99 protein-coding genes and 1 pseudogene (2 of these 100 cut by a window edge) are annotated in these 115,343 nt (G+C 59.2%); 43 read left to right on the top strand and 57 right to left on the bottom strand.

Annotated features, from left to right (window positions below; genetic code table 11):
* The 3 genes from aspA to ACM6I5_RS23330 form a co-directional block, all read left to right on the top strand.
* Nucleotides 1-1,173, top strand: the 3' portion of a protein-coding gene (gene aspA / locus ACM6I5_RS23320; protein ID WP_017341569.1) for an aspartate ammonia-lyase. It extends 252 nt beyond the left edge of the window; 1,173 of the gene's 1,425 nt are visible here — the last part of the coding sequence; its start codon lies beyond the left edge, outside the window; its stop codon occupies nt 1,171-1,173.
* A 530-nt stretch (nt 1,174-1,703) separates the two neighbouring features.
* A complete protein-coding gene (locus ACM6I5_RS23325; protein ID WP_017341570.1) occupies nt 1,704-3,155 on the top strand; it encodes an alanine/glycine:cation symporter family protein in 1,452 nt (483 codons plus the stop codon).
* 165 nt (nt 3,156-3,320) lie between these two features.
* On the top strand, nt 3,321-4,325 hold the full coding sequence (locus ACM6I5_RS23330; RefSeq protein WP_017341571.1) for an asparaginase: 1,005 nt from the start codon (nt 3,321-3,323) through the stop codon (nt 4,323-4,325).
* 77 nt (nt 4,326-4,402) lie between these two features.
* On the opposite strand, the gene ACM6I5_RS23335 is transcribed toward ACM6I5_RS23330, so the two are convergent.
* Nucleotides 4,403-7,813 (bottom strand): dermonecrotic toxin domain-containing protein, encoded by a 3,411-nt coding sequence (locus tag ACM6I5_RS23335; protein WP_414884800.1) that lies wholly within the window; start codon nt 7,811-7,813, stop codon nt 4,403-4,405.
* A gap of 211 nt (nt 7,814-8,024) precedes the next feature.
* On the opposite strand from ACM6I5_RS23335, the gene ACM6I5_RS23340 reads away from it, so the two are divergent.
* From ACM6I5_RS23340 to ACM6I5_RS23355, 4 genes are all read left to right on the top strand, one after another.
* The gene (locus ACM6I5_RS23340; RefSeq protein ID WP_017341573.1) at nt 8,025-9,032 is read left to right on the top strand and encodes an AraC family transcriptional regulator; all 1,008 of its coding nucleotides are present in this window, start codon (nt 8,025-8,027) and stop codon (nt 9,030-9,032) included.
* A gap of 245 nt (nt 9,033-9,277) precedes the next feature.
* Complete coding sequence (locus tag ACM6I5_RS23345; protein ID WP_414884801.1) at nt 9,278-10,309, top strand: histone deacetylase family protein; 1,032 nt, start codon at nt 9,278-9,280, stop codon at nt 10,307-10,309.
* A gap of 13 nt (nt 10,310-10,322) precedes the next feature.
* Nucleotides 10,323-11,423, top strand: a complete 1,101-nt coding sequence (locus tag ACM6I5_RS23350) for a polyamine ABC transporter substrate-binding protein (RefSeq protein ID WP_017341575.1) — start codon at nt 10,323-10,325, stop codon at nt 11,421-11,423.
* Between the two features lie 150 nt (nt 11,424-11,573).
* A complete protein-coding gene (locus tag ACM6I5_RS23355; RefSeq protein WP_414884802.1) occupies nt 11,574-16,157 on the top strand; it encodes a hypothetical protein in 4,584 nt (1,527 codons plus the stop codon).
* Between the two features lie 26 nt (nt 16,158-16,183).
* Here the strand turns inward: ACM6I5_RS23355 and ACM6I5_RS23360 are convergent, their stop codons facing one another.
* Nucleotides 16,184-17,734 (bottom strand): PLP-dependent aminotransferase family protein, encoded by a 1,551-nt coding sequence (locus tag ACM6I5_RS23360; RefSeq protein ID WP_414884803.1) that lies wholly within the window; start codon nt 17,732-17,734, stop codon nt 16,184-16,186.
* A gap of 90 nt (nt 17,735-17,824) precedes the next feature.
* On the opposite strand from ACM6I5_RS23360, the gene ACM6I5_RS23365 reads away from it, so the two are divergent.
* Genes ACM6I5_RS23365 through ACM6I5_RS23375 form a run of 3 tightly spaced genes read left to right on the top strand, consistent with a single transcriptional unit; the run spans nt 17,825 to nt 19,593 of the window.
* A complete protein-coding gene (locus tag ACM6I5_RS23365; protein WP_414880355.1) occupies nt 17,825-18,448 on the top strand; it encodes an FMN-binding negative transcriptional regulator in 624 nt (207 codons plus the stop codon).
* 9 nt (nt 18,449-18,457) lie between these two features.
* On the top strand, nt 18,458-18,904 hold the full coding sequence (locus ACM6I5_RS23370; protein ID WP_414880354.1) for a GNAT family N-acetyltransferase: 447 nt from the start codon (nt 18,458-18,460) through the stop codon (nt 18,902-18,904).
* Between the two features lie 17 nt (nt 18,905-18,921).
* Nucleotides 18,922-19,593 (top strand): GNAT family N-acetyltransferase, encoded by a 672-nt coding sequence (locus ACM6I5_RS23375; protein WP_414880353.1) that lies wholly within the window; start codon nt 18,922-18,924, stop codon nt 19,591-19,593.
* 130 nt (nt 19,594-19,723) lie between these two features.
* Here ACM6I5_RS23375 and ACM6I5_RS23380 read toward each other — a convergent pair.
* A pseudogene (locus tag ACM6I5_RS23380) lies at nt 19,724-19,816 on the bottom strand (homocysteine S-methyltransferase); the annotation flags it as partial.
* 361 nt (nt 19,817-20,177) lie between these two features.
* On the opposite strand from ACM6I5_RS23380, the gene ACM6I5_RS23385 reads away from it, so the two are divergent.
* Nucleotides 20,178-22,499 (top strand): autotransporter domain-containing protein, encoded by a 2,322-nt coding sequence (locus ACM6I5_RS23385; protein WP_414884804.1) that lies wholly within the window; start codon nt 20,178-20,180, stop codon nt 22,497-22,499.
* A gap of 77 nt (nt 22,500-22,576) precedes the next feature.
* Here the strand turns inward: ACM6I5_RS23385 and oadA are convergent, their stop codons facing one another.
* Both oadA and ACM6I5_RS23395 read right to left on the bottom strand, forming a co-directional pair.
* Nucleotides 22,577-24,385 carry a sodium-extruding oxaloacetate decarboxylase subunit alpha gene (gene oadA / locus ACM6I5_RS23390; protein ID WP_017341585.1) on the bottom strand — a complete coding sequence of 603 codons (1,809 nt, stop codon included), beginning with the start codon at nt 24,383-24,385 and terminating at the stop codon, nt 22,577-22,579.
* 11 nt (nt 24,386-24,396) lie between these two features.
* Complete coding sequence (locus ACM6I5_RS23395) at nt 24,397-25,812, bottom strand: acetyl-CoA carboxylase biotin carboxylase subunit (protein ID WP_017341586.1); 1,416 nt, start codon at nt 25,810-25,812, stop codon at nt 24,397-24,399.
* Between the two features lie 190 nt (nt 25,813-26,002).
* On the opposite strand from ACM6I5_RS23395, the gene ACM6I5_RS23400 reads away from it, so the two are divergent.
* The gene (locus ACM6I5_RS23400; protein ID WP_017341587.1) at nt 26,003-26,965 is read left to right on the top strand and encodes a LysR family transcriptional regulator; all 963 of its coding nucleotides are present in this window, start codon (nt 26,003-26,005) and stop codon (nt 26,963-26,965) included.
* On the opposite strand, the gene ACM6I5_RS23405 is transcribed toward ACM6I5_RS23400, so the two are convergent.
* Nucleotides 26,907-27,116: a PA3496 family putative envelope integrity protein gene (locus ACM6I5_RS23405; protein WP_017341588.1), complete on the bottom strand. Its 210-nt coding sequence runs from the start codon at nt 27,114-27,116 to the stop codon at nt 26,907-26,909. The two genes, ACM6I5_RS23400 and ACM6I5_RS23405, sit on opposite strands and share 59 nt — an antisense overlap.
* A gap of 258 nt (nt 27,117-27,374) precedes the next feature.
* Entirely contained in the window at nt 27,375-28,241 is an 867-nt protein-coding gene (hexR, locus tag ACM6I5_RS23410) for a transcriptional regulator HexR (protein ID WP_008027445.1), read from the bottom strand.
* A 355-nt stretch (nt 28,242-28,596) separates the two neighbouring features.
* Here hexR and ACM6I5_RS23415 point away from each other — a divergent pair, with 355 nt between their 5' ends.
* A complete protein-coding gene (locus tag ACM6I5_RS23415; RefSeq protein WP_414884805.1) occupies nt 28,597-28,911 on the top strand; it encodes a hypothetical protein in 315 nt (104 codons plus the stop codon).
* A 60-nt stretch (nt 28,912-28,971) separates the two neighbouring features.
* On the opposite strand, the gene ACM6I5_RS23420 is transcribed toward ACM6I5_RS23415, so the two are convergent.
* Nucleotides 28,972-31,839 carry an EAL domain-containing protein gene (locus ACM6I5_RS23420; RefSeq protein WP_031319185.1) on the bottom strand — a complete coding sequence of 956 codons (2,868 nt, stop codon included), beginning with the start codon at nt 31,837-31,839 and terminating at the stop codon, nt 28,972-28,974.
* A gap of 258 nt (nt 31,840-32,097) precedes the next feature.
* Between ACM6I5_RS23420 and uvrD the strand changes: the two genes are divergently transcribed.
* The 3 genes from uvrD (at nt 32,098) to ACM6I5_RS23435 (ending at nt 35,919) form a co-directional block, all read left to right on the top strand.
* The gene (gene uvrD, locus ACM6I5_RS23425; protein ID WP_017341590.1) at nt 32,098-34,281 is read left to right on the top strand and encodes a DNA helicase II; all 2,184 of its coding nucleotides are present in this window, start codon (nt 32,098-32,100) and stop codon (nt 34,279-34,281) included.
* 222 nt (nt 34,282-34,503) lie between these two features.
* Nucleotides 34,504-35,376, top strand: a complete 873-nt coding sequence (locus ACM6I5_RS23430; protein WP_017341591.1) for a Tim44 domain-containing protein — start codon at nt 34,504-34,506, stop codon at nt 35,374-35,376.
* A 135-nt stretch (nt 35,377-35,511) separates the two neighbouring features.
* Nucleotides 35,512-35,919, top strand: coding sequence for an SMI1/KNR4 family protein (locus ACM6I5_RS23435; RefSeq protein WP_017341592.1), 408 nt, complete (start codon nt 35,512-35,514; stop codon nt 35,917-35,919).
* A gap of 21 nt (nt 35,920-35,940) precedes the next feature.
* Here ACM6I5_RS23435 and ACM6I5_RS23440 read toward each other — a convergent pair whose 3' ends face one another.
* A complete protein-coding gene (locus tag ACM6I5_RS23440) occupies nt 35,941-37,704 on the bottom strand; it encodes a cation:proton antiporter (RefSeq protein WP_414880350.1) in 1,764 nt (587 codons plus the stop codon).
* A 285-nt stretch (nt 37,705-37,989) separates the two neighbouring features.
* Between ACM6I5_RS23440 and ACM6I5_RS23445 the strand changes: the two genes are divergently transcribed.
* Nucleotides 37,990-38,472: an acyl-CoA thioesterase gene (locus ACM6I5_RS23445; protein ID WP_010465381.1), complete on the top strand. Its 483-nt coding sequence runs from the start codon at nt 37,990-37,992 to the stop codon at nt 38,470-38,472.
* 148 nt (nt 38,473-38,620) lie between these two features.
* On the opposite strand, the gene pdxY is transcribed toward ACM6I5_RS23445, so the two are convergent.
* Nucleotides 38,621-39,493, bottom strand: coding sequence for a pyridoxal kinase PdxY (gene pdxY, locus ACM6I5_RS23450; RefSeq protein WP_414880349.1), 873 nt, complete (start codon nt 39,491-39,493; stop codon nt 38,621-38,623).
* Between the two features lie 118 nt (nt 39,494-39,611).
* Here pdxY and ACM6I5_RS23455 point away from each other — a divergent pair, with 118 nt between their 5' ends.
* The gene (locus ACM6I5_RS23455; RefSeq protein WP_017341595.1) at nt 39,612-40,025 is read left to right on the top strand and encodes a DUF3301 domain-containing protein; all 414 of its coding nucleotides are present in this window, start codon (nt 39,612-39,614) and stop codon (nt 40,023-40,025) included.
* Between the two features lie 33 nt (nt 40,026-40,058).
* Here the strand turns inward: ACM6I5_RS23455 and ACM6I5_RS23460 are convergent, their stop codons facing one another.
* Nucleotides 40,059-41,024, bottom strand: a complete 966-nt coding sequence (locus tag ACM6I5_RS23460; RefSeq protein ID WP_414884806.1) for a CobW family GTP-binding protein — start codon at nt 41,022-41,024, stop codon at nt 40,059-40,061.
* A gap of 27 nt (nt 41,025-41,051) precedes the next feature.
* Here ACM6I5_RS23460 and ACM6I5_RS23465 point away from each other — a divergent pair, with 27 nt between their 5' ends.
* Nucleotides 41,052-41,408, top strand: a complete 357-nt coding sequence (locus ACM6I5_RS23465) for an NADH:ubiquinone oxidoreductase (protein WP_414880347.1) — start codon at nt 41,052-41,054, stop codon at nt 41,406-41,408.
* 4 nt (nt 41,409-41,412) lie between these two features.
* Here the strand turns inward: ACM6I5_RS23465 and ACM6I5_RS23470 are convergent, their stop codons facing one another.
* Nucleotides 41,413-42,063 carry a DUF1826 domain-containing protein gene (locus ACM6I5_RS23470; protein WP_017341598.1) on the bottom strand — a complete coding sequence of 217 codons (651 nt, stop codon included), beginning with the start codon at nt 42,061-42,063 and terminating at the stop codon, nt 41,413-41,415.
* Complete coding sequence (gene zigA / locus ACM6I5_RS23475; protein ID WP_414884807.1) at nt 42,063-43,271, bottom strand: zinc metallochaperone GTPase ZigA; 1,209 nt, start codon at nt 43,269-43,271, stop codon at nt 42,063-42,065. The genes ACM6I5_RS23470 and zigA overlap by 1 nt, the downstream gene beginning before the upstream one ends.
* A 144-nt stretch (nt 43,272-43,415) precedes the next feature.
* Here zigA and ACM6I5_RS23480 point away from each other — a divergent pair, with 144 nt between their 5' ends.
* Complete coding sequence (locus ACM6I5_RS23480; RefSeq protein ID WP_414880346.1) at nt 43,416-43,793, top strand: glutamine synthetase; 378 nt, start codon at nt 43,416-43,418, stop codon at nt 43,791-43,793.
* Here ACM6I5_RS23480 and ACM6I5_RS23485 read toward each other — a convergent pair.
* Entirely contained in the window at nt 43,790-44,983 is a 1,194-nt protein-coding gene (locus ACM6I5_RS23485) for an N-acetylmuramoyl-L-alanine amidase (RefSeq protein WP_414880345.1), read from the bottom strand. The genes ACM6I5_RS23480 and ACM6I5_RS23485 overlap by 4 nt on opposite strands.
* An 86-nt stretch (nt 44,984-45,069) precedes the next feature.
* Between ACM6I5_RS23485 and folE2 the strand changes: the two genes are divergently transcribed.
* From folE2 to ACM6I5_RS23520, 7 genes are read left to right on the top strand one after another with little or no spacing between them, the layout of a single operon-like run.
* Nucleotides 45,070-45,966, top strand: a complete 897-nt coding sequence (folE2, locus tag ACM6I5_RS23490) for a GTP cyclohydrolase FolE2 (protein WP_414884808.1) — start codon at nt 45,070-45,072, stop codon at nt 45,964-45,966.
* Nucleotides 45,963-46,631: a metal ABC transporter ATP-binding protein gene (locus tag ACM6I5_RS23495; protein ID WP_414880344.1), complete on the top strand. Its 669-nt coding sequence runs from the start codon at nt 45,963-45,965 to the stop codon at nt 46,629-46,631. The genes folE2 and ACM6I5_RS23495 overlap by 4 nt, the downstream gene beginning before the upstream one ends.
* Nucleotides 46,631-47,497: a metal ABC transporter permease gene (locus ACM6I5_RS23500; protein WP_017341604.1), complete on the top strand. Its 867-nt coding sequence runs from the start codon at nt 46,631-46,633 to the stop codon at nt 47,495-47,497. Before ACM6I5_RS23495 ends, ACM6I5_RS23500 begins: the two co-directional genes overlap by 1 nt.
* Nucleotides 47,498-47,508: 11 nt before the next feature.
* Nucleotides 47,509-48,384 carry a metal ABC transporter substrate-binding protein gene (locus tag ACM6I5_RS23505; RefSeq protein WP_414880343.1) on the top strand — a complete coding sequence of 292 codons (876 nt, stop codon included), beginning with the start codon at nt 47,509-47,511 and terminating at the stop codon, nt 48,382-48,384.
* Nucleotides 48,381-48,941, top strand: coding sequence for a DapH/DapD/GlmU-related protein (locus tag ACM6I5_RS23510; RefSeq protein ID WP_414884809.1), 561 nt, complete (start codon nt 48,381-48,383; stop codon nt 48,939-48,941). The genes ACM6I5_RS23505 and ACM6I5_RS23510 overlap by 4 nt, the downstream gene beginning before the upstream one ends.
* Before the next feature lie 3 nt (nt 48,942-48,944).
* The gene (locus tag ACM6I5_RS23515; protein WP_017341607.1) at nt 48,945-50,282 is read left to right on the top strand and encodes a dihydroorotase; all 1,338 of its coding nucleotides are present in this window, start codon (nt 48,945-48,947) and stop codon (nt 50,280-50,282) included.
* Between the two features lie 17 nt (nt 50,283-50,299).
* Nucleotides 50,300-51,190 carry a His/Gly/Thr/Pro-type tRNA ligase C-terminal domain-containing protein gene (locus tag ACM6I5_RS23520; RefSeq protein WP_414884810.1) on the top strand — a complete coding sequence of 297 codons (891 nt, stop codon included), beginning with the start codon at nt 50,300-50,302 and terminating at the stop codon, nt 51,188-51,190.
* Between the two features lie 64 nt (nt 51,191-51,254).
* Here ACM6I5_RS23520 and ACM6I5_RS23525 read toward each other — a convergent pair whose 3' ends face one another.
* On the bottom strand, nt 51,255-51,776 hold the full coding sequence (locus ACM6I5_RS23525; protein ID WP_017341609.1) for a DUF3617 domain-containing protein: 522 nt from the start codon (nt 51,774-51,776) through the stop codon (nt 51,255-51,257).
* A gap of 131 nt (nt 51,777-51,907) precedes the next feature.
* Here ACM6I5_RS23525 and cls point away from each other — a divergent pair, with 131 nt between their 5' ends.
* The gene (cls, locus tag ACM6I5_RS23530) at nt 51,908-53,347 is read left to right on the top strand and encodes a cardiolipin synthase (protein WP_017341610.1); all 1,440 of its coding nucleotides are present in this window, start codon (nt 51,908-51,910) and stop codon (nt 53,345-53,347) included.
* Here cls and cfaB read toward each other — a convergent pair.
* The 5 genes from cfaB to hflK (ACM6I5_RS23555) form a co-directional block, all read right to left on the bottom strand.
* The gene (gene cfaB, locus ACM6I5_RS23535; protein ID WP_414880341.1) at nt 53,344-54,531 is read right to left on the bottom strand and encodes a C17 cyclopropane fatty acid synthase CfaB; all 1,188 of its coding nucleotides are present in this window, start codon (nt 54,529-54,531) and stop codon (nt 53,344-53,346) included. The genes cls and cfaB overlap by 4 nt on opposite strands.
* A 193-nt stretch (nt 54,532-54,724) precedes the next feature.
* Nucleotides 54,725-56,635 carry a cation-translocating P-type ATPase gene (locus tag ACM6I5_RS23540; RefSeq protein WP_414884811.1) on the bottom strand — a complete coding sequence of 637 codons (1,911 nt, stop codon included), beginning with the start codon at nt 56,633-56,635 and terminating at the stop codon, nt 54,725-54,727.
* Nucleotides 56,632-57,690, bottom strand: coding sequence for a protease modulator HflK (gene hflK / locus ACM6I5_RS23545; RefSeq protein ID WP_414880339.1), 1,059 nt, complete (start codon nt 57,688-57,690; stop codon nt 56,632-56,634). Before hflK (ACM6I5_RS23545) ends, ACM6I5_RS23540 begins: the two co-directional genes overlap by 4 nt.
* Nucleotides 57,687-58,727, bottom strand: a complete 1,041-nt coding sequence (gene hflC / locus ACM6I5_RS23550) for a protease modulator HflC (protein WP_017341614.1) — start codon at nt 58,725-58,727, stop codon at nt 57,687-57,689. Before hflC ends, hflK (ACM6I5_RS23545) begins: the two co-directional genes overlap by 4 nt.
* Nucleotides 58,724-60,682, bottom strand: a complete 1,959-nt coding sequence (gene hflK, locus ACM6I5_RS23555) for a protease modulator HflK (RefSeq protein WP_414884812.1) — start codon at nt 60,680-60,682, stop codon at nt 58,724-58,726. The genes hflC and hflK (ACM6I5_RS23555) overlap by 4 nt, the downstream gene beginning before the upstream one ends.
* Before the next feature lie 215 nt (nt 60,683-60,897).
* On the opposite strand from hflK (ACM6I5_RS23555), the gene lpdA reads away from it, so the two are divergent.
* Entirely contained in the window at nt 60,898-62,298 is a 1,401-nt protein-coding gene (gene lpdA, locus ACM6I5_RS23560) for a dihydrolipoyl dehydrogenase (RefSeq protein ID WP_017341616.1), read from the top strand.
* An 88-nt stretch (nt 62,299-62,386) separates the two neighbouring features.
* On the opposite strand, the gene ACM6I5_RS23565 is transcribed toward lpdA, so the two are convergent.
* Nucleotides 62,387-62,860 carry an Lrp/AsnC family transcriptional regulator gene (locus tag ACM6I5_RS23565; protein ID WP_017341617.1) on the bottom strand — a complete coding sequence of 158 codons (474 nt, stop codon included), beginning with the start codon at nt 62,858-62,860 and terminating at the stop codon, nt 62,387-62,389.
* Between the two features lie 143 nt (nt 62,861-63,003).
* Between ACM6I5_RS23565 and ACM6I5_RS23570 the strand changes: the two genes are divergently transcribed.
* Nucleotides 63,004-63,633, top strand: coding sequence for a LysE family translocator (locus ACM6I5_RS23570; RefSeq protein WP_031319186.1), 630 nt, complete (start codon nt 63,004-63,006; stop codon nt 63,631-63,633).
* On the opposite strand, the gene ACM6I5_RS23575 is transcribed toward ACM6I5_RS23570, so the two are convergent.
* The 5 genes from ACM6I5_RS23575 to ACM6I5_RS23595 all read right to left on the bottom strand — a co-directional run bounded on the left by ACM6I5_RS23575 (nt 63,634) and on the right by ACM6I5_RS23595 (nt 70,734).
* Nucleotides 63,634-65,757: a hypothetical protein gene (locus ACM6I5_RS23575; protein ID WP_414884813.1), complete on the bottom strand. Its 2,124-nt coding sequence runs from the start codon at nt 65,755-65,757 to the stop codon at nt 63,634-63,636.
* Entirely contained in the window at nt 65,744-66,940 is a 1,197-nt protein-coding gene (locus tag ACM6I5_RS23580) for a DUF3142 domain-containing protein (protein WP_414884814.1), read from the bottom strand. The genes ACM6I5_RS23575 and ACM6I5_RS23580 overlap by 14 nt, the downstream gene beginning before the upstream one ends.
* A 42-nt stretch (nt 66,941-66,982) precedes the next feature.
* Nucleotides 66,983-69,013, bottom strand: coding sequence for a pyridoxamine 5'-phosphate oxidase family protein (locus ACM6I5_RS23585; protein ID WP_414884815.1), 2,031 nt, complete (start codon nt 69,011-69,013; stop codon nt 66,983-66,985).
* Between the two features lie 60 nt (nt 69,014-69,073).
* On the bottom strand, nt 69,074-69,700 hold the full coding sequence (locus tag ACM6I5_RS23590) for a glutathione S-transferase family protein (RefSeq protein WP_414884816.1): 627 nt from the start codon (nt 69,698-69,700) through the stop codon (nt 69,074-69,076).
* A 131-nt stretch (nt 69,701-69,831) separates the two neighbouring features.
* On the bottom strand, nt 69,832-70,734 hold the full coding sequence (locus ACM6I5_RS23595; protein WP_017341623.1) for a LysR family transcriptional regulator: 903 nt from the start codon (nt 70,732-70,734) through the stop codon (nt 69,832-69,834).
* Nucleotides 70,735-70,845: 111 nt separating this feature from the next.
* On the opposite strand from ACM6I5_RS23595, the gene ppk2 reads away from it, so the two are divergent.
* Nucleotides 70,846-71,667 (top strand): polyphosphate kinase 2, encoded by an 822-nt coding sequence (gene ppk2, locus ACM6I5_RS23600; protein WP_017341624.1) that lies wholly within the window; start codon nt 70,846-70,848, stop codon nt 71,665-71,667.
* Nucleotides 71,668-71,736: 69 nt separating this feature from the next.
* Here the strand turns inward: ppk2 and glmS are convergent, their stop codons facing one another.
* The 21 genes from glmS to rpmH all read right to left on the bottom strand — a co-directional run bounded on the left by glmS (nt 71,737) and on the right by rpmH (nt 91,915).
* Complete coding sequence (glmS, locus tag ACM6I5_RS23605; RefSeq protein WP_414884817.1) at nt 71,737-73,569, bottom strand: glutamine--fructose-6-phosphate transaminase (isomerizing); 1,833 nt, start codon at nt 73,567-73,569, stop codon at nt 71,737-71,739.
* A 1-nt stretch (nt 73,570) separates the two neighbouring features.
* Nucleotides 73,571-74,347: a DeoR/GlpR family DNA-binding transcription regulator gene (locus ACM6I5_RS23610; protein WP_017341696.1), complete on the bottom strand. Its 777-nt coding sequence runs from the start codon at nt 74,345-74,347 to the stop codon at nt 73,571-73,573.
* 97 nt (nt 74,348-74,444) lie between these two features.
* On the bottom strand, nt 74,445-75,812 hold the full coding sequence (glmU, locus tag ACM6I5_RS23615) for a bifunctional UDP-N-acetylglucosamine diphosphorylase/glucosamine-1-phosphate N-acetyltransferase GlmU (protein ID WP_017341697.1): 1,368 nt from the start codon (nt 75,810-75,812) through the stop codon (nt 74,445-74,447).
* 118 nt (nt 75,813-75,930) lie between these two features.
* On the bottom strand, nt 75,931-76,356 hold the full coding sequence (locus ACM6I5_RS23620) for a F0F1 ATP synthase subunit epsilon (RefSeq protein ID WP_007969909.1): 426 nt from the start codon (nt 76,354-76,356) through the stop codon (nt 75,931-75,933).
* 45 nt (nt 76,357-76,401) lie between these two features.
* Nucleotides 76,402-77,781 carry a F0F1 ATP synthase subunit beta gene (gene atpD / locus ACM6I5_RS23625; protein ID WP_008155715.1) on the bottom strand — a complete coding sequence of 460 codons (1,380 nt, stop codon included), beginning with the start codon at nt 77,779-77,781 and terminating at the stop codon, nt 76,402-76,404.
* Between the two features lie 27 nt (nt 77,782-77,808).
* A complete protein-coding gene (atpG, locus tag ACM6I5_RS23630; RefSeq protein ID WP_017341698.1) occupies nt 77,809-78,669 on the bottom strand; it encodes a F0F1 ATP synthase subunit gamma in 861 nt (286 codons plus the stop codon).
* A 50-nt stretch (nt 78,670-78,719) separates the two neighbouring features.
* Nucleotides 78,720-80,264: a F0F1 ATP synthase subunit alpha gene (atpA, locus tag ACM6I5_RS23635; protein ID WP_017341699.1), complete on the bottom strand. Its 1,545-nt coding sequence runs from the start codon at nt 80,262-80,264 to the stop codon at nt 78,720-78,722.
* A gap of 21 nt (nt 80,265-80,285) precedes the next feature.
* Nucleotides 80,286-80,822 (bottom strand): F0F1 ATP synthase subunit delta, encoded by a 537-nt coding sequence (locus tag ACM6I5_RS23640; RefSeq protein ID WP_017341700.1) that lies wholly within the window; start codon nt 80,820-80,822, stop codon nt 80,286-80,288.
* A gap of 12 nt (nt 80,823-80,834) precedes the next feature.
* The gene (locus ACM6I5_RS23645) at nt 80,835-81,305 is read right to left on the bottom strand and encodes a F0F1 ATP synthase subunit B (RefSeq protein ID WP_008027535.1); all 471 of its coding nucleotides are present in this window, start codon (nt 81,303-81,305) and stop codon (nt 80,835-80,837) included.
* 56 nt (nt 81,306-81,361) lie between these two features.
* Nucleotides 81,362-81,619, bottom strand: a complete 258-nt coding sequence (atpE, locus tag ACM6I5_RS23650) for a F0F1 ATP synthase subunit C (protein WP_002555987.1) — start codon at nt 81,617-81,619, stop codon at nt 81,362-81,364.
* Between the two features lie 133 nt (nt 81,620-81,752).
* Nucleotides 81,753-82,622 (bottom strand): F0F1 ATP synthase subunit A, encoded by an 870-nt coding sequence (gene atpB / locus ACM6I5_RS23655; protein WP_017341701.1) that lies wholly within the window; start codon nt 82,620-82,622, stop codon nt 81,753-81,755.
* 16 nt (nt 82,623-82,638) lie between these two features.
* Nucleotides 82,639-83,046 carry a F0F1 ATP synthase subunit I gene (locus ACM6I5_RS23660; protein ID WP_010465473.1) on the bottom strand — a complete coding sequence of 136 codons (408 nt, stop codon included), beginning with the start codon at nt 83,044-83,046 and terminating at the stop codon, nt 82,639-82,641.
* Between the two features lie 148 nt (nt 83,047-83,194).
* Nucleotides 83,195-84,067 (bottom strand): ParB/RepB/Spo0J family partition protein, encoded by an 873-nt coding sequence (locus tag ACM6I5_RS23665; protein WP_008027541.1) that lies wholly within the window; start codon nt 84,065-84,067, stop codon nt 83,195-83,197.
* 9 nt (nt 84,068-84,076) lie between these two features.
* Nucleotides 84,077-84,874: a ParA family protein gene (locus tag ACM6I5_RS23670; protein WP_017341702.1), complete on the bottom strand. Its 798-nt coding sequence runs from the start codon at nt 84,872-84,874 to the stop codon at nt 84,077-84,079.
* A gap of 18 nt (nt 84,875-84,892) precedes the next feature.
* Complete coding sequence (gene rsmG / locus ACM6I5_RS23675; protein WP_414880303.1) at nt 84,893-85,537, bottom strand: 16S rRNA (guanine(527)-N(7))-methyltransferase RsmG; 645 nt, start codon at nt 85,535-85,537, stop codon at nt 84,893-84,895.
* Entirely contained in the window at nt 85,534-87,432 is a 1,899-nt protein-coding gene (gene mnmG, locus ACM6I5_RS23680; RefSeq protein ID WP_226298302.1) for a tRNA uridine-5-carboxymethylaminomethyl(34) synthesis enzyme MnmG, read from the bottom strand. The genes rsmG and mnmG overlap by 4 nt, the downstream gene beginning before the upstream one ends.
* Nucleotides 87,433-87,983: 551 nt before the next feature.
* Nucleotides 87,984-89,354 (bottom strand): tRNA uridine-5-carboxymethylaminomethyl(34) synthesis GTPase MnmE, encoded by a 1,371-nt coding sequence (gene mnmE, locus ACM6I5_RS23685; RefSeq protein ID WP_414884818.1) that lies wholly within the window; start codon nt 89,352-89,354, stop codon nt 87,984-87,986.
* 79 nt (nt 89,355-89,433) lie between these two features.
* Complete coding sequence (gene yidC, locus ACM6I5_RS23690) at nt 89,434-91,122, bottom strand: membrane protein insertase YidC (protein ID WP_017341706.1); 1,689 nt, start codon at nt 91,120-91,122, stop codon at nt 89,434-89,436.
* A 2-nt stretch (nt 91,123-91,124) separates the two neighbouring features.
* Nucleotides 91,125-91,370: a membrane protein insertion efficiency factor YidD gene (gene yidD / locus ACM6I5_RS23695; protein WP_010207715.1), complete on the bottom strand. Its 246-nt coding sequence runs from the start codon at nt 91,368-91,370 to the stop codon at nt 91,125-91,127.
* On the bottom strand, nt 91,363-91,764 hold the full coding sequence (rnpA, locus tag ACM6I5_RS23700) for a ribonuclease P protein component (RefSeq protein WP_031319201.1): 402 nt from the start codon (nt 91,762-91,764) through the stop codon (nt 91,363-91,365). The genes yidD and rnpA overlap by 8 nt, the downstream gene beginning before the upstream one ends.
* A gap of 16 nt (nt 91,765-91,780) precedes the next feature.
* Entirely contained in the window at nt 91,781-91,915 is a 135-nt protein-coding gene (gene rpmH / locus ACM6I5_RS23705) for a 50S ribosomal protein L34 (protein ID WP_003213577.1), read from the bottom strand.
* A gap of 566 nt (nt 91,916-92,481) precedes the next feature.
* Between rpmH and dnaA the strand changes: the two genes are divergently transcribed.
* The 5 genes from dnaA to ACM6I5_RS23730 all read left to right on the top strand — a co-directional run bounded on the left by dnaA (nt 92,482) and on the right by ACM6I5_RS23730 (nt 99,452).
* Nucleotides 92,482-94,002 carry a chromosomal replication initiator protein DnaA gene (dnaA, locus tag ACM6I5_RS23710; protein ID WP_414884819.1) on the top strand — a complete coding sequence of 507 codons (1,521 nt, stop codon included), beginning with the start codon at nt 92,482-92,484 and terminating at the stop codon, nt 94,000-94,002.
* 39 nt (nt 94,003-94,041) lie between these two features.
* Nucleotides 94,042-95,145 (top strand): DNA polymerase III subunit beta, encoded by a 1,104-nt coding sequence (dnaN, locus tag ACM6I5_RS23715; protein ID WP_017341709.1) that lies wholly within the window; start codon nt 94,042-94,044, stop codon nt 95,143-95,145.
* 20 nt (nt 95,146-95,165) lie between these two features.
* Nucleotides 95,166-96,269, top strand: a complete 1,104-nt coding sequence (gene recF, locus ACM6I5_RS23720) for a DNA replication/repair protein RecF (RefSeq protein ID WP_414884820.1) — start codon at nt 95,166-95,168, stop codon at nt 96,267-96,269.
* A gap of 5 nt (nt 96,270-96,274) precedes the next feature.
* Nucleotides 96,275-98,692 carry a DNA topoisomerase (ATP-hydrolyzing) subunit B gene (gyrB, locus tag ACM6I5_RS23725; RefSeq protein WP_031319202.1) on the top strand — a complete coding sequence of 806 codons (2,418 nt, stop codon included), beginning with the start codon at nt 96,275-96,277 and terminating at the stop codon, nt 98,690-98,692.
* A 241-nt stretch (nt 98,693-98,933) separates the two neighbouring features.
* Entirely contained in the window at nt 98,934-99,452 is a 519-nt protein-coding gene (locus ACM6I5_RS23730; RefSeq protein ID WP_017341712.1) for an Hcp family type VI secretion system effector, read from the top strand.
* A 185-nt stretch (nt 99,453-99,637) separates the two neighbouring features.
* Here ACM6I5_RS23730 and ACM6I5_RS23735 read toward each other — a convergent pair whose 3' ends face one another.
* The 4 genes from ACM6I5_RS23735 to glyQ form a co-directional block, all read right to left on the bottom strand.
* On the bottom strand, nt 99,638-100,417 hold the full coding sequence (locus tag ACM6I5_RS23735; RefSeq protein ID WP_017341713.1) for a lysophospholipid acyltransferase family protein: 780 nt from the start codon (nt 100,415-100,417) through the stop codon (nt 99,638-99,640).
* A gap of 82 nt (nt 100,418-100,499) precedes the next feature.
* Nucleotides 100,500-101,033, bottom strand: coding sequence for a D-glycero-beta-D-manno-heptose 1,7-bisphosphate 7-phosphatase (gene gmhB / locus ACM6I5_RS23740; RefSeq protein ID WP_414880299.1), 534 nt, complete (start codon nt 101,031-101,033; stop codon nt 100,500-100,502).
* Nucleotides 101,034-101,039: 6 nt separating this feature from the next.
* On the bottom strand, nt 101,040-103,094 hold the full coding sequence (gene glyS / locus ACM6I5_RS23745) for a glycine--tRNA ligase subunit beta (RefSeq protein ID WP_414884821.1): 2,055 nt from the start codon (nt 103,092-103,094) through the stop codon (nt 101,040-101,042).
* Nucleotides 103,091-104,044 carry a glycine--tRNA ligase subunit alpha gene (gene glyQ / locus ACM6I5_RS23750; RefSeq protein ID WP_003213601.1) on the bottom strand — a complete coding sequence of 318 codons (954 nt, stop codon included), beginning with the start codon at nt 104,042-104,044 and terminating at the stop codon, nt 103,091-103,093. The genes glyS and glyQ overlap by 4 nt, the downstream gene beginning before the upstream one ends.
* Before the next feature lie 81 nt (nt 104,045-104,125).
* Here glyQ and tag point away from each other — a divergent pair, with 81 nt between their 5' ends.
* The 3 genes from tag to ACM6I5_RS23765 all read left to right on the top strand — a co-directional run bounded on the left by tag (nt 104,126) and on the right by ACM6I5_RS23765 (nt 105,923).
* Nucleotides 104,126-104,683 carry a DNA-3-methyladenine glycosylase I gene (tag, locus tag ACM6I5_RS23755; RefSeq protein WP_017341717.1) on the top strand — a complete coding sequence of 186 codons (558 nt, stop codon included), beginning with the start codon at nt 104,126-104,128 and terminating at the stop codon, nt 104,681-104,683.
* 40 nt (nt 104,684-104,723) lie between these two features.
* The gene (locus ACM6I5_RS23760; protein WP_017341718.1) at nt 104,724-105,611 is read left to right on the top strand and encodes a lysophospholipid acyltransferase; all 888 of its coding nucleotides are present in this window, start codon (nt 104,724-104,726) and stop codon (nt 105,609-105,611) included.
* A gap of 72 nt (nt 105,612-105,683) precedes the next feature.
* Nucleotides 105,684-105,923, top strand: a complete 240-nt coding sequence (locus ACM6I5_RS23765; protein WP_008027574.1) for a PilZ domain-containing protein — start codon at nt 105,684-105,686, stop codon at nt 105,921-105,923.
* On the opposite strand, the gene ACM6I5_RS23770 is transcribed toward ACM6I5_RS23765, so the two are convergent.
* From ACM6I5_RS23770 to def, 5 genes are read right to left on the bottom strand one after another with little or no spacing between them, the layout of a single operon-like run.
* The gene (locus ACM6I5_RS23770) at nt 105,924-106,238 is read right to left on the bottom strand and encodes a tetratricopeptide repeat protein (protein WP_414880296.1); all 315 of its coding nucleotides are present in this window, start codon (nt 106,236-106,238) and stop codon (nt 105,924-105,926) included.
* Nucleotides 106,239-106,284: 46 nt separating this feature from the next.
* Nucleotides 106,285-107,658 (bottom strand): Trk system potassium transporter TrkA, encoded by a 1,374-nt coding sequence (gene trkA, locus ACM6I5_RS23775; protein ID WP_414884822.1) that lies wholly within the window; start codon nt 107,656-107,658, stop codon nt 106,285-106,287.
* A gap of 23 nt (nt 107,659-107,681) precedes the next feature.
* A complete protein-coding gene (gene rsmB / locus ACM6I5_RS23780; protein ID WP_414884823.1) occupies nt 107,682-108,992 on the bottom strand; it encodes a 16S rRNA (cytosine(967)-C(5))-methyltransferase RsmB in 1,311 nt (436 codons plus the stop codon).
* Nucleotides 108,989-109,948, bottom strand: coding sequence for a methionyl-tRNA formyltransferase (gene fmt, locus ACM6I5_RS23785; protein ID WP_414884824.1), 960 nt, complete (start codon nt 109,946-109,948; stop codon nt 108,989-108,991). The genes rsmB and fmt overlap by 4 nt, the downstream gene beginning before the upstream one ends.
* Before the next feature lie 57 nt (nt 109,949-110,005).
* A complete protein-coding gene (gene def / locus ACM6I5_RS23790; protein WP_017341723.1) occupies nt 110,006-110,512 on the bottom strand; it encodes a peptide deformylase in 507 nt (168 codons plus the stop codon).
* A 172-nt stretch (nt 110,513-110,684) separates the two neighbouring features.
* On the opposite strand from def, the gene ACM6I5_RS23795 reads away from it, so the two are divergent.
* The 3 genes from ACM6I5_RS23795 to ACM6I5_RS23805 all read left to right on the top strand — a co-directional run bounded on the left by ACM6I5_RS23795 (nt 110,685) and on the right by ACM6I5_RS23805 (nt 113,503).
* Nucleotides 110,685-111,710 carry a LysM peptidoglycan-binding domain-containing protein gene (locus tag ACM6I5_RS23795; protein WP_017341724.1) on the top strand — a complete coding sequence of 342 codons (1,026 nt, stop codon included), beginning with the start codon at nt 110,685-110,687 and terminating at the stop codon, nt 111,708-111,710.
* An 80-nt stretch (nt 111,711-111,790) separates the two neighbouring features.
* Nucleotides 111,791-112,891: a DNA-processing protein DprA gene (gene dprA / locus ACM6I5_RS23800; protein ID WP_017341725.1), complete on the top strand. Its 1,101-nt coding sequence runs from the start codon at nt 111,791-111,793 to the stop codon at nt 112,889-112,891.
* A gap of 54 nt (nt 112,892-112,945) precedes the next feature.
* Complete coding sequence (locus ACM6I5_RS23805; RefSeq protein ID WP_017341726.1) at nt 112,946-113,503, top strand: L-threonylcarbamoyladenylate synthase; 558 nt, start codon at nt 112,946-112,948, stop codon at nt 113,501-113,503.
* A gap of 112 nt (nt 113,504-113,615) precedes the next feature.
* Here ACM6I5_RS23805 and ACM6I5_RS23810 read toward each other — a convergent pair whose 3' ends face one another.
* Nucleotides 113,616-114,593, bottom strand: a complete 978-nt coding sequence (locus tag ACM6I5_RS23810) for an NADPH:quinone reductase (RefSeq protein ID WP_414884825.1) — start codon at nt 114,591-114,593, stop codon at nt 113,616-113,618.
* A gap of 178 nt (nt 114,594-114,771) precedes the next feature.
* Between ACM6I5_RS23810 and hemF the strand changes: the two genes are divergently transcribed.
* A protein-coding gene (gene hemF / locus ACM6I5_RS23815; RefSeq protein ID WP_008155665.1) for an oxygen-dependent coproporphyrinogen oxidase crosses the window boundary here: on the top strand, nt 114,772-115,343 show its 5' portion. Its footprint extends 343 nt past the window's final position; 572 of the gene's 915 nt are visible here — the first part of the coding sequence; its start codon is at nt 114,772-114,774; the stop codon falls past the right edge of the window.

Raw genomic sequence — 115,343 nt, forward strand, 5'->3', positions numbered from 1 at the left:
TTGATCCGCGGCGATTTCCACGAAGAGTTCGTGGTGGACATGATTCAAGGCGGCGCTGGCACTTCAACCAACATGAATGCCAACGAAGTCATCGCCAACATCGCGCTGGAGGCCATGGGTCACCAGAAGGGCGAATACCAATACCTGCACCCGAACAACGACGTGAACATGGCGCAGTCGACCAACGACGCCTACCCGACCGCGATCCGCCTGGGTCTGCTGCTGGGCCACGACGCGCTGCTGGCCAGCCTCGACAGCCTGATCCAGTCGTTCGCCGCCAAGGGTGAAGAATTCAGCCACGTTCTGAAGATGGGTCGTACCCAGCTGCAAGACGCCGTGCCGATGACCCTCGGCCAGGAATTCCGCGCTTTCGCCACCACCCTGGGCGAAGACCTGGCACGCCTGAAGACACTGGCACCAGAACTGCTGACCGAAGTGAACCTGGGCGGTACCGCGATTGGCACCGGCATCAACGCCGACCCGCGTTACCAGCACCTGGCCGTTCAACGTCTGGCGACCATCAGCGGTCATCCGCTGGTACCGGCGGCCGACCTGATCGAAGCCACCTCCGATATGGGCGCGTTCGTACTGTTCTCCGGCATGCTCAAGCGCACCGCGGTCAAGCTGTCGAAGATCTGCAACGACCTGCGCCTGCTGTCCAGCGGCCCACGCACCGGCATCAATGAAATCAACCTGCCAGCGCGTCAGCCAGGCAGCTCGATCATGCCTGGCAAGGTCAACCCGGTCATCCCGGAAGCGGTAAACCAGGTAGCGTTCCAGATTATCGGCAACGACCTGGCGCTGACCATTGCGGCCGAAGGCGGCCAACTGCAACTGAACGTGATGGAGCCGCTGATCGCCTTCAAGATCTTCGACTCGATCCGTCTGCTGCAACGCGCCATGGACATGCTGCGCGAGCACTGCATCACCGGCATCACCGCCAACGAAGCCCGCTGCCGCGAACTGGTCGAGCACTCGATCGGCCTGGTCACCGCGCTGAACCCGTACATCGGCTATGAAAACGCCACCCGCATCGCCCGTATCGCCCTCGAAAGCGGCCGCGGCGTGCTGGAACTGGTGCGCGAAGAAGGCTTGCTCGACGAAGAAATGCTCGCCGACATCCTGCGCCCGGAAAACATGATTGCTCCGCGTCTGGTGCCGCTTAAGGCCTGAACCGACGCATCAGTAGCACCGCTCACCAGGTCGAGGGACTAGACACCTCTCACCTTTTGAGGGCTTGGGGTTTATTCCCCAGGCCCTTTTTTTTAACTCTTTGGCAGTAAATCAGAATGTCTGGGGGCTGAGAAATGTGGGCGCGGGCTTGCTCGCGAAAGCGATGTGTCAGTCACCATAAATAGTGGATGTCAGACCGCATTCGCGAGCAAGCCCGCTCCCACAGAAAAGCAGCTTCCGCATAAACCCGGCGCCGGTAACGTCGGGCGTTTCAAAGGCTTCGTTTCGATGCTTGCACCACAACCGTGCAGACGGACGGCACTCTCCTAGGTATAGTGCCGCCCCTCTTCGCGTGAGCGGTCGTCGGTAACGAGGCCCAAACCCATGCGAAACCCGAACTAATAACAAACCCGCAATATGAAATCGGGACGAAACGTCGCCTCGCCTGTTTTGCCGTGCGCAAACCGGTGTAACGCGATGTTTCCGACCGCCCAGCATTTGCCTACACAAAAAACAGCGAGGAATAATCCATGCTCGAAGTCATTAACGACTTCCTCTCAGGGAAAGTACTGATCGTGCTCATTGTCGGGCTCGGTAGCTACTTCACGATCCGCTCGCGTTTCGTTCAATTGCGTCACTTCTTCCACATGTTCGCGGTGTTCCGCGACAGTCTCAAAAGCAGCGCCGGCCAACTCAGCTCGTTCCAGGCCCTGATGCTCAGCCTCGCTGGCCGCGTCGGTGCAGGCAACATCGCCGGTGTCGGCATTGCCGTGACCCTCGGTGGGCCAGGTGCGGTGTTCTGGATGTGGGTGACCGCACTGGTCGGCATGTCCAGCAGCTTCTTCGAATGCTCCCTCGGACAGCTCTACAAACGCGCCGACGCTGACGGCACTTACCGTGGCGGCCCGTCCTATTACATCCAGCACGGTCTGCAGAAACGCTGGTTGGGCATGATCATGGCGTTCCTGTTGCTGGTGACTTTCGGGTTCGCGTTCAACGGCCTGCAATCCCACGCTGTGACGCACTCGCTGAACAACGCGTTCGGCTTCGATACCACCTGGACCGGCCTGACCCTGGCAGTGTTGCTGGGTCTGGTGTTCATCGGCGGGATCAAGCGCATCGCCAAGGTCGCTGACCTGTTGGTGCCGGTGAAAACCCTGGTGTACATCGGCGTGACCATCTATGTGATCGTGCTGCAATTCGACCACGTACCGGCGATGCTGATGACCATCGTCAAAAGCGCCTTCGGTCTCGACCAGGCCTTCGGCGGACTGATTGGCAGTGCCATCGTCATGGGCGTGAAGCGTGGCGTGTTCGCCAACGAAGCGGGCCTGGGCAGTGCGCCAAACGTGGCAGCCGTGGCGTCGGTTGAACACCCGGTGGCACAAGGCGTGGTTCAGGCGTTCAGCGTGTTCCTCGACACCTTCGTGATCTGCACCTGCACCGCCTTGCTGATCCTGCTCTCGGGCTTCTACACCCCGGGCTTCGAAGGCGATGGCATTGCCCTGACCCAGAACTCGCTCGCCGCTGTCGTGGGCGACTGGGGCCGGATGTTTATCTCCGTGGCATTGGCGTTGTTCGTGTTCACTTCGATTCTCTACAACTACTACCTGGGCGAGAGCAACCTGCGCTTCCTGATCGGTGAAAACCGCAAGGCGCTGATAGGCTACCGCGCACTGGTACTGGTGTTGATCTTCTGGGGTGCGATCGAGAACCTCGGCACGGTGTTCGCGTTTGCCGACATCACCATGACCCTGCTCGCGTTCGTGAACCTGATTGCGCTGTTCCTGCTGTTCAAGGTCGGTATGCGCATCCTGCGCGACTACGATGACCAGCGCGCTGCCGGGATCAAGACTCCAGTGTTCGATTCGAGCAAGTTCCCGGATCTGGACCTGGACCTGAACGCCTGGCCAGCCAACCCGCCAGCCGCCGCCACCAAGGCAGAAGCTGAAGCGCAAGGCGTACCCGCAGCGCAACGCTGATCGGTGAATGACGGGCGCATCCCCTGCGCCCGTCAGTTAAAGTGCACAACCTGTGGGAACGAGCCGGCTCGCGATGGCGGTATGTTAGACACTAATGTGTCAACTGACAGTCCGTCATCGCCAGCCGGCTGGCTCCCACATGCCATCTCTTGCGGAGACTTCCCCATGGTTCCCAATTCCTTTCCTGCCGCCCAGCACGTCATGGTGCTCTACACCGGTGGCACCATCGGCATGCAAGCCAGCGAACACGGCCTGGCACCGGCATCCGGTTTCGAAGCGCGGATGCGCGAATACCTGCACAGCCAGCCGGAACTGGTGGTACCGCAGTGGCGCTTTCGCGAGATGTCGCCGCTGATCGACAGCGCCAACATGTCTCCGGCGTATTGGCAGCAACTGCGCGAGGCCGTGGTCGATGCCGTCGACGTACAGGGCTGCGACAGTGTGCTGATCCTGCACGGCACCGACACGCTGGCTTATAGCGCTGCGGCCATGAGCTTTCAATTGCTGGGCCTGAACGCCCGCGTGTGCTTTACCGGTTCGATGCTGCCGGCCGGCGTGACCGACAGCGATGCCTGGGAAAACCTCGGCGGCGCGTTGGTGGCGTTGGGTCATGGCTTGGCACCGGGCGTTCATCTGTACTTCCATGGCGAATTGCTGGATCCGACCCGTTGCGCGAAAGTCCGCAGTTTCGGTCGGCATCCGTTCAAGCGCCTGGAGCGCCAAGGCGGCGGAGCGAAGGCTTCTTCACTGCCCGCCGCGTTGAACTACAACCAGAGCAAGCAGCTGGCGAAAGTTGCTGTGTTGCCGCTGTTCCCCGGCATTGGCGCCGAGCAACTCGATGGCGTGCTGAACAGCGGCATCCAGGGCCTGGTGCTGGAGTGCTACGGCAGCGGCACCGGGCCGAGCGACAACCCCGAGTTTCTTGCCAGCCTCGGTCGCGCGCGGGACAACGGCGTGGTGGTGGTTGCGGTGACGCAATGCCATGAAGGTGGTGTCGAGCTGGATGTCTACGAGGCGGGCAGTCGTTTGCGTGGCGTCGGCGTGTTGTCTGGCGGCGGCATGACCCGTGAAGCGGCGTTCGGCAAGTTGCATGGGCTGCTGGGTACGGGGCTTGGCACCGATGAGGTCCGCACCCTGGTGGAGCTGGATCTGTGTGGCGAATTGATCTGAGGCACGGGGCTGGCTTGCAACCTTGTGCGAGCCTTCCTACCCGTCGCCGTCAGGAAGGCTTGCCCTGTCGCTTGAGTCTATAGATGGAAAAACACCTGTTTGGCCATCGTAGGGCTAATCTCACCGCGCCATATGCTGGTCACAGCGTGGCCAGCGGCCTGTTGATCCTTCTGAAAATTCAGACCCAGGCGGCGCTGCGCGGCCGTTTTCAGATGGGCCTTGATAAAGGAATCTGGCGCAGCCACCTTTGTCCGGTAGTGAAAATGTGCATACCACAGCACATTGTTGCCGGGGTCGCGGATCTCGTATTCCTGCAAAAAATCAGTGCCTTTACCCGCAGAGCTATCGGTTCGCCCGCCGATCTTGCGGATGCTTATCTCTTCCTTCCCCAACAGATATTCCACCGCACCCGCGGTCGGGTTCCTCAATTTGTACATTTCAATACGTGTTTGCTGTGCCAGTTCCCGAAGACGCGTGGCAGCCTCCCTCAACTGATCGACGGCTGGCTGTAGCGACTCTTCACCCACCGGCCGGGTCAATTGCTCAATATTGGCGGCTGCGGCATCAAACGGGTCAGCCTGGTCCATGATGAGGCTCTCTACATCGGCCGGCGAATGAGTGGTTTTGGACATCCGCCTGGCGTCGGCCACCTTCCTGTCGTATCCGGCCAAGAGCTCTCGCGCATTTTTCTCCAGTTTCTTGAGCTTCCTTTTGGCCCGAACACTCAGCTCCGCGCCTCCCAGCAGCCGTAGGCGGAAATCGAAGCTCCAGCGACCCTGCTCGTCGCTTTTGAGCCAGGGCCCCCTCAACAGCGAACCCTTCGGATCAGTGATCACCGCACCCTCCAATGTGGGTGAAACCCGAAACCAGTCATCCTCGACGCAGGCATACCAGTAGCCATCTTGCCGATAAAGCCCACGAAACTCGCCGGAATTGACCAACCCACTTTCGCGCGGCGGCGCCGGGAACTTGAAGGTGTCCAGTTTGGCCAGTTGCCGCGCTGACAACTGGCCTCGCGCACCGGTCCAGCCATAAAAGAGCCTCGTTTTCCCTTTGACAGGAACGGCTGAGGCAGGCCGCGTGAGGTTATTGGCGAGCTGGATACGCTGTTCCAGCGCGGTTTCGCGGACAACGCCAGACACTTCGGCACGCGCAATGGAACGCACGGGGGACCCCGAATGCACCAATATCAAGGCCAGGTTCATCAACACATCGGCCGCCGCTGACCATCGACTGTCGGGATGCTCGCTTTGGACAAACACTTCAACGCTTTTCGTGAGTTGCACCAACAGACCCATGGCTGCAAACGGGCCGTCCAATAGTGGCTGTAGCAGGTTGAACAATGCCCACCCGAAGTCCTTGAGTTGATCCCAACGGGCCTCCGAGTTCGACACGGAATCATCCTTGGCCCGCTTGATCAGTGCCTGGGCGCAAGCCCGGTACAACGCGCTGAACACGTCCTCAGACAACGCCTCGCTGGCGAGCGAGACACGTTGTGGCAGGAGCGCGTCGAAGTCACCGAAAACGACCCGTCCCACATGGGGCTCCACAAAGCCGCCGTTGGCATAGACGTGGTGAACGGAGGGTGCGAGCCCGGCCAGCACGCTGCCCTGCAACGGCGGGTCCTCCTGAATCGCACTTAACAGAGCTGCCCACGAGACAAACTCGAGCATTGGCTCGACCGAAGCAGGCCGGTAGAGAATGTATGGCCCGCGTCCAAGCGCCTGCGGGCCGATCACAAACATGTTCAAGACGTAGTCCTTTCTGGAGTCGGCTCCAGTCTGGAATCCCAGCGGTCTGACCACCATGGCCTGTCCCTCGACCTGACGATCGAACGCGTCGGGTTGCAGGGCGGCGACAACCTGCCGATAGGCCAGATCCGTCAGACGATTGCGGATTCTCAGCTCCAGCGCCAACAGCGGCAGCTGAATGCACATGCTCGCGTGAAACTGTTCTCGTCGCTGCTCGAACTCCTGAGGGACGTCCAGCAATTTGCGCTGCAACATGTCGGGATAACGCTGGCCAAGATCGGCGCGATTGGTCAGTTCCCTCAAATAGTCATAGGTCAGCCACAGCGGTGGTTCGCCGCTGCGATAAAGAATCTGCGCTGGAACCCGGGGCAAGGCGCCGACATTTTTCACCGCCAATTGGGCAAATGCCGAGCGGATTGATTGGTAGCGAGGCTCGGGGAATGGCGGGTCGATGATTTCGAATGCCGAGTTCTCCAATCGCTGCTGCACCACCTCGATATCGCGCACTCTAACAGGCCTGCGGGCCGGATCGTCCTCGACCATCAGCGCCTTCAATGCCTGCTCGGCGTACTCATGAATCGGCACGATGCCCGACAGGAATGAAGTACCGGTACGATTGCGGGCCGCCAGCGTGGCCAACAGCCTGCTGTAAGCAGCGCGCTGCACCGGACTGGCTTGCTTGAGCCATGACGGCAACAAGCCCTTGAGGGTGGACAACCGGGCTTCATGACCTGACCGAAAGGCACCGAGCAACGTCGTCGGGCTACTGATCTGCTCCAACCGTCGCTCGAGCGTCGGCAAATCGACGAAGACCGCGGGCTTGATCGTCGCGATAACCTGCAACTGACGCTCGAGAAGGCTCAGGGTCAGTGCGTCGAAAATGTCATGTTCAGCCCAGTAGTTGCTAAGTGACAGGCGCTGGCGTGCACCAAACCATGATTGCGTCATGGCTTCCTCGGAGCTGAACACTTCGATTCCGCCGGTCAATGTGAACAGCAACGCAATGGTTCGCCCTTCCACTTTGCGGCGCATCGACAGGACCAGTACATCATCCGGCATCAAGGTGCTGGAGTCCTCGCACACGAGTGTCACGGCAGCCTCGGTCGCCGCATCGCCCTGGGCTGTTTCGCGCTGGGCATTATCGGGGTAATCAAGCACGCCCTGGACCGTCAGCAGTGCATCACCGGCAAGTGCCTGAGAAGCCATGCGCAGTTGCTCTTGAAACAGGTTGCGAAGTTGTTGCCAGGGACTGGCGTCGCCCTCGTTCGATTGGCTCCAGAAGGCTGCCAGCTCTTGTTGATAGCACTCCAGCAAATGCGGCCCCCACTCATCGAGCACCTCCAGGATTTCGCTCAACTCGACGTCAATGGCTGAAGGCGTTTCTACGTTGGCGTACCGTGAAAGAAAGCTCTCGTCACTGAATACTCTGCAACTGCCCTTCCAGTAACTTTCGAGCAAAAGATCCGTCAGTCCATGGCTTTGATAACTGGCAAAGCTTGACCCTGTCGGGGTTTCACTCCGCCGAGGTTCGAGAACGACAGCGGTGGCCACCGGGATATCGAAGCCGGGAAACCGGTCATCAAGGACTTGTTGCAAGGTCCTTCGTGCCGTTTCTCGCAAGGTCGGTCGATCGGCAAACAGGTGCAAAATGCTCAAGGCCTGTGAAACCACCTCGGCGTCCGGACGCAGCGGACGCAGCGGACGGGAAACGGCTGGTGTAACGTCTGAAGATGTCAAGGTTCAGGTCCATCCTTGGGTACATGAAAATGTCGTAAAGACAGCCAACGCATGGGCGTGACAGTCATGACCAAGGTAGGGGCCTTGCAGGCATTGGAGGCGTTAACGGGATACTACTTCTGTTACCAATGGTTTCGCCGGACCTGTCGAAACCCTATCGATCAGGCACACAACTTGCTCCCATTCCAGCAACTCAAGAATGGAACATCCCATGCTCCACTCCCATCTCACCACCCTCAACGCCGTCTCGCTGATCCTCAACACCTTCAAGGCCGAAGGCTTGTCCAGTGAGGCGCTATTGGCCGGCAGCGGCATCAGTGCGGCGGATCTGAACCGCGCCGACACACGCATCACCACCAATCAAGAGATGCAAGTCTGCGCCAACGCTGTCGCACTCAAGCGTGACATCGGCCTGGAACTGGGTCGGCGGATGCACGTGTCCTGCTACGGCATACTCGGCTATGCACTGCTGACCAGTGCCACCTTCGGTGACGCTTTGCGCCTTGCGATGCGATATCCGGCGTTGCTGGGAACACTTTTCGAACTGAGCCTGGAGGAGGATGGCAAGCGTGTCTGGTTCGTCGCGGCCGATTATCGTGAGAGCCCGGCGATGGCCGTGTTCAACGCCGAGTTCTGCCTGGTTTCGCTCAAGGTCATCTGCGACGACCTACTCGGTCATCCGCTGCCACTGCTCGCTGCTCGCTTCGAACACGCCGCGCCCGACTACGAAGCGACCTACGCCGAACACTTCAACTGCCCGCTGCATTTTGAAGCACGGGACAACGCCTTCGCCTTCGACAAGCACTGGCTCGACCAGCCCTTGCCGTTGTCCGATGTGATTACCCATCAAGCCATGGCCGAACGCTGCCGCAAGCAGAACGTCGAGTTCACCGGGCGCCAGGCGTGGCTGGGGCGAATTCGGCAACTGCTCAGCGCGCAACTGAATGCCGCGCCTGGGTTGGAGGGCCTGGCCGAGCAGATGAATTGTTCGGCGCGAACCCTGCGTCGGCACCTCAAGGACCTAGGCTGCAGCTACCAGGAACTGCTCGATGAATTGCGCTTCGAACAGGCCAAGCTGTTGCTGTGCGAGGATCAGTTGCCGATCTATCAGATCGCCGAGGCCCTGGGCTTCAGCGAGACCGCGAGTTTTCGCCATGCCTTTGTGCGCTGGAGCGGAGTAGCGCCGAGCCAGTTCCGCCCGCAGCACCGCCCCTTGTAGGCGCTGGCTTGCCAGCGAAGAGACCAGTGCATCTGACTCGGCTGTAATGCCGCCTTCGCGGGCAAGCCCGCTCCCACAGAGTCTGCATTCCATGCGCCACGCCAGGGCCTGGCGCATTAAAAAGGGGCGAATTTCGGTCAGATTTTTTGGCCATATAAATCCCCTTTTGGCCTTTCCTGCCGTTCTCCGAATCGCCTTCCGCCGCAAGACTGTAGCCAACCGATTCAGCCTGCGGAGAACAAGAAATGCTGACGATCTACTCGGACGATCACCACCTGCACCACGGCCGTTGTGAATTGATAGACGGGCAACTCAAGCCCTGCTTCGAAATGCCTTCGCGTGCCGACCACGTACTGGCACGGGTGAAAAACCAGAACCTGGGCCCCGTCGAAGCGCCGAAGGATTTCGGCCTCGACCCGATCGCGCGCATCCACAGCCGCGACTACCTCGACTTCTTCAAAGGCGCCTGGTCCCGTTGGACCGAGTTCAACACCGACGGCGACTTGCTGCCCTACACGTGGCCGGCCCGTACCTTGCGCGCCATCAAGCCCACCAGCCTGCATGGCCAGCTTGGCTATTACAGCTTCGACGGCGGCGCCCCGATCACTGCCGGCACCTGGCAAGCGGCGTACAGCGCAGCGCAAGTGGCGCTCACCGCCCAGGCAGAAATCCAGCGCGGCGCACGCAGTGCTTTCGCGTTGTGCCGTCCACCGGGACACCACGCCGCCAGCGACTTGATGGGGGGTTATTGCTACCTCAATAACGCCGCTATCGCCGCTCAGGCTTTCCTCGATCAGGGCCACAAGAAAGTCGCGATCCTCGACGTCGACTACCACCACGGCAACGGCACGCAATCGATTTTCTACGAACGCAGCGACGTGCTCTTCACCTCGATCCACGGCCATCCGGAAGCCGAATTCCCGTTCTTCCTCGGTTATGAAGACGAGCTGGGCGAAGGCGCGGGTGAAGGCTTCAACTTCAACTACCCTTTGCCCGCCGGCAGCGGTTGGGACATTTGGAGCGCGGCACTGGAACACGCCTGCAAAGAGATCGAACAATACGGCGCCGACATCGTTGTCGTGTCCCTGGGCGTCGATACGTTCAAGGACGATCCGATTTCCCAGTTCAAGCTCGACAGCCCGGATTACCTGGCGATGGGCGAGCGTATTGCGAAGCTCGGCGTGCCGACGCTGTTCGTGATGGAAGGCGGTTACGCGGTCGAAGAAATCGGCATCAACGCCGTGAACGTTCTTGAAGGTTTTGAAAGCGCTCAATGAGGAAACAACAATAATGAACAGACTCAAGCGTCTTATCGTCCCCGCCCTGTGCGCCACGGTGCTCAGCGGGGCCGCTCACGCCGAAGAGCGAACGTTGCGCGTCTACAACTGGTTCGACTACATCACCCCCAAAGCGCTGGAAGACTTCAAGGCGCAGAACACCCAGACCAAACTAGTCTACGACATCTTCGACACTAACGAAGCGCTGGAAGCCAAACTGCTGACCGGCAACTCCGGTTACGACGTGGTGGTGCCGTCCAACGTGTTCCTCGCCAAGCAGATCGAGGCCGGCGTTTTCCAGCCGCTGGACCGCAGCAAGCTGCCGAACTGGAACCACCTCGATCCCAAGCTGATGAAGCTGATCGAAGCCAACGACCCAGGCAACAAATTCGCCGTGCCGTACATGTACGGCACCATCCTGATCGGCTTCAACCCGGACAAAGTCAAAGCCGCGCTGGGCGCCGACGCGCCGGTGGACAGTTGGGACCTGATCTTCAAGGAAGAAAACATCAGCAAGCTCAAGCAGTGCGGCGTCGCCCTGCTCGACTCGCCGTCGGAGATCCTGCCGCTGGCCCTGCAACACCTAGGCCTGGACCCCAACAGCAAGAAGCCGGCGGACTACGCAAAGGCTGAAGCGCTGCTGATGAAAATCCGCCCGTATGTCACTTACTTCCACTCCTCCAAGTACATGGCCGACATCGCCAACGGTGACATCTGCGTCGCGGTCGGTTATTCCGGCAGCTTCTCCCAGGCCGCCAACCGCGCCAAAGAGGCCAAGAACGGGGTCATCGTCGACATGCGCTTGCCAAAAGAAGGCGCGCCGATCTGGTTCGACATGCTCGCGATTCCGAAGGGCGCGAAGAATACCGAGGACGCCTACACCTTCATCAACTACCTGCTGCAACCGCAGGTGATTGCGCCGGTCAGCGACTTCGTCGGTTACCCGAACCCGAACAAGGACGCCACGGAAATGGTCGACCCGGCGATCCGCAACAACCCGAACCTGTACCCGACCGAAGCGGCGATGGGCACGCTTTACACCCTGCAACCGCTACCGCGTGATGCCGAACGTGCGCGCACGCGAGCCTGGACCAAAATCAAGTCAGGGACCTGAACCCCCCTTGAAAACCAAAGACCCGCCGTGATGCGGGTCTTTTTTTGCCTGCGATATTTATGTACCGCCAGGCCTGTGAGGTCGCCCGATACCGTCACCTGATCAGCGCTGCGCAATCAACAGCGGCGCATCCTCAATCAGGAGACGACCATGCCCGACACCGCTTCCCCGAGTGCAGATAACATACTGACCCAACTGGTCACCGGTCCCTCGATCAGAGAGGTTGCAGCGACTGCATTGGGGCCTGCACTCAACGCGCTTTATCCGCCGTTGACGATTGACCCGACGCTCGCCACGGTCGTCACTCCGACCTGGGTCGAGACCGGCGGCGATGTCGTGTCCGGCAGTAATCTGTATGAATCGCTTACCGATGTGTTGGTGCGGATCGCATTGTCGGGTTCGACGGTGACACTCATCGACGGTGAACATTTCCTGACCCTGCAACCGGGCGTTGACCCGCCGGCTCAACTGCCGGTAAACATTACGGCCATCGGATCGCTGATCAATACGCTCGCTTCGCAGCTGTTCATTGCCTACCAGCAACAGCAACTTGATTACTGGAATCAGGAGACAAGCGCTTCGACCCCGCGCTGGCATCAGCTCTCGCAAGCGCTGCAGGACATCTGGAACCTCGATGAGGCCACGGACTGGGATGCCGACCAAAAAGCCATGGCCCGTGCCGTGTTCACTCATCCCGATCGGGCCACACGGCGCCAACACGACAAGTACCTGACCAAGGCCTGCCTGATCGACACAGAATGCACAGCAAACGCGGTGACCGAACATCTGCGGGTTCTGGATATCGCTGTTTTCGTGGGCACGCTGGATACCCGAACCCTGGTCCTGACGCACTCGATTGCCGAAGGCTTCAAGCACTACGACTCTGTTGCGGCGCTGGGTGCCGCATTGTTTGCCCATCCTGGGTCGTCAAGTACCGGGCAGACGCTGCAATGGCGTCTGTACGAACCCGAAGGCAATTTCTTTCATCACCAGGCATGTGCGCTGATCGCACTCGAAGCCGAAGCCATCGGTGCCTTCAACTCCTTTCAGAACGCTGCACCCGCGAGTCTTTCACCGCAGATCAGCGCGGCAGCAAAAAGCTTCACGGAATTTGAAGCCCTGCCCTCGTCGCGCTTCAACAAGGTTCAGGGGTTACTGACAGGCTGGTTGAACAACGCATTGTCAGCGGACCTGACCCGTTACAGCCGACACCTGATGGACCTGGCGCAGTTGCGGGAGCAGGACGCTGGAAAAACCTTCGACGAAGGCATCGCCGCACTGCCCGAATTTGCCCTGCAAACCTTGCGAGAACAGATGATCAAAGATCATCCAGCGGCGGCGAGCCTGAACCTTGAGGACGTGCAAATCAGCATCACCAGCGTCGTTGTCCTGGGCGCTGTCGTGATACCCGGCAAAACGCAGACCGTCACGCTGTCGCTGATCGAACTGGCGTTGCAAAACCTGATTGCCGTTCCGCTGGGTAACAAGACGGTGCAGTACAAAAACGGCGACCCGGTGCCCGTCTGGATGACGCCCGCCTACCTGGAGAACCTCGTCACCCAGGTGGATATCGGCGCGGTTTACCCGGCACTGATCAAGCGCAAGCTGCTTGATGACTCGCAAGAAACAGTGCGCCGACAAGCGCTCTATACGCGTCATTTACGCACCCAGTTGCCCTTGCAGGCGCTGCAACACAAGATGCGCGGCGAAGCCGGTATCGATGAACGAGGCTACCAGTACGTCAACGCGGCCCTGCAGCAAAACGCGGCCGAGCGCCGAGTGAACGGACAGGAGATTGTCATTCGCCCGTTGGCCTTCATCGCCGGCAATCGCGCCGACAGCAAGGTCGACGAAGTCGCCAACATGTTCGTCATCGGTCCGAAGTCCGCTGATCAGGGACCCTGTCTGCTCTACCGGCCATTGCTCGTCCCCTCGCTGACGCAGTACCCGAACGAGGCCAATCTGCTGTATGCGATCAAGCACGAAAAGTCCCTTCGCCAATCGGTTCTGGCGTGGCTGGCCGACGACGTGCGCTTCAACTATTCCCAGTATGTGTTTTGCGGTGAATTGCCTTCGGTCTGGACCCTGACCCAGTTGCTGGTCGATCCCACGTCAGCGCTGGGCAAGATGGGCGCGGTGTCGCTCAGTGCGGCAGCCCTTGATGACGTTTCACTGGCGCCCCTGTTCAAAGCCAACGCCAACGCCATGATGACCCTGGCTGACCGGCAATCGGTGTCCAACGCGCAAGCCCGCTGGGCGACGCTCAAGCATGGCGCATGGATGCTGTTCAACGTCGCCCTGCCCTTTCTTGGTCGCACTGCCGGAGTTGCCGGGTGGATCTGGCAGATCATGGACGACTTGCAGGCAATCACCGAGGCCAAAGAGAACGAAGACAGCGAATCCGCCTGGTCCGCCCTGACCGATTTGCTGTTGACGCTCGGCATGGTGCTGGCCCATCGGGCGGCCTCTCGCCATAAACCCGTCACGCGCTTGATCGAGAAAGTCGAGCCGCCGGTCACGCCGCCAATCAAGCCAGCGCACAAAATCACGGTCACTCGTCTGCCCGACCTCGATCAACTGCCTCACACCCATGAAACGTCTTTGCACGCCGTCGCTACGCTGCCGCCTGTCGCGTTGGGCACCTTGCTGGATGAACTGGAGATCGCCGAACCCAAGGGAATGGCCGTCGCCTCCAGCGCGCCCGGCCCTCACCAACATCTCAGCTCACTTAACGGAAAATGGTATGCGAAGGTCGGCCAACGATGGTTCGAAGTCACGCTCAACGACAATCACGACGTGCAGATCACTGACTCACGCCAGTCCACCACGCGCAGCGGGCCGTTGTTGGTCAAGAACACCAAAGGCGAATGGTTTATCGATACGCGGCTGAGACTGAGGGGCGGGGGCAAGGAGAGGCAACGGCTGGAACAGCAAAACAAGGAGCGCCTGGCTGAACTGAAACAGCAAATGATCGCGTTCGAGGGCCAGACCAAAAGTCGGGAAACAGAACTCAAGGAAGCCGAAAAAAAAGCGCAGGCGCCTACGGCAACCGACAACCATCGTCGCCTGTACCTTGAAATGCTCGACGCGCAGATGTCATTCATCAGCGCCAACATTGAACAGATGAAAGCGTTCAATGCTCGCGAAGCCATTCCCAATTACCGAAAAGCGATGATCAGCCGCCTGGATTTCCAGTTATCGCTGCTGGAAAAATGGTTCAACCACCAGCGCCCTGTTTTCGACAATCAGATGCGTCTCTCCCTCGATCTGCTCGACACACAGCGAACGGAAGACACGCAGACCGCCCGACAGACCTATCAACTCACGAGTGATCTGACCGCCGCTTACATCGAGAAAATCGAATTCGCGCAATCACGCTTCGAGCAACTGAACCTGCTCGGCAAAGAAGCCGTGGAAGTGATCCGTGACGTCAAGTCCAACATGCCGCCGTTCGATTTACAGGACCTCAAACTGTTCCAGATCACACTGGGCCAGGAGTTGTGCCTCGATACTTCTGTTGCAGCCACACACGAAGCACGCCCGGCGCTGGAGACCGTAGTCGAAAACGCAGCGCTCGCCATTCAGGCTTCACTGGATCTGGCCGGCGACGACGATGTGTTGCGTTTGCCGGAGCGAATCGAAGGGCTCAGTGATCTGGTGGAGCAACTCGCGATCACCGATCAGCGCATCATCGATCTGCCTGGCGAGTTTCCCGGTCAGTTCCTGCAATCACCGCTCGACCTGATGCGCCAACGTATCGACGCGTTTCAAAAAAACACGGTGAAGCACCTGGCAAGCCTGTTGCGCGAGCGACAGGCGCTGGAGCCGCAACCGGGCCCTTCCCGCCTGCCGGTCGTTCCCGCCAAGCGCATCATCAAGACTCGTTACAACGGCACGGTGGTCGGCCAACTCCGCGCCGACTCTGCGGCGGACGGATCAGAACTGATCGACGTTACGTCGACGCTGACGGGCAAAGTCATTTCGACGTTTCATGAGAAAACCCCAGGGGTATGGGTTGAAAGAGTCGCCGCGAAAGCGGTTCCTTCCGTCGTTATCCCACCGGATCTGGATGCAAGCATTGTTCAGGGTCAGGCATTGCTGGACGGGCTGGAGACGTTCATTCGCCGAACGGACGCCCATTCAAAAGGACCGCGGCGAATTCCCGTGGAAATCGAGGAAATGTTCCATCAGCAGGCCCATCGATTGCAGGAGGTCGCCAAGGCCATCGACGAAGCGCTGATTTCCAGCAACGCCATCGATGGCGGTCCGGGATCGGCCGTCACACTGGCCAAACAACTCAATGACGCAGCAATCCGGCTCTACAGCCAGGGACGCACAACGCGAATCAGCATGACCAAGCTGCAGCCGCCTACGGCAGAGCGTGTTCAGTGGCTGCAAAGCGAAGGTCAGGTCGACATCGTCAAGAATCCCGGCCGGCGGTTGCTCAAAAACCGTAAAAAAGACTACCTCGAGGAATACGAAGTCCGTGACCACACCAGCAAAAATGTTCTGTGGTATGCCCACTTTCACTATTCAGAGCCCGCATCGCCTGCACAAACTTTCACCGCGGCGCATCTGAAAACGGTGCAGCAACGGCTGCTGGGCGGCGCGTTCGAAGCTCGCAGTGCGAATGACGATCTCCATGCGATCTCGATCTATCGCAGCGAAATCAGTCCACAACTGGCAACAACACTGTTCTTCGCAAAGGTGCCGCCATCGGCGTCAAAATCGTAAGTCTTGCGTCGTTGAACCGTCACCGCTTAACGGCGCCAGACCTTTTCCAGTCGCCCGAGTGCGGTACTGATGGCCGCCTCGGGCACGGCCGCGAAACCCAGGACCAGCCCGGCACGCTGGTCCACCGGTTGCTGCGAATCCGACAGCCAATAGCTGCTCAGCGGGTTGATCTCGACATCGACGCTGGCGGCTTTTTCCACCAGTTCGTACTCGCGAGCCTGTGAGTCGACAGGCACCGTCATATGCAACCCTGCCGCAACACTCGGCAGACTGCCGATGCCGGGGATGTTCTGCGGCCAGCCGGCCAACAACGTATTGCGTCGACTCAGGGCCGCACGACGCATGCGGCGGATGTGCCGCTGGAAATGCCCGGCGGCCATGAACTCGGCCATCACCGCTTGGGTGCTGACTTCGGAATGCCGAACGTCCACCGCTCGCCGTTGAGAAAACGCCTGCACCAGTGCGGGCGGCAACACCAGGTAACCCAGGCGCAACGCCGGGAACGCGACTTTGCCAAAGGTCCCGACGTACAAGACCCGGCCCTGTCGATCGAGTGCCGCCAACGGCGCCAGGGGGGCACCGCTGTAACGGTATTCGCCATCGTAGTCGTCCTCGACGATCCAGCCCTGGTTGCGCTCTGCCCAAGCGAGCAATTCAAGGCGTCGCGCCAGGCTCATCACCACCCCGGTCGGGTATTGATGCGAAGGCGTGACGTAGGCCAGCCGACAATCGCTAAGCCGGGCCAATTCAGTACAGTCGATGCCCTCACTGTCCACCGCCACCCCATGCAATTTCGCACCGGCCACCGCGAACGCATGACCCGCCGCCCGATACCCCGGATTTTCAATTGCCACCCCGTCGCCCGGCTCCACCAGCAGCTGTGCACAAAGGCTAATCCCCTGCTGTGCACCGCTGGTGATCACTATTTGCTCAGCCGAACACTGCATTCCTCGCGAACTGCGCAAGTACGCCGCGATCATGCCGCGCAATCGTGCATCGCCTGCTGGATCGCCATAACACAACTGCTGCAAATCCGGTTTACGCCAGAAAGCCGCATTCAGCTTGGCCCAGACCTCGAAAGGAAACAGATCGAATGCCGGAACACCCACCCGAAATGCGCGAGGTGGACCACTCGGCGGCAGGGCCAAATGGTTCTTGTCAACGCGCCCCAGCGCCCCACTGTGGATAACTTTACTGGATGAAACCACAGGTAAGTCCAGCCAATTTGTGGATAAGGCTGTTGATAACCCTGTGGAAAACCCTGTGGATACTTTTGTGGATAGTTTTTTTGCCGGGAGTACGGATTGCGGTAATTGCGCGACATAGGTTCCGTCACCGACGCGCCCTTCGATAAACCCTTCGGCATAGAGCTGATCGTAAGCCCGCACCACGCTGTTGCGGGAAATCGCCAGTGCTGCCGCCAGATCGCGGCTGGCCGGCAATCGCGTGCCGCTGGCCAATCGCCCGTCAAGCACACGCAAGCGCAACGCTTGGTAGAGCTGACGACTCAGGCCCTGACGGCGATCAAGTTCGATACCCGCAGGGTTGAACGACAAGGAAAGCGGCGCATCCGTCATGACAATGGACCTATGAAATTCGTCATTAATGGCTCTTACAACAGACCAATAGCCTGCCTAGGATGAAGGCATTCGCCAAGGAGTTTTTCCATGTACAACCCCAGCGGCTTTGCCATCAAAGATCTGGACGATCTGCAGCAGCAGATACTCGGCACCCGCCTCGCCCTGGTCGTTACCCACGGCGAGCAAGGCCTGCAAGCCAGTCATCTGCCCCTGCTGTTCCGCCCGGACCAAGGTCCGAACGGCACCCTCTACGGCCACTTCGCCCGGGCCAATCCACAGTGGAAAGAACTCCACAATGGCGCCGAGGCCCTGGTGATCTTTGCCGGCGCCGACGCGTATGTCAGCCCCGGTTTTTATCCGAGCAAAGCCGAGCACGGCAAAGTCGTGCCGACCTGGAACTACGTCGCCGTACACGCGTACGGCACCGCAGAGGTTTTCACCGACGCCGACCGTCTGCTCAACCTGGTCAGTGCGTTGACCGATCGCCATGAAACCGGTCGCGCCCAACCATGGGCAGTCACCGATGCACCCGCCGATTACATCGACGGCATGCTCAAGGCCATCGTCGGGTTTGCCCTGCCGATCCAGCGCCTGGAAGGCAAACGCAAACTCAGCCAGAACCGCAGCACCACAGACATCGCCGGTGTGCGCGAAGGGCTCGCCGCCAGCCCCGATGTGCATGACCAGGCCCTCGCCCACTTGATGCGATAAGGATTGGACATGAGTCAGATTGAAATCCGCCAGGTCACCGCTGACGATCACGCTGCGTGGCTGCCTCTGTGGCAAGCCTACCTGCGCTTCTACAACACCGAACTGCCCGAGGCCGTCACCCAAAGCACCTGGCAACGCATGCTCGACTCGAATGAACCGACTCATTCAGCGTTGGCGTGGGTCGACGGCAAAGCGGTCGGCATGGTGAACTTCATCTACCATCGCTCGAACTGGAGCATCGAAAACTCCTGCTACCTGCAAGACTTGCTGGTGACGCCCGAAACCCGCGGCACTGGCGTTGGCCGCAAGCTGATCGAATTCGTCTACGCCACCGCCAAAGCCGACGGTTGCTGCAAAGTGCACTGGCTGACCCACGAAACCAACGCCACCGCGATCCAGCTCTACGAGCGTATCGCCGAACGCCCCGGTTACATCCAGTTTCGCAAAGCCATTTAAGGTTCAAGGAGAACAGCATGTCGACTTCACTCGCGGACTGGAAAGGTGTCCCGGCACCGTCCGTTAAAACCATCGAAGGTCGTTTCATCCGTCTGGAAAAACTCGACCCGGCGCGTCACGCCGACGGCTTGTGGAAAGCCCTGCAAGGCCCCGGCTCCGACCCAAAACTGTGGGATTACCTGCCTTACGGTCCATTCCCGGAGCGCAGCGCTTTCAACGACTGGCTGAACAACCACGCAGCCAACAGCGACCCGTATTTCTTCACTGTGATCGACCGGGCCAGCGGCGACGTGCAAGGCATTCTCAGTCTGATGTCGATCGTTCCGTCTCAGGGCCGCATCGAGATCGGCCACGTGACCTTCGGCGCGCCGATGCAGCGCTCGCCGAAAAGTACCGAAGCGGTTTATCTGCTGGCCAAGGAATCCTTTGCCCTGGGTTACCGGCGCCTGGAGTGGAAATGCAACAACGGCAACGCCCGCTCCAAGTACGCGGCGGAGCGGTTGGGGTTCAGTTTTGAAGGGGTGTTCCGTCAGCACATGGTGGTCAAGGGTCAGAACCGGGATACGGCCTGGTATTCGATTCTGGATTCGGAATGGCCGGCGATTGGCGCGGGGTTTGAGCGCTGGTTGAGCGATGAGAATCAGTCGGAGTCGGGACAGGTGAAAACGCTGGCTGAGTGTCGCGGGTAATTTAGCGGCGCCCTTTCGGACGCCATCGCGGGCAAGCCCGCTCCCACGCGGGTTCGGGTTGATCATAAATATTGTGGCCAACCCAAAACCCTGTGCAGGCTTGCTCCGGGCGGCGTTCCGACGATGGGCTTCACGCTAATTTCTGGGCCAGCACCGCACTATTCTCCGGCCCGATCCAGCAGCCACCCAAATGGCTGGCGCTGCGTGTTTTCCAGTCAATCGCGGTTCAACCAAGATCACGTAGAAATTTTACAAATCCTGGCAAATTGGCTTTGGTGCAGGCCAGTGACTTCCACTCAGTCGTCCGTGGTGACGCTTGATTGAGCGGTGACGAACAAGTGTCGTTGTTGACCTCCAACGTAACTGGGTAGACGAGTTTCACGCCGTATCAAACAGATCCGTCCTGAAATGCTGTAGGCAAAAAACGCTGGCTCATGAAGGCCGCTGCGCGAGTAGGTCTCAACGACCAATTTGAGCTACAACCGAATTTCCAAGAGCCTGCAAAAATGCCGGAAACGCCCGGCATTCAGGCACAGGGCCTGCCTCCTAAAGTTCGACCTCCTGAAAAAACGAGGTCGCACTGAATGCCCAAGCCTTACACTCATCGTCCGCACCAACTCGCGTTGGCGATCGCCCTCACACTCGGCAGCATCGAGCTGTCCATGGCTCAGCAAGCGGAGCTTGATACCGTCGTCGAAGCACCCGTCAAGAAGGCTCGTGCCGTTGCGTGGCCTAAAAAAGATGACCTTTTTGCGGTAAAAAATTTCATTGGCCCGTTGTCACACACCGTCCACGCCGCAATGCCTGAGCTGAAAGAACCAGTCACTCAAGTTGTAAACGCCCCGGCAGCTCCAGAGCCTGTGGATCTCGCCGCATACCTTTACGAGTTTCCCGAAACTCCGAATGATTCGCTCTCACCGAACTTGCCCGACAGCGTCGCAGAGCGCATGCCCACTCCATCCTTGGCAAAGGCACCGAAAGCGGTGTCTCCGATGGAACAACATCATCAGGCTCACGAGACGCCTGACGCGCCGTCCGAAACCGTAGAGGAACACCCCGGCCTCACGTTCGAGGATTTTTCAAAAGCCGACACCACCAAGCGCACTACTGCTTCAGGGCAGTACGCAGGCAGCGACGGCATCTCGCTGGCGCTGGGGGACGGAAATGACTTGTTGATCATAAACAAGGGTGCCAGCTTTTCAGGGGAAATACAGGGCGGCGACGGGGCGAACGTCATACTCCTGGACTCTTCCGACGGCGGCATACTCGGTAAGACCCGTAACTTTCTCGGCTTGCGAGTGGCCCAAGGTGCCTGGACGTTGACCGGCACAGGTGACTTTGCCCTGGGAGCAGAAGTGTTGAGCGGTGCGAAGCTGTTCAATAGGGGCAGTATCGCGGGTTATGTCGATGTTTTCGAGGGCGGCACCTACGGTGGGCACGGTGAAGTTCACGACCTGTTCGTAGAGGGTACGTTGCTGGTCAATACGTCGCTGGGGGCACCACATGTCAAAAAAGACCTGTTTCTTACGGAAAATGCCAAGCTCTCCTACGCTGTAACGGCTGCCGGTAATACACCGACCATAGTGGTCGAGGGTACTGCAGTGCTTTGGAAAGCCTCTCTGAATGTCGTCGCTCTGCCGGGCAGCTATTCCGCCAGCACCGAAGACACAGTACTCAGAAGCAGCAAAGTGGAAGGTAAGTTCGGTCGTGTTACCAGCAACCTCGCGTATCTGTCTCCAAAACTATCCTACTCAGATACCGAAGTGACGCTGAAGTACGCTCGTAACCAATTGCCATTGGATTACTTCGCCCTCAACGACAATAGCGAGAACTTTGGCCAGAGTGTTGTGGAACCTGCGGCCTCAGCAAATACCGCCATTGCTGCCCTGCTCGGCTCGACCGTGGAAACGGCGGCAATTGCCCTTGATCAACTTGCCGGTCACAGCACCGCCAATCTCGCCAAGGCGACTCTGAACAGCGACAGGCCGGTCAGCACCAGCATGCTTTCGGCGATGCATCAGCTGGACAGTGCCAGTGCCTACCCCGGCAGGAAATACAATTCACCTCGCCTGGCAGCCGGTAGCGAAGACGCCGGCCGAGTCTGGCTGCAGGCGCTGGGGCATGGAGGAAAACTGGATCGCGACGATGACGCGCTACAACACTCCACCAAAGGTCTGGTGATGGGAGCTGATTGGCGAATTGATGAGCAATGGCGCCTGGGCGTGATGGGCGGCAAGTCTCAGACCCGACTGGATGGCCGCTTGCTCGATGGTGATCTCGACAGTTGGCACCTGGGCGCCTATGCCCTGCGCCAAAGCGGGCACATGTCGCTCCGCCTGGGGGTAATTCACAGCAACCATGACGGCAGCACGAAACGTCAGGTGGCTTTCAATGGATTCAGCGACCGCCCCAAAGGTCGTTACGATGCCACAACGCAGCAAGCCTTCGCGGAAGTGGGTTACAACCTGGGCCGCGACGTCTACCGCATCGAACCGTTCGCCAGCCTCGGCTATCAGCGCTACCAACGCGAAGGCTATTTGGAAAAAGGTGGGGATGCAGTTCTGCAAGTTCAGGGACAAACGCGCAACAACGCCAACAGTACATTCGGTCTGCGTGTAGCGAAGCTCAACACGTTGAACAACGGAATGAAGTTGACCCCACGCTTGAGCGCTGGATGGAAACATACCTACGGAAATGTTTTAAGCCAGACCCGCCAAAAAATGGCGACCGGTGGCACGCGTTTCATCGTGGAAGGTGCAGCGCTGGATCGTGACAGCGTACGGCTTGATGCAGGACTCGACTTGTCTCTTTCGGCGCGGCATACGCTGGGCGTTGGCGTCACTGGAGAGATGGGCACCGACAGCCGAAACCATGGCGTCACCGGCCAATGGCAAATGACTTTCTAACCCTCACAAACACCGGGCGAAAAAAAGGGGAGCACATGCCCCCCCGAGGTTTAAAGCGGTATATCGAGGCTGTTAACTCAGCCTTCGATCTCGATCAGGATTTCGCCCGGGTTCACCCGGTCGCCCTTGGCTACGTGGATGGCGGTGATCTTGCCGGCGATGGCCGCCTGGACTTCGGTTTCCATCTTCATGGCTTCGGTGATCAACACAGCCTGTCCGGCTTTGACGGTGTCACCTTCCTTGACCAGCACGTCGACGATGTTGCCTGGCATGGTGGTGCTGACGTGGCCCGGTGCAGTGGCTTGCTTGCGCTTGCTGCTGCCGCCGCTAACGAATTCGTTGAGCGGCTCGAAGACCACTTCTTCCGGCATGCCGTCGATGGACAGGTAGAAGTGACGCTTGCCTTCAGCCTTGACGCCGACACCGGTGATGTCGACGCGGTAGGTTTCGCCGTGGACGTCGATGACGAACTCGGTCGGTACGCCTTCGCCGCCGGCCGAGGCCACGCCGCCCGCTTCGGGAATCGGCAACAGCACTTCCGGGGTGAGCGTGCCTGCAGCGCGTTCTTCGAGGAATTTTCGACCGATGTCCGGGAACATGGCGTAGGTCAGCACGTCTTCTTCAGACTTGGCCACGGCGCCGATTTCGGCACGCAGCTTGGCCATTTCCGGCTTGAGCAGGTCGGCAGGACGAACGTCGATCACTTCTTCGCTACCGATGGCCTGGCGACGCAGTTTTTCATTCACGATGCCCGGCGCCTTCCCATAGCCGCCTTGCAGGTAGAGCTTCACTTCGTTGGTGATGGTCTTGTAGCGCTCACCGGCCAGCACGTTGAAGAACGCCTGGGTGCCGACGATCTGCGAGGTCGGGGTCACCAGCGGCGGGAAGCCGAGGTCTTCACGAACGCGCGGGATTTCAGCGAGCACTTCGCCCATGCGGTTCAGCGCGCCCTGCTCTTTCAGCTGGTTGGCCAGGTTGGAAATCATCCCGCCCGGCACCTGGTTGACTTGCACGCGGGTGTCGACGGCGGTGAATTCACTTTCGAACTGGTGGTACTTCTTGCGCACGGCGTAGAAGTACAGACCGATCTCTTGCAGCAGTTCCAGATTCAGGCCGGTGTCGAACTCGGTGCCTTTCAAGGCGGCAACCATCGACTCAGTGCCAGGGTGGCTGGTGCCAGAAGCGAAGCTGGAGATCGCGGTGTCGATGTGATCGGCGCCGTTTTCGATCGCCTTGAGTTGGCACATCGTGGCCAGGCCCGCAGTGTCGTGGGAATGGATGAAGACCGGCAGCGACTGCTCGGACTTCAATGCCTTGACCAGTTCGCCCGTGGCATACGGAGTCAGCAAGCCAGCCATGTCCTTGATCGCGACCGAGTCGCAACCCATCGCTTCCATTTGCTTGGCCTGGGCCACGAACGCGTCGATGGTGTGCACCGGGCTGGTGGTGTAGGCGATGGTGCCCTGGGCGTGTTTACCGGCGGCCTTCACCGCTTCGATGGCCACGCGCAGGTTACGCACGTCGTTCATCGCATCGAAAATACGGAACACGTCGATACCATTGACCGCAGCCTTGGCCACGAACGCCTTGACCACATCGTCACTGTAGTGGCGATAGCCCAGCAGGTTCTGGCCACGCAGGAGCATTTGCAGACGCGTATTAGGCAACGCCGCGCGCAGTTGGCGCAGACGCTCCCACGGGTCTTCTTTCAGAAAGCGTACGCAGGCGTCGAAGGTTGCGCCGCCCCAGCATTCCAGCGACCAGTAGCCGACTTTGTCGAGCTTGTCGCAGATCGGCAGCATGTCTTCGGTGCGCATGCGGGTGGCGAGCAGCGATTGGTGGGCGTCGCGCAGGATTGTGTCGGTAACGTGGATTTTCTTGGTCATTGGAATATTCCTCACAGGCCTGCGTGGGCGGCGATGGCGGCGGCGATGGCCAGGGCCAGCTCTTCGGGTTTGCGCTTGATCGAGTAGTTGGTCAGTTCAGGGTGGCTTTCAACGAAGCTGGTATTGAACTGGCCGCTGCGGAATTCCGGGTTGCGCAGGATTTCCTGGTAGTACGCGGCAGTGGTCTTGACCCCTTGCAGACGCATGTCGTCGAGGGCGCGCAAGCCACGGTCCATCGCTTCTTCCCAGGTCAACGCCCACACCACCAGCTTCAGGCACATGGAGTCGTAGAACGGCGGGATGGTGTAGCCGGTGTAGATCGCCGTGTCAGTGCGCACACCGGGGCCGCCGGGCGCGTAGTAACGGGTGATCTTGCCGAAGCTCGGCAGGAAGTTGTTTTTCGGGTCTTCGGCGTTGATCCGGAATTGCAGCGCGAAACCGCGGTGCTGAATGTCTTCCTGTTTCACCGAAAGCGGCAGGTTGGACGCGATGCGGATCTGCTCACGCACGATGTCGATGCCGGTGATTTCTTCGGTGATGGTGTGTTCCACCTGCACCCGGGTGTTCATCTCCATGAAGTACACCTCGCCCTCGGCGAGCAGGAACTCCACGGTGCCGGCGTTCTCGTAACCCACTGCCTTGGCCGCACGCACCGACAAGTCGCCGATGTAGGCGCGCTGTTCCGGGGTCAGTTGCGGGCTCGGGGCGATTTCGATCAGCTTCTGGTTACGGCGCTGGATCGAGCAGTCACGCTCGAACAGGTGCACCACGTTGCCAAAGCTGTCGCCGAGGATCTGCGCTTCGATGTGTTTCGGATTGACGATGCATTTTTCCAGGAACACTTCCGCCGAACCGAACGCCTTGGTGGCTTCGGAGATCACGCGGGGGAAAGCCTGTTCGAGTTCTTCGCGGCTGTTGCAGCGACGGATGCCGCGGCCGCCACCACCGGAAGTGGCCTTTAGCATCACGGGGTAACCGATGCGGTCGCCTTCAGTCAGGGCTTCGGCGATGTCCGCGACGTTGCCTTCGGTGCCCGGAGTGACTGGCACGCCGGCCTTGATCATGCTGCGGCGCGCTTCGGTCTTGTCGCCCATGCGGCGAATCACTTCAGCCGATGGACCAATGAATTTGATACCGCGCTCTGCACAAATGTCCGCCAGCTCGGCGTTCTCCGAGAGAAAACCGTAGCCAGGGTGCAACGCATCGCAACCGGTTTCCACGGCCAGGTTCACCAGCTTGCGCGGGTTCAGGTAACCGGCCAGCGGGTCGGCACCGATGCTGTGGGCTTCATCGGCACGCTTCACGTGCAAGGCATGGCGGTCGGCGTCGGAATAGACCGCGACCGAGCGAATGCCCATCTCGGCGCAGGCGCGCACGATTCGTACGGCAATCTCACCACGGTTGGCGATCAGGATCTTTGTTATCACTTGGAGTTTCCCTTGAGCCGGTGATACCCACGACCTGCTAGACCAGGTCGACGCGTGACTAAATGTTTCGATTTAGTCGCAGCCCCACACTAGCCCTCGCAAGGGATTAACAAAAATGATTAATTATTGGGTTAGGCATAAGCAAAGACTTATAGTTGACCCATCAGCCTGGGGCGAGAGCGTGTAGAAAATGCGTAAGTCATTGATGCGTATGACATTGCGTCAATTGCAGATTTTCAATGAAGTCTGTGATTTGCGATCCTACAGCCGCGCAGCGGACGAAATGTCGCTCACGCAACCTGCCGTGAGCCTGCAGATTCGTCAACTTGAGGAGCTGATTGGTCAGCCACTGTTCGATTACGTCGGCAAAAAACTCTACATGACGGAGGCCGCCGAAGCCCTTCAACGTGCCAGCCGGGACATTTTCGGGCGCCTGGAAAACCTCGACATGCAGCTCTCGGACATGCAGGGATCATTGCAGGGCCAGTTGAAACTGGCGGTGGAATCCAGCGCCAAGTATTTCGTGCCGCACCTGTTTGCCGCGTTCAAACGCCAGCATCCCGAGGTAAACCTGCAACTGACCGTGGTTAACCGTGGGCAGGTGATTCGGCGCCTTTCCGACAACCGTGACGACCTGGTCATCATGTCCATGGTCCCGCAGGACATGGGGCTGGAGTTTCTGCCATTCCTCAACAACCCGATCGTGGCCGTGGCGCCACCGGATCATCCGCTGTGCCACATGGGGCCGCTGCGCTTGCAGGATCTCGAACCCTACACGCTGTTGCTGCGCGAACCCGGTTCGGGAACACGACTGGCGTGCGAAGAGTATTTCAAGGAAAAACGTGTGCACTTCAACCAGACCCAGGAGGTCGCATCGGCCGAAGCGCAGCGTGAATGTGTGTTGGCGGGTCTGGGCGTTGCGCTGTTGACGCGCCACGCCCTGAACCTTGAATTGGCGACCGGTGGGTTGATCGAGCTACCGGTCGAAGAACTGCCGCTGTTTCGCAGCTGGTGCCTGGTGCAGGCCAAGGCCAAGCGGCTGTCGCCGGTGGCCCACGCATTCCTTGCGTTTATTCGCAGCGAACGGGTGCAGATCAGCGCCCTGGTTGAGCGTTTCGACGGGAAGTTGCGGGCGCTGCCTGCCAGTAATTGAGTTCCAGGTCGGGAAAATCTCCGATCTCGGCCAGCAGCTGGCGGCGTTCGCAGCGATCTTCGATGGCGCGGCGAAATTCCATGCGGCGCTGGTCTTCTTGCTGACGACGGGTTTTGACGGCGCTGTTGCGTTCTTCGTAGGGCTGGGCCATTTCGAGTCTCCCAAGGCGAGTACGGGAGTTACAGGATGGGCGCGAGGGATGACGGTTTGGCGGCGAGCGGGTTACAAAATGATGAAGCTCACAGACTGGCGGCGAACGCTGTGGCGAGGGAGCTTGCTCCCGCTGGGCTGCGAAGCGGCCCCAAAATCATTCACAGCAACGTTCGACCCGTCGCACTGGCTCATTTACGACTGCTGCGCAGCCGAGCGGGAGCAAGCACCCTCGCCACAGGGTCCGTGTCATCTTCAATCAATCGTCGAGCGCTTTCACCGACTTGGGTGACAGCCGCAAGCTGCGCAGGCTGCGCTTGACGCTCTTGAGGTGGTTGACCAGGCTCGGCCCGCGGGCCATGGCCACGCCCATCGCCAACACGTCGATCACCACCAGGTGGGCGATGCGCGAGGTCAGGGGCGTATAGATTTCAGTGTCTTCGTGCACATCGATCGCGAGGTTGACAGTCGACAGCTCAGCCAACGGCGTCTGGCTCGGGCACAAGGTGATCAGCGACGCACCGCTTTCGCGCACCAGGTTGGCCGTGATCAACAAGTCCTTGGAACGCCCGGACTGCGAAATGCAGATCGCCACGTCGGTTGGCTTCAGCGTTACCGCCGACATCGCCTGCATGTGGGGATCGGAATACGCCGCGGCCGTCAGCAGCAAGCGGAAGAATTTGTGCTGGGCATCCGCCGCCACGGCACCCGAGGCGCCAAAGCCATAAAACTCGACACGCTGAGCCTGGGACATCAGCGACACCGCCCGCTGCAATTCCACCGGATCGAGCTTCTCGCGAACCTCCATCAGGGTGTGCAGGGTGGTGTCGAAGATTTTCAGGCTGTAGTCGGCGACCGAATCGTCTTCATGGATCGCAAACTGGCCAAAGCTCGCACCCGCCGCGAGGCTCTGTGCCAGTTTCAATTTCAGATCCTGAAACCCGGAACAACCGATGGCGCGGCAGAACCGCACGATGGTCGGTTCGCTGATGCCCACGCTATGGGCCAGGTCGGCCATGGAGCTGTGCATCACCGCCGCTGGATCAAGCAGCACGTGGTCGGCGACCTTCAGCTCCGACTTGCGTAACAGGTGGCGTGACTGGGCGATGTGTTGCAGCAGATTCAAGGGGCTGGACTCTTTGTTATTGGCAGGCGCCGGGGATGTAGCAAGCTTGTAGTTATACTACATGAATTGGCTTTTTGCCTGCTCAATGCGTAACCGAATCCCTCGTTTTCAGGCGTGCGCGCTTCATGTAGCACCCATTTTCAGCGCTCCAGCGCAAACCGCAGTACACCCTTGAGACTGACAAGCCCCCCTGATCGGCCTCCTCGAAACCTTCGGAACTTAGTTACCCAAACAACAAATTTATTAAACACTCAAACTTACAAATACAACTAAGAACCTTCTTCCAAAAACAACTCCACCTAGTTACTTTGATCGTGCAGGACGCAATCAAACTTAATTACAGGAGTTACACACTATGACCATTAAAACCAAAAACTGGACCGCACAGATCGACCGCATGCCTGGCGCAGCTTCTTTCCGCGCCTCCGGTACCGTAACCGTTGCACACACGGGCATTACCCCTAAACTGGTGATGACTGCGATGCAGGATAAGTCCTTTGACTTGCGATTGGAGTTGCTTCTTGAAAACTCCAGCGAAGTGTCGCTGCAAGTTGAAACAGACAAAGTTGTCGAATATAAATCGCTGGGCAATTCCAATGTTTCAGGTGTGAGCATCTTCTATAAAGGTGAAAAAATTCACCACATCGACGACGTTCTGATTACAAACTAAGTCTATAAATACCTTCCCGTCACTTTGCGTGGCGGGAAGGTTGGATTGAGCGGCGTATTTTCAGTCGACGGATTGCGCGCGCAGCAGGTCCGCCAACCCACCCGCTTCTATCGGGCGACTGATCAGATACCCCTGCACTTCATCACAACGCTCAGCCTTCAAGAATTCAAGCTGCTCCGGCCGCTCCACACCTTCGGCGACTACCTTCAACGACAACCCGTGAGCCATCGCAATGATCGCCCGGGTGATCGCGGCATCCACACTGCCCTCCCCCAGACCGCGGATAAACGCCTGATCGATCTTCACGTAATCCACCGGAATACGCTTGAGGTAGCTCAGGGATGAATACCCGGTGCCAAAATCGTCGATGGCCAGTTTCACCCCAAGATCACGCAACTGCTGGAAGGTAGCGATGATATGTTCGACGCTGTCCAGCAACTGGCTTTCCGTGAGTTCCAGTTCGAGGTAGTGCGGCGCCAGGCCGGTTTCCTCCAAGACCTGACGCACCAGGCTGACCAGCTTGCCCTGCCGCAACTGATGCACCGACAAATTGACCGACACTCGAATCGGCTCCAGCCCCTGACGCTGCCATTCGCAGGCCTGCCAGCATGCCTGGCGCAACACAAACTCGCCGATCGGGCCGATCAGCCCGGTCTCCTCGGCCAGGCCGATAAAATCTCCTGGCGGCACGCTGCCCATGGTCGGATGATCCCAGCGCACCAAGGCCTCGGCCGCATTCAGCCGGCCCGTGGCGAGGCAAAGCTTGGGTTGATAAAACACCTTCAGCTGTTTCTCTTCGATGGCTTTACGCAACTGGTTTTCCAGCTGCAAGCGCTCGAGCGTGCTGGCTTGCAGGCTATCGGTGTAGAACTGGAAATTGTTGCCGCCCAGGTGTTTGGCATGTTGCATGGCCATGTTCGACTGGCTCACCAGCGCAGAGATTTCCCGGGCGTTGTCCGGCAACATGCTGATGCCCATGGAGGCACTGACGACCAACTCATGCCCTTCAACGGTCACCGGCACACGCAATTTGGACGACAGTCGCGTCGCCACTCGCGCCAGACTTGAGAGGCTGCCGTAAGCATCGAACAGGACCGCGAACTCATCGCCGGACAATCGCGCAATGGTGTCTGCTTCCGGCAAAGCATTGACCAGCCGTCGAGCCATCTTCTGCAACAACTGGTCGGCAATTTCATGACCCAGGCTGTCGTTGAGTAACTTGAAACGGTCCAGGTTGATGTGCAACAACGCCAGACTCCGCCCGCCCTGGCGCACGCGCTGATGGGCTTCACGCAACCGTTCGCGGAACAACGAACGATTGGCCAGGCCGGTCAGTTCGTCGTAGTGGGTCAGGTAGCGCATGCGCTCCTCGGATTCGCGCCGCGCCGATAGATCGGCGAAGAAGCCGACGATATGGCTGACATTTCCCCGCATATCGCGCACGGCGTTCAATTGCAGCCATTGCGGATAGAGCTCGCCGTTCTTGCGGGTTTCCACCAGTTCGCCCTGCCAACTGCCGTGCTGCTCCAGGGCCTGATGAATCGCCCCGTAGTGGCGGCGGGCGTCGCGACTGCACGGTAACTCCACCACATTGCGCCCGAGCATGTCGTCGATGTCATAACCCGTTAAGCGGCTGAACGCTTGATTGACCGCGATGAGTGCGTAATTCGGATCGAAAATCATGATGCCTTCACTGGCCGCCTCGAACACCGTCGCCGCCAATTGCTGTTGCGCTTCCTGGCTCTTGCTGGCACTGATGTCGCGCCGGGTGCCGACCATGCGGAGCACCCGGCCGCTTTCGCTGCGCTCAACCGCTCGACCGCGGTCCTCGATCCAGACCCAATGACCATCGCCATGGCGCACGCGGTACTCAATCTGATAGTCCTCGCTACGCCCCTTCAGATGCTCGACCAGCGCGCGCTTCAGCGACGGTAAATCCTCGGGATGCAGGCGCGGCTTGAGGTGCCGCAGCATGGCCGTCACGAATTCCGGCTCCAGGCCGAACAATTCCTGAATATGGGTGTGATGGACTTCGTCGGTCTGCAGGTTCCAGTCCCATAGCCCCAGCTCACTGGCCTTCAACGCCAGTGCCAGGCGCGCCTCGCTTTTGCTCAAGGCCTGATTGGCCGCATCCAGCTCCAGGCTGCGCTGGGCGACGCGGCTTTCCAGCCCGATCTGAATTTCTCGCAACTCGTCTTCGGCACGACGGCGCTGATCGATTTCTTTAGCCAGATCGTGGTTCAGCTGGTCGCTACGGCTCTGAGCCTGCTGCAAGTGTTCGATCAGTGCCTGATTCTGGAAGCGGCGCAACAACCCGCGGTCAATCAGCCGATTGACCTGCCAGGCGACCACGCTCAACGCCCCCAGCAAAATCAGCCCGAACCAGCCCCAGCCCTGCTCTTGCGTGTCGCCGCCCCAGAACAGATAGGCGATGGCGGGCAACAGACAGGGCAAGGTAAAGGATAGAAACGCCGGCAGACTGACCGCGTAGGCCACGCTGGCCGAGAGGGCTGCCGCGCCGATCAGGCCGAACACCCAGGCTTGCTGGATGAAGTTGTCGGCCGGCACCAGCGCAATGCCGGCGCCGGCCAGGGTCAGGCCGGTCATGGCCGAACCCAGCAAAAACATGCGACGCCAGACCGGATGCGCCTGGCGATTGGGGATGGCGGAATCGAAGGCCGCGACCTGGATCACCCGCAATGCTACCAGCGACAACAGCCATATCAGCCAGATGCTGACCAGAAAGTAGCGCCGCGGACTCCAGAGTAATCCCGCGCACACCAGGCCATTGATCAGCATGAACAGCGTCGGCAGCAGCGAGCCCTGGTAAAGCAGGCGCGTGCGCTCGACCGCCATTTCCATGGCGTACTGTTTGCGGATAACCCGGGGCTCCACGGAAGGGCCCGACAGGTCGGAGCTGAGGGTCATAGGCAATGTTCTTGTTCTTATAATGATGAGCATGAGCCCGAAACGTGAACGGAGCATACACAAGCCAATGCCCTTACCAAACTGCTCCAGATCATAATTTTTACGAAAGCCCGGACCCCTTTTGCCCCCTGAAAACGCTGGAAGCGAGCCCCGCCAGCGCTTGCAGCCAGTGACCGACCGGTCGTCTTGCGCGTATCTTTCATCGGCTAAAGCAAAGCGGGGTTTGCCCGGTGTGACCTGGCCCCCTAGAATGCCCCGATGCGCGATGATCTCTCCCTTCTGCTGAACTCCCTCAACGATGCCCAACGCCAGGCCGTAGCTGCCTCCGTGGGTCGTCAGTTGGTCCTGGCCGGTGCTGGTTCCGGTAAAACCCGAGTGCTGGTGCACCGTATCGCCTGGTTGATCCAGGTCGAGAACGCCTCGCCCCACTCAATCCTGTCGGTGACCTTTACCAACAAGGCCGCTGCCGAGATGCGTCATCGCATCGAGCAACTGATGGGTATCAACCCGGCCGGCATGTGGGTTGGCACCTTCCACGGCCTGGCGCACCGCTTGCTGCGGGCGCACTGGCAGGAGGCCGGCCTGAGCCAGACCTTCCAGATTCTCGACAGCGACGACCAGCAACGACTGGTCAAGCGGGTGATCCGCGAGCTGGGCCTGGACGAGCAACGCTGGCCGGCCCGTCAGGCCCAGTGGTTCATCAACGGGCAGAAAGACGAAGGCCTGCGCCCGCAACACATTCAAGCCAGCGGCGATCTGTTCCTGGCGACCATGCGCAGCATTTATGAAGCCTATGAAGCCGCCTGCCTGCGCGCCGGTGTCATCGACTTCTCCGAACTGCTGCTGCGTGCCCTTGATCTGTGGCGCGATCACCCTGGCCTGCTGGCGCACTATCAGAAGCGCTTCCGGCACATTCTGGTGGACGAGTTCCAGGACACCAACGCCGTGCAGTACGCCTGGTTGCGTCTACTGGCCAAGGGCGGCGACAGCCTGATGGTGGTCGGCGACGACGATCAGTCGATCTACGGCTGGCGCGGCGCGAAAATCGAGAACATCTACCAGTACTCCGACGACTTCCCGGACGCCGAGACCATCCGCCTGGAGCAGAACTACCGCTCCACTGCCGGCATCCTCAAAGCCGCCAACGCCCTGATCGCCAACAACACCGGGCGCATGGGCAAAGAGCTGTGGACCGATGGCGGCGAAGGCGAAGCCATTAACCTGTACGCCGCGTTCAACGAACACGACGAGGCACGCTACGTGGTGGAAACCATCGAAAGCGCGCTGAAAACCGGCCTGGCTCGCAGCGATATCGCGATTTTGTACCGCTCCAACGCCCAATCGCGCGTTTTGGAAGAAGCCTTGCTGCGCGAGCGCATTCCGTACCGCATCTATGGCGGTCAGCGCTTCTTCGAGCGGGCAGAAATCAAAAACGCCATGGCTTACCTGCGTTTGCTGGAAGGCCGTGGCAACGATGCAGCGCTGGAGCGGGTGATCAACGTTCCGGCCCGTGGCATCGGTGAGAAAACCGTTGAAGCGATTCGGGACCATGCGCGCCACAGCGATGTGTCGATGTGGGAAGCGATGCGCCTGCTGGTCGCGAATAAAGGACTGACCGGCCGTGCCGCCGGTGCACTTGGCGCGTTTATCGAGCTGATCGAGAACCTCGCCGCCAAGTGCACGGAAATGCCACTGCACCTGATGACCCAGACCGTCATCGAGCAGTCCGGACTGATTGCCTATCACGAAGCGGAAAAAGGCGAGAAAGGACAAGCCCGGGTAGAAAACCTTGAGGAATTGGTCAGCGCTGCGCGCAACTTCGAAAACTCGGAAGAAGATGAAGACCTGACGCCACTGGCGGCATTCCTCGGTCACGCGTCGCTGGAAGCTGGCGATACTCAGGCCGACGAGCACGAAGACAGCATTCAGTTGATGACCCTGCACAGCGCCAAAGGCCTTGAGTTTCCCTACGTGTTCCTGGTGGGCATGGAAGAGGGTCTGTTCCCGCACAAGATGAGCCTGGAAGAGCCTGGCCGTCTTGAAGAGGAACGGCGCCTGGCTTATGTCGGTATCACCCGCGCCATGCAGAACCTGGTGATGACCTACGCGGAAACCCGACGCCTGTATGGTAGTGAGACCTACAACAAGGTGTCGCGTTTCGTACGTGAAGTGCCGAAAGGCCTGATCCAGGAAGTACGGCTTTCCAACAGTGTCAGCCGTCCGTTTGGCGGTGGTCAGCAGCAGAGTTCCAGCAGCCTGTTTGGCGGCAGCGAGATTCCCGACACCGGGTTCAGTCTCGGCCAGGCTGTCCGGCATTCGGTGTTTGGCGATGGCGTGATCCTGAACTTCGAAGGCGCCGGGGCTCAGGCGCGGGTGCAGGTGAACTTCAGCGAAGGCAGCAAGTGGCTGATGCTCGGTTACGCCAAGCTGGAAGCGATCTGACGCTCCTGTACGGCTTTCTGTAGGCGCGAGCTCGCGCCTACAGAGGCCATTGCTACCGAACTAAATCCCGAATCCTACAGACCAAAGTTAACTGGCCTTATTGCGCTGACTGAAGCTGAACGCAACCTGTCAGGCAAAAGCCCGAAACACTCTGCCGCTAGCCAGTAACACTTCAGCTGTGCAACATGGCGCGCGTGCCTTCCACAAATGGGAATTCCCTTTATGAAACGTTTTCTTAGCATCGCCATGGCGTTGTGCATCGGCCTGACGATGAGCCTCGACGCCAACGCCAAGCGCTTTGGTGGCGGCAAGAGCTCCGGCGCTGCGCCGACTCACCAGACCAGCCAAATGGCTCCTTCTTCAGCTGCAGGTGGCGCTGCAGCCACTGCGGGCGCGGCGGGTGCCGCTGGCGCTGCCGCCAAGGCCGGCGGTGCTTCGCGCTGGCTCGGCCCTCTGGCCGGCATCGCTGCCGGTGGCCTGCTGGCCTCCATGTTCATGGGCGGCGGCTTCCAGGGCATGCAGATCTTCGACATCCTGATCATGGCGGTCATCGCCTTCCTGGTCTTCCGTTTCATCGCCGCTCGTCGTCGCAAGCAGCAGGAGCACCTGGCGCCAGCCGGCGCGCCGATGCAACGTGAAGTGTTCGAGCAGAAGCCTGCTGGCATGGGATCGATCTTCGGTGGTTCGGCCGCTCCGGTTGCCGCTCGTCCGGTCATCAATGCGCCAGCCTGGTTCAATGAAAAGAACTTCATTGAAGCGGCCCGCAACCACTTCCAGTCCCTGCAGCAACACTGGGACGCCAATGAAATGGACAAGATCGCCGAGTTCGTGACCCCGCAACTGCTCGAGTTCCTCAAGCGCGAACGTGCCGACCTGGGTGAAGGTTTCCAGTCCACCTACATTGATAACCTCAATGTACAACTGGACGGCGTCGATGATCGTGCCGACAAGACCATCGCCACCCTGACCTTCAGCGGTGTGTCGAAGACCTCGCGTTTCGACCAGGGCGAAGTGTTCAGCGAAAGCTGGAACATGGAACGTCCGCAGGGCGAAAACCAGCCTTGGCTGGTCGCCGGTATCCGCCAGAACGGTTGAACCGACCCGCGTTAAATGTGTCGCAACAAAACCCCGGCCTCGGCCGGGGTTTTCTATTTCGCGGTTGCATCTATAGCGAGCTACTGTATAAACCGCCCCAACTGAACCGCGCCATCAAGCAAGAGGATCCCGGACGTGGAAGAAATCATCGAACAACTGCGTGAAGCCAACGAACCGGTACCGGTCCCCTTGGAGTTGCCCGACGAAGATCTGCTGGTCGAAATCGAAGAACAACTGTTCATCGACATCCCGTTTGTCTTCAGAGAATTTCTGCTGACCGTCAGCGACGTGGTCTACGGCAGCCTGGAGCCGGTGACCGTCACCGACCCGCAATCCCACACCTACCTGCCGGACGTTGCCGCCAACGCCTGGGATGCCGGCGTTGATCGCAGCATGATTCCGATCTGCCAGGACGGCGACAACTACTACCTGGTCGAAGAAGACGGCACCGTAGTGTTGTGGCTGGCCGAGGAAGAACTGATCGCCGAAGAGACCTGGGAATCGGTGTGGCACTGGGCGCGGGACGTCTGGCTGGAAAGCTGAGCCGCCTGACGCACCGCGTGGTCAATGCCCGGACGATTCCTTGTGGTTGTCCAGGGTTTCCAGCAAGGCCACCTGCATCCGCGTGTGCACGCGGATGAACCAGCGCCAGAGCAGCGCTGCCACGGCGGCCGCGACCACGACAATCAGTACCAGCAACTTGTTGGTCGGCAGAATACTGGCCGACAAGGCTGCCAACAGCAGGAAGATCACCAGCAGCGAGAGGATCGGGATCACTTCGGCGATCACCCGACGCACTCGCTGCGTGTGGCGGCCGGCCATCTCCGGTTTCACGCCCATCTCCGCCAACAGCATCGACAGCGCCTTGAGCTTGCGATAGGCGGCGATCAGGAACGGCAGCGACAACAGCAACGCCCCGCCCCAGATCAATGCTTTCTGCCAACTGGGGTCGCTGATCCAGTCTTGCAGGTAAGCCGACATTCGCTCGGCGAAATAAGCACCCGAGAAGAAGATCGCAATCACCAGCGCCAGATTGACGCCCACCTGTAACAGAATCCGCCTAATCATCGACGCCAGTAGCGCGCCCTCGCCCTGTGGCTGGATGCTGCGCAGCCATTCGCCGTACATCCCCAGCACGCGACCCAGCCGCTGCGGCATCACGCCAGCCAGTTTGATCGACAGCGGATCAGCGGCACGGATCAGATAAGGCGTCAGCAGCGTCGTAATCACCGACACCGCCACGGCGACCGGATAGAGGAAGTTGCTGGTGACCTGCAGGGTCATGCCCAACGCCGCAATGATGAAAGAAAATTCGCCAATCTGTGAAAGCCCCATTCCCACGCGCAGTGAGGTGCGTCCGTCATTGCCGGCGATAAAGGCGCCGAGACCGCAGGACAACATCTTGCCGAGTACGACGGCCACGGTTATTACCGCAATCGGCCACGCGTACTGCAGCAATATCATCGGATCGAGCATCAGCCCGATGGCCACAAAGAAGATCGCACTGAACAGATCACGAACCGGCTCGATCAAGCGTTCAATCTTCAGCAACTGCCGGGATTCAGCCATGATCGCGCCGATCAGGAACGCGCCGAGCACCATGCTGTATTCGAGCTTGACCACCAGCAGACAGAAGCCGAAACACAGGCCCAGCACGGTGATCAACAGCATCTCGTTGCTTTCGAATTTGGCCACGTAGGCCAGCAGCCGCGGCACCAGCAAAATCCCGATGACCAGCGCGACGATCATGAACAACGACAGCTTGCCGACCGTGGAAAACACTTCGCCGGAACTGACCGTGCCGCTGACCGCGATGCTCGACAGCAAGGCAATGATGCCGATGCCAAGAATGTCCTCGACGATCAACACACCGAAGATCAACTGCGCGAAGCGCTCGTTCTTCATCTTCAGGTCATTGAGTGCCTTGACGATGATGGTGGTCGAGGAGATCGCCAGGATCGCGCCGAGGAACAGCGAGTCCATGGTGTTCCAGTCGAACCAGCGACCGATTTCGTAGCCGATCCAGATCATCAGCACGATTTCCAGGAACGCCGCGATAAACGCCGTGGCACCGACCTTGAACAGTTTGCGCAGGCTGAACTCCAGGCCCAGGCAGAACATCAGGAAGATCACCCCGAGTTCGGCGAGGGTCTTGATCGTTTCTTCGTCGTGGATCAAACCGAACGGTGGCGTGTGCGGGCCGATGATGAAGCCGGCGACGATATAGCCAAGCACCACCGGTTGCTTGAAGCGATGGAACAGCACGGTCACCACACCCGCGACCAACATGATCACTGCCAGATCCTGAATAAAACTGATGGCATGCATGGTGTGGGGCTCCTTGAGTGACATTGCTCACGCGCCAGACGCGGGAAAGGTCTGATCGAGCAGAGTAAAAATCCGCTTTCCGCGTAGGAATTGCCCTTGGGGTGGGCTTTTTGAAGGGTAACACCGCGACTTCCGGCAGAAAGGCGGTGCAATATATGGAAACAGATCGATCCGGCGTGACGACGACCACCCGCCCGGCGTCCCGATAACTGTGGTTTGAAAAAACCGACCAGGCACCCACAGAGGTGCATTCCTCCGAAACCTGCCTTGAACCGTGAGAACGCTATGGAACCCGGAAACGCCCAGCTGTCGATGACGGTATTGATGACCCCCGACATGGCCAACTTCTCTGGCAATGTCCACGGCGGCACGTTGCTCAAGTACCTCGACGAAGTCGCCTACGCCTGCGCCAGCCGTTATGCCGGCCGCTACGTGGTGACCCTGTCGGTGGATCAGGTGATTTTTCGCGAGCCGATTCATGTCGGCGAACTGGTGACCTTTCTGGCTTCGGTCAATTACACCGGCAACACCTCCATGGAGGTGGGCATCAAGGTGGTGACCGAAAACATCCGCGAACGCTCGGTGCGTCACACCAACAGCTGTTTCTTCACCATGGTGGCGGTGGACGACGATCGCAAACCGGCTGCCGTCCCGCCGTTGCAACCGCAGAACAGCGAGGACAAACGCCGTTTCATGCAGGCCCAGCAGCGTCGTCAGATTCGTCAGGAACTGGAAAAGCGCTATCAGGAGATCAAGGGCGACGCCTGAGCTGGCCAGACAGTTTCAGGGTGTTCTTCAGACAGCTTTCGCGAGCAAGCCCGCTCCACGCACTCATTCTTCATTGAACACAAAGTTTGTGTCCGACAAAGATCCGATGTGGGGGCGGGCTTGCTCGCGAATGGGTTCAACGTCAAACTCAGAGACTGATCGCCGTCGCTTCAAACCGCACCCGCGGATGCGCAATCCGGTCCTGAGCCCGCACCAACTCCAGTTCATAGCTGGCGCACGCCTGGGTTTCCAGCAGCACCTCATGCACCGCCGATGCTGCAAACTCGAACGCCGCCACCAGGCTATCGCCCAGCAGCACACGCGCCAGAAACAGCCCGGAAGTCAGGTCGCCAACGCCTACCGGCTGACGCGGAAACGCCAGCATCGGACGTCGCAGGTGCCAGCTTCCTTCGCTCGTCACCAGCAACATTTCAAACGCATCCTCCGGTTTGCCGGGATAGGCCAGATGCTTGACCAGCACCGCTTTCGGGCCGCGCGCCAGCAACGCGTGCGCCATGGCCAGGCAATCGAACAGCGACTGCGGCTTGCGCCCTGAGAAGCTGTCCAGCTCCAGCTGGTTCGGGCACATGAAGTCCGCCACGGCAGCGGCTTCTTCCAGCAGGAAATCGCTGACTTCTGCCGGCACGCTGCAGCCTTTCTCCGGATGGCCCATTACCGGGTCACACAGATACAGCGCCTTTGGATTCATCGATTTGATCCGCGCCACGCCCGTCAGAATCGCCCGGCCCTGGGCCGCACTGCCGAGGTAACCGGACAATACGGCATCGCAATTGCCCAACTCTCCGATCGCCGCAATGCCTTCGACCAATTCGGGAATCTGGTGTGGCGACAGCACCTCGCCCGCCCACTGCCCGTACTGAGTGTGGTTGGAGAACTGCACGGTGTTGAGCGGCCAGACATTCACCCCGACCCGCTGCATCGGGAAAACCGCGGCGCTGTTGCCAGCGTGGCCGAACACCACGTGGGACTGGATGGCGAGCAGATGGGGCGTACGTTTCATGCGGTGAGTTCCGTAAAACGATTGAAATTCGAGCCGCGCAGTATGCGACTAAACGCAGCCTGTACGACAGACCGGCGACGCAGTTAAGCTGGCACTATCTTGTTGGAGCACCCTGTTGATGCTGACCCTCGGAAATATCTTCGTGCTGATGCTGCTCGCCACCGCTGGCGCGTGGCTATGGCACAACCATGGCTTGCGCGAGCGCGCGCTGGAGCGGGTCAAGCAGCATTGCAGCAATCTCGGGATCGAGTTGCTGGATGGCAACGTGGCGCTGAAAAAAATTGCATTCATCAAGGATGCCAATGGTCGGCGACGTCTGGCCCGTGTGTATAACTTCGAATTCACGGTGACCGGCGAAACCCGCCATAACGGCACCATCACCCAGTTCGGCGCCCACAGCGCGCAGATCGAACTGGCCCCCTACCCGATGCCCTTCGACGACACGCCTCCGGTGGTCGACGTGGTGAAGCCGCGGGCAGAAGTGATTGAGCTTAGTCAGTGGCGGCAAGAACACACCAAATGGCGTCCATAAATCAAAAGATCGCAGCCTGCGATCTTTTGATCGTTAATTCGAACGACAGCCTGCCAAATCTTTTTGCAGCCACTCAACATTCTGCGGCTCGCTGAATATCAGCTCAATCCGTGAATCGCGGCGCCATTCGCTGGGCTGCCACTCCAATGCCGAGTTATCCAGTGCATTCGCCGAAACCCACCCGTCGGCGCTGTGGATAACCAGCTTCGCTCGCCGCCAGCCAAGGCTTTCCAGCCACCGGCCAATTCGCGCTGAATCGAACCTCTGGCTCGGATGCCAGCGCCAGCCGATGCTCCAGCCGCCGTCCTGTTCCTGACTCAGGCAAATCGGTAACGCGGGATCTGTCCAGACGGCCGGCAACTGCGCGACTCCATTGGGTGCGATGAAGTTATCCACACCCGCCACAGCCTGCACCTCAAGGCCGGGTAACGCTTTCAAAGGAAGGATGGCCTGCTGCGTCCAGTACAAGGGACGTGATGGCAAGTGCGCGACAACCTGCTGCCGATCAGCCTCCCCGAGATATTCAGACTTGTTCAACAGCAACAACCCTGCGCTACTCAACGCCTCCTGCTGCGTCACAGGAAGCGGGTGGCCAGCGGCGAGCGCTTGGGCATCCAGCACCATCACGCAGGGCTGAACCGCCAGCACGCCGGCCCAAGGCGCCTCATTCAACTGCCTGAGCAACTGCGCAGGATGGCCGAGCCCTGACGGCTCGATAAACAACCGATCCGGCCGCGCCTTGCGCAGTAAACGCCCGAGGCCGATCTGAAACGGCGCACCATTGACGCAACACAAACAGCCCCCGGCCACCTCACCCAGTGCGATACCATCGGCGTCCCGGGTCAGCAACGCAGCATCGATGCCAATCTGGCCGAACTCGTTGATTAGCACCGCCCAACGCTCGTTCGCCGGCCGCTGGGCCAGCAGGTGCTTGATCAAACTGGTCTTGCCTGCGCCCAATGGCCCGGCAATGACGTGGGTGGGAATGTTCTGCAACATGGTCGGTGTTTTCTGAGGAGGTAAACGATGCGGTTGATCGGCTGGACGTTGCTCTTGGCCCTGGTTTCCGGCGAAGCACTGGCCCAGGCTTGTGTGGTACATAGCACGGCTGAGCGACTGGACGTGAAAGTCTGTCAGCAGAACCGAAACATCCCGGAAAAACTCTTCGCCGATGGCTTCTGTCAGCCGAACCTTCCTGGCCAGAAAGTCGAGGTTCAATACGTCGACCAATGCCCCGGCGGCGCATTCGGCGTGTGCAGCAACGCTCAAGTCGCCAATATGCCTTACCGGCAGGATATTCACTATTACGGCGTGGCCACCGACGCGGCGTACCTGAAGCCGTTTTGCGAAGGCCAGAGCCAGGGCAACTGGCTCAAGCCATGAGCCGCTAACCCAGCCAATCGAGGGTCAGGATCAAACGACGCTCGCCCGGCGCGAGCTGCGGCGAGCGGTGAATCAGGCCAAAGCCTTCGTTGCCGTGCCATTTCTCGCCCTTGAGCAAGGCGACGGCACCGCTGCCGATTTGCTGGATCAGCGAGTTGTCCGTAGGTTCGGCTTCGGGTTGGCTCAACTGGCGACGATCCATCCCCCCTTCTTTCAGCCACTGACTGCCAACACCCGCATACGTGGTAATCAAGCGCACCGGCACATGATCGACGTGAAAGCGCGGGCACATGGCTTTGTCCAGAACCCGCAGACGTACGCCGATACGCTGGGCCCCCAACAGACAGGCGAATGCACTGACCAGCCAGGAAACGTCGGCGATAAAGCCTTCATAGCCCTCGAGATCGCGCAAGCCCGAGGCCAATCCGCGGAGGTTGGGTTCAGTGTCTTCGTTGGCGATTTCCAGCGACAACGACTCGGCCAATGGCTCGTTCAAGGACAGCAGCAGGCTGCCAAAATCGGCGATGTGTACCGGGAGTTGGCGCTGCCATACGGCGAGGTTTACGCCATCATCGAGAATCCCGGCGAGCGCTTGCGGCGTCTCGCCCTGAACCTGAGACATGGCCGGCCGAGGCTTCAAGGTCGGTGCCAACATCACGCCGCTTCCTCTTCATGCCAGGGTCCGAACGGATCAGGCAGCAATCGCCAACCCTCGACGCCGGAGACCATTTCATCATCGGTCAGCAGGCAATCGTCCAGCTCTGCGGTGAGTCGAGTGAAATCGATGTTCTGGCCGATGAACACCAGTTCCTGGCGGCAATCACCGGTGGCGGCGGTCCAGTTTTCCATGATTGCGGCGGTGCTTTCTTCGTCCTGCGGCCATTGGTCTTTCGGCACGAAACGCCACCAGCGTCCGGCAAAACCATGGCGCATCAAACCGCCCGCCTGGGACCAGCTGCCCGCGTCCATCGGCTTGCTCGCCAGCCAGAAAAACCCTTTGGAGCGCAGCAGTTTTCCGTTCACCCATGGCCGGTCGATGAAGCTGAAAAAGCGTTGCGGGTGAAAGGGTCTGCGTGCTCGATAGGCCGTGGAAGCGATGCCGTACTCCTCGGTTTCCGGCACGTGCTCGCCGCGCAGCTCCTGCAACCAGCCCGGTGCCTGCGCCGCTTTTTCGAAGTCGAAACGACCGGTATTGAGGATTTTCTGCAGGGGGATCTCACCCATGACCATCGGGATGATCTCGGCTTGCGCATTCAATCGTTCGAGGATCGCGATCAGCTCCTGACGCTCGCGACTGCTGATCAGGTCGATCTTGCTGATCAGGATCACGTCGGCGAATTCGATCTGCTCGATCAACAGATCAGTGATCGAGCGTTCGTCTTCCTCGCCGAGGGTTTCGCCACGAGAAGCGAGGCTTTCGGCGGCCTGATAGTCGAGCAGGAAGTTCATGCCGTCGACCACGGTGACCATGGTGTCAAGCCGTGCGATGTCGGCCAGGCTTTGCCCTTCTTCGTCACGGAAAGTGAAGGTTTCCGCCACGGGCAGCGGCTCGGAGATGCCGGTGGATTCGATCAGCAAGTAATCGAAGCGGCCATCCCTGGCGAGTTTGCCGACCTCTTCAAGCAGGTCTTCACGCAAGGTGCAGCAGATGCAGCCGTTGCTCATTTCCACGAGTTTTTCTTCGGCGCGGTTCAGGGTGACGTCACGCTGAACTTCGCTGCCATCAATGTTGATCTCGCTCATATCGTTGACGATCACCGCGACTCGCAGGCCTTCGCGGTTACGCAGCACATAGTTGAGCAGCGTGCTTTTTCCGGCGCCGAGAAAGCCCGACAGGACAGTCACGGGGAGACGATTGGGCATCAGGTAGTCCTCACATTAGATGCCCGGTCGCAGCGTCGGGCTTAGCTAAATGTTACAGTATAACAATACAATTAAACCACTCCCCTCTTGCCGACCGTGACAAAGGACAGGATGCTGGAGCCCGTTCGTCCTGTGAGAAATCCCATGCGCATTGCCCTGAAATTAACGCTGATGAGCTTTTCGCTGCTGCTCGCCGTAGACACCTGGGCGCAAGTCCCGAGTCTTGCGACATGCACTCGCAGCGCCAACCTGCTGGCCTGCGTGGATGCCGACGGTAACGCTTACAGCGTCAACACTGTCGGCAGCACGATCTACTTGCGCGGCTTCGAACGGGCCAGCAAGCGCTATTGGGCGCAAACCAACAGTCGCTACGGGCAACTGACATTCTTCACCGGGATCGCTTCCGACGGCGAAGCCTGGGTGGGCTATAACCGTCGGGTCGGCTGGACCACCATCAATCGGTTTTCCAGCTCCGGCGGCAGCAGCGCCAGGTTCACCTGCAGCCGGATTACTGGCTGCTAGGCCTGCGCTTTTTGCTGTGCCTGTTGCCAGGCGACGTAGCTGTTGACCGGCGGATTCTTCTGAAAGTAACGCTGTAATCCTTCGAACAAGCCGTCAGCCACGGCCTGCTGATGCCGCGCCGTGACCAGCCGCTGACTGTCGCGAGCGTTGGAAATGAAGCCTGTTTCCACCAGGATCGACGGCACGTCCGGTGACTTCAGCACAGCAAATCCCGCCTGCTCCACACGCTTTTGATGCAGCGTGGTAATGCCCGCCAGACTGCCGAGCACGGTGTTGCCCAACTGCAAACTCGCGGCGAGGGTGGCGTTCATCGACATGTCGAGAATCACCCCGGCAAGCATCGGGTCCTTGTCCTTGAGATTGAGCAGACGGGTGGCACCCAACAGGTCCGCGCCGTTCTCTCGCTGCGCCATGAAGCGCGCCGTGGCCGACGTCGCTCCACCCTCGGACAAGCAATACACCGAGGCGCCAGAAGCAGTAAGACGCGGTGCTGCATCGGCATGCACCGAGATGAACATGTCGGCGTTGTGCTTGCGGGCAATCTCCACGCGCTTGCGCAGCGGGACGAAGACGTCGTCATTGCGCACCAGCTTTACGTCGAAGCCTTTCTCGCGCTTCAGCCGTTTGGCCAACAGTTGTGCGATGGCCAGCACCACGTCTTTCTCGCGCTCACCCTTGGCACCGACGGCGCCGGGGTCTTTGCCGCCATGGCCGGGGTCGACCACCACGATGATGTCCCGCTTGGGGTGAGCTTTGTCGACGGCTACCTCGGGCGCAGCTGCGATGTGTAGCGGCGCGGCTGACTTCAGATCGAGCACCAGTCGATGGCCTTGTCCATCCTGCGGCGGCAACAGGAAGCTGTTGAGCTGCACCGGAGCATTGAGATCGAGGACGATCCGCGTATCGCCCTGACCAAAATGCCCGGAGCGGATCGAACGAATGACCGTATTGCCGAGGGCCAATTGACTGAAGTCACCACTGAGGTTGGCCCCGCTCAGATCGATGATCAACCGCTCGGGTGCACTCAGGGAAAAGGTCTTGTAGCGAACCGGCCCGCTCAGATCGAACACCAGGCGCAATTTGTCATCCGAACGCCAAAGCCGCGCGTTGCGAATTTGCGTGGCGCCAACACTGAAGGGCAATAAGGCCGCGCTGGCCAGGATCAGGTTGAGCAATTGACGTCTGTGCATGGTGAAAGCCGCTCGTGAAAAAAGGCATAGTCGATTTTAATGTAATAACATAACATGTCGATCCGACTTCCACGATGGACCTGCTCATGAATGCGTTGACTCTGCCGGATATCGCCGCGCAGGCCTCACGCCAAGCCCTGCCACTTGAATGGGTGGGCATGTGCGGCATTGCTCTTCCCGTTTTGTTCGATGGCCAACGATTGAGTGCAAAGGCCGACGCGGGCGTCAGCCTCGACGATGGAGAAGCCCGGGGCATTCATATGTCGCGACTGTACCTGGCGCTGGAAATGCTCGAGCAGGAAAGCCTGACGCCAGCCCTGTTGCGGTGTGTCTTGCAGCGATTTTTAGACTCGCACGAAGGTCTATCCAATAGCGCTTACCTGAACATTCACGCTGATTTACTGCTCAAACGGCCGGCGCTTATCAGTCCGTTGTCCGGGTGGAAGAACTATCCGGTTAGCATCGAAGCGCGTTTGAAAAACGCGATGTTCCACGTGGAACTAAAAATCGACATCCCTTATTCCTCAACCTGTCCCTGTTCAGCCGCGCTGTCACGGCAGTTGATTCAACAGCAATTCATCGATGACTTCGCCAACAAGTCACTGCAACACGCCGATGTTTTAGCCTGGATTGGCTCCACAAAAGGCATCGTTGCGACGCCTCATAGCCAACGCAGCAACGCGCAGCTAAAGCTTCGTCTTGACGACTATCTGGATGACCTGCCACTGATCGCATTGATCAACGATGCCGAAGCCGCCCTCGGCACCGCCGTGCAAACCGCCGTGAAGCGCGCCGACGAACAAGCCTTCGCCCTGGCCAATGGGCAGAACCTGATGTTCTGCGAAGATGCTGTTCGACGCTTGAATCTGGCGTTGAAACGCTCTCCCGGCATCAACGCCTTCCACCTGAAAGTCGTCCACGCAGAAAGCCTTCACGCCCACGACGCCGTCGCCGAAAGTCGATGGAACTGGGAGGCCGCATGATTCGCTGCGAGGCTTTGAGCTGGGGAGCACCCGGACAACCGCTCACACCTACGCTGGATTTCGAATTGGCCAAGGGCAGCCTGACAGCGGTCATCGGTGCCAACGGTTCGGGAAAAAGCAGTTTGCTGAAAGTCATCGCCGGCCTGCAAAAACCACTGACAGGCAAAGTGACCCTTGATGTTCCACGCAAAGGCTCACTCTCATTCCTCCCTCAGCAACAACACCTCGACCGGCAATTTCCGATCAGCTTGCAAGAGTTGGTGGCCGCCGGTTTCTGGGGCAGCAGACAAACACCCGAAGTCCGGAGCCAACGTCTCAAGGCCGCGCTGGAAAAATGGTGCCTGACCGGTCTGGAACAGCGCCCGTTGATGGCCCTCTCCGGCGGCGAATTGCAGCGTGCCCTGCTCGCTCGTTTAAGCCTCGCAGAAGCCCCCTTGCTGTTACTCGACGAACCCCACGCCGCCCTCGATGAACTCGGTCAGTCACTGCTGTGGAAACACCTCCACGCCTGGCACGCTGAAGGCCGAACCCTGGTGGTCGTGTGTCACGACCTGGCCGCTGTTCGCCAACACATTCCTCAAACGCTGCTGATCAAAAGTAGCGGTTGCGTCCTCGGCCCAAGCGTCGACCTGATCCGCCAACAACCCCAAACGCAGGTGGCCTGATGCTCGCTGCCACTCAACTTTGGCAACCCTTCCACGAGTTCGTGTTCATGCGCCGGGCGCTGCTCGGTGGATTGGTGCTGGCATGCAGCACGGCACCGCTCGGGGTATTTCTGATCCTGCGGCGCATGAGCCTGATCGGCGATGCCGTCGCCCACGGCATCCTGCCCGGCGCTGCGCTTGGCTTCTGGTTTGCCGGCCTGAGTCTGCCAGCGCTGACACTCGGCGGTCTCGGCGCCGGCCTGAGCATGGCCGGTCTCGCCGCGTGGATCACTCGCCGCACCGGGCTGCGAGAAGACGCGAGCCTCGCGGCGATCTACCCGATTTCCCTCGCCAGCGGTGTGCTGATCCTCGGCATCGCGGGCAAACGTCTGGACCTGCTGCACCTGTTGTTTGGCTCGGCGCTGGCGGTCGACGGGCCCACGTTGACCGGCATGTTATGGGTCTCAGGATTCAGCCTGATCGCCATGGTGCTTATCTACAAACCGTTGTTGCTGGACACCCTCGACCCACTCTTCCTGCAAACCGTCAGCCGGCTCGGTCCGTTGGCCCATGGCGTGTTTCTGACGCTGGTGGTGCTGAACCTGGTGATTGGTTTTCAGGCCATCGGCGCGCTGATGGTCGTCGGCCTGATGATGCTGCCCGCCGCCGCTTCACGCTTCTGGAGCCGTCGCTTGCCCATGTTGATGGGCATCTCCGCCCTGCTCGGCTGCCTCTCGGTCTGGCTCGGATTGTTGCTGTCGTTCTACTACTCACTGCCCAGCGGCCCGGCCATCGTCCTGGTGGCTGGCGGTCTGTATCTGCTGTCCGTGGTGTTCGGACCGGTGCACGGTTTGCTGCGCCGCCCGCCTTTGCTCACATCCCAATGAGGTGTTGCCCGATGCGCGCTTTACTCATGCTGTTCAGCTTGATGCTGTCGATGTCACTGTCCGCTGCGGAAAAACTGCAGGTGGTCACCAGCTTCAGCATCCTCGCCGACATGACTCATCAAGTCGGCGGCGAGCATATCCAGATCACCAACATGGTTGGCCCCGATACCGATGCCCACACGTACGAGCCGACACCGGACGACGCCAAGGCGCTACTGAAAGCCAGCCTGATCATCAAAAACGGCCTGGGTTTCGAGCCATGGCTGGACCGCCTGGTCAGCAGCACCGAGACCAAAGCTTCCGTCATCAGCGCGAGCCACGGTGTCATTCCACGCTCGCTGGATGAAGACGGCGAAACCGTTCCCGACCCTCACGCCTGGCACAATCTGGCGAACACCGAGCTGTATATCAGCAACATTACCAAGGCGTTGATCGCCGCCGACCCAGCGAACAAAGCCGACTATAAACGCAACAGCCAGGCCTACCTGAAACAGATCTACGCGCTACTCGCCGAAGCCAAAGCCAAGCTCGGTTCGCTGCCACCGGGCAACCGCAAGATCGTGACATCCCATGATGCTTTCGGTTATCTCGGTCAGGCCTATGGCATCGACTTCATGGCGCCACAAGGTCTGTCCACCGAGCGCGAGCCGTCGGCCGCCGAAGTCGCTGCGTTGATCACCCAGATTCGTCAGGCCAACGTCAAAGCGGTGTTCATGGAAAACATCAAGGACGCACGGCTGCTCAAGCAGATCGCCGATGAAAGCGGTGCGCACATTGGCGGCACCTTGTACTCCGATGCGCTCTCGGCAAGCGGTCCCGCCAGCACTTTCGCCGGGCTGTTCGAGTACAACCTCAACACCCTGTACGAGGCGTTGAGCAAACCATGATCCGCAAGAACCCTTCAGGCGATTTACCGCTGATTGCCGAATCTGCGTATGTGGATAAAACCGCGATCATCTGCGGCAAAGTGGTGATCGGCGAGAACGTTTTCGTCGGCCCCTACGCCGTGATCCGCGCCGATGAAGTAGACGATTCCGGCACGATGGAGCCGATCACCATTGGCGCCAATTCGAACATCCAGGATGGCGTGGTGATTCACTCCAAGTCTGGAGCAGCGGTCACCATCGGCGAGTTCAGTTCGATTGCTCACCGTTCGATCGTTCATGGTCCGTGCACGGTGGGCGACCGGGTGTTTATCGGCTTCAACAGCGTGCTGTTCAATTGCTCGGTGGGTGATGGCTGCGTGGTGCGGCACAACTCGGTGGTCGACGGCCGCGACTTGCCCACGGATTTCTATGTGCCCTCCACTACTCGCATCGGCCCCAACACCGACCTGTCGCAGTTCCCGCCTGTCAGCGTCAGCGCCTCGGAGTTTTCCGAGGATGTGGCGCGCACCAATGTCGATCTGGTGCGTGGCTACAAAGCCCTGCAAAACGAGTTCTGACCTATGAGCAGCGTGCTGATTCGCAATGCCCGACTGGTGAATGAAGGTCGTGAATCTGACGGTGATCTGCTGGTCAGCCATGGCCGCATCGTCAAGATCGCCGCTAGCATCGACGGTGAAAATGCGACTGTGGAAATCGACGCTGACGGCCAGTGGCTGTTGCCCGGAATGATCGATGACCAGGTGCACTTCCGCGATCCAGGATCGCCTGACAAAGGCAGTTTCTACACCGAATCCCGAGCTGCGGTGGCCGGGGGTATCACCAGTTTCATGGACATGCCCAACACCAATCCACCGACATTGAGTCTGGGAGCACTTGCCGACAAGAAGCGTCGAGCAGCTATCAATTCGGTGGCCAACTACGGCTTTCACTTCGGCGTGAGCAACGACAACCTCGACACCGTCGCCGCACTCAATCCTTGCGAAGTGGCCGGGGTAAAAGTGTTCATGGGTGCGTCCACCGGCAACATGCTGGTGGACGATCCGAGGGTTCTCGAGCGGCTGTTCGCCGAGGTGCCGACGATTCTGTTGGCCCATTGCGAACACACGCCCAGCATCGACGCCAACGCTGCAAATCTGCGAACGCTGTTTGGCGAACACATTCCCGCCGCCGCGCACCCGGTAATCCGCAACGCCGAGGCCTGCTTTCGCTCGTCCTCAATGGCGGTGGATCTGGCCAGGCGCCACGGCACGCGACTTCACGTTCTGCACCTGACCACTGCACGCGAACTGGCGTTGTTCGAAGACAAACCGCTGTCGCAGAAACACATCAGCGCCGAAGTCTGCCTGCACCACTTGCTCTTCGATGATCGCGATTACGCAGACCTTGGCAACCAGATCAAATGCAACCCGGCGATCAAGACTCAGGCTGACCGCGATGCCTTGCGCAACGCCTTGCTGAGCCATCGACTGGACGTCATCGGCAGCGATCATGCGCCGCACACCTGGGCCGAAAAGCAACGCGCCTACGGTCAGTCGCCCTCCGGTCTACCGCTGGTGCAGCACGCCCTCCCCGCGTTGCTGGAGTTGGTGGCGGACAAGGTGTTGCCGATCACTGTGCTCGTGGCCAAGACCAGTCACCGTGTTGCTGATCTGTTTGCTATTCCCGACCGAGGCTATTTGCGCGAAGGTTATTGGGCAGACCTGGTGCTGATCAAACCCGAGCCTGACGGCATTGCCGTCTCCCAGCAGCCAATTCTGTCTCAATGCGGCTGGACGCCCTTTGCCCGACGACGCTTTCGCCACAGCGTCAGCACCACGCTGGTGTCCGGACAAATCGCATGGCGAGACAAATGTCTTAATGACAACTGTCAGGGTTTACCACTACGGTTTATGCGCTAGCACTCGAGAGCACCGACATGATTCAAATCACCCTGAGCGATGGTTCATTGCGTGAATACGACCAACCGTTGTCGGTGTACGAATTCGCCGCGAGCATCGGTCCCGGGCTGGCCAAGGCAGCTGTCGCCGGGCGGGTTGACGGTGTTCTGGTCGATTGTGAATTCATGATCGGAGCGGATGCCCGGGTCAACATCGTCACGCCGCAAGAGCCAGACGGGCTGGAGATCCTTCGCCGGTCCTGCGCCTTGGTGTTGGGGATGGCCGTGAAACAGCTTTATCCAAAAGCGCATTTGCAGACGGGAGCGGCGTTGGGTGACGGCTTCTTTCATGAGTTCGAGTTAGAGCAGCATTTGAACCTGGTCGACCTTGCCAGCATCGAAGCGCGCATGAAGACACTGGCGGCTACCAATCATTCGATCCGTCGCCGCGCGACGCGTACCAAACAGTTATCGTCCTACCTTCTGGGAGACTTCGAGTGTGTGTCGACGGGTCCGCATGTTCCCGCAACCCGAGTGTTGCAGGCCTTCGCCCTTGATCACATCAGCGGTACATCACCACAGCGGGTCTATGGCACCTGTTGGTCCTGCCAGGAGGAACTGGACAACTGGCGGGCACCGCCGCACGTGATGATCATCAGCATGGATGATCGTCAGGCGGAATACGCACAATCGGTGACTGAAGCGTTGCGTCGGAGTGGCGTGCGGGCTCGTGCCGATTTGCGCAACGAGAAAGTCCGCCACAAGATTCGCGAGCATAGTCAGCAAGTGCCGTATCTGGTCGTGATCGGGGAGAAAGAAAAAGAAGGCGGGTTTGTCAGTGTGCGCAGTCACACCGGGGAGGATTTTGGCAGGATGGCGGTTGATGCGGTGTGCAGTTGGCTGCGATCAACAGGGATTGCGGGTGTGTGAATAGACGCCTCGCGAGCAGGCTCGCTCCCACAGTGTGTGCATCATTCTTGTGGGAGCGACGTGTTTAAGCTCTCGGCTTAACAGTCCCGCAATCCTGCCCCAACCAGACCGCGCGAGTATCAAGGCTACCCTTTTGCTGAATGCCGGTAGCGTTGAAAGTGCCATTCACCTTGGTGGTGAACTCACGATCGCTCAAGAAAGTCGCCACACCCGCCCCTTGCGCTTTCGGGCAGCTGAAGCGGAATTTCCACTGGTTGCCGGTGCGCTCGGTGATTTCCTGTTTGCAGCCCGATTGCGGGTCCGTCAGCGGGATGTTGTCGCTCTTCACTTGCTCCGGCGTCAGGCAAGCGCGAATCCCCTTGCCGCCCATCGTGATGCCCTGTTTCTCCAGCTGCGCCCGCTGTTCAGGGGTGATCTGGCTCTGTATCTGGCCAAGGATCAATTGCAGGTCCGGCAGGTTCTGGTCATCGACCTTCATGTTACTCGAGGTCAATTCCCACAAGCCCGGCTGAAGCATCTGCGCCTGAGCAGCCACAGGAAGAGCCAAACCAAAAGCGACGGCCAAACCCAGCAGACGAACGTTCATCGTGTAACTCCTGATCAGTAGTGGCCGTTAGACGTCAGCCACAGGCTTCGGTTCATGGGCCAATTAAATAGCGACATTCTGCACGGAACATGGTCTGTTAAGCATTGAATCTTCAGGAGCAAGGCTGCCCCATGGATTATTTTGGACCGCATGTTTTCGGTTATCTGATCGCCCTGTTGCACTCGTTAGGGCTGATTGCCGCCATCCATGCCGTATTGACCGTTCGAACCGCCCAGGGCTCGATCGCCTGGGCCCTGTCGTTGCTGTTCATTCCCTACCTCACGCTTATCCCGTACCTGGTCTTCGGCCGCAGCACCTTCGATGGTTACATCAAGGCGCGGCGACAGGCCAACGAGGAAATGCGCAAGGCCATCTCTGAGTTGAACTGGCGACCGTGGGTAGAAGAAGCCCTGACGGCACGCGCCTCCAACGCTTACGCTTCATTAAGGGCAATGCCGAAGCTGGGGCGCATGCCGTGTCTGGCGAATAATGAGGTCCGCCTGCTGATCAATGGTCCGGCCACTTTCGAGGCGATCTTCGAAGCCATCAGCCATGCCAGGGAAGCCGTGCTGATCCAGTTTTTCATCCTCCACGACGACCGCCTCGGCCAGCGCCTGCAAACCCTGCTGTTGAAAAAAGCGGCGGAAGGCGTTGCCGTTTATCTGCTGTACGACCGCATCGGCAGCCACTCCCTGCCCCACAGTTACGTGCAGCCGTTGCGCGATGCGGGTGTCGAGGTCAAAGCGTTCGCGACGCGTAGCGGCTGGCTCAATCGCTTCCAGGTCAACTTTCGTAACCACCGCAAGATCGTCGTGGTCGACGGTGTGCTCGGCTTCGTCGGCGGACACAACGTCGGCGACGAGTACATGGGCGAAAAACCACCTCTGGCACCCTGGCGCGACACCCACGTCCGCGTGCGCGGGCCGGTGGTGGCCTGCATGCAGGAGTCTTTCGCCGAAGACTGGTTCTGGGCGGCGCGGTCGTTACCGCCGCTGATACTGCCGGACGTTTATCCGGACGACGGCGTGCTCTGCCAATTGCTCGCCAGCGGCCCGGCAGATTCCTACGAAACCTGTTCGCTATTCTTCGTCGAAGCCATCCATGCGGCGACAGAACGAGTGTGGATCACCAGCCCTTATTTCATCCCCGACGAAGCGGTGTTCGCGGCGTTGCGACTGGCGGTGCTGCGGGGTGTCGATGTGCGCATTCTGCTGCCGTCGCGGCCCGACCACCGGATCGTCTACGCCGCCTCCAGCCTGTACGCCTTCGAAGCGGTACGCGCCGGCGTGCGGGTGTTCCGCTACGAACCCGGTTTCCTGCATCAGAAAGTGGTATTGATCGACAGCGAAATCAGCGCCATCGGCAGCGCCAATCTGGACAACCGTTCGTTCCGCCTGAATTTCGAAGTGATGTTGCTGACGGTCGACAGCGTGTTTGCCGGCGAAGTGGAACAGATGCTCAACGACGATTTCGCGCAGGCCCATGAAGTCGCCAAAGAAGAAAGCCGGGAGACCCACCGCCTGCAACAGGTCGGCATGCGGATCGCCCGGCTCATTTCCCCGATACTTTAAGGGGTGTAGATGTCGTCGCGGGTCCATGGCAGTTCATGGCTGCCATCGGGGTGTGCTTTCACCGCGAGGATCTGGTGCAGGTTGATCCAGCCCTTGGCGAATGCATAAGCGCATCCCGCCAGGTACAGCCGCCAGATGCGCAACGCCTGCTCAGGGACGAGCTTGCCAGCGGCTTCCAGATTGTCTTCCAGACGCTCACTCCAGTGGTCCAGGGTGCGTGCGTAGTGCAGGCGCAGACTCTCGACATCAACGATCTCCAGCCCCGCTTCGCTGATCTCGGCAGAAATCATCGACAGGTGCGGCAGCTCGCCGTTGGGGAACACGTACTTCTCGATGAAATCCCCGGCACCGCGCCCCACCGGACGGCCATCGGTGTGCTTGGCGGTGATGCCGTGGTTCATCACCAGACCGCCCTCTTTCACCGCGCCGAACAACGTCTTGCAGTACTCGGCCAGATTCGCATGGCCGACGTGTTCGAACATGCCGACACTGACCACCTTGTCGAAGCGCCCGTCCTGAGGCAAATCGCGGTAGTCGAGCAGTTGCAGTTCGATCTGATCGTCCAGGCCTTCAGCGGTCACTCGCTCACGGGCCAGCGCCAGTTGCTCTTTGCTGAGCGTGATCCCGAACACTTTCGCGCCAAACTCCCGCGCCGCATAACGCGCCAGCCCGCCCCAACCGCAACCGACATCCAGCAGATATTCGCCGGGTTGCAGGCGCAACTTGCGACACAGATGACGGAATTTGGCTTGCTGGGCCTGTTCCAGGGTTTCACTGCCGGTCTCGAAATAGGCGCAGGAATACGCCATGTCACTGTCGAGCCACAGCTGATAAAACGCGTTGGAAAGGTCGTAGTGATAGGAAATCGCCTTGGCGTCGGTTTCCTTGTCGTGGACGGTGCGCACAGGCTGGCTGTCGTCGTCCTCGCTCATCAATGCCTGGCTCCATTCATCGCAGACGCGGATCACGTCGCTGATGGAACCTTCAAGCTCGAGTTTACCCTCGACAAACGCCGCTCCGAGCGCGTCCAGGCTTGGATGAGTGAACTGGGTAACCATTTGTGGGTCCTTGACCACAATCGTGACGCTGGGCGTCGGCCCCAGATTGAATTCATGGCCGTCCCAGAGTCGCAGGCGTAACGGTAGCTGCAGATTCTGTAAGGCCGGTGGAAGTTGCGCGAGCATGGAATATCCCCCCTTGTTTCAGACGTCTGCTGTGAGGTTAGACCATCCTTGAAAAATAGCAGGCTATCGATTTCATAGCCCTTTTCTATGACCCGCACCGTTCAAACCAACACGTCGCAAAACTCACAGAAGTGATTGCCCTTACCTTAGATGACTACAAATCAGGCGACCAGTTCTGAAAAGTTGAAACCCCTCAAATTTCGTCCTTCAGCTTGAGCAATGGCTCCTGAAAGCGCAGCAACCGTCCGGCGTTACCCAGCACCAGCAAGGTACTCAGGTTATGCAGCAACGCCGCGATCATCGCCCCTGCCGCGCCAAGCCAGCCGAATGCGGCGAAGGCCACTATTGCCAGCGTCCAGCCCAGACCGATGATCACGTTGACCTGCAACGTGTTCCGGCACTGGCGACTCAAACGCACGCAGGTGCCAAGCCGTCGCAGGTCACTGCCGATCAGCACGATGTCAGCGGACGCCAAGGCAATGTCGGCCCCGCCAGCCCCCATGGCAACGCCGACCACGCCCGCCTTGAGTGCCAGCGAATCATTGATGCCGTCACCGACGACCATCGGCCGGAAGCCGCTGTCGATCTCCTTGAGCACGCGATTGAGTTTGTCCTCGGGCAACGCCTGGGCCTCGACATCGACGATCCCGACGTCCCCAGCCAAGCTATCTGCGACACTTTGGCGATCACCCGTGAGCAATAGCTGCCGGCCCAGTCCGAGCTCACGCAACTCGTTCAAGGCAAACCGCGCTTCAGGTTTGACGCTGTCCGCCAGCAAGAGCCAGGCGAGAAATTCACCATCGAGGGCCAGCCCGGCAATCGGGCCATCGTGTTCGGGGACTGCTGAAACGGGAATGTCTAATTGAGCAAACAACTCTGGACGGCCAAGCGCCGCTTCGCCCCGCTCCGTCATCGCCACCACGCCCAACCCTTGCCGTTCGTGAATGTTCGAGAGCAGCAGAAAATGTTCCTGAGTGACCAACCCGGCGAGTGCGCGACTGACCGGGTGACTGCTGGCAGAGCCGAGGCTGGCGGCAAGTTTCAATACGTGGCTGCGATCTTCCAGCGGACTGTCGATGGATTGCAGGCGCAAGGTGCCGAAGGTCAGCGTCCCGGTCTTGTCCACCACCAGCGATGTCAGGTCTGCCAGCTCTTCGAGAAACGCCGAACTGCGAATCAGAATCCCATGGCGAGCGGCAACCGCCACCCCTGCAATCGCCGTGGCCGGTGCCGACAACACCAACGCACATGGACAGGCCGCCACCAACACCGCAAGCATTGCCTGCGCATCGTTGGTGATGAACCAGGTGACGGCGGCCAGCAGCAACACCAACACCATGTAGCTGCCAGCGTAGCGTTCGAGCAATCGGGTGATCGGCGGTTTGGATCGTTCGGCACTTTGCATCAGCGCAATGACTTTGCCGAGTGTCGATTCGCTGCCCGTGCGCGTCACTTCGATACGCAGCAGGCCGTCGAGGTTGATCGCCCCACCGAACACGGACATGCCGACACCCGCCTCAACCGGCACCGACTCACCGGTGATCGACGCCGTGTCGAGACTTGCCTGACCGCCGAGCACGCGGCCATCGGCCGGGACTCGGTCGCCGGCGCGAACTTCCACCCGGTCACCGGCCTTGAGTGTGCCGTTGTCGACTTCGACGATGGAGCCGTCTGCCTGAACCTTGCGCGCATGGCTGCGCGTCAATTTGCCCAGCGCGTGAATCGCTTCCTGAGAACCGATTACGCTGCGCTCTTCCAGCACGTGGCCGAAGATCATGATGATCGGCAGCAACGCAGCGGTCAGCAGATCGCCGGTCGCCCAGGCACCGAGCATGGCCAACGCGATCAGTTGATCGGTGATCCCGTGCAAGCTCGGATAACGCAAGCTGTACCAGGCCGAGCGCATCACCGGCACCGCCACCAGCAATGAGGCAAACCCCAACAGCAATTGACTGACACCGGTTTGCTCCGGCGACCACCAGCGCCAGATCAAACCCAGCGCCAACAAACCCAATGCGAGCATGGCCAGGGTCAACTGGCGAGCGGCGCTGCGTTGTTCGGCCGAGGACAACAGGCTCGGTGCGGCGGCGGTTTGTGCGCTCATTGTGTAGCTCCCTGAATGATCAGGCGGGAATCGTCTTTCGGATTGACCGTGGTCACCGAGCCGGCCTGACCGAGAATTTTCGGCATGCGCTCGCGGTAGAGGCGCAGCAGCATTTGCGGGTCGGTGCCCTGTTGTTGCGCCTTGGCCAGACTCAACACGGTAGCCGTGTCGGCGGACGCTTTGGCCAGCCGTTCACTCGCTTGAGCGTGGGCAACCTGCAACGTACGGTCGGCTTGTTCGTTGGCGGTTTGGGTGAGTTTCTCGGCCTCGGTGCGTGCGTTTGCCACGGCTTTATCGGCTTGCTGACTCGCGGTCAGCACTGCGTTGAAGGCGTTGACCGCCGGCCCCGGCAGACTCGATTGCACATCGACGCGCGCCACTTCGATACCCAGTCCCTGGCCGGTGGCCGTGAGATCCGCCAGTCGCTGATTGATGCCTTGCACCAGATCGCCGCGCAGGCGTTCCCGTCTTTCGGCCGCCTGGCTACCCGCGCCGATCAGCTCCGGTCGCGCCACCAGAATGGTGTCCAGGTCACGGGCAGCCGTCAGCGCCACGGCGCTGCGAGTCACAAGGCGATCCAGTGCCGGCAGCACATGTTCACCTTGAAGCACGTACGCATAGGGTTCGGTGACTTTGTAAAAAACCCGCACATCCAGTTGCACCACGCCGGCGTCACCGGTCAGCAAATAACCGGACCCGGCGAGGGCATCACTGAGCGGCGTGGCGAATGTGGCGACTCGGTCGGCCTGCAACGCGGCATCGCTGCGCAACAGATTGTCGACCCGACGCTCGATCACCCGATCGGCCGCCGGTAACAGGATGACCTGCTCGAACGGTCGCGGCCACGCCAACAGCAGGCCGGCATTCTGAATGCGATCCAGCGCGCCAAAGTGCAACACCACCGCACGATTCTGCGGATCGATTTGCCGAACATTGGAAAATGCCCACGCCAACGCGGCCAGCACCGTCACCGCATACAGCGCGAGAAACGCCAATCGCCCGGCCTGAATCCAGGGGCTGCTCAACTCATTTGTTCCACGTGGAACCAAACTCATGGCTGCGACCCGGACTTGATATCGAGCGTCGGCGGACCGTCAACCAGCACTCGAAACGGCGCAGCATCGGTGCGCAGAATCAGTTTGGTTCCCGGCGTAACGATGGTGCCCAAGGTGTCGAGAGAGCGCAGCAAGTTATACAGCTGCGGCGATCCGGCGTAGGCACGTCCGTAAATCTGCGCAGCTTCGACGCGGGACTGGGCTTCAATGTCGGCAGATTTAACGGTGGCATCGGCCTGAACGATTCGCGCATCCCGCTCGGCGGCGGAGCGGATTTGCGCCGCTTCGCGTTTTCCGATCGCCGTGCGTTCGGTGGCAATTGTTTCACGCTCGGCGCGCATGCGATCGACAGTGGCAGTCAGGGTTACCGACGGCAAGGTCAAACGCTCGATGCCAACTTGCAGCACGCGAACGCCATACGTGGTCAGCAATTGCTGATCGATTTGCTGGCGCAGCTGCGCTTCAAAGTCAGCAATGTGCACCTGGTTGGCATCGGTGTTCACCAGATTGGCCAGATCGAAACTGCTGGCCGTGGTTTCCAGCGCCGAGCCGACAAAGGTGCGAATCTGCCGCGCCGCTTCGTCCGGCTGATTCTGCACCGCGCGCATGAAGCGCTGCACATTGTCCGGATCACCTTGCACCTGCCACGCCACGTAAGCCTGAACGATGATGCGCAAACCGTCGCGCGTGCCCACATCCTGCAAACCACTCGACGTGGTACGCAGACGCAAATCAACAGGAATCGCCGCTTCAAAAGGTGCGGGCCAACGCCAGCCCAGCCCCGGCTCCAGCAACACCCGCGACGGATTGCCAAAGCGCGTGATGACCGTGGCTTCTCCGGAACGCACTTGCACCAGGCTCGCCGCCGCGATGGCAAACGCTACCAGCAACGCAGCCCAACCCATGCGCCGCCACGGGAAGGGACCGGCTTCTTGTGGGTCTCCGTGGTGATGATGGTGATGCCCGTGGTGATGCCCGCCGTGGCCGTGATCGTGCCCGGCGTGGTCAGCATGATCGTGAGTGTGCGACTGGCTCATTTGGCAGCTCCTGGCTGAGCAGTTGGACGCGACGGCGCGGGATCAGCCGGCAGCGTGAACGTTCGGAGGTCGATGGTCGGCGCGTTGTTGCTGCCGCCCAAGCGATGGTCGAGAACCAGCAACCGGGTATTGGCCAGTCCTTGGGAAAGCTGGCTGAAATACTGCTCCAGCACGAAAGCCTGGCCGGCGCTGGCATAGGCTTTTCGCTCGGCGCTGAATTTCAGATCGGCTGCTTGCGCAGCTGCATTGATTTCACGAGCGTTGGCCGTCGCCTGATCACGAGCGATGCTGGCCTGTAATTGCGCCTGATTGGTCGCCTCTGCCGCTGCACCGCGTTCGCGTGAGATCAGCGTCTGTGCGCCAATCTGTGCCGCTTGCACGCCGTGATAAGCGTTGGCGGCGCCGGCCGGTGGATGAATCGCTTCGACCACGGTCGCGAGAATCTCCACGCCACTGCCAAGTGTTTGCAAGTCCGCCTGCACGGCGCGGCCTATCTCTTCGGCAAGCCCTACCCGGTCCTCACCGAGCAAACCGTCGAGGGTTCGCGAGGCGAAATCATGAACCAGAATCCGGCTGGCAGTGCTGCGGATCAGCGCCGGGACATCGGCATTGTTGTAGGTTGCGGCCAACGCGGCTTGATCCGACAGGCCGATGCGGTAAACGAACCGCACGTCCATGTTGACGATCTGGAAGCTCTGCTTGTCGGCACGGCTGCTGGCGATGACCTGGGATTTGTCATTCACATGGCTGGCGTCCCACAAGCGATTGGCAACTGCGGGCGCCGGACCTTCAGCGGGTGCCGGCGCAATGGGGGCCGCCGCTTCGCCGACACTCGTGGCCAACTCATGGACCACGCCATTCTCGACACTCAGCACTCGGCCCAGCGGCCACGGCAGGCCCGCGTGCAAGCCGGGACCGAACACCTCCACCGGTTTGCCGAAGCGCTCATAGATGCCCCGCCCTTGCAGGGGTATTTCGTGAATGCCGGTCAGCGACCAACCAACAAGGGTGACCACCGCCAGCACCGGCACAAACGCGCGACGCATGTAGGTGAACGCCCAGATTTGCCGCAGATCGATGCCGAAGCGGTTATGCAATTCATGCTGCAACGCCAACAGCGGTTGTGGTGGCCAGCGCAGCATGTCGGCGACGAAGCTTCGGGCGAGCAAGGCAGGTTCCAGTTGTTCGCGCCGGGGACTGAACAATGACAACGCGGCTCGCAGCAACAGTTCCACCGCGACAAGCCCCGGCAGTAGCCCGACCAGCACCGCCAGCCGCACCGGCCAGACGGAAACCTCGCTGCTGAACAACAGGCACAACGCGCTCAACACCAGACTGATGATTGCCACGCGAGTCAGCTGGGCCAACTGCCCTGCTTCAGGCCACTGGGCCACGTTTTCCTGGGCAAACTGCCGCTCCAGTACCAGCAAACCGAAGGCCAGCAGCAATGACAGCGCAGCACCGACGTTGGCCGAAAAGCCTGGCGCGGCAGAGGGTAGCGCAAGATTCCAGACCTGGTTGATGCTGAACAGCGCCAACAACGCCCAGCCGCCGAGCCACAGCGTCGGGGCGCCGATCTGCGCCAGCATCCGTGTCCATCGTTGGCTGATACGCTCCAGCAGCTGTTCATACCAGCCCACCGGAGCGTCAACGACTTCGATCTCCACCGGCAGCGCTGGGGGATTCATCGCCCGTGCGCGCCATTGCGTCACCCACCACGCCGATTGCAGCCCGGCAATCAGCACCAGCAGACCGGCGCTCTGATTGACCAGCAACGCTGGCCAAAGCGACTGTGGCGCAAACAGCCCTGCAAAAACCGCGAGCACCAGCCCTGTCGCCACGAGTGCGCCGAGACCGATTGCCAACTGCCGCAATCGTCGCCCTTGAAAGACTGCCTGCTGAAAGCGCGGCAGCCCGGCTACCGCTGTTCCCTCAATATCGAGATCGACTTGCATACCACCCCAGTGTTTTCTTTGCCCAAGTCGCAATTCGTTACGATATAACGAAAGTCGTGAAATTTTTGTACTAATCGCTCTATCTGAAGATGCTCAACCTGTCGCTTGGCTGAAGCCTTGACCGAAACACCGAGGAGCGCACATATTACGCTCGTAATTTTATCTGCGGACTACGTTTATCCAGCCCGATTCCCATTTAATCCAGGAGCAAATCCATGAGCAGCTATGACATCGTGATTCTGGGCGGAGGCCCCGGCGGTTACAACGCAGCAATCCGCGCCGGCCAGCTGGGCCTGAAAGCCGCTTGCGTCGAAGGCCGCGCGACCCTCGGCGGCACCTGCCTGAACGTCGGATGCATGCCGTCCAAGGCGCTGTTGCATGCTTCCGAACTGTACGACGCAGCCATGGGTGCGGAATTCGCCAACCTGGGGATCGAGGTCAAACCCACGCTCAACCTTGCGCAAATGATGAAGCAGAAGGATGAAAGCGTGACCGGGCTGACCAAGGGCATCGAGTTCCTGTTTCGTAAAAACAAGGTCGACTGGATCAAGGGATGGGGGCATATCGACGGCCCGGGGAAAGTCACGGTAACGGATAGCCAGGGTGGCAAGACCGAATTGAGCGCCAAGGACATCATCATTGCCACCGGGTCCGAGCCCACTCCCCTGCCCGGCGTAGAGATCGACAACCAACGCATCCTTGATTCCACAGGTGCGCTGTCTTTATCCGAAGTGCCAAAACATCTGGTGGTGATTGGCGCTGGGGTCATCGGCCTGGAGTTGGGTTCGGTGTGGCGGCGCTTGGGCGCACAAGTGACGGTGGTCGAATTTCTCGACCGGATCTGCCCCGGCGTGGACGGTGAAGCGGGTAAAACGCTGCAGCGTTCGTTGAGCAAGCAAGGCATCAACTTCAAGTTGAGTTCGAAAGTCACCAGCGCCACTACCTCGGCAAATGGCGTGCAACTCAGCGTTGAACCGGCGGCCGGTGGCACTGCCGAAGGGCTTGAAGCCGATTACGTGCTGGTGGCCATCGGGCGTCGGCCTTACACCCAGGGCTTGGGGCTGGAGAACGTCGGACTCACTACGGATAAGCGCGGCATGCTTGCCAACAAGGGCCACCGGACTGAAGCGGCCGGCGTGTGGGTAATTGGCGATGTCACCTCCGGGCCGATGCTTGCGCACAAGGCTGAAGATGAAGCCATGGCCTGCGTCGAGCAGATCGTCGGCAAAGCCGGCGAGGTCAATTACAACCTGATTCCCAACGTCATTTACACCCGACCGGAGCTGGCCAGCGTCGGCAAGACCGAAGAGCAACTCAAGGCTGAAGGCCGGGCCTACAAGGTCGGTAAATTCCCGTTCACCGCCAACAGCCGGGCGAAGATCAACCACGAGACCGAAGGCTTCGCCAAAGTGCTGGCCGACGAGCGCACCGACGAAATTCTCGGTGTGCACCTGGTCGGCCCGAGTGTCAGTGAAATGATTGGCGAATACTGCGTGGCCATGGAGTTCAGCGCCTCGGCGGAAGACATCGCACTGACGTGTCATCCACACCCGACGCGTTCCGAGGCGTTGCGTCAGGCGGCGATGAATGTGGAGGGGATGGCGACTCAGATGTAGCAAATATCAAAAAAGATCGCAGCCTTCGGCAGCTCCTACAGGATATGAGTACGACAGTAGGAGCTGCCGAAGGCTGCGATCTTTGCTTTCAAGTTGGCAAATGCTCCAGCGGCAACGCCCCCGGTGTTTTCACCGTGTGAATCGCAAAGTTGCTGCGGATATCGCTCACGCCCGGCAATTTCAGCAATCGTCCGGTGAGAAAGCGGTCGTACGCACGCAGATCCGGCACCACCACCTGCAGCAAAAAATCCGATTCCCCTGATACCAGAAACGCAGAAATCACCTCGGGCAACGCTGTCACGGCCAGACGGAAAGACTCGGCCTGTTCGTCGTTGTGACGCTCAACCTTGACCCCGACAAACACCGTCAGCCCAAGCCCGACTTCATCGCGATCCAGATTGGCCTGATAGCCGCGAATCACCCCGGCCTCTTCAAGCATTCGTACCCGACGCAAGCAAGGCGACGCGGACAGACCGATCTCGTCAGCCAGTTGCACGTTGCTCAGCCGACCATCCCGTTGCAGGGCTGCGAGAATCTTGCGGTCGTAGGCGTCCAGTTTCATTTTTGGCAGATCCTGATGGCTGAGTGATCATTCAATGGCAGGTTATGCCAACCCAAGACGATTGAGAAGCAAACTACGCAACCACCTGCCCTGACTTTCCACCCTAGACTGACCTACCGAATCAACAACGAATGGGGTGCATCGTGGCAGGACTCTGGCTGTTTTTCATGGCGCTGGCGGTGGTTTACCTGTTGCCGGGCCCGGACATGATTCTGCTGCTGCAGACAGGCGCACGCCAAGGCAGAGGGGCGGCGCTGGCGACAGCAGTGGGCTTGGGCATCGCACGGGGTTGCCACGTGTTACTGGCGGCATTGGGGCTGGCGGCACTGTTCAAGGCTGCGCCCTGGACCTTCGACGTCGTGCGCCTGGCGGGGGCCGCGTACCTGTTATGGATCGGCATTCAGTGCTTGCGAACCACGATGCTGCCCAACTTGGACGACGCGGGTGCAGCCTGTGGAAAACCACGTTGGCGCGAAGCGATCCAGCGCGGTCTACTGACTAACCTGCTTAACCCCAAGGCGCTGTTGTTCTGCTCGGTGCTGTTGCCGCAGTTCATCAATCCGCACGCAGGGTCGGTGCTCGCACAATTCGCGACCCTGGGTGTTGTGCTGGTCGGCGTCGGTTTGTTGTTCGACAGCGCCTACGCCTTGGCTGGCGCCGCGCTTGGCCGCTGGCTGCAACGCAGTCCTTCGGCCCAGCGCTTCCAGCAATGGCTGTTTGGCAGCCTGTTGATCGGTTTTGCGGTGCGACTGACTTTTGTTCAACAGGCCTGATTACTGGCGCGCCTTACGCTTGTGACGATTGACCAGCAACAGCGCGAGCGCGGTAAACACCAATACACCGCCCACTTCCAGCCACTTTTTGTACGGCCGTAGCGTCGCCCGGATCGGACTCAACGCCTGGGTGACGTAACGTTTGTCTGCGTTCTGGAAGTCCGGATAAGGGCATCGCTCGCCGAAGAATAGTGCCCAATCCACGTAGGGGCCTTCTTTGACGTAGCGTTGATAGAAGGCACTTTTCTGCTCCTGATCAGTGTTCCACCCTGTCGCCGCACACAACACCGCCGCAAAGGCCTGACTGGTATGAGGCAGGTGATCGGCAGCGCGGCTGGCCAAAGCATTGGCGACATAACGGTAGTGGTAACGCTGATCGGGCTGAGCAGCGCTGGCGTGCTGACGCTTGACCTCCTCTTCAGCCACCAGGGGACCGACCTTGAGTTCGGTGCTTTCAAGGCTGTAGTTACCACCGAACGTGGCATAGTCCGGCGCCATTTCGTATCCCAGGATATCCATCCCCCACTCGCGAGCGATCTTCGCAGCGTTGAACAAAGCCTCGGCACGACGGGTTGGCCACCAAGCGGACTCGGCTTCCTGGCGCAATTGACCATAAGCCTTTGCCTTGTTTTGCAGTTCAGCATCGCCGAAGTACGCCGGCGCTTCATCGTAACGCTCTTCACGCAGCAATCGCCGCCCCAGCAAGTTGCGCAACTTCGCTGCCACCGGCAACGGCACATAGTTGTCGCGATCCTGCTGAGTCAGCGCCGGTGGTGCGGGCACCTGAGTGTCGACGTAATGCTTGAGCTCATCGACAGTCAACACACGCTCGGCGACGGTCGCGGCGTCGAACCAGTAAATGTCGTTGCTGCGATAAAGCTGATCGAACGCTTGCAGATAATCCCCGCGTTGCAACGCCAGGATTGCGCTTTCGCCTTCGACCCGGCACTTGGGCTGAAGCGTTTCAAAGTCCCAGTCAGGCGTTCGCCGCTCACCCCAGGATTCATTCTGCGCAAAGGCCTGGGCCGCTTTGGCGTATGCCGCGGCGGCGGCGGTTTTATCGCCCTCGCGCATCGCCAGTTTCGCCCGCAGCCACCACGCCAGGCCACCGTCGCCGGCGTGTTCCAGAAAAGCTTTGGCGCTGGCGTAGTCGCCCTGTTGATAATTCACCGCCGCCAGTCGATCGGCGTTATCCAGGCTGCCGCGGGTGCTGGCTTGCAGCAGCTTGATCAGTTTTTGTTCGTTCGGCGGTTGATCACCAAATGACCAACCCAACCGGCTGATCAGAGACGCCGTGATCAGTTGCTGTACCGGTTTGCCTTCAAGCAATGCGGCCAGTTGCTCGTCAGGCATCGCCGCCAGATCCGCCACCAACAGTTTCAGCGAGGTGTAACCCACCGCCGAACCGTGGAGGTTTTGCGTGGCATAGAGCTCAATGGCTCGGTTCCAGTCACCCGCCGTGCGCGCCACGCGTGCTTCTTCGCCGAGGCTGGCAACGCCCAGTTCCAACGGGTCGCTGAAACCATCAATGCTCAGTTGCCGAGCCTGCTCGAACGCTTTGCGCGATGGCGTCAGCAGGTCGGGCTTCGCGTCCGCTTCGGCGCTCATGGCAAACAGCGCGCGGCCCAGCGAATACGCGGCCCAGGTGCTGCGTAACGCGCGCTGATCCGCAGGTAGCGCCAGCACTTTCTGGAAGTACTCGGCGGCCAATCCAGGGTCACCCGCGTTGAACGCCACGGCGCCCGCGAGATAGAGCACGAGTTCAGTCGGCAGACTCGCGCCCTGTGCTTCTACCTGATGAGCATCGGTCAAACTGCGCAACTGTTTGACCTGCGCTTGCTGTTCCACGGTCAGACCAGCCTGCTCGGCCTTGTCCCGCTGCTCGGCATAGTCGGTTGCGTCCATGCTGTTGTAGACGACTTCGGTGACGTTCTTCAGACCCGCAATCGCATGCCCGAGACGATTGATCTCGAACCGGAAGTTGCCTTCCGGCAACTCCGCCAGCGACTGGCCCCGGTTGTCGAGCAGACGCATGGGGAAATCCGGCCCGCAGGCCAATGCCGAACCCAGCGGCAAGCTGAGGCTCAGGCAGAGCAAATGGCGGGGCCAGTTACGGGTGAACATTTGAACCTCCTTGATCAATGTGGGTGCAACGCGCCCAACCGATGGCGCGCTCCCCGCCGGCAGGTATTCGCCCGTCGCGCAGGCGGGTGAAGGTAAGCAGATCCGGGCTCTGTTGCAACGCATAACCGGCCAGGGCGTCGGCGCCCTCACAACCTCGCACCGCGAGCGTCAGACGCTCGGGCCAGACACCGTCGAGGTTGCCTTGATTGCTGATGCTGACGTCATAGAGGCCATCCTGCGCCGAGAGTTTCAGCATCAGGCGACTGTCGAGGATGTCGCCGCGGGCCACGGCGCCCAAGGTGGTCAGGCTCCAGGCCCGACGATCCTGGGCCAGGGGCAAGCGAAACCAGATCAGGCCGGCCAGATGCACCGGCGGATCGTTGCGTAATTCAGTGGCCAGTGTGCGCAGTTGCTGTGGATCGGCCAGCAATTCCCGACGCTCGCCGCCACGTTCCACCGGCACTTCACTCTCCACCAGCGGTGCGCCGTCGGTCTGCGGTAACAACGCCACGCCATAAGCCGGCAGCGCCAGGTAAAAAGGTTTCGAAGTGATGTGGCCCCACGCCTTCGCCCATGTTTGCGCCTGTTCCGGGTCAAACAAGCCCCTGCGCGGATCGCTCACTGCATGCACCTGCAACACGCTGCTATCGACTGTGGATAACAATGCCGGCAGTTCGCGGCTGCCGAGCCAGGCGGGTAATGCCGTAATACTAAGCGGCATGGAGGCCGGAAGACTTCCGCGCAACGCTGTGAGAAATTTCCGATACGCCGGTAGCCGGGCGTTGCCAGCATCGTGGTCGATTTCCACACCGGTGACGATCAGCCCTTGCGCTTGCCAATCATCAAGCACCTGGCCGATCTGTGCGGTCACTTCGTCCTGGTCCAGCGACTTGAGCTGGCCATCGAGGCGAATCACCGCAATCAGCGGCCGGCCATCCTGTTTGAGCAGCGCCGCATCGATTCGCGCCCGACTCCAACCCGCCCGGGGGAAGGCCTGCAACGCCAACACTCGCAGCGTGGAAAAGTCCGCACGACTGTCTTTGAGTGCAGCTTCGTGGGCGGGCGTCCATTGCCGTTGCCAAACGTAGAGTTGTTGATCAAGCGGCGGCGCGTCCTGTCGTTCGCAACCGGCAAGCAACGCCACCATCACCAGCAAGCCCGACAGGCGAGCGAGAAAAACCATAAAGCATCCTTTGTATCTGCTGAAGGCAGCGTCCGTGAGATGCTACAGGTCGAGCACCAAAGGCTGCGAGCCCTGCGCCGGAATCGCACAACAAATCAGGACGCTTCCTTCATCCGGCACTTCCGCTGGCGGCTGTGGATAATTCACCTGGCCGCTGATCAGGCGGGTCTTGCAGGTCCCACAGGAGCCGCCGCGGCAACTGAATTCCGGACGCAAGCCACGGCTTTCCGCCAACTCCAGCAAACTGCCGCCATCGGGTTGCCAGCGGGCTTCTTTGGCCGAGCGCTGGAACACCACCGGCACCGAGGTGGTTGCGGCGGGCGGTTGCTCGATGACCACCGCGTCGGGGTCCGGCTGGCGACGCAAGGTCGACGGGCCGAAGGTTTCGGCGTGAATCCTGCTGTCACGGATGTCTAGTCCCCGAAGGCTGTCGTACAGCCCTTGGGTAAAACTGCCCGGGCCGCAGAGGACAAAGTCCAGCTGATCGTAGTCCTCCTCTTCAAGGATGGACTGGAGCAAAGCCGTGTCGATCCGTCCGGTCAAATCAAAGTCTTCGCCCTCGTGAGCATCGGCCTCCGGCTGACTGAGCAGACGCAACACCCGCACCGCGCCACCCGCACTCTCGAGCAGGCGATCGAGCTCGGGTCGAAACGGTTGATCGGCCAACGTGCGCGAACTCTGGAAAAACCATGTCGGACGAATGTGCCGGGTGCGCAGGCCTTGATACACCACCTCCCGCACCATCGACAGCAGCGGCGTAATGCCTACCCCGGCAGCCAACAACACCAGCGGCCGACGTTCATGGGCTGCCACGCTGAAATGCCCCTGCGGTGCACGGGCTTCCAGCAGATCACCAACTCGAACCTGCTCATGCAGGTACGACGACACCAGCCCTTCACGTTTTACGCTGATACGGAAAAAGTCATCGGACGGCGCGCTCGACAAGCTGTAAGTGCGAATATGCACCTCATCGCCAATGTTGAACCGCAGTGGCAAATGCTGCCCCGCCTGAAATACCGGCAACCCTGCGTCATCGGCGGGCTCCAGATAGATTGAGCGGATGTTGTGGCTTTCCGCTTCGATCCGCGCCACTCGCAGCGGCCGCCAACGATCACCCAGGGCCTGGGCTTGCAGACGGGCGCTGGCCTGTTCCCAGGTGCCGGTCAGCAGACTGGTGGGTGAAACGCCATCGAAGCGCCAACGCAAAGCCAACGCGGCCGGCCGGCGCACCACCTGCTCCACCTCGAATGTCCACAGGCGCTCGGCGCCTTGAAAGGCTTCGACCTGCGGGCCTTCAAGGATGACTTCGGTACGACCACTGAGGTGCAGCAAGTCGCCCGAGTTGAAATCGATAAACAGCAAACCTGCCCGGGGATTGATCAGCAGATTGCCCAAGGTATTGAAGAACAGGTTGCCGGCGAAGTCCGGGATGGTGAGGCGATTACCTTCCACCCGTACGAAACCGGATTGGCCGCCGCGGTGGGAAACGTCCACTGAGCGCTGGCCATCAATATCCACATAACTCGCGACGAACAACGTGTCGGCGTCGGCGATCATGGCTTTGGCCGCGTCATCCAGGCCATTCAGGTGTTGCGCAATGCGCGTCGCCGGATCCGCCAGCGGCACCGAGCGAAACTGGCGCAATTGAATGTATTGCGGACAGTTGCCGAAGGACTGTTCGACCGTGACAGCAAAACCCTCCGCCGTTACGGCGCCGACGCGACCATTGAGGCGGTTGCGCCGCCGTGTATGCAATTCGATTCCCAGCAATCCGATCGCCGCGCCATCGCGCAATTGCGCAGGGTCATCCGCCCCCGGCAGGCTGTTGAACTGCAACGCATCCGGCTCGGGCGAGTGGGCGAAACCCGGTGGCCCTTCGAGAATGCTGGCCCAAGGATTACCGTCGGCGTCCACCGCGCCGTACAGCATGAACGGCAGTTGCTCATAGAATGTACGGTGCTGGTCCGGCATCTCGGTGCGAACCACCCTACGCCCCAACGTCTCCATTCGCTCGGCAACACCGACGTGTGCCTGCATCTGTTTCTCGCCAGCGTGCCAAGGTGAACGGTCCATAACGGCTTCTCCCCGCGCATGAGCGCAGTGTGGACGGCCCGACAAGGTCGGGCCGCAGCATCAGGCAGTTTTTTGCAGGCCGACGACGGTGCGTGGCATAGCGACAAAACCAGGCAAGGCTTCGATACGCGCGAGCCAGGCTCGTACATTGGCGTAGTTTTCGAGCGACACATTGCCTTCGGGCGCATGGGCGATGTAGCTGTAGGCCGCGACGTCGGCAATGGTCGGTTCGGTGCCAACCAGATAAGGCGAAGCCGCCAGTTCCTGATCGATCTGTTTGAGCCAGATGTGAGAGTAGGCAATCACCTCTTCAGCGTTATATGCCGCACCAAACACAGTGATCAGCCTTGCTCTGGCCGGACCAAAGGCAATCGGGCCGGCCGCCACAGACAACCAGCGTTGCACCTTCGCCGCGCCAACCGGGTCGGCCGGCAACCAGCGACCGTTGCCATATTTTTGCGCCAGATAAACCAGGATTGCGTTGGAGTCGGCCAGCACCACGCCTTGATCATCAATGGCCGGAACCTGCCCGAAAGGATTAATCGCCAGGTAATCCGGCTGTTTGTGCGCGCCTTTGGCCAGATCAACCAGGATAAGCTCGGTCGGCAGTTGCAGCAGGGACAGCATCAGTTCCACACGGTGAGCATGGCCGGAGCGCGGGAAGTTATAGAGTTTGATCGCTTGCATGGTCGACTCCACTGGGGTGATGGTGCCGTCCAGGACAGATCAGCACCGATGGCCGCTATCTTCCACCCGCAACCAAAACAACAGAATAGTCAGCAAGTGCAATCCATTATTTCACCCAGTGAAATAAACCATCAGCCCTGCAAGTCCGGGTGTTCCCGCAAGGCCTTCACGGTGAAGTCCACAAAACTGCGAATCCGCGCGGGAGCGTTACGCCCGCCCTGGTAAACGACATGGATGGGCAGCGGCGGCAGTTCGAAGTCAGCCAAAACGATTTCCAGCTCTGCGGACGCGACTTTGCTGGCGACCTGATAAGACAGGACGCGGGTGAATCCCAACCCCAGGCACGCGGCCGTAATGGCGGCCTGATTCGCCGTCACCACCAGGCGTGGTTCCGGTCGAACATTCAGTGGCGCTCCGGCTTCAAGAAAGGGCCAGCTTTTCATTTGACCGATAGCGGACGTCGCAATAACCGCTGCGCGGGTCAGATCCTGAGGATGGGTCGGCCTGCCATGCGCCTCAAGAAATTGCGGAGAAGCACAAATCACCCGGCGCACTTCACCGACGCGAATCGCATGCTGATTACTGTCGGGCAGCTCACCGATACGCACCGCCACATCGATCCCCTCTTCGACCATGCTCACCACTCGATCGACCAGCAACCCATTGATGCAGACCTCAGGAAACTGTGTCAGATAACTCACCATCACCGGCGTGACAAACAAATCGCCAAACAATACTGGCGCCGTAATCGTCAGTTGCCCGCGAGGCTCTGCGTGACTGCCCGCCGCCGAGTCCTCCGCTTCCTGCACCTCAGCGAGAATTCTCCGACAGTCTTCCAGATACCGCTGACCTGCCTCGCTCAAATGCACACTGCGGGTGGTGCGCGTCAGCAGCAACGTGCCAATGCGTTTTTCCAGCGCGGCCACTGCACGAGTCACACTGGCCGCCGACATACCCAAACGCCGCGCCGCCGCCGAGAAACCTTGGTCCTGGGCTACAGCGGCGAAAACCTGCATTTCCTGGAATCGGTCCACTGGGCATGTCCTCCATTCAGATAAAAATCGCAACCGTCAGGCTGCGATTTTGAGCGCGACGTCGAAAACGACCTAGTCTGACATCACCGGGAAAAGAGTGAGGGCTTGGTCATGGCGAAGAACAAGAAGCGGGCACAAAAGCAGCCAATGGCTGACAGCTCGAAAATGAACAACAAAGACTACCTGAAAGCACTGCGCGAACTGCACGTCGAAACCGTCAAGCTGCAGGAGTGGGTGCGACACAAAGGCATCAAGGTGTGCATCGTTTTTGAGGGGCGCGACGGGGCTGGCAAGGGCGGCACCATCAAGGCGTTGACCGAGCGGGTGAGCCCGCGTGTCTTCCGGGTGATAGCGCTAACCGCACCTACCGAACGCGAGAAAAGTCAGATGTATGTGCAGCGCTACCTGCCGCATCTGCCGGCGGCTGGCGAAGTGGTGATCTTTGATCGCAGTTGGTACAACCGCGCCGGCGTGGAGCGGGTGATGGGGTTCTGCACCCAGGAACAAGTGGATAGCTTCCTGAAGGCCATCCCTCTAGTCGAGCGCGCGATCGTCGATTCAGGTGTCATTCTGATCAAGTACTGGCTGGAAGTGAGTCCGGAGGAGCAGACACGACGGCTTCAGGCTCGCATCAAGGACGGACGCAAAATCTGGAAACTCACCGGCATGGACCTCAAGTCCTACAGCCGCTGGTATGACTATTCACGGGCACGTGACGACATGTTCAAGATGACCGACACCGACCATGCACCGTGGTTGGTGGCCAACTCGAACGACAAGCGACGGGCGCGCCTGAACATCATCACCGACCTGCTCAGTCGCATTCCCTATGAGGATGTTCCGAGGGAAACCGTGAAGTTGCCCAAACGCCAGAAGCCGGGCGGCTATCGAGAACCGGATTACCCACTGCGGTTGATTGCGGAAAAATTCTGAGCTGAATGTAAAAGGGGCAAGATCCTGTCAATGACAGCGACCTCGCCCCTTGTTTCAGCTGTGGATAACTTATTCCACCGTCACCGATTTCGCCAGGTTACGCGGCTGGTCAACGTCCGTGCCTTTCAATACCGCGACGTAGTACGACAGCAACTGCAGCGGAATGGTGTAGAGGATTGGCGACAGGATGTCGTGGATGTGCGGCATGTGCACAACATGGGTGCCTTCGCCGTTGGTCATGCCGGCCTGCTCGTCGGCGAAAACGATCAGTTGGCCGCCACGGGCGCGGACTTCCTGGAGGTTGGACTTCAACTTCTCCAGCAGTTCGTTGTTCGGCGCCACGGTCACCACAGGCATGTCGTTATCCACAAGCGCCAACGGGCCGTGTTTCAGCTCGCCGGCGGGATAGGCTTCGGCGTGGATGTAGGAGATTTCCTTGAGTTTCAAGGCACCTTCCATCGCCACCGGGAACTGCGCGCCACGACCGAGGAACAGCGTGTGATGCTTCTCGGCGAACAACTCGGCGATTTTTTCCACGGTGCTGTTCATCGCCAGAGCTTCGCCAAGACGTGTTGGCAGGCGACGCAGTTCTTCAACCAGGGTGGCTTCGACGCCTTTAGCCAATGTGCCGCGAACCTGACCCAGGGACAGGGTCAACAACAGCAGGCCGACCAGTTGAGTGGTAAACGCTTTGGTCGATGCGACACCGATTTCGCGACCGGCATGCGTCAGCAGAGTCAGGTCGGATTCACGCACCAGCGAGCTGATGCCGACGTTGCAGATAGCCAGGCTGGCGAGGAAACCCAGTTCCTTGGCGTTGCGCAGCGCAGCCAGCGTGTCGGCGGTTTCGCCGGACTGGGAAATGGTCACGAACAGGGTGTCGGGCTGCACCACCACTTTGCGGTAGCGGAATTCACTGGCGACTTCGACCTGGCACGGAATACCGGCCAGTTCTTCGAGCCAGTAACGGGCAACCATGCCGGCGTGATAACTGGTGCCGCAAGCGACGATCTGCACGTTACGCACTTTGGCGAACAACTCGGCGGCCTGTGGGCCGAACGCCTGCACCAGCACGCCGTTCGGGCTCAGACGACCTTCGAGGGTGTGTTGCACAACAGCCGGTTGTTCGTGGATTTCCTTGAGCATGAAGTGACGGAATTCGCCTTTGTCAGCCGCTTCGGCGCCGTCACGGTACTGTACGGTTTCACGGGTGACGGCATTGCCGCTGACGTCCCAGATCTGCACGTTGTCTCGACGAATTTCGGCGATATCGCCTTCTTCCAGGTACATGAAACGGTCAGTGACCTGACGCAGGGCCAACTGGTCGGAGGCGAGAAAGTTTTCCCCCAGACCCAGTCCGATCACCAACGGGCTGCCACTGCGGGCAGCGACCAGGCGATCCGGTTGATCGGCACTGATCACGGCCAGACCGTAAGCACCGTGCAGCTCTTTCACGGTGGCCTTGAGCGCCACGGTCAGATCCTTCAGATCCTTGAGTTTGTGATTCAGCAGATGGGCGATGACTTCGGTGTCGGTGTCCGAGGTGAACACGTAACCCAGCGCCTTGAGTTGTTCGCGCAGGGCTTCATGGTTCTCGATGATGCCGTTGTGCACCACTGCCAGATCGCCGGAGAAATGCGGGTGCGCATTACGCTCGCACGGCGCACCGTGTGTGGCCCAGCGAGTGTGAGCGATACCGAGGCGACCGATCAGCGGTTCGGCTTCAAGTGCCAGTTCCAGCTCGCTGACTTTGCCTGGACGACGCATGCGCTCAAGCTTTGCATCGTTGGTGAAGATCGCCACACCGGCGCTGTCATAGCCACGGTATTCGAGGCGTTTGAGGCCTTCGAGCAGGATGGCGGTGATGTTACGTTCTGCGACTGCGCCGACAATTCCACACATGCTATTTCTCCTGACTGACAGCCGCGCAAATCAAAGTGATGCCGCGGGCCTGAATCTGATCCCGTGCCTCAAGCGGCAGGCGATCATCGGTAATAAGGGTATGGACACTGCTCCAGGGCAGTTCCAGGTTGGGAATCTTGCGGCCGATCTTATCGGCCTCGACCATCACGATCACTTCGCGGGCGACATCGGCCATGACCCGGCTCAGTCCCAGCAATTCATTGAAGGTGGTGGTTCCACGTACCAGGTCGATGCCATCGGCGCCGATGAACAACTGGTCGAAATCGTACGAGCGCAGAACCTGCTCGGCGACCTGCCCCTGGAAGGATTCGGAGTGCGGATCCCAAGTGCCGCCCGTCATCAACAGCACCGGTTCGTGTTCGAGTTCGCTCAGGGCGTTGGCGACGTGCAGGGAATTGGTCATCACCACCAGGCCAGGTTGCTGCCCCAGTTCGGGGATCATCGCAGCGGTCGTGCTGCCGCTGTCGATGATGATCCGTGCATGCTCGCGAATTCGCGTGACGGCAGCGCGGGCGATGGCCTGCTTGTATTTGGAGACTGGCTGACCGATGTCGGCCACCAATTCCTGAGGCATGGTGACGGCACCGCCGTAACGGCGTAGCAACAAGCCATTGCTTTCGAGCGCCGCCAGATCCTTGCGAATCGTAACTTCCGAAGTTTCGAAACGCTTGGCCAGCTCATCCACACTGACTTCGCCCTGCTCATTGAGCAAGGCGAGGATATTGTGACGACGTTGGGGAGTATTGCGTTTCGACATGGCTTAGTAAGTTTCGATTCGAAAGATAACGGAAGCAATCAAAACCTATCGGCGAAACTTCGTCAAGCGAGACGCGACAAAAAGATCTGTGGATAACTCAGCTCTTCTTGATTTTCTCCGGCCGCTTCCAGCCGTCAATGTTCTTCTGGCGTGCACGGCCCACAGCCAATTGTGCGTTATCCACATTCTGCGTAATGGTCGAGCCGGCGGCGGTGGTCGCACCGCTGGAGATATCCACAGGCGCCACCAGCGAGTTGTTGGAACCGATGAACACATCCTCACCCAGGACGGTTTTCCACTTGTTGGCGCCGTCATAGTTGCAGGTGATGGTGCCCGCGCCGATGTTGGTGCGCGCGCCGATTTCGGCATCGCCCAGGTAGGTCAGGTGACCGGCCTTGGCGCCTTCGCCCATATGCGCGTTTTTCAGCTCGACAAAGTTACCCACATGGGCGCGAGCCTCCAGGACTGTGCCGGGACGCAGGCGAGCGAACGGTCCGGCATCGCTGCCTTCTCCAAGAATGGCGCCTTCGATATGACTGTTGGCCTTGATCACCACGCCTTTACGCAGAGTGCTGTCCTTGATCACGCAATTCGGACCGATCACCACGTCGTCTTCGATGACGACTTTGCCTTCGAGGATCACGTTGATGTCGATCAGCACATCGCGGCCGACGGTGACTTCACCACGCACGTCGAAACGCGCCGGGTCACGCAGGGTCACGCCTTGAGCCATCAAACGACGACCCGCGCGCAATTGATAGTGACGCTCAAGTTCAGAGAGCTGCTTGCGATCGTTGGCGCCCTGCACTTCCATGGCGTCGTGAGGCTGTTCGGTCGCCACGACCAAACCGTCGCTGACCGCCATGGCAATCACGTCAGTCAGGTAATACTCGCCTTGGGCGTTGTTGTTGGAGAGACGACTCATCCAGCCACCCAACTGCGCGAACGGCAGCGCCAGGATGCCGGTATTGCCTTCAGTGATCGAGCGCTCGGCTTCGCTGGCGTCTTTTTGCTCGACGATCGCCGTGACCTTGCCGGCGCCATCGCGGACGATGCGGCCATAGCCGGTCGGGTCGTCCAGTTCGACGGTCAGCAAACCCAATTGCTGCGGTGCAACGTGCTTGAGCAGGCGCTGAAGGGTTTCGACTTCGATCAACGGCACGTCGCCGTAAAGAATCAAAACGGTGTCGGACTCAATGAATGGCACGGCTTGAGCTACCGCATGACCAGTACCCAGCTGTTTGTCCTGCAGGACAAAATTCAGATCATCCGCCGCCAGACGCTCACGAACGGCATCGGCACCGTGGCCAATCACCACGTGGATGCGCTGTGGATCAAGTTGTCGAGCGCTGTGGATAACGTGGCCAAGCATCGAGTTGCCGGCAATCGGGTGCAGCACTTTCGGCAATGCCGAACGCATGCGAGTGCCCTGACCAGCAGCGAGGATAACGATTTCAAGAGACATGACTGGCTACCAATCCTGGGGTGGTCAGCGGCTGTGACCAGGTTTATTAAATTCGGAAAAGAAAAAAGGGTAGCCGAGGCTACCCTTTTTAATCAATCGCGCAACAAGTGATGGCCTGTTAGTGGCCGAACTTCTTGCGGATCTGCTGGACGGTGCGCAGCTGAGCTGCAGCCTCGGCCAGACGTGCGGCAGCAGAACCGTAATCGAATTCCGCGCCCCGCTCATGCAAGGCCTTCTCGGCAGCCTTAACGGCTTCCTGAGCGGAGGCTTCGTCCAGGTCGGCAGCTCGTTGCACGGTGTCGGCAAGAACCTTGACCATGTTCGGCTGAACCTCGAGGAAACCACCGGAGATGTAATACACCTCCTCTTCCCCGCCCTGCTTGACCAGGCGGATCGGGCCAGGCTTGAGATTAGTGATCAGTGGCGCGTGGCCCAGGGCGATACCAAGATCACCCAGTGCACCGTGCGCAATCACCATCTCGACCAGGCCGGAAAAGATTTCTCCTTCCGCACTGACGATATCGCAATGGACTGTCATAGCCATCTGATTGCCTCAAACTAAATTAGCGCCCGTTGCCGGGCGCCGGGATTACAGTTTCTTGGCTTTCTCGATCGCTTCTTCGATGCCGCCGACCATGTAGAACGCTTGTTCTGGCAGGTGGTCGTAGTCACCGTTGAGGATGCCTTTGAAGCCAGCAATGGTGTCTTTCAGGGAAACGTATTTACCCGAAGCACCGGTGAAGACTTCAGCCACGAAGAACGGCTGCGACAAGAAACGCTGGATCTTACGAGCACGGTTTACCAACTGCTTGTCGGCTTCCGACAGCTCGTCCATACCCAGGATCGCAATGATGTCCTTCAGTTCTTTGTAACGCTGCAGAACATACTGTACACCGCGAGCGGTGTCGTAGTGGTCCTGGCCGATCACGTTCGGGTCCAGCTGACGCGAAGTCGAGTCGAGTGGATCGACCGCCGGGTAGATACCCAGGGAAGCGATGTCACGGGACAGAACGACGGTGGCGTCCAAGTGGGCGAAGGTGGTCGCTGGCGACGGGTCAGTCAAGTCATCCGCAGGTACGTATACCGCCTGGATCGAGGTGATCGAACCGTTCTTGGTCGAAGTGATACGCTCTTGCAGAGTACCCATCTCTTCGGCCAGGGTCGGCTGGTAACCTACTGCGGAAGGCATACGGCCCAGCAGTGCGGATACTTCAGTACCGGCCAGGGTGTAACGATAGATGTTGTCGACGAACAGCAGAACGTCGTTACCTTCGTCACGGAACTTCTCGGCCATGGTCAGGCCGGTCAATGCTACGCGCAGACGGTTACCCGGCGGCTCGTTCATCTGACCGTAAACCAGTGCCACTTTGTCCAGAACGTTGGAATCCTTCATCTCGTGGTAGAAGTCGTTACCCTCACGAGTACGCTCACCCACACCGGCGAACACGGAATAACCGCTGTGCTCGATGGCGATGTTACGGATCAGTTCCATCATGTTTACGGTTTTGCCTACACCGGCACCACCGAACAGACCGACTTTACCGCCCTTGGCGAACGGGCAAACCAGGTCGATAACCTTGATGCCGGTTTCCAGCAGGTCGTTGCCGCCCGCTTGTTCAGCGAAGGTTGGCGCAGGACGGTGAATGCCCCAACGCTCTTCGGTGTCGATCGGGCCTGCTTCGTCGATCGGGTTGCCCAGTACGTCCATGATCCGGCCCAGCGTCGCTTTACCGACCGGTACGGAGATGGCTGCGCCAGAGTCGGTGACTTCCAGACCGCGCTTCAAGCCCTCGGTGGAACCCATCGCAATGGTACGAACCACGCCGTCGCCCAGCTGCTGCTGAACTTCCAGGGTGGTTTCGGCCGCGCTCACTACTTTCAGCGCGTTGTAGATGCTCGGTACGCTGTCGCGTGGAAATTCCACGTCGATAACGGCGCCGATGATTTGAACGATACGTCCGCTACTCATAGCTGGATCCTCTGAATATTTGAACCGTTAAACCGCGGCAGCGCCGCCGACGATTTCCGAGATCTCTTGGGTGATCGCAGCCTGACGCGCCTTGTTGTAGACCAGCTGCAAATCGCTGATCAAATCACCGGCGTTGTCGGTAGCGTTCTTCATCGCGATCATCCGCGCAGCTTGTTCAGCCGCGTTGTTCTCGACCACCGCCTGGTAGACCTGCGACTCCACGTAACGGACCATCAAGCCGTCAAGCAGCTCTTTGGCGTCCGGTTCGTACAGATAATCCCAGTGGTGCTTGAGTTCTTGATCCGGGGTTGCCACCAGTGGAATCAACTGCTCCACGGTAGGATGTTGCGTCATGGTGTTGATGAACTTGTTGGACACCACGGACAGGCGATCAATACGGCCGTCCAGATAGGCATCCAGCATCACCTTGACGCTGCCGATCAGGTCATTGATCGACGGCTCTTCACCCAGGTGGCTGATAGCTGCTACGACGTTACCGCCGAAGTTGCGGAAGAAAGCCGCACCCTTGCTACCAACAACACACAGATCAATCTCGACGCCGTTTTCGCGGTTTACCGCCATGTCCTTGACCAGAGCCTTGAACAGGTTGGTGTTCAAGCCACCACACAGACCACGGTCACTGCTCACCACGACGTAACCGACGCGCTTTACTTCACGGTCGATCATGAACGGGTGGCGATATTCCGGGTTGGCGTTGGCCAAATGACCAATAACCTGGCGGATGCGCTCCGCGTAAGGACGGCTAGCAGCCATGCGCATTTGTGCCTTGCGCATTTTACTGACCGCCACTTTTTCCATGGCGCTGGTAATCTTTTGCGTGCTTTTGATGCTCGCAATCTTACTGCGAATCTCTTTTGCGCCTGCCATGTAACACCTATCAGGTTAGCAAGCGGGAGCCTTGCGGCCCCCGCTGCGGCTTACCAGGTTTGGGTGGCCTTGAACTTCTCGATACCGGCTTTCATGCCAGCGTCGATTTCGTCATTGAAGTCACCCTTCACGTTGATCTTCGCCATCAAATCGGCGTGATCGCGGTTGAAGAAAGCAATCAGCGCTTGTTCGAAGCTGCCGATCTTGGCGATTTCAACGTCAGTCAGGAACCCACGCTCAGCGGCATACAGCGACAGCGCCATGTCAGCGATCGACATTGGTGCGTATTGCTTCTGCTTCATCAGCTCGGTAACGCGCTGACCATGCTCAAGTTGCTTACGGGTCGCTTCGTCCAGGTCAGAAGCGAACTGGGCGAATGCCGCCAGTTCACGGTACTGAGCCAGAGCGGTACGGATACCACCGGAGAGCTTCTTGATGATCTTGGTCTGAGCGGCACCACCCACACGGGATACCGAAACACCGGCGTTCACAGCAGGACGGATCCCGGAGTTGAACATGGCCGATTCCAGGAAGATCTGACCGTCGGTGATGGAAATCACGTTGGTCGGAACGAACGCGGAAACGTCGCCAGCCTGGGTTTCGATGATCGGCAGTGCGGTCAGGGAACCGGTTTTGCCGGTCACTGCGCCGTTGGTGAACTTCTCTACGTATTCTTCCGAAACGCGGGATGCGCGCTCGAGCAGACGGGAGTGGAGATAGAACACGTCGCCTGGGTAAGCTTCACGGCCTGGTGGACGGCGCAGCAGCAGGGAAATCTGGCGGTAAGCCACTGCTTGCTTGGACAGATCGTCATAAACGATCAGCGCGTCTTCACCGCGGTCGCGGAAGAATTCACCCATGGTGCAACCGGAGTACGGTGCCAGGAATTGCAGTGCTGCAGATTCCGAAGCGCTCGCTGCCACGACGATGGTGTTAGCCAGTGCGCCGTTTTCTTCCAGCTTGCGAACCACGTTGGCGATGGTCGATTGTTTCTGACCGATTGCTACGTAGACGCAGAAAATGCCGCTGTTTTTCTGGTTGATGATCGCGTCGATCGCCAGAGCGGTTTTACCGATCTGACGGTCACCGATGATCAGCTCACGCTGGCCACGGCCGACAGGGATCATGGCATCGACAGCCTTGTAGCCAGTCTGTACAGGCTGGTCTACCGACTTACGCCAGATCACGCCTGGAGCAACTTTCTCGACCGCATCGGTCTCGGTGTTGTTCAGCGGACCTTTGCCGTCAACTGGGTTACCCAGTGCGTCGACTACGCGACCCAGCAGTTCCTTACCAACCGGAACTTCGAGGATGCGGCCGGTGCACTTGGCGCTCATGCCTTCAGCCAGGGACTGGTAGGCGCCCAAAACTACGGCACCAACGGAGTCCTGCTCCAGGTTGAGAGCCATACCGAAGACGCCGCCCGGAAACTCGATCATCTCGCCGTACATTACGTCGGCCAGACCGTGAATCCGCACGATACCGTCAGATACGCTGACGACAGTGCCTTCGTTACGGGCTTGGGAGGTCACATCGAGCTTGTCGATGCGGCCCTTGATAATTTCACTTATTTCGGAAGGATTGAGTTGCTGCATTGCTCTGCTGCCCCTTCAAACTCAAGATTTCAATGCTTCGGCAAGGTTCGCGAGTTTGCCGCGAACCGAGCCATCGATAACCAGGTCGCCGGCGCGGATGACAATGCCCCCAATAAGGGATTTGTCTTCCTCGACTTGCAGGCGCACTTCCCGGTTGAGTCGTGCACTGAGAACCTTGGCGAGTTTGTCTTGCTGTTCTTGGTTCAATGCAAAAGCACTGGTCACTTCAACGTCTACCGACTTCTCTTGTTCGGCCTTGTACAGGTCGAACAGAGCGGATATCTCCGGCAACAGCGGGAGACGGTCGTTTTCGGCAACGACGTTGATGAAGTTCTGTGCCTTCACATCAAACTTGTCGCCGCACACGTCAATAAACGTGGCGGCCTTGTCTGCGCTCGTCAGTCGCGGGGCCTTGAGCACGCGCTGCATGGTGTCGTCTTGCGACACTGCTGCAGCCAGGCCGAGCATGGCTGACCAAGAGGCCAGTTGCTGGTGGGCCTGGGCGTGCTCGAAGGCTGCCTTAGCGTAAGGTCGGGCCAACGTGGTCAATTCTGCCATGATCGCCCTCGCTTAAATTTCAGCAGCCAGTTTGTTAACCAGCTCCGCGTGCGCGTTTTGATCGATTGTGGCACCCAGGATCTTCTCGGCGCCGCCGACGGCCAGTGCACCCAGTTGGGCACGCAGCGCGTCTTTGACACTGTTCAGTTCCTGCTCGATCTCGGCCTGAGCCTGAACCTTCACACGGTCAGCGTCGATACGGGCTTTTTCAACAGCCTCTTCAACGATCTGGTTACCGCGTTTCTTGGCTTGCTCAATGATTTCAGCTGCCTGAGCCTTAGCTTCGCGCAGTTGTTGACCCGCTTTATCTTGGGCCAACTCCAGGTCGCGAGCTGCTCGGGCGGCAGCGTCCAGTCCATCCGCGATCTTCTTCTGACGTTCGTGCAAAGCCGCGATGACCGGAGGCCACACGAACTTCATGCAAAACAGTACAAAAATGAAGAACGCAACGGACTGGCCAATCAGGGTTGCATTAATGTTCACGCCAACACCTCGCTCGTTCGTTGCACATCAAACCAATCACTCGAAGGTTCGAGTGATTAGCCAGCGAGTTGACCAACGAATGGGTTCGCGAAGGTGAAGAACAGAGCGATACCAACACCGATCATGGTTACGGCGTCGAGCAGACCGGCAACGATGAACATTTTAACTTGGAGCATTGGAACCATTTCTGGCTGACGCGCTGCGCCTTCCAGGAACTTGCCGCCCAACAGGCCGAAACCAATTGCGGTACCCAGTGCGCCCAGGCCGATCAACAGTGCAACAGCGATAGCGGTTAGACCAACTACAGTTTCCATCTTTCCTCCCGACTTTTACGTCGTATGGTTTAGGTTTTTTAGATTTTAAAGCGGTAAAACAAATCGTTTCATAGCCCTGTTCGGGCACCCACCCGTTTGACCGGGTGGGACATCAGACTAGTCGAGACTGGTCTTAATGGTTCTCTTCGTGCGCCATCGACAGGTAAACGATGGTCAGCATCATGAAGATAAACGCCTGCAGGGTGATGATCAGGATGTGGAACACAGCCCACGCCCACTGCAGAACTATGCCCAGGCCGCTAAGCCAGAGCAGACCGCTGCCGAACATCACAGCAATCAGAATGAAGACCAGTTCGCCGGCGTACATGTTGCCGAACAGACGCAGTGCCAGCGAGATTGGCTTGGCCACCAGCGTCACGAACTCCAGCAGGAAGTTCACCGGAATCAGCAGGGCCTGAACGAAGATGTTCTTGCTGCCGAACGGGTGCAGGGTCAGTTCGCCGATGAAGCCGCCGATACCCTTGACCTTGATGCTGTAGAAAATGATCAACGCGAACACCGACAGGGCCATGCCCAGGGTAGCGTTCGGGTCAGTGGTCGATACGGCACGGAATGGAATGTGCGCATCACCAGTGATCAGGATGGCCAGCTGAGGAATCCAGTCGACCGGGATCAGGTCGACGGCGTTCATCAGGAAGACCCAGACGAAGATGGTCAGTGCCAGCGGTGCAATCACCGGGCTACGGCCATGGAAGCTGTCTTTCACGCTGCCATCGACGAATTCGACCAATACTTCAACGAAGTTCTGCAAAGCACCAGGCTGACCGGAAGTCGCCTTCTTCGCCGCCATGCGGAAAAGAAGAACGAAGATCAGACCCAAAGCGACCGACCAGCCGAGAGTATCGACGTGGAAAGCCCAGAAGCCCATTTCTTTGGCTTCTGCTGCGGTGTGGGCAAAACCCCACCCGCCGGTTGGGTGCTGACCGAAGGTCAGGTTCTGCAAGTGGTGCTGGATATAGCCCGAAGCGGTTGTTTCTGCCATGGTTGCCTCAAACGCCCTAAGGTCTCGAAAGTCTTGTTCTCATCAGCAGGGGCGCGAACCAGCTGACCAGTTGGGTCAACACGAAGACGCCGAATACTGCTAGCGGCGCCAATGGCTTCACACCTGCGAACGTCAATGCAAAGAGCACTGCCGTCAAAATCAGTTTGCCCGCCTCACCGGCATAAAAAGACCGGACGATGGCTTGAGCTGCTCGGGCGCCGGAAAACCGAAATGCCCTGTGAGCGAAATAAACATTGGGTAGCAAGGCTATCAGGCCTCCGCAGAGTCCCGAGTACCCGGCAACGACTCCGTGCCATTGCCAGAGCGCCAAAGCGGCGATCAGCAAAACGACAAACTGAGCCATCAACACCGGGAAAACTGCCAGGCGATGGAACGGCAAGCGGTTTGGCGTGCGGCTTTCCATCACAATTACTCCCCAATGGTCGGCTGCCAGAATTCAATAACTTGGCATAATTTGTGCCGACAAAATGCGCGCAGAGTATAGGGGCGGTTCTGCCCCTATTCAACTGTCAGGTAGTGATTTCCGACTGCACGCTACATGAGGAAATGTTTCAGCGAATGTGCGCAAGCACACCCTGAAGCTCATCGAGGGAGTTGTAACCGATCACCAACTGCCCCTTCCCCTTCTTTCCGTGTCGGATCTGCACCGCAGAGCCTAGCCGCTCGGCCAGACGCTGCTCGAGTCGGGCGATATCCGGGTCCGGTTTTACCGGTTCGGCAGGCTCCTGTTTGCCACTCAACCACTGGCGAACCAGTGCCTCAGTCTGGCGCACAGTCAGCCCCCGTGCGACAACATGTCGCGCCCCTTCAACCTGTTGATTTTCCGGCAAACCAAGCAAAGCACGCGCATGACCCATTTCCAGGTCGCCGTGGGACAGCATGGTTTTGATAACTTCCGGCAACGCGATCAAGCGTAGCAGGTTGGCCACGGTCACGCGGGATTTGCCCACCGCTTCGGCCACTTGTTGCTGAGTCAGCTGGAATTCCTGCTGCAAACGCTGCAGGGCGACCGCTTCCTCGATCGGATTGAGGTCTTCGCGCTGGATGTTCTCGATCAGTGCCATGGCGATGGCGGTTTCATCCGGCACATCGCGAACCATCGCCGGGATGGTTTCCTGGCCAGCCTGCTGGCTGGCGCGCCAGCGGCGTTCGCCGGCAATGATTTCGAAGCGACCGCTGCCGATCGGACGAACCACGATCGGCTGCATCACCCCCTGGGCCTTGATCGACTGCGCCAGTTCTTCCAGCGCTTGCGGGTCCATGTCCCGACGTGGCTGGTACTTGCCGCGCTGGATCAGGTCCAGGGGCAAATGCTGCAGCTCACGCTGATCGGCTTGTACGGCCTGCTCTTCCAGCGAGCTGACAGTCGGACCGCTCAGCAGTGCATCCAGTCCACGTCCGAGACCTCGTTTCTTGACGGCCATGGGGATTCCTTAAGTTGGCTGAGCAGCGGCGGTGCGTGAGTTTTTGCGCTGACGGCGAACCATCTCGCCCGCCAATGCCAGATAGGCAATGGCGCCCCGTGATGTTTTGTCGTACGCCAGCGCCGGCATGCCATAGCTTGGCGCTTCGGCCAGGCGGATGTTGCGCGGAATGACGGTGTCGTAGAGCTGCTCGCCGAAGTGTTCCTTGAGCTGAGCCGACACGTCGTTCATCAGGCTCAGGCGCGGGTCGTACATCGTGCGCAACAAGCCTTCGACTTTCAGGTTCGGGTTCAGTAGTTCAGCGATGCGCTTGATGTTATCCACAAGGTCGCTCAAGCCTTCGAGCGCAAAGTACTCGCACTGCATGGGGATAATGACCCCGTCAGCCGCGACCAGAGCGTTCAGTGTCAGCATCGACAGCGACGGCGGGCAGTCGATCAAAATGTAATCGTAGTTTTCACGGATCGGCGCCAACGCGCTGCGCAAGCGGCTTTCCTTCATCTGCATTTCCAGCAGGACCACTTCGGCCGCGGTCAGGTCACGGTTGGCCGGCAACAGCTGGTAACCACCATGCTCGGAGTAGTGCATGGCCTGGGCCAGATCACACTCGCCGATCAGCAGGTCGTAAACCGAATTTTCCAGGCCGTGTTTATCCACACCGCTGCCCATGGTGGCGTTGCCCTGTGGATCAAGATCGATCAACAGCACCCGGCGCTTGGTAGCGACCAGGGAAGCTGCGAGGTTGATGCAGGTGGTGGTTTTACCCACACCACCCTTTTGGTTCGCTATCGCGAATACCTTAGCCATTCTTGCTTGTGTTCCCAATCATGCCGTGCGGCGCAGTATCAGCAGATGGCGTTGGCCTTGGCAACCAGGTACGGCCAGGGCGTGTTCGCTATCGAGGTGGAAGTCTGCCGGCAATGCTACCAGCTCATCGGCTGGATGAACGCCCTTCATTGCCAGCCAGCGTGTATCGGCGTCGCCGAGGTGCCGCGTCCAGTTGCTGAAGTTCTCCATGCTGCTGAACGCCCGGGAGATGATCCCGCTGAATGGCTGCGCAGGCTGGAAGGCTTCGACGCGACTGTGGATAACTTGCAGGTTATCCAGTTTGAGTTCGAGTTTGACCTGGGTCAGGAAGCGGGTTTTCTTGCCGTTGCTGTCCAGGCAGGTCACTTGCGACGCTGGAAACAGGATGGCAAGCGGTATACCCGGCATGCCGCCACCACTGCCAACGTCCAGCCAGCGGCCGTTTTCGATGAACGCCATCACGCTCAAACTATCGAGCAGGTGACGCGAGACCATTTCGTCCGGATCGCGAACGGCGGTCAGGTTGTAAGCCTTGTTCCATTTGATCAACAGGGCCAGATAGCCCAGCAGTTGCGCGTGCTGGGTTTCGGTCAGTGTGACACCGAGCTGGCGAGCACCTGTGGATAACTCTTCTGCGTGTTGCGAGGTGACCAACGAACTCAAGCGCTTTGCTCCAACTGACGGCCCGCGCCGCGTTTTTTCAAATGAATCATCAACAGCGAAATCGCTGCCGGGGTAACGCCCGGAATACGCGACGCCTGGCCCAGGGTCTCTGGACGGGTCGCACCGAGCTTGCTCTGGATCTCTTTCGAGAGACCGGAAATGTTCGTGTAATCGATATCCACAGGCAGTTTTGTATCTTCGCTGGCCCGCAGACGGGCGATTTCATCCTGTTGGCGATCGATGTAGCCGGCGTATTTGGTCTTGATTTCAACCTGCTCGGCAACCTGTGGATCTTCTGCGCCACCGCCGGTGACGGCGATCAGACCAGCGTAGTCGATTTCCGGACGGCTCAGCAGGTTGAGCAAGTTGTATTCGTGGGTCAGTGGAGTGCCGAATTTTTCGGAAATCGCATCGCCCTGCTCGGTGCCCGGGCGAACCCAGGTGCTTTTCAGACGTTGTTCCTCCAGAGCGATGCTTTCGCGTTTGGTGCAGAAAGCCGCCCAGCGCGCATCATCGACCAGACCCAGTTCGCGACCTTTTTCGGTCAAGCGCAGGTCGGCGTTGTCTTCGCGCAGGATCAGGCGGTATTCGGCGCGGGACGTGAACATCCGGTACGGTTCCTGAGTGCCCAATGTAATCAGGTCATCGACCAAAACGCCGATGTACGCCTCGTCGCGACGCGGGCACCAGGCGTCTTTGCCCTGCGCGCGCAGTGCCGCGTTGGCCCCGGCCAGCAAACCTTGGGCCCCGGCCTCTTCATAACCGGTGGTGCCATTGATCTGTCCGGCGAAAAACAGGCCGCCAATCACTTTGGTTTCCAGGCTGTACTTCAGGTCGCGAGGATCGAAATAGTCGTATTCGATGGCGTAGCCCGGACGCACGATGTGCGCATTCTCCATGCCGCGGATCGATTGCACGATCTGCAATTGCACGTCGAACGGCAGGGAAGTGGATATCCCGTTCGGGTAGAGCTCGTGGGTGGTCAGCCCTTCCGGTTCGATGAAGACCTGGTGGCTTTCCTTGTCGGCAAAGCGGTGGATCTTGTCTTCGATCGACGGGCAATAACGCGGGCCAATGCCTTCGATCAACCCTGCATCGGAATACATCGGCGAACGGTCGAGGTTCGCTGCGATGATCTCGTGGGTCCGGGCGTTGGTGTGGGTAATCCAGCAGCTCACCTGTTTCGGGTGCTGCTCTTTGGAACCCATGAACGACATCACCGGGATCGGCGTATCGCCGGCTTGCTCGGTCATCACCGAGAAATCAACCGATCGACCGTCAATGCGCGGCGGTGTCCCTGTTTTCAAGCGGCCAACACGCAGCGGCAATTCACGCAGACGATGAGCCAGGGCAATCGATGGCGGATCACCGGCGCGACCACCGGAATAATTCTGCATGCCGATGTGGATAAGTCCACCGAGGAAGGTGCCAGTGGTCAACACCACGGAATCCGCGAAGAAACGCAGGCCCATTTGGGTGACAACACCGCGCACCTGTTCCTGCTCGACGATCAGGTCATCAGCGGCTTGTTGAAATATCCACAGGTTCGGCTGGTTCTCCAATGCTTCGCGGACAGCGGCCTTGTACAGAACCCGGTCTGCCTGAGCGCGAGTTGCACGCACGGCAGGGCCTTTGCGGCTGTTCAGAACGCGAAACTGGATGCCGCCTTTATCGGTCGCCATGGCCATCGCGCCGCCGAGGGCATCGATTTCTTTCACCAGATGGCTTTTGCCGATCCCGCCGATGGCAGGGTTGCAACTCATGGCACCGAGGGTTTCCACGTTATGCGTCAGCAACAGGGTTTTTGCACCCATGCGTGCTGAGGCCAGTGCTGCCTCGGTACCGGCATGACCGCCGCCGATGACGATCACTTCAAAACGGGAAGGGAAATCCACCACGCACCTCGTGCCTGCTTCAGTTAGGTAATCAGGAATAGTTTGAGCTCAGGTTTTTGGACCTGGGCGGCAAGTATAGGGACTTCGCCCTTCCTAAAGAACCCTTTGCACAAAATTTAACCAGCTGTGGAGAAGTCGGGGTTATAGAAATTAAAAAGAGAGAAATTTATTAAATCTTTGTTTTTATGTTTATTTCTACTGAGGCACATTTCTGTGGATAGATTTATACAGCCCTTTAAATTCAATATGTACAGAGATTCAAAACCCTGTGGTCATGTGCCAATGAGGGCCTTGGATAACCGGTGTAAGCCTGTGGATGAAAGGGGTGGTTATCCACAGAGGTGGTTATCTTCAGTTTTGAGGCCCTGTTATCAACTGACCTTAGTGGCAGTTATTCACAGGGCTTAATCCACAGAAAGACGGTGATTGGTCAAATTCCAGGCATGGAAAATCCACCCAAGCAGAAAGAATCTGCCCGGCACTGGAGACAATTCAAGAAAAGGAAGGAGAACAGACAGGCACGAACGGCCTGTCTGTGGATAACGGAAAGACTATTTACCGATACAGAAGCTGGAAAAGATTCGTCCCAGCAGATCATCGGAGCTGAATGCGCCGGTGATTTCACCCAAAGCGTGCTGTGCCTGGCGCAAATCCTCGGCCAGCAATTCACCGGCACCTGCCAGGGTCAGCTGTGCACGTCCATGCTCGAGGGAAGCACTGGCATGACGCAATGCTTCAAGGTGACGCCTGCGAGCACTGAAGCTGCTTTCCGAGGTCTGCTCATAGCCCATGCAGGCCTTGAGGTGGTCACGCAGCAATTCCAGGCCCTCGCCTGCAGACTTGGCGCTGAGGCTGATGGTGACGTGCCCATCCTCGCTGACTTCCAGGGCAATAGCTTCACCGGTCAGGTCTGCCTTGTTATGGATCAGTGTGACTTTGGCCGGATCCGGGCGGGTCTCGAGGAACTCCGGCCATAGCGCGAACGGATCGAGTGCTTCAGGAGCGGTGGCGTCGACGACCAGCAGCACGCGATCTGCCTCGCCGATGGCTTTCAATGCCCGTTCCACACCGATTTTCTCGACCTGATCCTCGGTGTCCCGCAGGCCTGCCGTATCGACCACATGCAACGGCATACCATCAATGTGGATATGTTCGCGAAGAATGTCCCGGGTGGTGCCGGCAATCTCGGTCACGATCGCCGCTTCTCGTCCGGCCAGGGCGTTCAGCAAGCTGGATTTACCAGCGTTCGGCCGACCGGCGATGACCACCGTCATGCCGTCACGCAACAACGCACCCTGCCCGGCTTCTCGCAGTACGGTGGATAACTCGTCGCGAACTTTGTCGAGCATGCTCAGCACGTGGCCATCGGCAAGGAAGTCGATTTCTTCTTCAGGAAAATCGATCGCCGCTTCGACATAGATACGCAGGCCAATCAGTTGCTCGGTGAGGTTATGCACACGGTCGGAAAAGGCGCCCTGCAAGGAACGCAGTGCATTTCGCGCTGCCTGTGCAGAACTTGCCTCGATCAAATCGGCGATGGCTTCAGCCTGGGCGAGGTCGAGTTTGTCGTTGAGGAACGCACGCTCACTGAATTCACCCGGACGGGCCAGACGGCAGCCCAGTTCCAGACAACGTTTGAGCAGCATATCGAGAACAATCGGGCCGCCATGGCCCTGGAGTTCCAGCACATCTTCACCGGTGAACGAGTTCGGCCCCGGGAAATAAAGCGCGATGCCTTGGTCCAGCACCTCATCGTTTTCACTCAGGAACGGACCATAGTGGGCAAATCGCGGCTTGAGTTCACGACCACTGAACGCTTTGGCCGCAACGCTCGCCAACGGCCCGGAAATACGGACGATGCCCACACCGCCGCGACCTTGAGCGGTGGCGACGGCAGCGATGGTTTCACGAGGAACGCTCATAAACCGGTATCCAGACAAAAGTGACAGATAGCAAAACGCCCCACTAGGGGGCGTTTTGAGTGGTTACCCACAGAGTAAGTTACGCCTCGGCTTTTTTGGTAGCCGCTTCGACCTTACGCGTGATGTACCACTGTTGGGCGATGGACAGGCAGTTGTTCACTACCCAGTACAGCACCAGACCAGCCGGGAACCACAGGAAGAAGAAGGTGAAGATGATAGGCATCAGCTTCATTACCTTGGCCTGCATCGGGTCCGGAGGAGTCGGGTTCAACTGCTGCTGGATAAACATGGTTGCACCCATGATGATCGGCAGAATGAAGAACGGATCCTTGATCGACAGGTCAGTAATCCACAGCATGAACGGCGCCTGGCGCATTTCAACGCTTTCAAGCAGAACCCAGTACAGCGAAAGGAATACCGGCATCTGCACAAGGATTGGCAAGCAACCACCCAGTGGATTGATCTTCTCTTTCTTGTACAGCTCCATCATGGCTTGCGACATTTTCTGCCGGTCATCGCCATGTTGCTCTTTCAGTGCCGCCAGTTTCGGGGCCACTGCACGCATACGAGCCATGGACTTGTAGCTGGCTGCCGACAACGGGAAGAAGATCCCTTTGATCAGCATGGTCAGGAAGATAATCGACCAGCCCCAGTTACCGACGATGGCGTGGATGTGTCCGAGCAGCCAGAAGATTGGCTGGGCAATGAACCACAGAATGCCGTAGTCGACGGTCAGTTCCAGACCTGGGGACAACTCTTTCAGCACGGCCTGGCTTTTCGGACCGGCGTACAGAATAGCGCTGGTTTCGGCTTTTGCACCTGGGGCAACGCTCATTGCCGGGCCGGTATAACCGATGATGTAGTTGCCTTTGCTGTCTTTGCGGGTCTGGACGACGTTGTTTTCGCCCTTCGCCGGAATCCATGCGGTCACGAAGTAGTGCTGCAACCAGGCAACCCAACCACCGCTGACGGTTTCCTTCAACTGCGCCTTGTCCATGTCCTTCATGGACACTTTCTTGTATGGCTCGTTACTTGTCCACAGGGCTGCGCCCAGGTAAGTGGCGGTGCCGGTGGCGGTAGTTGAAGAAGGATCGCCGCTGGCGTCACGCTTCAGTTGCGCGAACATCGCACCAGACCAGGGCTGTGCGCTCTGGTTGTCGATCAGGTAGGAAACGGTTACGTCATACAGGCCACGTTTCAGAGTGAAACGTTTGATGTAGTTGACGCCGTCCTTGCTGAACTTCAGGTCCACGACCAATTGGTCCTGACCGTCAGCCAGTTGATAAATCTTCTTCTCCGAGGTGTACACCGGACGACCCGCCGGGCTTGCGTCCGGGCCGTTGGTGCCAATCAACCCGCTTTGCGCCAGGTAAGTCAGTTCACCGCCGTTATCAAACAGCTGGAACGGAATTTCCGGATGGTCCTGGCGACGTGGGTACAGCGGCAATTTCAGCTGGGCGACATCGCCACCTTGTGGATCGATAGCCAGGTCGAGCACATCCGTTTTGATCTGGATGAGGTCTTTGCTTGCAGCTACTGGCGTTTCAGCAGGAGCAGTGGCACTGGTATCGCTTGCGGCGCGTGGAATGTCGTCACTGACAGAAGCATTATTGCCAGTCGCCGTGTCCGGTAGGCCCGGTGCGGTAGTACTGGAAGCAACATTCTGAGTCGGCAGGGCAGCCTGGCCATAGTCCTGGTTCCATTTAAGAACCATAACGTAGGACACGATTGCCAGGGCGACGATCAGGATCGTGCGTTTGATATCCATGATTACTCGGCCATCGAAGAAGAACGGGAGGTAGGGATAGGTGGAACCGGGTCATAACCACCGGGATTCCACGGATGACAGCGACCTAAACGACGAAAGGTCAGCCAGCCACCGCGCAGAAGGCCATGATTTTCTATGGCTTCTAACGCGTAGCAGGAACAACTGGGGTAGAAACGACAGTGACTGGCCATCAGAGGACTAATGGCATAGCGATAAAACTGGATCGGAACGAGTGCCAGTTTACGCATCGGGACTGTCTACCCCTACAGTTTCGGTTTTGACTGCTGGTACCGGCGTGCTGCGTGCCAGTCGCTTCCAGAGTTTGCCGAAATGCTGAATCAATTCGGGGTTTTCTACGTCACCCAAACCTTTGCGCGCGACGATAACGATGTCCCAACCGGCCAGTGAATCCTGGTTCAGACGGAACGATTCGCGCATCAGACGTTTGAGGCGATTGCGCTCGACGGAGAGCTTTACGCTCTTTTTCCCGATAACCAGCCCGAGACGGGGGTGATCAAGATCGTTGTTGCGCGCAAGGAGCAGGAGATTTTTCCCCGGAACCTTGCCGGTAGGGGAGTCAAAGACTGCCTTGAAATGCCGGGGAGTAAGCAGACGCTTTTCCCGACTGAAGTCCTGACTCACCTCCAGTGCCGGCTTATCAAACTGCCAGACGCGCACGACCTTTGGCGCGACGACGCGACAGAACGGCACGGCCGTTCTTGGTAGCCATGCGAGCACGGAAGCCGTGGGTACGAGCGCGTTTGATAGTGCTTGGTTGGAAAGTACGTTTCATTGTCGTGTTACCTGGTTCGTCCACAACGGGCCGGAATGGCCCCCGTTTTAAGAGACCGGGGATTCTAGAGAAAGCAAGCCTCTAGGTCAATTTCCAACCAGCGTTTCCTTATAAATAGATCTCCAGTGGTTTTACTCGCCTTCCGCCTTGGCCAAATATAAAAATAAAGAAGGAAAGTATTTAAAGCTTTTCTGTAAAGCTTATAAAAGCTAGGGCACCGATCATCTGTGGATAACTACATTTAGGCCTTATATCCCGTGGTGTACAGAGAATGACAACTACGGTGGAAAACGGTGGTCAGCCTGTGCTGCGCTGTCGGATAAGCTGTGTGTGAAACGCGTGGTTATCCACAGGCAGGTTATCCACCGAGTTTCGCCCCCACTTGTACAACGACCTCAGGGTCGGTTATCCACAGACCTTATGCACAGACCATTGGTCGCCTTTTTTGCGTATAAATCGTTGATTCTTCTTGGTCGGTGACCCACCTACGTGTGGATAAGTCGGCGTCTGGTCGCTACAATGGCCGCTTGTTTTTGCCTCACCGGCTTTCAACTTAGGGGATATCCGTGTCAGTGGAACTTTGGCAGCAGTGCGTAGAGCTTTTGCGCGATGAGCTGCCTGCCCAACAATTCAACACTTGGATCCGTCCACTACAGGTCGAAGCCGAAGGCGACGAGTTGCGTGTCTACGCGCCGAATCGTTTTGTTCTCGACTGGGTTAACGAAAAGTACCTGGGTCGCGTCCTTGAACTGCTTGATGAGCACGGCAATGGCATGGCGCCTGCGCTGTCCTTATTAATAGGCAGCAAACGCAGTTCGGCGCCGCGTGCCGCTCCGAATGCGCCATTGGCTGCTGCCGCGTCCCAGGCACAGGCGGCGCAAGCACCTGTCAGTGCTCCGGCACCTGCCCCGACGGCTACGCCGACCAAGCGTTCGACACAGAAAGTTGCCGACGTCAGTGAAGAGCCATCGCGTGACAGTTTCGACCCGATGGCCGGTGCGAGTTCTCAACAGGCCCCGGTGCGTTCCGAGCAGCGCATTGTGCAGGTGGAAGGTGCGCTCAAGCACACCAGTTACCTGAATCGCACGTTCACCTTCGAAAACTTCGTGGAAGGCAAGTCCAACCAACTGGCCCGCGCAGCGGCCTGGCAGGTGGCAGACAATCCCAAGCACGGTTACAACCCGCTCTTCCTTTATGGCGGTGTTGGTTTGGGTAAAACCCACTTGATGCACGCTGTGGGTAACCATCTATTAAAGAAGAACCCGAATGCCAAGGTTGTGTACCTGCATTCGGAGCGTTTTGTGGCCGACATGGTCAAGGCGCTGCAACTGAATGCAATCAACGAGTTCAAGCGCTTCTACCGTTCGGTGGATGCGTTGCTGATCGATGACATCCAGTTCTTTGCCCGCAAGGAACGCTCCCAGGAAGAGTTTTTCCACACCTTCAACGCCCTGCTCGAAGGTGGCCAGCAGGTCATTCTCACCAGTGACCGCTACCCTAAAGAGATTGAAGGCCTTGAAGAACGCCTGAAATCCCGCTTTGGCTGGGGGCTGACGGTTGCCGTCGAACCGCCGGAGCTGGAAACCCGTGTAGCGATCCTGATGAAAAAGGCCGACCAGGCCAAAGTCGATCTGCCCCACGATGCGGCGTTCTTTATTGCCCAGCGTATTCGTTCCAACGTCCGTGAGCTGGAAGGCGCGCTCAAGCGCGTGATCGCCCACTCGCACTTCATGGGCCGCGATATCACCATCGAGCTGATTCGCGAATCCTTGAAAGACCTGTTGGCGTTGCAGGACAAACTGGTCTCTGTGGATAACATTCAGCGCACTGTCGCCGAGTATTACAAGATCAAGATTTCCGACCTGCTGTCCAAGCGTCGTTCGCGCTCGGTCGCTCGTCCGCGTCAGGTTGCCATGGCGTTGTCCAAAGAGTTGACTAACCACAGCCTGCCGGAAATCGGCGATGTGTTTGGCGGCCGCGACCATACGACCGTTTTGCACGCCTGCCGCAAGATCAACGAACTTAAGGAATCCGACGCGGACATCCGCGAGGACTACAAGAACCTGCTGCGTACACTGACCACTTGATGCATACCAGCGCAGCTTATTAAGGCAAGGGACTAGACCATGCATTTCACCATTCAACGCGAAGCCCTGTTGAAACCCCTGCAACTGGTCGCAGGCGTCGTCGAGCGCCGACAGACCTTGCCGGTGCTCTCCAACGTGCTGCTGGTTGTCGAAGGCCAGCAACTGTCGCTGACCGGTACCGACCTGGAAGTCGAGCTGGTCGGTCGTGTGCAACTCGAAGAACCGGCGGACCCGGGTTCCATCACTGTGCCTGCGCGCAAGTTGATGGATATCTGCAAAAGCCTGCCGAACGACGCGCTGATCGACATCAAGGTCGACGAGCAGAAGCTGGTGGTGAAGGCTGGCCGTAGCCGCTTCACCCTGTCGACGCTGCCGGCCAACGATTTCCCGACTGTTGAAGAAGGCCCGGGTTCGCTGACCTGCAGCCTGGAGCAAAGCAAGCTGCGTCGTTTGATCGAACGCACCAGCTTCGCCATGGCCCAGCAGGACGTGCGTTATTACCTCAATGGCATGCTGCTGGAAGTCTCGGCCGGTATCATCCGCGCCGTGGCCACCGACGGTCACCGTCTGGCCATGTGCTCGATGCAGGCCGACATCGGTCAACCGGATCGCCACCAGGTCATCGTGCCGCGCAAGGGTATCCTTGAGCTGGCGCGCCTGCTGACCGAGCCGGACGGCATCGTCAGCATCGTCCTGGGTCAGCACCACATCCGCGCTACCACGGGCGAGTTCACCTTCACCTCGAAACTGGTTGACGGTAAATTCCCGGACTACGAGCGCGTTCTGCCGAAGGGCGGTGACAAGCTGGTACTCGGTGATCGCCAGGCGTTGCGTGAAGCGTTCAGCCGTACAGCGATCCTGTCGAACGAGAAGTACCGTGGCATCCGTCTGCAACTGGCCAATGGTCAATTGAAGATCCAGGCCAACAACCCTGAGCAGGAGGAAGCGGAAGAGGAAGTCGGCGTTGAATACAACGGCGGCAATCTGGAGATCGGCTTCAACGTGAGCTACTTGCTCGACGTTTTGGGCGTGATGACCACCGAGCAGGTCCGTCTGATCCTGTCCGACTCCAACAGCAGTGCGCTGGTGCAAGAGTCCGACAACGACGACTCGGCCTACGTCGTCATGCCGATGCGTCTGTAATCATGCTCAGCAGAAGCTAGATGTCCTTAAGTCGCGTCTCGGTCACCGCGGTGCGCAATCTGCACCCGGTGACCTTCTCCCCCTCCTCCCGAATCAACATTCTTTACGGCGCCAACGGCAGCGGCAAAACCAGTGTTCTGGAAGCCATTCACCTGCTGGGGCTTGCCCGCTCGTTTCGTAGCACCCGCCTGCTGCCGGTCATTCAGTACGAGCAAGTGGCGTGCACGGTGTTTGGCCAGGTCGAATTGGCTGAGGGCGGGCATAGCGCATTGGGGATATCTCGGGATCGCCAAGGTGAGTTCCAGATTCGCATTGACGGTCAAAATGCCCGTAGCGCCGCGCAACTGGCTGAAATCCTGCCTCTGCAACTCATCAACCCTGACAGTTTCCGCTTACTGGAAGGTGCACCGAAGATACGTCGACAGTTTCTCGACTGGGGCGTGTTCCACGTGGAACCGCGATTCATGTCCACTTGGCAACGCTTGCAGAAGGCCCTGCGCCAGAGAAACTCTTGGCTGCGGCATGGTACACTTGACGCCGTTTCGCAAGCGGTTTGGGACAGGGAACTGTGCCAGGCCAGTGCTGAAATCGATGAATACCGCCGTGCTTACATCAAAGCCTTGAAACCAGTCTTTGAACAGACCTTGAGCGAACTGGTTGAGCTTGAGGGTTTGACGCTCAGCTATTACCGAGGCTGGGACAAGGACCGCGAATTGAGCGCTGTACTCGCTGGGTCCGTTCAGCGGGATCAGCAAATGGGTCATACCCAGGCCGGACCACAACGCGCAGATTTGCGCCTCAGATTGGGCGCACATAATGCCGCGGACATCTTGTCTCGCGGTCAGCAAAAGCTGGTGGTCTGTGCATTGCGGATTGCTCAAGGGCACCTGGTCAGCCAGGCCCGACGCGGGCAGTGTATTTATCTGGTGGATGACCTGCCGTCCGAACTGGACGAGCACCACCGTCGCGCGCTTTGCCGCTTGCTGGAAGACTTACGCTGCCAGGTGTTCATCACCTGTGTAGATCACGAATTATTGAGGGAAGGCTGGCAGACGGAAACGCCAGTCGCTCTGTTCCACGTGGAACAGGGCCGTATCACCCAGACCCACGACCATCGGGAGTGAAGGCATTGAGCGAAGAAAATACGTACGACTCAACGAGCATTAAAGTGCTGAAAGGCCTGGATGCCGTACGCAAACGTCCCGGTATGTACATTGGTGACACCGACGATGGCAGCGGTCTGCACCACATGGTGTTCGAGGTGGTCGATAACTCGATCGACGAAGCTTTGGCCGGCCACTGCGACGACATCAGCATCATCATTCACCCGGATGAGTCCATCACCGTTCGCGACAACGGCCGTGGCATCCCGGTAGACGTGCACAAAGAAGAAGGTGTTTCGGCTGCAGAGGTCATCATGACCGTGTTGCACGCCGGCGGTAAGTTCGACGACAACTCCTACAAAGTATCCGGCGGTCTGCACGGTGTAGGTGTGTCGGTTGTTAACGCACTGTCCAAAGAACTGATCCTGACCGTTCGCCGCAGCGGCAAGATCTGGGAACAGACTTACGTCCACGGTGTTCCGCAAGAGCCGATGAAAATCGTTGGCGAGAGCGAAACCACGGGTACCCAGATTCACTTCAAGCCTTCGGCTGAAACCTTCAAGAACATCCACTTCAGCTGGGACATCCTGGCCAAGCGGATTCGTGAACTGTCCTTCCTCAACTCCGGTGTCGGCATCGTCCTCAAGGATGAGCGCAGCGGCAAGGAAGAGCTGTTCAAGTACGAAGGTGGCCTGCGTGCGTTCGTTGAATACCTGAACACCAACAAGACTCCGGTCAACCAGGTGTTCCACTTCAACATCCAGCGTGAAGACGGCATCGGCGTGGAAATCGCCCTGCAGTGGAACGACAGCTTCAACGAGAACCTGTTGTGCTTCACCAACAACATTCCACAGCGCGATGGCGGTACTCACCTGGTGGGTTTCCGTTCCGCACTGACGCGTAACCTGAACACCTACATCGAAGCTGAAGGTCTGGCGAAGAAGCACAAAGTCGCGACCACCGGTGACGATGCCCGTGAAGGCCTGACCGCGATCATCTCGGTAAAAGTACCGGATCCGAAGTTCAGCTCCCAGACCAAAGACAAGCTGGTTTCTTCCGAAGTGAAGACAGCGGTCGAACAGGAAATGGGCAAGTACTTCTCCGACTTCCTGCTGGAAAACCCGAACGAAGCCAAACTGGTCGTCGGCAAGATGATCGACGCGGCACGTGCGCGTGAAGCGGCGCGTAAAGCCCGTGAAATGACCCGTCGTAAAGGCGCGCTGGATATCGCCGGCCTGCCGGGCAAACTGGCTGACTGCCAGGAAAAAGACCCTGCTCTGTCCGAACTGTACCTCGTGGAAGGTGACTCTGCTGGCGGCTCCGCCAAGCAGGGACGTAACCGCCGCACCCAGGCCATCCTGCCGCTGAAGGGCAAGATCCTCAACGTCGAGAAGGCGCGTTTCGACAAGATGATCTCTTCGCAAGAAGTAGGCACCTTGATCACCGCGCTGGGCTGTGGCATTGGCCGCGACGAGTACAACATCGACAAGCTGCGTTATCACAACATCATCATCATGACCGATGCTGACGTCGACGGTTCGCACATCCGTACCCTGCTGCTGACCTTCTTCTTCCGTCAGTTGCCGGAGCTGATCGAGCGTGGCTACATCTATATCGCTCAGCCACCGCTGTACAAGGTCAAGAAAGGCAAGCAAGAGCAATACATCAAAGACGACGACGCCATGGAAGAGTACATGACGCAGTCGGCCCTGGAAGACGCGAGCCTGCACCTGAACGAAGAAGCCCCAGGGATCTCCGGTGAAGCGCTCGAGCGCCTGGTGAATGACTTCCGTCTGGTGATGAAGACCCTCAAGCGTCTGTCGCGCCTGTACCCACAGGAGCTGACCGAGCACTTCATTTACCTGCCAGCGGTGAGCATGGAGCAGCTGTCCGATCACGCTGCGATGCAGGATTGGCTGGCCAAGTACGAAGTTCGCCTGCGCACCGTCGAGAAGTCTGGCCTGGTTTACAAAGCCAGCCTGCGTGAAGACCGTGAACGTAACGTCTGGCTGCCAGAGGTCGAACTGATCTCCCACGGTCTGTCGAACTACGTCACGTTCAACCGCGACTTCTTCGGCAGCAATGATTACAAGACCGTTGTCTCTTTGGGCGCTCAGCTGAGCAGCTTGCTGGACGAAGGCGCGTACATCCAACGTGGCGAGCGCAAGAAGCCGGTTACCGAGTTCAAGGAAGCTCTTGAATGGCTGATGACTGAAAGTACCAAGCGTCACACCATCCAGCGATACAAAGGTCTGGGTGAGATGAACCCGGATCAGCTGTGGGAAACCACCATGGACCCGAGCCAGCGCCGGATGCTCAAAGTGACCATCGAAGACGCCATTGGCGCGGACCAGATCTTCAACACCCTGATGGGTGATGCGGTCGAACCTCGTCGTGACTTCATCGAAAGCAACGCCTTGGCGGTGTCCAACCTGGACTTCTGATCCAGCGGACTTGCCAGACAAAAAGGCCAGCGCATTGCGCTGGCCTTTTTTATTTCCTTGAATACTTTGTTCGCTTATTCACAGGAACTTAATCGTATAGAACGCGAGCTTTATGCCTCGGCACCTCACAGAAAAATCCTACATACGACATCCCTGGTGCTCTTTATCCTACAGCCTTCTCGTCAAGTGCATGACTGGCGGGGAGCTATCATTTTTGGGATATCGAACAGGGAATGCTGTTATGCCAACACCCGCGTATTTAGTTATAAATGGAAACCGGCAAGGAATGATTACTGCCGGAACATTTACTCCGGAGTCGGTTGGTAATGTCTACCAGGAGGGTCACGAAAACCAAATCCTGGTCCAGGCATTCAGTCACCAAATAATTATTCCGAGAGATCCCCAATCGGGTCAGCCAACGGGCCAGCGCGTGCATAAACCGCTGATGATCTCAAAAGTATTTGATAAATCGTCACCGTTGATCTTAACCGCGTTAACGAGCGGAGAAGTATTGGATAACTGCCATATCGCTTGGTATCGGACCTCGGCGGCCGGAAAACAAGAACATTACTTCAGCATAGAGCTGGAAGACGCAGTGATCGTAGATGTGCAGACAAGAATGCCAAGCTGCCAGGATCCGGCCATGGCCCACTTTACACATCTGGAGGACGTGTACTTCACCTACCGAAAAATAACCTGGACTCACGAAGTCTGCGGTACTTCCGGTTCAGATGACTGGCGTGCTCCGCTTATCAGCTAGGACTCCCGACCCAAATCGCAGGCATAAAAAAACCGGCTATATCAGCCGGTTTTTTTACGTCCGAAAAAAACTTATGCACCTTTTCCGACATTTTATGAGCTTAAGAAATATGTATATAAATCATAATCTTACGAATATATCACGTCGTTTTTGAGCAAAACGGTACACAGGTTATCCACAGAATCTCAGACAGCCACCTGATCATTTGCAACCGGAGCTTGCGGAGCAGGCGGAAGCGAGCCCATATCACGCTGCATCTGCTCATTCCAGGCCTGAACACGATCGTTTAGATCGGCAATGGCTCGCGGCCCGCTTCCTTCGGCATACATCGGCTCGCCGATGATCACAGTGATGACACCCTGCTTCTTCGCCCAACCGGTTTTCGGCCAGAACTTGCCGGCATTGTGAGCAATCGGCAGCACCGGAAGCGCGGCGTTGACCGCTAACGCGGTACCACCCCGAGAGAACTTGCCAATGGTGCCGTAAGGCACTCGCGTTCCTTCAGGGAAGATCAGCACCCAGACGCCATCTTTCAGCAGTTCATCGCCCTTCTTCGCCACATGCTTGAGCGCCGCTTTTGGGTTGTCGCGGTCGATGGCGATCGGTCGCAACATGGCCATGGCCCAGCCAAAGAACGGCACAAACAGCAATGAGCGTTTCAGTACCTGGCTCAACGGCTCGAAGTAGGCCGAGAGGAAGAACGTCTCCCAAGTGCTCTGGTGGTTCGATTGAATCACGCAGGGCTGGTCAGGTACGTTCTCGGCGCCCTTCACTTCGTAGCTGATGCCCAGAAAGACTTTGCTCAGCCACAAGGCGCAGCGGCACCAATACACATTGATAAATCGATAGCGCGCCTTGAACGGCAGAAAAGGCGCGATAAAAAAGCTCAGGCTGCACCAGAGCAACGAGCTGGTGCCCAGCAGCAGGTAAAAGAGAAAGGTTCTGATGGCCTGCAGTATCGACATGGCGACGTTTACCGTGCGGGCTCTGCCCGTCTATATAAAGCGCACTCCCGATCAATCCTTGGTCAGGAAATTCGAAAGCACTCTAATTGTGGATAAGTTCTGCGGCAATCGCCGCGAGATCGTCAAATATCAAGGTGCCTACCGGTAGGGACTTGCCCAACGTCTTTGCGCCTTTCCCGGTCTTTACCAAAACTGGCTGAGAATCGACGGCTTTGGCGGCTTCCAGGTCACCAAGACTGTCGCCGACGAACCATAGATCAGTCAGCGATACGTTGTAATGCGCGGCGATGGTTTTCAGCATCCCGGGTTTTGGCTTGCGACAAACACAGCCTTCGTCCGGCCCGTGCGGGCAATAGACGATCAGCCCGACCTCACCGCCCTGCTCCGCCACCAACGAACGCAAGCGCTCGTGCATGGCGTCCAGGGTGGCGATGTCGTAATAGCCGCGAGCGATGCCCGACTGGTTGGTAGCGACCGCTACCGTCCAGCCAGCCTTGCTCAACTGCGCGATGGCTTCGATCGAACCGGGGAGCGGTATCCACTCCTCCACCGACTTGATGTAAGCGTCGGAGTCGTAATTGATTACCCCGTCCCGATCGAGAATCAGCAGTTTCAAACAGTCTTACCCCAGCAGCGAAATGTCGGCGACGCCGAGGAACAACCCACGCAAACGCGACAGCAGTGCATAGCGGTTGGCGCGCACGTTGGCATCATCCGCGTTGACCATCACGGCTTCGAAGAAGGCATCCACCGGCTCGCGCAAGGCCGCCAGGCGCGCCAGAGATTCGCTGTACTGACGCGCAGCAGCCATTGGCTGAACAGCCTGGTCCGCCTGCTGAATCGCCGAGTACAGGGAAAACTCGTTGGCATTGTCGAAATACTTGGCTTCAACGACCGATGGAACAGAACCTTCAACCTTGCTCAGCAAGTTCGAAACGCGCTTGTTCACTGCGGCGAGGGCAGCAGCTTCCGGCAATTTACGGAACGCTTCCACCGCTTGTACACGCTGATCAAAGTCCAGCGCCGAACCCGGCTTCAATGCCCGTACCGACAGATAAGTCCCGACATCAACGCCTTCGTCTTCGTAGCGAGCACGCAGTCGGTCGAATACGAATTCGAGTACCGAGTCGGCCAGGCCAGCCGCCTTGACCTTGGCACCGAACGCGTTCACAGCGAACGCCACGGCGTCATTCAGATCAAGGTCGAGCTTCTTGTCGATCAGGATGCGCAACACGCCGAGTGCAGCACGACGCAGGGCATACGGGTCTTTGCTACCGGTCGGCAGCATGCCGATACCGAAGATGCCAACCAGTGTGTCGAGTTTGTCGGCGATGGCCACGGCCGCACCGGTCAGGGTGGTCGGCAGCTCTGCGCCGGCACCGCGCGGCATGTATTGCTCGTTCAGTGCCAGAGCGACTTCTTCCGGCTCGCCATCGTTGAGGGCGTAGTAGTAACCGGCGACGCCTTGCATCTCCGGGAACTCACCGACCATCTCGGTTGCCAGGTCGCACTTGGACAGCAGGCCGGCACGGGAAGCCCATGCCGCGTTGCCGCCGATGCGTTGTGCGATGAATGCAGCCAGTTTGGAAACGCGCTCGGCCTTGTCGTAGACGCTGCCGAGTTTTTCCTGGAACACCACGTTCTGCAGACGCAGGTTGAAATCTTCGAGTTTCTGCTTCTTGTCCTGCTTGAAGAAGAACTCGGCGTCGGTGAGGCGTGGGCGAACCACTTTCTCGTTACCGGCGATGATTTGCTGCGGGTCTTTGCTTTCGATGTTGGCCACGGTAATGAAACGTGGCAGCAACTTGCCGTCGGCGTCCAGCAGGCAGAAATACTTCTGGTTGTCCTGCATGGTAGTGATCAGCGCTTCTTGCGGCACGTCGAGGAAACGCTCCTCGAACGAGCACACCAGCGGCACTGGCCATTCAACCAGAGCGGTCACTTCGTCGAGCAGGGCTGGCGGAACGATTGCCGTGCCTTCCTGCATCGTCGCCAGCTCTTCGGTGCGCTTGCTGATGATCGCGCGACGCTCGTTGGAGTCGGCCAGCACGTAAGCGGCACGCAGATCGCTCAGGTAGTTGGCGGGCGAAGTGATACGCACGCTTTCCGGGTGATGGAAGCGGTGACCACGGGAATCGCGACCGGCCTTCTGAGCGAGGATCGTGCAATCGATGACCTGGTCACCGAGCAGCATCACCAGCCATTGGGTCGGACGAACGAACTCTTCCTTGCGAGCGCCCCAGCGCATGCGCTTCGGGATCGGCAGGTCGTTCAGAGAGTCTTCGACGATGGTCGGCAGCAGGCTTGCCGTCGGCTTGCCGGCGATGCTCTGGCTGTAACGCAGCTTCGGGCCGCTCTGATCGATTTCGCTTAGCTCTACACCGCACTTCTTGGCGAAGCCCAACGCCGCTTGAGTCGGGTTGCCGTCTGCATCGAACGCGGCCTGACGTGGTGGGCCATCGAGGTTGATGCTGCGATCCGGTTGCTGGGTGGACAGCGAGGTGATCAGCACCGCCAGACGACGTGGCGCGGCATAGACGGTTTTGGTCTCGTAGTTCAGGCCAGCGGCTTGCAGGCCCTTGTCGATACCGGCCAGGAAGGCCTCGGCCAAGGTGTTCAGGGCTTTGGGTGGCAGTTCTTCGGTGCCCAGTTCAACCAGAAAATCTTGAGCACTCATTGTGCAGCCTCCAGCTTGGCCAGTACTTCATCACGCAGGTCCGGGGTCGCCATCGGGAAGCCCAGCTTGGCGCGAGCCAGCAGGTAGGCTTGCGCAACGGAACGCGCCAGGGTGCGCACACGCAGAATGTATTGCTGACGCGCAGTCACCGAGATCGCCCGGCGCGCATCCAGCAGGTTGAAGGTGTGGGAGGCCTTCAACACCATTTCGTAGCTCGGCAACGGCAGCGGCTGGTCGAGTTCGATCAGGCGCTTGGCTTCGCTTTCGTAGAAGTCGAACAGTTCGAACAGCTTCTCGACGTTGGCGTGTTCGAAGTTGTAGGTCGATTGCTCCACTTCGTTCTGGTGGAACACGTCGCCGTAGGTCACCTTGCCGAACGGACCATCAGCCCAGACCAGGTCGTAGACCGAGTCCACGCCCTGCAGGTACATGGCCAGACGCTCGAGACCGTAGGTGATCTCGCCGGTTACCGGGTAGCACTCGATGCCGCCCGCTTGCTGGAAGTAAGTGAACTGTGTCACTTCCATGCCGTTCAGCCAGACTTCCCAGCCCAGACCCCAGGCGCCGAGCGTCGGCGATTCCCAGTTGTCTTCGACGAAGCGAATGTCGTGGACCAGCGGGTCCAGGCCGACATGCTTGAGGGAGCCCAGGTACAGTTCCTGGAAGTTGTCCGGGTTCGGCTTCAGGACTACCTGGAACTGGTAGTAGTGCTGCAGGCGGTTCGGGTTTTCGCCGTAGCGGCCGTCAGTTGGGCGACGACTGGGCTGCACATAAGCGGCGTTCCAGGTTTCCGGGCCGATGGCGCGCAGAAACGTGGCAGTGTGGAAAGTCCCGGCGCCTACTTCCATATCGTAGGGCTGAAGTACCACGCAACCTTGCTCGGCCCAGTATTGCTGGAGGGCGAGGATCAAGTCTTGGAAGGTACGCACGGCTGGCGTAGGCTGGCTCACGAAATTCACCTGTTTCTTGGGCTGCGATTTAAAGAGCGGGAGTATACCCGATTCATTGCTGCGCACGCCCCCTGGAGCCTTATGCCACGCTGCTTTTGGTGTTCCGAAGATCCGCTGTACATGGCTTATCACGACCAGGAGTGGGGCACGCCGCTACGCGATGCGCAGGGATTGTTCGAGTTGCTTTTGCTCGAAGGGTTCCAGGCCGGCCTCTCCTGGATCACCGTGTTGCGTAAACGTGAGCGATACCGCGAGGTGCTGTTCGGCTTTGACGTACAGCGCGTGGCGCAGATGAGCGACGCTGAAATCGATGAATTGATGCTCGATCCCGGCATTATTCGCAATCGCCTCAAACTCAATGCGGCCAGGCGCAATGCCCAGGCCTGGCTGGCGCTGGAGGACCCGGTGGCGTTTCTCTGGTCCTTCGTGGGTGGCCAACCGGTGATCAATCATTTCAAGGATCGCACTGAAGTGCCGGCGGTCACGCCGGTCGCTGTGGAGATGAGCAAAGGCCTGAAAAAAGCCGGCTTTACCTTCGTCGGCCCGACCATTTGCTACGCGTTGATGCAGGCCTCGGGCATGGTCATGGACCACACCCGGGATTGCGATCGCTACGCGACCTTGTCGATCGGCGGTTAGAATAGCCGCCTCGCGCACAGCACAAGATCAGGAGTGACCTGTGGATAAGTTGAAAGGCGCCTTGCTGGTAGGCGCTCTGCGGCTGTTTGCCTTGCTTCCTTGGCGAGCAGTGCAGGCGGTTGGCTCGGCCATCGGCTGGGTGATGTGGAAAACCCCTAACCGTTCCCGCGACGTGGTGCGGATCAATCTGGCCAAGTGCTTTCCCGAGATGGACCCTGCCGAGCGCGAGCGTCTGGTCGGCCAGAGCCTGAAAGACATCGGCAAATCGCTGACCGAAAGTGCGTGCGCGTGGATCTGGCCGGCGCAGCGTTCCATTGACCTGGTGCGTGAAGTCGAAGGGCTCGACGTCTTGAAAGACGCCCTCGCCTCTGGCAAAGGTGTCGTGGGCATCACCAGCCACTTGGGCAACTGGGAAGTGTTGAACCACTTCTATTGCAGTCAGTGCAAACCGATCATTTTTTATCGTCCGCCGAAGTTGAAGGCGGTGGATGAATTGCTGCGCAAGCAGCGGGTGCAACTGGGTAACAAGGTTGCAGCTTCCACCAAGGAAGGCATTCTCAGTGTCATCAAGGAAGTGCGCAAAGGTGGTGCAGTGGGCATCCCCGCTGACCCTGAACCGTCCGAATCCGCCGGGATCTTCGTGCCGTTCTTCGCCACCCAGGCCCTGACCAGCAAGTTTGTACCGAACATGCTCGCTGGCGGCAAAGCCGTCGGCGTATTCCTGCACGCCCTGCGCCTGCCGGACGGCTCAGGCTACAAAGTGATCCTCGAAGCCGCGCCAGAGGCCATGTACAGCACTGATACCGAAACGTCCTGCGCGGCCATGAGCAAGGTGGTCGAACGCTACGTGCGGGCTTATCCGAGCCAGTACATGTGGAGCATGAAACGCTTCAAGAAGCGTCCACCGGGTGAAGAACGCTGGTACTGAGTGGATTGGCACGATCTGTGGATAACCTCGCAATCAGGGTTATCCACAACTGTTCAGAAAAGGGCGCAGAAGATGTCCGAACACAGAAAATCATTTCGTATCAAAATCAGCCATGAAAGCTTTGGCGAATGCCTGGGCCAAACCCGCAACCTCTCGACCACGGGCGTCTACGTCAAGCATCCGGGTTTGTCTGCGTTGCCTAAAGGCGCCGTGGTGTATGGTCAGGTGCAGGATTTACCCACAGGGGCGCCGCGGGTGCGCATGGAAGTGGTGTTGGTGGACGCCGACGGTATTGGCCTGCGCTATCTCTAATCAGGGCGCCTGACGCTCCAGCTTCTTCAGAAACACCGTCATCTCCTTTTCCGCCTGCTTGTCGCCGTGAGCACGAGCAGCTTCCAGACCCTGCTCCCACGCCTGGCGTGCGGCCGGATAGTCGGCCAACGCCAAATGCGCCTTGCCCAACAGTTTCCACGCCGCTGAATACTTCGGATCGAACTCGACGCAACGCTGAAAATGTTCGGCGGCCTTGGCGTTTTCCCCAAGATCCAGGTAGCCCTTGCCCAGGCCGAAGCGCAGCAATGAGTTATCCACACCCTTGGCGAGCATTTTTTCCAGGGATTCAATCATGGGGGACACCTTGGGTTATTGGGTGAAGTTCGAAACCACCTTCGGATCAGAAGAAGCTAAGCCCCACATGGAACAACTTCTCCACATCGCGAATATGCTTCTTATCCACAAGGAACAGAATCACATGGTCACCCGCCTCGATCACCGTGTCGTCGTGGGCAATGATCACTTCTTCATCGCGAATGATCGCGCCAATCGTCGTACCCGGCGGCAGTCCAATGTTTTCGATAGCCTTGCCAATCACCTTGCTCGATTTCTCATCGCCATGGGCGATCGCCTCGATGGCCTCCGCCGCGCCGCGACGCAACGAGTGCACGCTGACGATATCGCCACGCCGTACGTGAGCCAGCAAGGTGCCGATGGTCGCCAGTTGCGGGCTGATGGCGATGTCGATGTCGCCGCCCTGAATCAGATCGACGTAGGCCGGGTTGTTGATGATCGTCATCACCTTCTTCGCGCCCAGGCGCTTTGCCAGTAGCGACGACATGATGTTGGCTTCGTCGTCGTTGGTCAGGGCGAGGAAGATGTCGGCGTCGGCGATGTTCTCCTCCATCAGCAAATCGCGGTCGGAGGCGCTGCCCTGCAGGACCACGGTGCTGTCGAGGGTGTCGGAGAGATGGCGGCAGCGGGCCGGGTTCATCTCGATGATCTTCACCTGATAACGGCTTTCGATGGCCTCGGCCAGACGCTCGCCGATCTGCCCGCCACCGGCGATCACGATGCGCTTGTAGCTTTCGTCGAGGCGGCGCATTTCGCTCATCACTGCGCGAATATTCGCCTTGGCGGCGATGAAAAAGACTTCGTCGTCGGCCTCGATCACCGTATCGCCCTGGGGCAGTATCGGCCGGTCACGCCGGAAAATCGCCGCAACGCGTGTTTCGACGTTCGGCATGTGCTCGCGCAACTGACGCAGTTGCTGACCCACCAGCGGTCCGCCGTAGTAAGCCTTCACTGCGACCAGCTGCGCTTTGCCTTCGGCGAAGTCGATCACTTGAAGCGCGCCCGGATGCTGGATCAGGCGCTTGATGTAGTTGGTGACCACTTGTTCCGGGCTGATCAGCACATCCACCGGAATCGCTTCGTTATCGAACAGCTCGGAGCGCGTCAGGTACGCTGCTTCGCGGACCCGGGCGATTTTTGTCGGGGTGTGGAACAGGGTATGGGCAACCTGACAGGCCACCATGTTGGTTTCGTCACTGTTGGTCACCGCGACCAGCATGTCGGCGTCGTCCGCGCCGGCCTGACGCAGCACCGTCGGTAGCGAGCCGCGGCCCTGCACGGTGCGGATGTCCAGCCGGTCGCCGAGATCGCGCAGGCGTTCGCCGTCGGTGTCGACCACGGTGATGTCGTTGGCCTCGCTGGCCAAGTGTTCCGCCAGCGAACCACCGACCTGCCCTGCTCCGAGGATGATGATTTTCATCCAGTCACTCCCTTAAAAACCGGTTAACCGCGCGCGGCGGCGATCTTGATCAGCTTGGCGTAGTAGAACCCGTCGTGGCCGCCTTCCTGGGCCAGCAACTGGCGACCATGGGGCTGCTTGATCCCGGCCGTTGTGGCGAGGTCCAGCTCACGGGCGCCCGGCGTGCGGGCGAGGAAGGCTTCGATGACTTCGGTGTTCTCGGTCGGCAACGTGGAGCAGGTGGCGTAAAGCAGAATCCCGCCGACCTCCAGAGTTATCCACATGGCATCGAGCAATTCGCCTTGCAGCACCGCCAGCGCGGCGATGTCATCCGGTTGGCGCGTCAGCTTGATGTCCGGGTGACGACGGATCACGCCGGTGGCCGAGCATGGCGCGTCAAGGAGGATGCGCTGGAAGGGTTTGCCGTCCCACCAGGTTGCGGTGTCGCGACCGTCGGCGGCGATCAGTTCGGCGTTCAGGCCCAGGCGTGCGAGGTTTTCACGTACGCGCACCAGACGTTTGGCTTCCAGGTCTACGGCGACGACGCCGGCCAATGCAGGCTCGGCTTCAAGGATGTGGCACGTTTTGCCGCCCGGTGCGCAGCACGCGTCGAGCACCCGTTGCCCCGGCGCCAGGTCCAGCAGATCAGCGGCCAGTTGCGCCGCTTCGTCCTGCACGCTGATCCAGCCTTCAGCGAAGCCCGGCAGGCTGCGCACATCGGCAGCGGCGTCGAGAATGATGCCGTCCTGGCTGTAGACACATGGCGTGGCGGCGATGCCCGCTTCGGTCAGCAACTGCAAGTAGGCATCGCGAGTGTGATGGCGACGGTTGACCCGCAGAATCATCGGCGGATGCGCGTTGTTCGCCGCGCAAATGGCTTCCCATTGCTCAGGCCAGAAGGCTTTCAGGGATTTTTGCAGCCAGCGCGGGTGCGCCGTGCGCACCACCGGGTCATGTTCCAGTTCGGCCAGCAGCGCTTCGCTTTCACGTTGGGCGCGGCGCAATACGGCGTTCAGCAATGCCTTGGCCCACGGTTTTTTCAGCTTGTCGGCACAGCCGACGGTTTCGCCGATGGCGGCATGGGCCGGGACGCGGGTGTAAAGCAGTTGGTAGAGGCCGACGAGCAGCAGCGCCTCGACATCGGCGTCCGCAGCCTTGAAGGGTTTCTGCAGCAGCTTGGCCGCCAGCGCCGACAAACGGGGTTGCCAGCGCGCCGTGCCGAACGCCAGGTCCTGGGTGAAGCCGCGATCACGGTCTTCAACCTTGTCCATTTGTGTCGGCAGCGAACTGTTGAGTGAGGCTTTTCCGTTAAGAACAGCAGCAAGTGCCTTGGCGGCAGCCAGACGTGGATTCATTGAGCGTCCGCCGTTTGACCGAGGACGGTGCCGACGGCAAATTTCTCACGACGGCTGTTGAACAAATCGCTGAAGTTCAGCGCCTTGCCGCCGGGCAATTGCAGGCGGGTCAGGCAAAGGGCCTGCGCACCGCACGCAACGATCAGACCGTCCTTGCTGGCGCTGAGGATTTCCCCTGGAGCGCCCTGCCCTTCAGCGAGATTCGCGGCCAGCACTTTCAGTGCTTCGCCGTTCAGTGTGCTGTGGGTGATCGGCCAGGGATTGAAGGCGCGAACCAGACGTTCGAGCTCAATGGCCGGCCGGTTCCAGTCAATGCGCGCTTCGTCCTTGTTCAATTTGTGAGCGTAAGTGGCGAGGGTGTCATCCTGCACTTCGCCTTCCAGGGTGCCGGCAGCGAGGCCGGCGATGGCTTGTAATACTGCCGGTGGACCGATTTTCGCCAGACGGTCATGAAGGCTGCCGCCAGTGTCTTCAGCACTGATCGGCGTGGTGACTTTCAGCAGCATCGGCCCGGTGTCGAGGCCCAGTTCCATGCGCATCACGGTCACGCCGCTTTCTCTGTCGCCGGCTTCGACGGCACGCTGGATCGGCGCCGCCCCGCGCCAGCGTGGCAGCAATGATGCGTGGCTGTTGATACAACCCAGGCGCGGGATATCCAGCACCACTTGCGGCAGGATCAGGCCATAAGCGACCACCACCAGCAAATCCGGCTTCAGCGCGGCCAGCTCGGCCTGAGCGTCTTCGTTGCGCAGGGTCGGCGGTTGCAGCACCGGGATGTTGTTTTCCAGTGCCAACTGCTTGACCGGGCTTGGCATCAACTTTTGCCCGCGGCCCGCCGGACGGTCCGGTTGGGTGTAGACCGCGGCGATCTCATAAGGGCTGTCGAGCAGGGCCTTGAGGTGTTCGGCGGCGAATTCCGGGGTGCCGGCAAAGACGATGCGCAGTGGCTCAGTCATGGGAACAATCTCTGAAAAGAAAAAGGCTTGCCGCAGCAAGCCTTTGAAAGGAGGGCATCAAGCGTTCTGGCGATGGAGCTTTTCCAGTTTCTTCTTGATTCGGTCGCGTTTGAGGTTCGACAGGTAGTCGACGAACAATTTGCCGTTGAGGTGGTCGCATTCGTGCTGGATGCACACTGCGAGCAGGCCTTCGGCGATCAGTTCGTAAGGCTGGCCGTCGCGGTCCAGGGCCTTGACCTTGACCTTCTGCGGGCGATCGACGTTTTCGTAGAAGCCCGGCACCGAGAGGCAGCCTTCCTGGTATTGCTCCATCTCGTCGGTCAGGGACTCGAACTCGGGGTTGATGAACACCCGCGGTTCGCTGCGGTCTTCGGAGAGGTCCATCACGACGATACGTTTGTGCACGTTGACCTGGGTCGCGGCGAGGCCGATGCCTGGCGCTTCATACATTGTTTCAAACATATCATCGACCAACTGGCGCACTTCGTCGTCCACTACGGCCACAGGTTTGGCGATAGTGCGCAGACGCGAGTCGGGAAATTCGAGGATGTCTAAAATGGCCATAAGCTTGATTGCTGCACGTCTGAGGTAAAGTCGGGGTCGATGGCCTGGCAGGTCCGGAGATGCAGGCTACCGTTGTGAAGCGTAGCTCCTTTTTCTTTTTGGCAAGAATCCGGAGCGAGCCACGAGGGCTCTGGCGTTTCACGCGAACGCACATAATAAAGGGATTCACCGCATGAGGAAATCACTACTCGCCTTGCTCCTTCTGGCCTCGGCCGGTTTGGCGCACGGGCAAGTGCAACTCAGGGAAGGTTTTCCACAGCAATACACCGTTGTCACGGGTGACACACTTTGGGACATCTCCGGAAAATACCTCCGTGAGCCGTGGAAATGGCCTGAGCTCTGGCAGGCCAATCCGCAGATCCAGAACCCCAATCTCATCTACCCCGGCGATGTACTGTCGCTGGTCTACGTCAATGGCCAGCCGCGTCTGACGCTCAATCGCGGGGAATCCAGGGGCACTATCAAGCTCTCTCCACGGGTGCGCAGCTCGCCGGTGGCGGATGCCATCCCGAGTATTCCGCTGCAAGCCATCAACAGCTTCCTGCTGAGTAACCGCATCGTCGACAAGGTGGAGGATTTCGACAAGGCGCCTTATATCGTCGCGGGCGATGCCGAACGGGTGCTCAGCGGTACCGGTGACCGGATCTTCGCCCGTGGCCAGTTCGACCCGAGCCAGCCGGTTTACGGCATCTTCCGCCAGGGCAAGGTCTACACCGACCCCGACAGTAAAGAGTTCCTGGGGATCAACGCGGACGACATCGGGGGCGGCGAAATCGTGGCCACTGAGGGCGATGTCGCTACCCTCGCCCTGCAGCGCACGACTCAGGAAGTGCGTCTTGGCGACCGTTTGTTCAGCACTGAAGAACGATCCATCAACTCGACCTTCATGCCCAGCGCGCCAACAACCGACATAAACGGGCTGATCATCGACGTGCCGCGCGGGGTTACTCAGATTGGCGCGATGGATGTTGTCACGCTGAACAAGGGGCAGCGTGATGGCCTGGCCGAAGGCAACGTGCTGGTGGTGATGAAAACCGGCGAAACCGTGCGTGACCGGATCACCGGCCAGCCGCTGAAGATTCCTGATGAACGCGCCGGTTTGCTGATGGTTTTCCGTACCTACGACAAGCTCAGCTACGGGCTGGTGCTCAACGCATCGCGCTCGTTGGCGGTGATGGACAAAGTGCGAAATCCGTAAGCAGGCTCCACAAGTTACCAACAGAGTTATCCACAGCTTATTCCCGTTTGAACGGGGCTCATAACGATCAAGGATGATCCATGTCGCTGTCTGCTTTAACACCGGTTTCACCTGCGGAACTGGAAGCTCGTTTACGCCTGCATCGTTTGCCGGAACTCGGCCCTGCGCGTTTCAAGAAATTGCTTGAAGCCTTTGGCTCGGCGTCCAAAGCCATCAGCGCGCCGGCCAGTGCCTGGCGTGCATTGGGTTTGCCGTTTGCGTGTTCAGAGGCCAGGCGCTCGAGCGAAATTCGCGATGGCGCAAGCCACGCATTGGCCTGGCTAGAGCGTCCGGGCCAGCATTTACTGATGTGGGACCAGCCTGACTACCCGGCATTGCTGGCGGAAATCAGCGACGCGCCGCCGCTGTTATTCGTGGCGGGCGATCCGGGGATTCTGGAAAAGCCACAACTGGCGATGGTCGGCAGTCGCCGCGCCTCGCGACCGGGCATGGACACCGCTGCGGCGTTTTCCCGGAGTCTGGCCAGCGCCGGTTTTGTCATCACCAGCGGTCTGGCGCTGGGCATCGATGCCGCCGCGCACCAGGCCGCTCTGGACGTGGGCGGGCGAACGGTCGGTGTACTTGGCACGGGACTTGAAAAGTTTTATCCACAGCGCAACCGGAGACTGGCGGACGCCATGATTGCGTCGGGCAGTGCGGTGCTTTCCGAGTTCCCGCTGGACGCAGGGCCCACCGCCAGCAACTTTCCCCGGCGCAACCGGATCATCAGCGGTTTGTCCCTCGGCGTGCTGGTGGTGGAGGCCAGTGTCGCCAGTGGTTCATTGATCACCGCGCGGCTGGCGGCGGAGCAAGGTCGTGAGGTGTATGCCATTCCGGGGTCGATTCACCATCCCGGTGCCCGTGGCTGTCATCAGCTGATCCGTGACGGTGCGGTATTGGTGGAAACCATCGAGCATATCCTCGAAGGCTTGCGCGGCTGGCAACAGTTGCCGTTGTCCACCGAGACGCCATCGGTGACTCATCCACTGCTGATGCTTTTGCATGCGGCGCCGCAGACCAGTGAAGCGTTGGCAGACAGCAGCGGCTGGACCCTGCCCAAAGTGCTGGCGGCGTTGACGGAGCTGGAAATGGACGGCCGGGCAGTCTGCGAAAGCGGACGCTGGTTTGCGCGGGTGAGCTAGGTTTTACAAGGAAGATCGGTAAACTGCGCAGAGCCTTATTCCGGAGAGTTTTTCATGGTCAATAGTTGGCGTGTGCAACAAGCAGCGCAAGCCATTCGCGCAGGGGCGGTGATTGCCTATCCAACCGAGGCGGTCTGGGGCCTGGGTTGCGACCCGTGGGACGAAGAAGCGGTAGAGCGTCTGCTGATGCTCAAGGGCCGGTCGGTGGAGAAGGGCCTGATTCTGGTCGCCGACAACATTCGCCAGTTCGATTTTCTCTTCGAGGACTTCCCTGAGCTGTGGATGGATCGCATGGCCAGCACCTGGCCCGGGCCGAATACCTGGTTGGTGCCGCATCAGAATATGCTGCCGCAGTGGATTACGGGTGTGCACGAGACGGTGGCGTTGCGGGTCAGCGATCATCCGTTGGTGCGGGATTTGTGCGCGGTGGTCGGGCCACTGGTTTCTACATCCGCTAACCCTCAAGGACGGCCAGCGGCGCGGACGCGGCTTCGCGTGGAGCAGTATTTCCGGGGGCAGATTGATTTCATCCTCGGAGGCAACCTCGGTGGGCGCAAGAATCCGAGCGTGATTCGCGACCTGGCGACCGGTAACGTCATCCGCCCGGATTGAGACCGAGTCATCGTTCATCGCTGGCAAGCCAGCTCCCACAGGATTCCGGTTGTTCACATGACTTGTGTACGACGCTGTACCTGTGGAAGAGGGCTTGCCCGAGAAGGCGTCCTCAAGGCAGCAGAACAGTCGAACCGGTAGTCCGGCGCGCCGACAACTCGGTCTGCGCCTTCGCCGCATCAGCCAGTGAGTACTTCTGGCTGATCTCCACCTTCAACTTCCCGCTGATGATCATTTCGAACAGCTCATCCGCCATCCGCTGCAGGTTTTCGGCGTTGTTGGCGTAGGTCGCCAGTGTCGGCCGGGTCACGTACAACGACCCTTTCGCCGCCAAAATCCCCAGGTTCACCCCATCCACCGCGCCCGATGCGTTGCCAAAACTCACGACCAGACCCCGAGGCGCCACGCTGTCCAGCGAGGTGAGCCAAGTGTCCTTGCCGACGCCGTCGTACACCACCGGGACTTTTTTGCCATCGGTCAATTCCAGTACGCGCTGTGCGACGTTTTCATGGCTGTAATCGATGGTCGCCCACGCACCGTTGTCCTTCGCCAGTGCGGCTTTTTCCGGCGAGCTGACCGTGCCGATCAACTTCACGCCCAGGGCCTTGGCCCATTGGCAGGCCAGGGAGCCGACACCACCGGCAGCGGCGTGAAACAAAATAGTTTCGCCGCCCTTGAGTTCATAGGTCTGACGCAGCAAGTACTGCACGGTCAGGCCTTTGAGCATGACCCCTGCCGCTTGTTCAAAGCTGATCGCGTCTGGCAGGTGCACCAGATTGGCCTCCGGCAACACGTGAACTTCGCTGTAGGCGCCCAACGGACCGCTGCCATAAGCCACGCGGTCACCGACCTTGAAGCGGGTGACTTCACTGCCCACCGCCTCGACCACGCCGGCACCTTCCGAACCCACGCCCGACGGCAAGGCGGGTGGCGCATAGAGGCCACTACGGAAGTAAGTGTCGATGAAGTTCAGGCCGATGGCCTTGTTGGTAACGCGAACTTGCTGCGGGCCGGGTTCGGCGGGCTGGTAATCCACATACTCGAGTACTTCGGGGCCGCCATGGGTGCGGAACTGGATACGCTTTGCCATCAGAACTCTCCATAGGTCTTAGCTTTTGGATTAGTAGCGCCAAGCCCTCTATCGGACTCCTAAGCTTGATCCCCGTCAACTGCGGCAGGCCCATCTGCGATGTTATGCTACGCGCCCATTTGCGTCGGCCCTGCTCCGAGGGAGCGCCGCGTAGTTTTGCCCGATTCAAGGTGATGACATGACGACCCGCACCGAGGCCGTAAAAGCCTACCTGCTCGACCTGCAAGACCGCATTTGCGCTGCCCTGGAAGCCGAAGACGGCGGCACGCAGTTCGTCGAAGACGCCTGGACCCGCCCTGCCGGCGGTGGCGGTCGCACGCGAGTGATCGAGAACGGTGCTGTCATCGAAAAGGGCGGCGTCAACTTTTCCCACGTCTTCGGCAGCGGTCTCCCACCGTCCGCCAGCGCCCATCGGCCGGAACTGGCCGGGCGTGGCTTCGAGGCCCTGGGCGTGTCGCTGGTGATTCACCCGCACAACCCGCATGTGCCGACTTCCCACGCCAACGTGCGCTTTTTCATCGCTGAAAAAGAAGGTGAAGAGCCGGTCTGGTGGTTCGGTGGCGGCTTCGACCTGACCCCGTATTACGGCAACGAAGAAGACTGCGTGCACTGGCACCGTGTCGCCGAGCAGGCTTGCGCGCCGTTCGGTCCGGATGTCTATTCACGCTACAAAGCCTGGTGCGACAGCTATTTCCATATCAAGCATCGTCACGAACCGCGCGGCATCGGCGGCCTGTTCTTCGATGACTT

This window comes from Pseudomonas sp. IT-P171, from assembly GCF_949767765.1.
Lineage (GTDB): Bacteria > Pseudomonadota > Gammaproteobacteria > Pseudomonadales > Pseudomonadaceae > Aquipseudomonas > Aquipseudomonas fluorescens_B.

What these genes read in the sequence shown, in the direction of transcription:
- ACM6I5_RS23325 (WP_017341570.1), top strand. Translation starts at nt 1,704, where the DNA reads ATGCTCGAAGTCATTAACGACTTCCTCTCAGGGAAAGTACTGATCGTG.
- ACM6I5_RS23330 (WP_017341571.1), top strand. Translation starts at nt 3,321, where the DNA reads ATGGTTCCCAATTCCTTTCCTGCCGCCCAGCACGTCATGGTGCTCTAC.
- ACM6I5_RS23340 (WP_017341573.1), top strand. Translation starts at nt 8,025, where the DNA reads ATGCTCCACTCCCATCTCACCACCCTCAACGCCGTCTCGCTGATCCTC.
- ACM6I5_RS23345 (WP_414884801.1), top strand. Translation starts at nt 9,278, where the DNA reads ATGCTGACGATCTACTCGGACGATCACCACCTGCACCACGGCCGTTGT.
- ACM6I5_RS23350 (WP_017341575.1), top strand. Translation starts at nt 10,323, where the DNA reads ATGAACAGACTCAAGCGTCTTATCGTCCCCGCCCTGTGCGCCACGGTG.
- ACM6I5_RS23355 (WP_414884802.1), top strand. Translation starts at nt 11,574, where the DNA reads ATGCCCGACACCGCTTCCCCGAGTGCAGATAACATACTGACCCAACTG.
- ACM6I5_RS23360 (WP_414884803.1), bottom strand. Translation starts at nt 17,734, where the DNA reads ATGACGGATGCGCCGCTTTCCTTGTCGTTCAACCCTGCGGGTATCGAA.
- ACM6I5_RS23365 (WP_414880355.1), top strand. Translation starts at nt 17,825, where the DNA reads ATGTACAACCCCAGCGGCTTTGCCATCAAAGATCTGGACGATCTGCAG.
- ACM6I5_RS23370 (WP_414880354.1), top strand. Translation starts at nt 18,458, where the DNA reads ATGAGTCAGATTGAAATCCGCCAGGTCACCGCTGACGATCACGCTGCG.
- ACM6I5_RS23375 (WP_414880353.1), top strand. Translation starts at nt 18,922, where the DNA reads ATGTCGACTTCACTCGCGGACTGGAAAGGTGTCCCGGCACCGTCCGTT.
- ACM6I5_RS23385 (WP_414884804.1), top strand. Translation starts at nt 20,178, where the DNA reads ATGCCCAAGCCTTACACTCATCGTCCGCACCAACTCGCGTTGGCGATC.
- oadA (WP_017341585.1), bottom strand. Translation starts at nt 24,385, where the DNA reads ATGACCAAGAAAATCCACGTTACCGACACAATCCTGCGCGACGCCCAC.
- ACM6I5_RS23400 (WP_017341587.1), top strand. Translation starts at nt 26,003, where the DNA reads ATGCGTAAGTCATTGATGCGTATGACATTGCGTCAATTGCAGATTTTC.
- ACM6I5_RS23405 (WP_017341588.1), bottom strand. Translation starts at nt 27,116, where the DNA reads ATGGCCCAGCCCTACGAAGAACGCAACAGCGCCGTCAAAACCCGTCGT.
- ACM6I5_RS23415 (WP_414884805.1), top strand. Translation starts at nt 28,597, where the DNA reads ATGACCATTAAAACCAAAAACTGGACCGCACAGATCGACCGCATGCCT.
- ACM6I5_RS23420 (WP_031319185.1), bottom strand. Translation starts at nt 31,839, where the DNA reads ATGACCCTCAGCTCCGACCTGTCGGGCCCTTCCGTGGAGCCCCGGGTT.
- uvrD (WP_017341590.1), top strand. Translation starts at nt 32,098, where the DNA reads ATGCGCGATGATCTCTCCCTTCTGCTGAACTCCCTCAACGATGCCCAA.
- ACM6I5_RS23430 (WP_017341591.1), top strand. Translation starts at nt 34,504, where the DNA reads ATGAAACGTTTTCTTAGCATCGCCATGGCGTTGTGCATCGGCCTGACG.
- ACM6I5_RS23440 (WP_414880350.1), bottom strand. Translation starts at nt 37,704, where the DNA reads ATGCATGCCATCAGTTTTATTCAGGATCTGGCAGTGATCATGTTGGTC.
- ACM6I5_RS23445 (WP_010465381.1), top strand. Translation starts at nt 37,990, where the DNA reads ATGGAACCCGGAAACGCCCAGCTGTCGATGACGGTATTGATGACCCCC.
- pdxY (WP_414880349.1), bottom strand. Translation starts at nt 39,493, where the DNA reads ATGAAACGTACGCCCCATCTGCTCGCCATCCAGTCCCACGTGGTGTTC.
- ACM6I5_RS23455 (WP_017341595.1), top strand. Translation starts at nt 39,612, where the DNA reads ATGCTGACCCTCGGAAATATCTTCGTGCTGATGCTGCTCGCCACCGCT.
- ACM6I5_RS23460 (WP_414884806.1), bottom strand. Translation starts at nt 41,024, where the DNA reads ATGTTGCAGAACATTCCCACCCACGTCATTGCCGGGCCATTGGGCGCA.
- ACM6I5_RS23465 (WP_414880347.1), top strand. Translation starts at nt 41,052, where the DNA reads ATGCGGTTGATCGGCTGGACGTTGCTCTTGGCCCTGGTTTCCGGCGAA.
- ACM6I5_RS23470 (WP_017341598.1), bottom strand. Translation starts at nt 42,063, where the DNA reads ATGTTGGCACCGACCTTGAAGCCTCGGCCGGCCATGTCTCAGGTTCAG.
- zigA (WP_414884807.1), bottom strand. Translation starts at nt 43,271, where the DNA reads ATGCCCAATCGTCTCCCCGTGACTGTCCTGTCGGGCTTTCTCGGCGCC.
- ACM6I5_RS23480 (WP_414880346.1), top strand. Translation starts at nt 43,416, where the DNA reads ATGCGCATTGCCCTGAAATTAACGCTGATGAGCTTTTCGCTGCTGCTC.
- ACM6I5_RS23485 (WP_414880345.1), bottom strand. Translation starts at nt 44,983, where the DNA reads ATGCACAGACGTCAATTGCTCAACCTGATCCTGGCCAGCGCGGCCTTA.
- folE2 (WP_414884808.1), top strand. Translation starts at nt 45,070, where the DNA reads ATGAATGCGTTGACTCTGCCGGATATCGCCGCGCAGGCCTCACGCCAA.
- ACM6I5_RS23495 (WP_414880344.1), top strand. Translation starts at nt 45,963, where the DNA reads ATGATTCGCTGCGAGGCTTTGAGCTGGGGAGCACCCGGACAACCGCTC.
- ACM6I5_RS23500 (WP_017341604.1), top strand. Translation starts at nt 46,631, where the DNA reads ATGCTCGCTGCCACTCAACTTTGGCAACCCTTCCACGAGTTCGTGTTC.
- ACM6I5_RS23505 (WP_414880343.1), top strand. Translation starts at nt 47,509, where the DNA reads ATGCGCGCTTTACTCATGCTGTTCAGCTTGATGCTGTCGATGTCACTG.
- ACM6I5_RS23510 (WP_414884809.1), top strand. Translation starts at nt 48,381, where the DNA reads ATGATCCGCAAGAACCCTTCAGGCGATTTACCGCTGATTGCCGAATCT.
- ACM6I5_RS23515 (WP_017341607.1), top strand. Translation starts at nt 48,945, where the DNA reads ATGAGCAGCGTGCTGATTCGCAATGCCCGACTGGTGAATGAAGGTCGT.
- ACM6I5_RS23520 (WP_414884810.1), top strand. Translation starts at nt 50,300, where the DNA reads ATGATTCAAATCACCCTGAGCGATGGTTCATTGCGTGAATACGACCAA.
- ACM6I5_RS23525 (WP_017341609.1), bottom strand. Translation starts at nt 51,776, where the DNA reads ATGAACGTTCGTCTGCTGGGTTTGGCCGTCGCTTTTGGTTTGGCTCTT.
- cls (WP_017341610.1), top strand. Translation starts at nt 51,908, where the DNA reads ATGGATTATTTTGGACCGCATGTTTTCGGTTATCTGATCGCCCTGTTG.
- cfaB (WP_414880341.1), bottom strand. Translation starts at nt 54,531, where the DNA reads ATGCTCGCGCAACTTCCACCGGCCTTACAGAATCTGCAGCTACCGTTA.
- ACM6I5_RS23540 (WP_414884811.1), bottom strand. Translation starts at nt 56,635, where the DNA reads ATGAGCGCACAAACCGCCGCCGCACCGAGCCTGTTGTCCTCGGCCGAA.
- hflK (WP_414880339.1), bottom strand. Translation starts at nt 57,690, where the DNA reads ATGAGTTTGGTTCCACGTGGAACAAATGAGTTGAGCAGCCCCTGGATT.
- hflC (WP_017341614.1), bottom strand. Translation starts at nt 58,727, where the DNA reads ATGAGCCAGTCGCACACTCACGATCATGCTGACCACGCCGGGCACGAT.
- hflK (WP_414884812.1), bottom strand. Translation starts at nt 60,682, where the DNA reads ATGCAAGTCGATCTCGATATTGAGGGAACAGCGGTAGCCGGGCTGCCG.
- lpdA (WP_017341616.1), top strand. Translation starts at nt 60,898, where the DNA reads ATGAGCAGCTATGACATCGTGATTCTGGGCGGAGGCCCCGGCGGTTAC.
- ACM6I5_RS23565 (WP_017341617.1), bottom strand. Translation starts at nt 62,860, where the DNA reads ATGAAACTGGACGCCTACGACCGCAAGATTCTCGCAGCCCTGCAACGG.
- ACM6I5_RS23575 (WP_414884813.1), bottom strand. Translation starts at nt 65,757, where the DNA reads ATGTTCACCCGTAACTGGCCCCGCCATTTGCTCTGCCTGAGCCTCAGC.
- ACM6I5_RS23580 (WP_414884814.1), bottom strand. Translation starts at nt 66,940, where the DNA reads ATGGTTTTTCTCGCTCGCCTGTCGGGCTTGCTGGTGATGGTGGCGTTG.
- ACM6I5_RS23585 (WP_414884815.1), bottom strand. Translation starts at nt 69,013, where the DNA reads ATGGACCGTTCACCTTGGCACGCTGGCGAGAAACAGATGCAGGCACAC.
- ACM6I5_RS23590 (WP_414884816.1), bottom strand. Translation starts at nt 69,700, where the DNA reads ATGCAAGCGATCAAACTCTATAACTTCCCGCGCTCCGGCCATGCTCAC.
- ppk2 (WP_017341624.1), top strand. Translation starts at nt 70,846, where the DNA reads ATGGCGAAGAACAAGAAGCGGGCACAAAAGCAGCCAATGGCTGACAGC.
- glmS (WP_414884817.1), bottom strand. Translation starts at nt 73,569, where the DNA reads ATGTGTGGAATTGTCGGCGCAGTCGCAGAACGTAACATCACCGCCATC.
- ACM6I5_RS23610 (WP_017341696.1), bottom strand. Translation starts at nt 74,347, where the DNA reads ATGTCGAAACGCAATACTCCCCAACGTCGTCACAATATCCTCGCCTTG.
- glmU (WP_017341697.1), bottom strand. Translation starts at nt 75,812, where the DNA reads ATGTCTCTTGAAATCGTTATCCTCGCTGCTGGTCAGGGCACTCGCATG.
- ACM6I5_RS23620 (WP_007969909.1), bottom strand. Translation starts at nt 76,356, where the DNA reads ATGGCTATGACAGTCCATTGCGATATCGTCAGTGCGGAAGGAGAAATC.
- atpD (WP_008155715.1), bottom strand. Translation starts at nt 77,781, where the DNA reads ATGAGTAGCGGACGTATCGTTCAAATCATCGGCGCCGTTATCGACGTG.
- atpG (WP_017341698.1), bottom strand. Translation starts at nt 78,669, where the DNA reads ATGGCAGGCGCAAAAGAGATTCGCAGTAAGATTGCGAGCATCAAAAGC.
- atpA (WP_017341699.1), bottom strand. Translation starts at nt 80,264, where the DNA reads ATGCAGCAACTCAATCCTTCCGAAATAAGTGAAATTATCAAGGGCCGC.
- ACM6I5_RS23640 (WP_017341700.1), bottom strand. Translation starts at nt 80,822, where the DNA reads ATGGCAGAATTGACCACGTTGGCCCGACCTTACGCTAAGGCAGCCTTC.
- atpE (WP_002555987.1), bottom strand. Translation starts at nt 81,619, where the DNA reads ATGGAAACTGTAGTTGGTCTAACCGCTATCGCTGTTGCACTGTTGATC.
- atpB (WP_017341701.1), bottom strand. Translation starts at nt 82,622, where the DNA reads ATGGCAGAAACAACCGCTTCGGGCTATATCCAGCACCACTTGCAGAAC.
- ACM6I5_RS23660 (WP_010465473.1), bottom strand. Translation starts at nt 83,046, where the DNA reads ATGGAAAGCCGCACGCCAAACCGCTTGCCGTTCCATCGCCTGGCAGTT.
- ACM6I5_RS23665 (WP_008027541.1), bottom strand. Translation starts at nt 84,067, where the DNA reads ATGGCCGTCAAGAAACGAGGTCTCGGACGTGGACTGGATGCACTGCTG.
- ACM6I5_RS23670 (WP_017341702.1), bottom strand. Translation starts at nt 84,874, where the DNA reads ATGGCTAAGGTATTCGCGATAGCGAACCAAAAGGGTGGTGTGGGTAAA.
- mnmE (WP_414884818.1), bottom strand. Translation starts at nt 89,354, where the DNA reads ATGAGCGTTCCTCGTGAAACCATCGCTGCCGTCGCCACCGCTCAAGGT.
- yidC (WP_017341706.1), bottom strand. Translation starts at nt 91,122, where the DNA reads ATGGATATCAAACGCACGATCCTGATCGTCGCCCTGGCAATCGTGTCC.
- yidD (WP_010207715.1), bottom strand. Translation starts at nt 91,370, where the DNA reads ATGCGTAAACTGGCACTCGTTCCGATCCAGTTTTATCGCTATGCCATT.
- rpmH (WP_003213577.1), bottom strand. Translation starts at nt 91,915, where the DNA reads ATGAAACGTACTTTCCAACCAAGCACTATCAAACGCGCTCGTACCCAC.
- dnaN (WP_017341709.1), top strand. Translation starts at nt 94,042, where the DNA reads ATGCATTTCACCATTCAACGCGAAGCCCTGTTGAAACCCCTGCAACTG.
- recF (WP_414884820.1), top strand. Translation starts at nt 95,166, where the DNA reads ATGTCCTTAAGTCGCGTCTCGGTCACCGCGGTGCGCAATCTGCACCCG.
- ACM6I5_RS23730 (WP_017341712.1), top strand. Translation starts at nt 98,934, where the DNA reads ATGCCAACACCCGCGTATTTAGTTATAAATGGAAACCGGCAAGGAATG.
- ACM6I5_RS23735 (WP_017341713.1), bottom strand. Translation starts at nt 100,417, where the DNA reads ATGTCGATACTGCAGGCCATCAGAACCTTTCTCTTTTACCTGCTGCTG.
- glyS (WP_414884821.1), bottom strand. Translation starts at nt 103,094, where the DNA reads ATGAGTGCTCAAGATTTTCTGGTTGAACTGGGCACCGAAGAACTGCCA.
- tag (WP_017341717.1), top strand. Translation starts at nt 104,126, where the DNA reads ATGCCACGCTGCTTTTGGTGTTCCGAAGATCCGCTGTACATGGCTTAT.
- ACM6I5_RS23765 (WP_008027574.1), top strand. Translation starts at nt 105,684, where the DNA reads ATGTCCGAACACAGAAAATCATTTCGTATCAAAATCAGCCATGAAAGC.
- ACM6I5_RS23770 (WP_414880296.1), bottom strand. Translation starts at nt 106,238, where the DNA reads ATGATTGAATCCCTGGAAAAAATGCTCGCCAAGGGTGTGGATAACTCA.
- trkA (WP_414884822.1), bottom strand. Translation starts at nt 107,658, where the DNA reads ATGAAAATCATCATCCTCGGAGCAGGGCAGGTCGGTGGTTCGCTGGCG.
- rsmB (WP_414884823.1), bottom strand. Translation starts at nt 108,992, where the DNA reads ATGAATCCACGTCTGGCTGCCGCCAAGGCACTTGCTGCTGTTCTTAAC.
- fmt (WP_414884824.1), bottom strand. Translation starts at nt 109,948, where the DNA reads ATGACTGAGCCACTGCGCATCGTCTTTGCCGGCACCCCGGAATTCGCC.
- def (WP_017341723.1), bottom strand. Translation starts at nt 110,512, where the DNA reads ATGGCCATTTTAGACATCCTCGAATTTCCCGACTCGCGTCTGCGCACT.
- ACM6I5_RS23795 (WP_017341724.1), top strand. Translation starts at nt 110,685, where the DNA reads ATGAGGAAATCACTACTCGCCTTGCTCCTTCTGGCCTCGGCCGGTTTG.
- dprA (WP_017341725.1), top strand. Translation starts at nt 111,791, where the DNA reads ATGTCGCTGTCTGCTTTAACACCGGTTTCACCTGCGGAACTGGAAGCT.
- ACM6I5_RS23805 (WP_017341726.1), top strand. Translation starts at nt 112,946, where the DNA reads ATGGTCAATAGTTGGCGTGTGCAACAAGCAGCGCAAGCCATTCGCGCA.
- ACM6I5_RS23810 (WP_414884825.1), bottom strand. Translation starts at nt 114,593, where the DNA reads ATGGCAAAGCGTATCCAGTTCCGCACCCATGGCGGCCCCGAAGTACTC.